This is a genomic window from Pseudomonas sp. IT-93MI4 (genome assembly GCF_949767635.1).
Classification (GTDB): Bacteria; Pseudomonadota; Gammaproteobacteria; order Pseudomonadales; family Pseudomonadaceae; genus Aquipseudomonas; species Aquipseudomonas putida_A.
Window position 1 is genome coordinate 230687 of record NZ_CATKPP010000044.1, and the last position, 115343, is coordinate 346029.

Consider the following 115343-nt stretch of genomic DNA (forward strand, 5'->3'; position numbering starts at 1 on the left):
GCCCAGGTAGCCGTCGAACATCCGGTGCGGGCTGACCGCCGGGTTGACCAGCAGGGCTTTCAAGCCGTGGCGCTCAGCCAGGTGAGTCGCATAGTAGCCGCCGAGTGAGCTTCCCACCAGCAACGGCCGGCCCAGCTCGGCAATCGCCTGCTGCAACTGACCGATGGCTTCACGCGGGTGGTGATGCAGCGCCGGGACACGCAATTGGTCGCTCAAACCCAGCCGTTCCATCACCTCGACCAGCTGACAGGCCTTTTTCGAGGCCGGCGCGCTGTTGAAACCGTGGATATAGAGGATCGAACCGGACATTTGAGCTCCCTGGGTGTCGGCAAAAGATAGCGGAGTTTACAGGGAGTCAGGGGGATCGTGGGTGTTTGTAGGGACGCCTTCGCGAGCAAGCCCGCTCCCACAAGGGATTTGCGAACGGCACAGATCCTTTGTGGGAGCGGGCTTGCTCGCGAAGGGCGCGACTCGGTTTTCAGTAACCGTTGGAGCCGTAATCGACGGTGAATTCGAAGTCGGTAACGCGCTCGACACCGGTTTCCAGCCGCCCGTCCGGCAACAGCCGCAACCAGCGATAGCCCGGCGCCTGTTCGCCGACCTTGAAGTCGTGACTGCCGGGCTCGAACTGAATGCAGGTCGATGGTGAGGCCATCAGCCGTACGCCGTTGCGTTCGCGGTCGATCTCCTGATGCACATGCCCCCACAGCACCGCGCGAGCCTGAGGAAAACGATCAAGCACGTCGAAAAAAGCTTCGGGATTGCGCAAACCGATCGGCTCCGCCCAGGCACAACCCACCGGCACCGGATGATGGTGGAAACACACCAGATGATGGCGCTCCGGCGCTTCGCTCAGCGAGCGCGCCAGCAGTTGCAACTGATCATCCTGCAGATACCCCGGCACAGAGCCCGGCACCGCCGAGTCGAGCAAGGTCACGCGCCAGTTGCCGACATCGACCACTGACTCCAGCAATGCACTTTGCACCGCGGCCTGAGCCATGATTTGCGGTTCATCGTGATTGCCGGGAATCCAGCGCGCCGGCGCATCGATCTGCGCCGTCATCTCACGAAACTGTTGATACGACTCCAGAGTGCCATCCTGGGAAAGGTCCCCCGTGGCCAGAATCAAGTCGATCCGAGGTTGCTGCCTGAGCACCAGTTCGATGACCTTTTGCAGGCTCTCGCGGGTGTTCATGCCCAGCAGTGTGCCGTCCGCCTCGGCGAACAGATGACTGTCGGATAACTGCACCAGCAGCGCCGGATCGGCGGTGGTCAATGTGGATACGCTCGGCAAGGCGTTCTCCCAGGGCAAAAGCACGGAATCGGTTGAGTGCCGCAATTATGCTGGGGGATGACGCAAAGGGGAAACCGGCGAACCGGACGCAGTTCACAACTAGCGTACGACTTCGTACTCGTGCCCCAGGGCCAGACAATGGCTCAGCCATTCCCCCAGGAACAGATTGAGCTGGGCCTTTTCATCCGGCTGATGCATCGCGGCGTTCGGGTAAGGATAGATGCCGCGAAAGCGTCGTGCATGTTCGGCGCTGATCACCTCGGCCATGCGCGCGTCGTGATAGACCTGCACTTCCAGTTGCGGCACCGGCAGCCACGGCAAACTGTGTTCCTGACGCACCTGCAAAGTGGTGGTGTACGGGCAAGTCTGCAGCACTTCGAGGGCCAGCACGCCGAGCATCTGCTCGCCCTGGGTCACGGCGATCCGCCGCGCCTCGGGGTCGTTGCGCATGTCCGGCACCAGTCGCATCAGGCGCGCGTAGTTGGCCTCGCAGGCGGCTTGCAGCCCGGCGAGGTCGACTCGATAGCGATCGCGCAGCTTGTTTACGACCATAACCCCCTCACTTCGGCGCGGTTCAGCGCCAGCCATTGCAAGGCGATGATGCTCGCCGCGTTGGCAATGCGTCCGTCACGGACGGCCTGCAAGGCATCTTCAAAGGCCCAGACCGTGACGCGGATGTCTTCTGCTTCTTCCTCCAGCCCATGCAGGCCGCCTACGCCTTCGGTGCTGCAGTGCCCCAGGTACAAATGCACGAATTCGTTGCTGCCGCCCGGCGACGGAAAATATTTGGTCATCGGCCACAGGGCCTTGATGTCCAGCCCAGCTTCCTCCTGCGCCTCGCGGTGAGCAACTTCTTCCGGCACTTCGGCCTTGTCGATCAGACCGGCGACCAGCTCAACCAGCCACGGGTTGTCGGTCTTGCCCATGGCACCGACGCGAAACTGCTCGAGCAGCACCACTTCATCGCGCTTTGGGTCGTAAGGCAGCAGGCACACGGCATCGTGACGCACGAAGACTTCGCGGTTGATCTCGCGGCTCATGCCCCCGGCGAACAGCTCATGGCGCAGGTGCAAACGGTCGAGCTTGTAGAAGCCCTCGTAGCAGCGCTCGCGCTTTACGACATCGACGGTGGCCGGAGTGGCGTTGGCAAAATCTGTCATGAGCATCCTCTCTTGCTGCAAATCCAATACGAGGCTGCTTTTGGTTACTGGCGGCCTCGACTTCGCGCCATCCTAACGCGCCCGCGATGATTGATGCAGCCCCTTTACCGTCAGCGGGATGGACGGTGGAGGCGAAACCCACTCTAATTAGCTTAGTGGCGAACTGACTGCTTCGGCGAGAGTCGAAGCGGATAACTTTTTGCCTTCCCCTGTTTCAGAAAGGACGCCCATGTCGCTTTTCAAAATTGCCTCCGTGGCCGCCATCGCCCTGACCCTGGGCGCCTGCGCCAACCTGTTCCAGCCCAACTACCGCACGCCGCTGGAAACCACCCGCGATGCGTCGGAAACCCTGAAACCCGGCTGTTCCAACCCGGACTGCCCGCTGGTGAATATCGATACCGTGCACTTCGCGGCCGAGCCTGCGCTGGACGGCATTATCGAAAAACGCCTGCTGCAAATGACCCGCACCGAGCAAAACGCAGCGGTAGCGCCAACCCTGGCCGCCTATCGTGATCAATTCCTGCGCAACGCCGGCCCGCGCAACAGCAGCTATTTGCAGGCCAAGGTACGCGAGCAGCATGACGGCTTGGTGATCATCGAACTGTCGAGCTACCTCGACACCGGCGGCGCCCATGGCACGCCGGGTCGCGGCTTCATCAACTACTCGCGCCAGCAGCATAAAGTGCTGAACCTGTCGGACATGTTGCTGCCGGGTCAGGAAGAGGCGTTCTGGAAAGCGGCGCAAGTGGCGCACAACAGCTGGCTGATCAGCACCAAGCTCGATCAGGAAGCGGATTTCGTGAAGAGCTGGCCGTTCGTCAAAACCCCGAACGTGGCGCTGACCTACGGTGGCGTGATCCTCAAGTACGACGTGAGCACCATCGCGCCTTACGCGTTGGGCCACGTCGAACTGAAGATCCCTTACCCGCGTCTGAACGGCATTCTCAAACCCGAGCTGTTTCCGGGCCGTAACTGAACGCCCGACCGAGCACCAGTTGCAACAGCCCTGCCAGCACCAGTGCCGGCAGGGTCGCGCCGACATCCGGATACAGATTCGCCAGCAAGTGGTAGGTGCTGATCCCGCCCAGCCACGCCAACAGCGCCGGCCAGCGCAATGCGGCTGACGCCACCTGAGCACTGCGCTTGCGCAGGATGAAGTGATCGACCAGCACCACGCCGAACAGCGGCGCGAACACCGAACCGATCAACAGCAGGAAGTTCTGGTACTGCGCCAATGGCGCCAGCAGTGCAATCAGGGTGCAGATCACGCCGATGGCCAAGGCCAGATGCTCGACTTTCAAGCGCAACAGAATCCCGCTCGACACCGCTGCCGAATGAATGTCGGCGAAAGCGTTTTCCGACTCATCCAGCAGAATCAGCAACAGCGGAATGCCCAGACCGGCCCCGGCCAGTGCCAGCAGTAACGCATTGACTTCACCGCTCGGCGCAAAGGCCAGGGTGTAAGCCACGCCGAGGCTCATCAGCCAGAAATTGCCGATGAAGAAACCGATGGCGGTGCCGCCGAAGACGTTCTTCGCACGCTTGCCGAAGCGCGAGTAATCAGCGATCAGCGGCAGCCACGACAACGGCATCGCGATGGCAATGTCGAAGCCCACGGCAAACGGCATTGAGCCGTCTCCGGTACGCGCCCAGAGTGCCGCCAGATCAGCCTTGGCGAACAGATTCCAGGTCAGCCAGATGCACGCGGCGAGGATCAGCCAGATACCCCATTTACGCAGGATCTTGCGCACGAACGTCAGCGGCCCGCTGACCGCGAGCAAAGTCGCCAGTGCGCCGAAGCACAAGGTCCAGAGCATCGGGCTGGCCCACAGCGAACCTTCGCTGAACGCACGGCTGCCGAGCAGACTGGCGGCGTCGCGCATGACGATGATTTCGAACGAACCCCAACCGATCAGTTGCAGCAGGTTGAGCAGCGCCGGCAGGCTCGCGCCTTTGCTGCCGAGGCTCAGTTTCAGTGCGGCCATCGACGACAGACCGGTATCGCTGCCGATCACGCCGACCGCTGCCAGCAGCAGCACGCCAACCAGCGTGCCGAGGAAAATCGCCAGCAGCGAACCGGAAAGGCCCAGACCCGGCGCGAGCAAGGCACCGGTTTGTAATACCATCAGGCCGATGCCGAGGGAAAACCACAGGGAAAACAGATCGCGACCGCCGAATACTCGCTTGTCGGCGGGTACGGCGAGGTCGGGGGAATAAGTGCCGGGTTGAATGCTCAAGGGTGTTATCTCGGAGGAGTATTTTTGTCATTGAGATCCTTGGTGCCTGTTCTGACGTCTTCGCGAGCAAGCCCGCTCCCACACTGGATCGCCTGTGAACACAAGTTTCGTGAACAGCTGGATTCAAATGTGGGAGCGGGCTTGCTCGCGAAGGGGCCAGCACAGACACCGCAGACTTCAGGTCAGATCAAACCTTCTTGTACAGCTGACTGCCTTCCTTCTTGAACCGCTCGGCCTGTTCCGCCAGGCCTTGGGCGACGTCCACGTCGACCGCGTCGATCCGCTGGTTGGCCGCGTATTCACGGACTTCCTGAGTGATCTTCATCGAGCAGAATTTCGGCCCGCACATCGAGCAGAAGTGCGCGACCTTGGCCGAGTCCTTCGGTAAGGTTTCGTCGTGATACGAACGCGCGGTGTCCGGATCGAGACCGAGGTTGAACTGGTCTTCCCAGCGGAACTCGAAACGCGCCTTGCTCAGGGCGTTGTCACGAATCTGCGCGCCCGGATGCCCTTTGGCCAAGTCCGCCGCATGCGCCGCGATCTTGTAGGTGATGATCCCGGTCTTCACGTCATCCTTGTTCGGCAAGCCGAGGTGTTCCTTCGGCGTCACGTAGCAGAGCATGGCGCAACCGAACCAGCCGATCATCGCCGCACCGATACCCGAGGTGATGTGGTCGTAACCCGGCGCGATGTCGGTGGTCAGCGGGCCGAGGGTGTAGAACGGCGCCTCGTCACAGCACTCCAGCTGCTTGTCCATGTTCTCTTTGATCAACTGCATCGGCACGTGGCCCGGGCCTTCGATCATGCACTGCACGTCGTGTTTCCAGGCGATCTTGGTCAGCTCGCCGAGGGTTTCCAGTTCGCCGAATTGCGCTTCGTCGTTGGCGTCGGCAATCGAGCCCGGACGCAGGCCGTCGCCCAGCGAGAAGCTGACGTCGTAGGCCTTCATGATTTCGCAGATTTCGTCGAAGTGGGTGTAGAGGAAGTTCTCTTTGTGGTGCGCCAGGCACCACTTGGCCATGATCGAACCGCCACGGGAAACGATGCCGGTCACGCGCTTGGCGGTCAGCGGCACGTAGCGCAGCAGCACGCCGGCGTGGATGGTGAAGTAGTCGACGCCCTGCTCGGCCTGTTCGATCAGCGTGTCGCGGAACAGCTCCCAGGTCAGGTCTTCAGCAACGCCGTTGACCTTCTCCAGCGCTTGATAGATTGGCACGGTACCGATCGGCACCGGCGAGTTGCGGATGATCCATTCGCGGGTTTCGTGAATGTGTTTGCCGGTGGACAAGTCCATCACGGTGTCCGAACCCCAGCGAATGCCCCAGGTCAGTTTCGCCACTTCTTCTTCGATGGACGAACCCAGGGCGCTGTTGCCGATGTTGCCGTTGATCTTCACCAGGAAATTACGGCCGATGATCATCGGTTCCAGTTCGACGTGGTTGATGTTGGCCGGAATGATCGCGCGACCACGGGCGATTTCTTCGCGGACGAATTCAGCGGTGATTTCTTTCGGGATGCTCGCGCCGAAGCTGTGGCCGGCGTGTTGCTGAGTCAACAGGCCAGCGGCGCGGGCTTCTTGCAGCTTCATGTTTTCGCGGATGGCGACGTATTCCATCTCGGCGGTGATGATGCCTTTGCGCGCGTAGTGCATCTGGCTGACGTTGGCCCCGGCCTTGGCCCGGCGCGGGTTGTTGACGTGAGCGAAACGCAGTTTGGTCAGTTCAGGGTCGGCGAGGCGCTCCTGGCCGAAATTGGAACTCAGGCCAGGCAAACGTTCGGTGTCGCCACGGTCGTCGATCCACGCCGAACGCACGTCGCCCAGACCTTTGCGCACGTCGATCACCACGTTCGGATCGGTGTACGGGCCGGAGGTGTCGTAGACGGTGACCGGCGCGTTGATTTCGCCGCCGAAGTCAGTCGGCGTCACATCGAGGGTGATTTCGCGCATCGGCACGCGGATGTCCGGGCGCGAGCCCTGAACGTAGACTTTTTGCGAACGGGTGAACGGCTGAACCGACTGCTCATCGACCTTGGCCGAGTCACTCAGGTTGATCGCGTTTTTTGCTTTTGTAGTCATCACGGGCTCTCCAGACAGCATCCAGGCAATGGATTGTCGGAGCAGAACCTGAAAGGCACGGACGCACCAGGACTGGTGCTGTGCATCGTCGTCGAGCGTTCGATTGTCGAACAATATCCCGGACGAAGCACAAGAGGACTCGCCGGGTGACGAGAAATCTTGTTCCCTACGCAGGCGCTAACCTGATCAGGTTCAACGGGATCCGAAATTATTCGATCTCAGCCTCATAGCAAGGCACCCCGACAAGAACCCGGCCAGTCTAGACACAACCGGCAAAGAACGCCAACACCGCGGCAAACACCATGATGAATGGCGCAATTACCGGGACTTGCAGGATTGTTGCCGCACGATTGCGCAACTACACTCGCTGTGCCCTGCGCGCCTTGACGCTGCCGGGGCCGCGCCGTAGCCTTGGCGCGCACATTATTTTCGTAATATTTTTGCTAGGGATCGCCTCATGCTGCGCAAACTTTCACTGGCTTTTGCCGTGTCTTGTGCGTCCAACGCAATGGCCTGGGCAGCAGAAGCGCCCTTGTCGACCAAGACCGATCTGGTCAGCGTCTATCAGGAAGCCGTCGACAACAACGCCGATCTGGCCGCCGCCCGCGCCCAGTACGGAGCGCAAAAGGAAGTAGTGCCGCAGGCCCGTGCCGGCTTGCTGCCGAACTTGTCTGGCGGCGCCGAAGTGGCGAATGTGCGCACCTCGATCGACCAGCCTTCAGCCATTGCCAATCGCAGCGCGCATTCCTTTCAGGCGACCCTGGCCCAGCCGTTGTTCCGCGCCGACCGCTGGTTCCAGTACCAGGCCGCCAAGGACGTCAACGAACAAGCCGCCCTGCAACTCTCGGCCACCGAACAGAACCTGATTCTGCAATCGGCCGAAAGCTACTTCAACGTGCTGCGCAGTCAGGACAACCTGGCCTCGACCAAGGCTGAAGAAGCCGCGTTCAAGCGTCAGCTCGACCAGTCCAACGAGCGTTTCGATGTCGGCCTGTCGGACAAGACCGATGTCCTGCAATCGCAGGCCAGTTACGACACCGCGCGCGCCAACCGTATCGTTGCGCAGCGTCAGGTTGACGATGCGTTCGAAGCGCTGATCACCCTGACCAACCGTCAGTACAACTCGATTCAGGGCATCGTCCACACGCTGCCGATCCTGCCGCCGGCGCCAAACGACGCCAAGGCCTGGGTCGACACGGCGGGCAAACAGAACCTCAATCTGCTGGCGAGCAACTTTGCGGTCAGCTCCGCCGAACAGACCCTAAAACAGCGCAAGGCCGGTCACCTGCCGACCCTCGATGCCGTGGCCAAATACGAAAAGGGTGACAACGACGCCCTCGGTTTCGCCAACCCGAACGCCTTCGGTACGCCGTACAGTGGCAACGTCGAGCAAAGCACCCTGGGCCTGCAACTGAACATTCCGATCTACAGCGGCGGGCTGACCAGTTCGCAAGTGCGACAGTCCTATGCGCAACTGGATCAGAGCGAGCAACAGCGCGAATCCCTGCGTCGGCAGGTGGTGGAAAACACCCGCAACCTGCACCGCGCGGTGAACACCGATGTCGAGCAGGTGCAGGCGCGCCGCCAGTCGATCATCTCCAACCAGAGCGCGGTGGAAGCCACGGAAATCGGTTATCAGGTGGGTACGCGCAACATCGTCGACGTGCTCGACGCCCAGCGCCAGCTGTACACCTCGGTGCGCAACTACAACAACACCCGCTACGACTACATCCTCGACAACCTGCGCTTGAAGCAGGCGGCAGGAACGTTGAATCCGGGTGACTTGCAAGACCTGGCGCGCTATCTGAAGGCCGACTACAACCCGGACAAGGACTTCTTGCCACCGGATCTGGCCAAGGCAGCCGAAGCACAGCTCAAGGCCCGGCCCTAAACAATCTGGAAAATCCCCTGTGGCGAGGGGATTTATCCCCGATGGGGTGCGTAGCAGCCCCAAAACCATTCACCGCGGTGATTCAGTCAGATATGGCAAGCAGGGTTAACGACTGCTGCGCAGCCGATCGGGGATGAATCCCCTCACCACAATAAATGTTCCGGGCGACTATTTGATCAACCGGCCCAGCCCATCCAGCAACCGCTGCAACGCACCCTGATTACGCCGCATCACCGCCAGCCCCGCCTCGGCCATGCGCTGGGCATCGCGCGGCAATTCGAACAGACGCTGCACTTCCACCGCCAGCCCTTCGGCATCATCCACTTCGGCCAGCGCACCGGCCTCGCGCAACTGCGCGGCGATGTCGAGGAAGTTGAACAGATGCGGGCCGCTGAGCACCGGTTTTGCCAGTGCCGCCGGCTCCAGCAGATTGTGCCCGCCGTTGGGCACCAGGCTGCCGCCGACGAAAGCACTGTCAGCCAGCGCGTAGAGAAACAGCAGCTCGCCCATGGTGTCGCCGAGCAGCACTGAAGTGTCCGCTTCGACGTTGGCACCGGTGGAACGGCGCACCGTGGCAAAGCCTTCACGCTGGCACAACTCGAACACCGAGTTGAAGCGCTCGGGATGGCGCGGCACCAGAATCAGCAGCGCATTCGGGTAGTTCGCCAACAGCCGGCGATGGGCGTCGAGCACCACTTCGTCTTCGCCTTCGTGGGTACTCGCAGCGATCCACACCGGGCGCTCCAGCGCCTGCCATTGGCCGCGCAACTCATGGGCGCGCTGCAGCAGTTGCGGGTCGATGGTCAGGTCGAACTTGATCGAGCCAGTGACCTCGACCGTCTGCGGACGCGCGCCGAGATCGCGGAAGCGCTGGGCTTCGGCCTCGGTCTGCACCGCGAAAAAACTCATTTCAGCGAGCATCGGCGCGGTCAGCTTGCTGAAGCGGCCATAGCCTCGGGCCGAGCGCTCGGACAATCGCCCGTTGGCCAGCGCCACCGGAATCCCACGCTTGGCGCACTGATGGATGTGGTTGGGCCAGAGTTCGGTTTCCATGATCACCGCCAGTTTCGGTTTGGCGTGATCAAGAAAACGCGCCGCTGCGCACGGCAAGTCGTAGGGCAGATAACAATGCTGGATGCGCGGTTCGCCGGCGAACAACGCCTGAATCCGTTCCGATCCGGTCGGCGTCATGCAGGTCACGGTGATCGGCAGCTGTGGATAACGCTGCAGCAAGGCGCGAATCATCGGCGCGGCGGCAATGCTTTCGCCCACAGACACCGCGTGCACCCAGATCCCGCCGGGTTGCAGTCGCGGCATCCCGTAAGAGAAGCGCTCACCAATCCGCTTGGCATACGCCGGGGCCTTGCGCGAGCGCAGCCACAGCCGAATCGCCACCAATGGCAGCCCCAGGTAAAACAGCGCGGTGTAGAGAGTTCTATTCATGGCGGCGGAGTTTATCGACTTTTGTCGCCAATCGCCCGCAAGTGCACGGCAAAACGTTCGGCCAGCCAGCGCGCAGCCGGGCCGAGGGGTTCATCCCGGCGCCAGACCAGCTCCACCACCAGCGCCGGCGGGGTCCATTCGCTGTCCAGTTCAACCATCAGGCCCTGATAAGCCGAATACTGCACCACATGCCGGGGCAGCCAGGCCCACCCCAGATCCCGCACCAACCATTCGGCCATCACGTAGAAACTGTCAGCGCGCCAGACTTGCGGGCTAGCCGGTTCGTTGCCGGGGTAGACGCTGGTTTGCGTCGACATCAGCAATTGCCGATGCTGTGCCAGTTGCTGGCAGGTGACATAGGACTGCGTTGCCAGCGGATGATTGATGCCGCAGACGGTGACCATTTCTACCCGGCCCAGTACCCGTCGTTCCAACGCTTCGGGGATTTCATCGTGATAGAACAGCAGGCCCAGATCGGCGCGACGCTCGACCAGTTTGCGTGCGACTTCACCTTGAGCGGCGCTGGTCAGTTGCACTTCGAGGCTGGGAAATTGCTCGGCCAGCGCATCGAAGCTTTCCACCAGTGCCTGATACGGCATGGCTTCATCCTGAGCCACCCGAAGCTGCGCTTCCTGACCGCGCATCATCGCCATCGCCCGACCATTGAGGCGCTCGCATTGGCGCAGCACTTCCCGGGCTTCTTCGAGCAAGGCTTCGCCCGCTTCGGTGAGCCTGGGTGAGCGACCACTGCTACGCTCGAACAGGCTGACGCCCAAATCGTCCTCCAGCATGGCAATCGCACTGCTGATCGCCGACTGCGCCTTGCGTTGCTGGCGCGCCACGGCAGAAAACGAGCGCTGTTCGGCGACGCTGACGAAGGCGCGCAATTGTTCCAGATTCCACAGGGTATTCATGCTGCAGCCCATCTTAAAAACAGATAGGTAATGACTTTACCCCATCTGGCGAGCGACTAGAATGCCGCCTCAGCAAGCAACGTTTTACATGAGGATCTACACATGAACGCCTACGCCTTTCTGGCCATCGCCATTTGCGCCGAAGTGATCGCCACCGTTTCGATGAAAGCGGTCAAAGGCTTGAGCACCCCGCTGCCGCTGATTCTGGTGATCGTCGGCTACGGGATCGCCTTCTGGATGCTGACGCTGGTGGTGCGCACTGTGCCGGTGGGAGTCGCCTACGCCGTGTGGGCGGGCATGGGCATCGTCATGGTCAGCGTCGCAGCGCTGTTCATTTATGGGCAGAAGCTGGACGTGCCGGCGATGCTCGGAATGGCGCTGATCGTGCTCGGCGTGGTGGTCATCCAGCTGTTCTCCAAGACTGCCGGGCACTGATTTGCAGTAACGCAAATCCCCTGTGGGAGCGGGCTTGCTCGCGAAGGCGGTGTGGCAACAACATTTCTGTTAACTGACACACCGCATTCGCGAGCAGGCCCGCTCCCACATTTGGTTTTGCATCTGCCCTGTTGATCATCGACAAATCCCGCTCTTTCCCGAGTCTGTATACTGCGCCCTCGTCTTGAACACTGAGGTCGTTGCATGCCATCCGTTATTTCCACCGACGTTCTGATTGTCGGCGCTGGTGTCGCCGGCCTCTGGCTGAACGCGCGTCTGCGCCGTCAGGGTTTTTCGACCGTGCTGGTGGAAAGTGCCAGCCTCGGTGGCGGGCAGAGTGTGAAGTCCCAGGGCATCATTCACGGCGGCGCCAAATATGCGTTGCACGGTGCGCTGACCGGCGCCTCGGAAGCCATCGCCGACATGCCGCGCCGCTGGCGTGAAGCGCTGGCCGGCAACGGCGAGCTGGACCTGTCCGGCGTGCGCCTGTTGTCCGAAGCGCATTACCTGTGGTCGCCCGGCACCCTCGCCGGCAACCTCACCAGTTTCTTCGCCAGCAAAGCCGTGCGTGGCCGGGTCGATCAGGTCAAGGGCGATCAACTGCCGCCGGCCCTGCAAGACAAGCGCTTCAAGGGCAAGGTCTATCGCCTCGCCGAACTGGTGGTTGACGTGCCGAGCCTGATCCAGCGCCTGGCCGATCTGGCCGGTGACGGCCTGCTCGCCGGGCAAACCATCGAGCCGCTGCTGGAAGCCGGTGTGCTGGTCGGCCTGAAGGTCGACGGTCGCGAAATCCACGCCCAACGCATCGTCCTCAGTGCCGGCGCCGGCACTGCCCGATTGCTGGAAGACCTGGGCCTGACCCATCCGCAGATGCAACGCCGACCGCTGCACATGATCATCGCCAAAGGCCCAAGCCTGAAGCCGCTGTACGCTCACTGCCTGGGCGGCGGCACCAAGCCGCGCATCACCGTCACCACCCACCCGGCCGCTGACGGCAACTGGGTCTGGTACCTGGGCGGCGACATTGCCGAAAGCGATGGCGTGGCCCGCGAACCTGCCGAGCAGATCGCCACCGCGCAGAAAGAGCTCGGCCAGTTGCTGCCATGGATCGATCTGAGCCAGGTGCAATGGGCGACCTTGCGCGTGGATCGTGCCGAGCCGCTGCAAACCGGCCTGAGCCGTCCGGACAACGCCTTCCTCGCCGAGGAGGGTCGCCTGCTGGTGGGCTGGCCGACCAAACTCGCACTGGCGCCGGACTTCGCCGACCGGGTCATCGCTGCGCTGGAGCGCGACGGCATTCAGCCACAAGCCGCCGAACCTTTGCCGGCGTTGCCAAAACCACCGATGGGCGTTCCAGCCTGGGAGCAACTGCTGCCATGACTATCGCGAACCTGCACGACCTCCACCGCCCACTGGGCAGCACCGGCCTGACGGTCTCGCCGCTGGGCCTGGGCACGGTCAAACTGGGCCGCGACCAAGGGGTGAAATACCCCAACGGTTTTCAGATTCCCGATGACGATGCCGCGCGCATGCTGCTCAGGCAGGCACGCGAATTGGGCATCAACCTGATCGACACCGCCCCGGCCTACGGTCGCAGCGAAGAACGCCTCGGCCCGTTGTTGCGCGGCCAGCGGCAGGACTGGGTAATCGTCAGCAAGGTCGGTGAAGAGTTTGCCGACGGCCTGTCGCGCCATGACTTCAGTGCGGCGCATACGCGGATGTCGGTCGAGCGTAGCCTGCAACGTCTTGAAACCGATTTTATCGACCTGGTGCTGGTGCACTCCGACGGCAACGATCTGGCCATCCTCGAACACGAAGAGGTCTACGCCACCCTCGCCGCACTCAAGGCCGAGGGCAAGATTCGCGGTTTCGGCTTCTCCGGCAAAACGGTCGAGGGCGGACTCAAGGCGCTGGAGCAAGGGGACTGCGCGATGGTCACCTACAATCTGAACGAACAGAACGAGAAGGCAGTCATTGACTATGCTGCTGCCCACGGCAAAGCCATTCTGGTGAAAAAAGCCCTGGCCAGCGGCCATGTATGCCTGAGTCCGGGCGTGGATCCGGTGCGCGCCAGCTTCGAGTTGTTGTTCCAGCAGCCCGGCGTGGCCAGTGCTATTGTCGGGACGATCAATCCGCTGCACCTCGCCCATAACGTTGCGACCGTTGCCCAGGTCCTCCGTGGTCACTGACGCCGCCCCGCGGCCTTAAGCAGGAGCCGACATGCCGCGCACGCTCATCAGAAAGAACCCGAGCAACTTCAAGACGCTGCCGCTGTTCGTCGAGGCCACGCCCGAAGGCCTGACGTATCAGAGCGTCGGCATGCCGCTGAATTTCGCCCAGACCCTGCAGCGGCGCAAACCGGTGAGCGTGGCGGATGCCGAGCGTTTTGCGGTGGAACTGGCCAACCTTGGGGTCTCGGTGCGCCTGACGCTGCACTGGCAGAATCGCGATTACTGGGTGCTGGTGCGCCAGCGTCGGCAGGATCGCGGGGACGTCGTGCTCAAGCTGATTTCCGGTTACGTGCCTGCTCAAGAACTGAACATCCCGCTGCACACGGCGATTCAGGAAATTGCCGAAGAGTGCCTGCTGGAAACCCCGGAAGGCTGGCTCGGCGGACGCTTCAACGACACCTGGCTACCCGCCCCCTACGCCTCCGCCCTGCATTATCGCGAGGCCCTGCCGTTTCGCCTGACGCCGCAGTCCGGCTCGGCGCGGCCGGTGCGCTGCGCCAATCTGCAATTGCTCGAACGACCACGGGCCTACGTGCATCTGCCGACCGCATCGCTGCAACTGATCTACGACTTGCGCCTGGACGTGCCCAAGGAAGCCAAATCCCTGAGTCTGTTTCACGTCGATGAACGCCTGGAAGGTGATCAACTGGTGGCGCGACTGGACCGCAAGCGCCCGGATTTGTACCTGATGCCGTTGCAGGACGGCGAACCGCTGGCCGAACTGTATACCTTGAAGAAAGGTCAGCTGTCTCCGGCGGGCACGCGCGGTCTGTATCTGGCCGAAAGCTTTGCCAGACAGGATGGCTGGCTGGTGCGTGACGAGCGGATTCGCTGGAAGGACTGGTTACGCCAACAAGGCCTGACCCCGCCGGAGAAACCCACGGGACTGGCGCGGTTGCGCGGCAAGGCCAGGCAATTGCTGAAGAAGATCGTGCCACGCAAGAAAGTCAGTTCCTGAAAAGCAAAAGATCGCCGCCTGCGGCAGCTCCTACAGGGAAACGCATTCCAATGTAGGCGCTGTCGCAGGCGGCGATCTTTTTAGCTTGAATCAGTTACCGCGGATTTTCTCCACGATCGCAGTGGTCGAGCTGTTTTCCACCAGACCCAGCACTTTCACCGTGCCGCCGTAAGCCTTGACGATATCGGCACCAACAACCTGGTCGATACCGTAATCACCGCCCTTGACCAGCACATCCGGCTTGACCTCGCGCAGCAGGTTTTCCGGGGTGCCTTCCGGGAAACTGATCACCCAGTCCACCGCACCGAGGCCGGCGAGTACCGCCATGCGTCGGTCGACACTGTTGATCGGACGTCCCGGCCCCTTCAGGCGGCTGACGGAGGCGTCATCATTGATCGCCACGATCAGACGGTCGCCCTGGGCGCGCGCCTGCTCGAGGTAGGTCACGTGCCCGGCATGCAGAATGTCGAAGCAGCCGTTGGTGAAGACGATGCGCTCGTTATGCGCACGGGCATCGGCCACTGCCAGCACCAGCTGTTCCAGACCTAGCACCCCACGCTCCGAACCTTCTTCACGCTGAATCGCGCGGCGCAGTTCCGGGGCGCTGATCGCCGCAGTACCGAGTTTGCCGACCACGATGCCCGCCGCCAGATTGGCCAGCGCCACCGCGTGCGGCAGTTCTTCACCGGCAGCGATCGCCGCCGCCAGGGTGGAAATCACCGTGTCGCCAGCACCGGTCACGTCGAACACTTCACGGGCACGGGCCGGCAAATGCAGCGCCGGATGCTCCGGACGCAACAGGGTCATGCCGTGTTCACCACGGGTGACCAGCAGCGCGCCGAGCTCGAGATCGTGCATCAGGGTCGCGCCCTTGCTCACCAGCTCGTGTTCATCGGCGCAACCGCCAACGATGGCCTCGAACTCACTGAGGTTCGGCGTGATCAGGCTCGCACCACGGTAGATCGAAAAATCCTTGCCCTTGGGATCGGCCAGCACCGGAATGCCTTTGGCACGGGCCGCCTGAATCAGGGCCTGATGGTTTTTCAGCGCGCCTTTGCCGTAGTCCGACAGCACCAGCACCTTGATGCCTTCGAGCAGATCATCGACCTGCGAGGCCAGGGCCAGCGCATCGGTGGCAAACGGTTCTTCAAAGTCGATACGCAGCAACTGCTGGTGCCGGCTCATGACCCGCAGTTTGACGATGGTCGGCTGATGCGCAATGCGCTGGAACAGGGCACGCACGCCCGCGCCCTTGAGACTGTTGCTCAGGCTGTCGGCGGCTTCGTCGTCGCCGGTCACACCGACCAGTGACGCCGGCGCGCCCAGCGCGGCAATGTTCAAGGCAACGTTGGCAGCACCGCCCGGGCGGTCTTCGATTTGCTCGACTTTTACGACCGGTACCGGTGCCTCAGGGGAAATCCGTGAGGTTCCACCATGCCAGTAACGGTCGAGCATGACATCGCCGACCACCAAGACTGGGGCTTGATCGAATCGCGGCATGGACAACTTCATGGAGCAACCCACATACAAAATGAACAGGGGCGCGATATTAACACAGGGTTGGCGCAGGCTTGCGTGCAGCCTGCAACAGGATGAAACAGTCCGTTACTTTGCTCATTTTTTGAGCACCAGTGCCGCCAGTTGTCCACAGGCTTCGGACAATTCCAGCGCCTCGGTGTCGATTTGCCACTCGGCTGCCAATGGCGCTTCGTAAGGACTGTCCACGCCCGTAAAGTGCGTGATCCGGCCTTCCCGTACGGCTTGATACAGACCTTTCGGATCGCGACGGGCGCAGACTTCCAACGAAGTGCTGACGTGCACTTCAATGAACTCATCCTGGGCAAACAGCCTGCGCGCGGCGTCGCGTTCGGCGCGGAACGGCGAAATGGCCGCAACGATCACAATCAGCCCGGCGTCGACCATCAACCGCGCCACCTCGGCCATACGCCGGATGTTTTCCCGGCGGCAGAGATCGCTCATGCCCAGGTCGCGGCACAGGCCATTGCGCACATTGTCGCCATCGAGCAAAAAGGTGTGCAGACCCGACGCATGCAGGTGCAGTTCGAGGGCATTGGCCAGGGTTGACTTGCCGGCGCCGGAAAATCCGGTCAACCACAGGCAGAGTGGGTGTTGTGCCTTGAGCGCTGCCCGGGCCTGGTGCGAGAGCGCCAGACCGTAAGGCCGAATGGCGAGCGTCTGTAGCGGCAGTGACAGGGACTCATTCATACCCGAGCAACTCGTAATCACGCTGATAAACCCGACGTACCAGACGCCGGGTGCGCACCGAACAGAACTCGCGCGCCGGCATCGATTGCCGTTCCCGCGAGCCGTTGACGTGAGGCAACTCGCCAGTCAGCCCCAACTGTTCGCAAACCAGACGAAAATCCCGCGTCAGGTGTTCCTGATAACCGATGAAGTCCAGCGCCAGATGCCCCAGCGAGTCCGTCAGAAAGTCGGTCTGCGCGGCAAAGTGCAATTGCCGGGCAATCGTTTCCGGATGCAGCCAGCGCGCGACAAAAGCGTCGAAATCCCGGTACTGCCGCACCAGCCGTTGCGCCATATGGTCACGCGCGCTCAACTCGTTGCCACGCAAAAAGGCGTAGGCCGAATAGGCGCGTTCCAGCGGGTCGCGAACAAAAGCGAACTTGAAGGCGTTGGCGAACTGCTCGGGAAACTGCTCTTCATACCAATACAGCGGCAAGTGCCCGGGTCGCCAGCCGTCGAACAGCGCCGTGCAAACGCTGCTGCCGGCGCATTTCGGAACATGGATAAACAGGCAGGAGCGCTGCTGGAAGGCCTGAGGAAACGTCAGGTTGGCCGACATCGACTTGTTCACCACCTGCCGATCGACCACCGACAGGCGCCCGAGCAGAAAAGCCCGCTGTGGCTTGGGCAGCAGTTTCCAGAGATAGCGTTGCAGCATGAAAGCACCCGCGCGACGGGGATGGCCCCCTCGATGGAAGTCAGAGTTCGTTGAGGAACCTTAACAAGCGCGGTGCCCGGATTTATTCCGGTTTGGTCAAGAAGGGTAAAGGTCTGGATACAAACGACGGTGGGAGCGAGCAGGCTCGCTCCCACAGGACAGGGCCTGGAATCAGGCGATATCTTCGGCCGGGGCATCGAGGCCCATGGCGTTGAGGCGCGCGTAGTAACCATTTTGCGCCAACAACTGGTCGTGGGTGCCGCGCTCGACGATGCGCCCCTGATCCATGACCAGAATCAGGTCGGCCTTCTCGATGGTCGACAGACGGTGAGCGATTACCAGCGTGGTACGCCCCTTCATCACCTGATCCAGTGCCGCCTGAATGTGCCGTTCGGACTCGGTGTCGAGTGCCGAGGTGGCCTCGTCGAGAATCAGCAGCGGCGCGTTCTTCAGCAACGCACGGGCAATCGCCAGACGCTGGCGCTGGCCACCGGAAAGCAAGACGCCGTTCTCGCCGACCTGAGTGTCCAGGCCTTGCGGCAACTGCGAAATGAAGTCCATCGCGTAGGCATCACGCGCGGCTTTTTCAATGTCTTCACGCGGCGCACCGGCCAGATCGCCATAAGCGATGTTGTTGGCCACGGTGTCGCTGAACAGAGTGACGTGCTGAGTCACCTGAGCGATGTGACGACGCAGGTTGAGCAGTTTGTACTGTTCGACTTCCACATCGTCGATGAGGATTTCGCCCTTGTCGTGGTGATAGAAACGCGGAATCAGGTTGGCCAGCGTCGACTTGCCGCTGCCCGAACGCCCGACCAGTGCGACCATCTGCCCTGGCTGGACCGAGAAACTGATGTCGTCCAGCACCTGGCGTTCGGTGCCAGGGTAGGTGAAGCTGAGGTTGCGCACGTCCAGACGGCCACTCACCGCATCGCGCTCGACGGTGCCGGTATCGACTTCCGGCTCGACGTCCAGTTGCTCGAAAATGCTCTCGGCACCGGCCACGCCTTTCTGAATGGTCGAGCTGACTTCGGACAATTGACGGATCGGCTTGGGCAGCAGGCCCGCCAGCGTGATGTAGGCGACCATGTCACCGGCCGAGGCGTCACCGCGCAGGTACAGCACCAGGAACATCAGCACGGCCATGGCGGTGTAGATCACCAGTTGCAGCATCGGCGTGTAGATCGCGCCGGTACGGGTCATGCGCAGTTGCTTGTCGGTGTTGCCTTGGCTGGCATCGAGGAAGCGCTTTTCTTCATAGGCCTCGCCGCCGAAGCTGCGAACCACGCGATAACCCTGGATGGTTTCCGAGGCCACATGCGTGACATCGCCCATCGCCAGCTGGATCTTCTTGCTCTGCTTGCGGAATTTCTTGCTGGCGGTGCGCACCATTACGGCGATCAGCGGCAGGATCGCCACCATCACCAGGGTCAGCTTCCAGTTCATGAACAACAGCGAGGCAAACAGGAAGATCACCGTCATGCCTTCACGGATTACGACCTTGATCGCATCTGTTGCCGCCCCCGTGACCATCGTCACGTTGAAGGTGATACGCGAAATCAGATGACCGGAGTTATGCTTGTCGAAATAGCGGTTAGGCAGCACCAACAGGTTGTTGAACAACTGCACACGCAAGTCATGCACCAGCCCGAGAGAAACCTTGGCCAGGAAATAGTTGCCCAGATAGGAGCCCAGCCCCTGCCACGCGGCGATCAGGATGATCAACAGCGGTACGGCCTGCAGCAGCTGCAGGTCTCGCAGATAGGGCACGGAGGGAAACAGCACCGCTTCAGGGTTGGACAGGCCATCGACAAAGTACTTGAGGATGTAGCCAAGCATCGGTTGCGTCGAGGCGAAAATCAGAAAGCCGACGATGCTGATCAGGAACAGACTGATGTACGGCCGGACATAGCCGAGCAGGCGGAAGTAGATTTTCAAGCTCGATGGGCTTGCGGCGGGACTGGAATCGGTCATATCACGCGAAAGTCGATAAAAAGGACGCTGACTTTAGCACAGCTTCTTCAGGGTTCTGGCAATCGGCGAAAGGCTGTTATTGTTATGCACCTCTTCTGCACCAAATAGCCATCACTCGAATGGTCGATCAACCTCAGGAATGAATCTCACAGCATGCAACTTCGCGGCTTCAGCAGTACGTCCAATCGGATTTTCGATTTCATTAGCCTGTGGATTCTTCCCACCGGTTTTTTCCTGCTCCTGTGCGCGCTGTTCTTTTTGCCGGGTCGAAGTCTGCATCACAAGTTGTTCTATGGCCTGTTCAGCATTCCGACACTGATCGCGCTGTGCCTGCGCCCTCGCGAACTCAAGGAGCTGCTGCGCGAGCCGATTTTCATCGCGGCCCTGCTGTTCGCCGCCTGGGCGTTGCTCAGCCTCGCCTGGGGGCCGGGCGGGGAGCCGCTCGGCGGAATGTTCAAGCCGCCACTGCATACCTTGCTGCTGTTTGCCGGCTGCTACCTGCTGGTGCGCTACCGCAGCGACATCCTGCAACCCTTGCTGTTCGGCGCCGCGTTGGTCGCGCTGATTGCCACGACCATTTTCCTGTTCATGTTCGCCCGGGTTTATGAGCCGGGCATGCGCCTGATCGGCGGTGGTGCCTTCGATAACCCGTTGCTCAGCTCGCACCTGTTCGGCTTCTTCAGCGCCTACTGGCTGAGCGTGACCATGACCTGCAAACGTCGCCAGATGATGTGGCTCAGCTTGCCGGCGATGGCAATCATGTTCATGGCCGTGATCGGCACCGGTTCCCGGACGCCGTTGGTGGCACTGACCATGGCGGCGCTGTGGCTGTGTTTCATCTGCTGGAACAAGCGCTCGGTGGGGTTACTGATCGCGCTGGTCATGAGCGGCGTAGCAGTCATTACGCAGTTTTCGCAGATGATCACCGAACGTGGCGACTCCTATCGTCTGGAAATCTGGCAGAAGGTACTGCACATGATTGCCGATCATCCATGGATCGGTCATGGCTACAGCGCCAGCCTTGCCATAGACCCCGGTAACGGCATCAGCTTTCAGGAGCCGCACAGCTTTATCCTGGGTGTGCTGTATTACGTCGGCATCATCGGCTTGCTGCCCTGGCTGTTCTTCCTGCTGTGGGGCCTGCTGAGCAGTTGGCGCCAGCGTGTGCAGCCACTGCTGATCATTGCCTCGACCTGGCTGGTATTCGGTATTGGCGCCGGGCTGACCGAAGGCGGCGGAATAATCTCGCGGCCCAAGGAGCACTGGTTCCTGTTGTGGATCCCGCTGGCACTGATCGCAGCGTTGAGCATCAATCAACGCGCGCGGCGCCTGTTGACCCAGCCGGTGCAAAAGCTTGCGACCGCTGATCTGGAGCACATGAGCAGCACGGCCCAGATCATTGAAGAAGATGGCCTCGGCCCGAAAGTCCTGCGCCTGACCGACGGCAGTTTCCTCAAGCTGTTCCGCCGTCGCCGCTGGTACACCTCCGGCAGCTTCAATCCCTACTCCGAACGTTTCGCGGTCAACAGCGAACAACTGCGTCAGATGGGCATCCCGACCCCGCAAATATTGAACCTGTACCGTCTCGACGATGGCAGCAGCGCTGTGCATTACGCGCCGTTGCCGGGGCACACGCTGCGTCAGGTGCTGCAGAGCATTACCGCTCCGGCGGTGCGCCAGGCGCTGGTGGAGCGCTTTGGCAAATTCATGGCGCAACTGCACGAGAAAGGCGTTTATTTCCGCTCGCTGCACCTGGGCAACGTACTGGTACTGGAAGACGGCGAGTTCGGCTTGATCGATCTGGCCGACCTGCGCATCTACCCTACCCCGCTCAGTCTTTCCCTGCGCCAACGCAATTTACGTCATATGCAACGTTACACTGTCGACAAACGCTGGCTGTTCGAGGATCACCTCGATGCGTTGCTCCAGGGATACGCCATGACGGCGTCTAAATCCGCGGTTGAAAATCTGCACAGGCAAGTGCTGGCCGGCAACACCCCGGCTCGGGTTCATTGATGATCGAAACCAATCCGCTTATCGCGCTGGCAGCCTATCTGCTGGCCATCGTCACTTCCGCCCTGCTGGTGCGCGCGGTGCCGAAAATCGCTCGGCACCTGCAGCATTCCGGCGAAAGTCGATATGCCAGCATCGACGGCCTGCGTGGCTATCTGGCGTTTGGTGTGTTCGTGCACCACTCGATCATCACCTGGATTTTCCTGCGCACCGGGGTGATCGACTTTCCGCCGAGCAACTTCTATTCGATGCTCGGTCAGGGCAGCGTCGCGCTGTTCTTCATGATCACCGGTTTTCTGTTCTGGAGCCGCCTGCTCGCGCAGGGACGCAACCATGACTGGCTGGCGTTCGGCGTGTCACGGGTATTTCGCCTGTATCCGCTTTATCTGCCACTGATGCTGCTGGTGTTCGTCTCGATCTTCCACTTGCAGGGCTGGCAAATGAAGGAGCCTGGCCTGGAGCTGTTCAAACAGATCCTCGCCTGGCTGACGTTCGACCGCCCGGACATCAACCAGTACCGCCACTCCGGCATGCTGATATCCAACGTCACCTGGACGCTGGCCTATGAGGTGTTTTTCTACATGGCGCTGCCATTGGCCGGGCTGGTGTTCATCTACCGCGGCAGCTGGTTGCAGGTGGTGCTGTGCCTGATCGGCATCTACACGCTGTACCAGGTCATCGGCTGGGAACATTCGCTGAAGAAACACTTTCTGGCGAGCTTCCTCGGTGGCATCGCCGCCGCCTACTGGATTCGCCGACCGGCGCTCGTGGCATGGAGCCAGTCACGCCTGGCGAGCATCATCGCCGTGCTCGCGCTGGTGATTGCGTTCACCGCGTTCAGTCGGGCATTCAAGACTGCACCGCTGTTTCTGCTGGGACTGTTTTTCGTGATCGTCGCGTCCGGCAATAATCTGTTCGGCGCGCTGAAACCACGCAGCATTCGCTGGCTCGGCGAAATCAGCTACAGCACCTATCTGCTGCACGGGTTCGTTCTATGGCTGATGGTGCAACGGCTGCCGCTGCTGCTGAATATCGATGCGCGGGAAACGGCGGTGTACCTGCCCCTGGTGGCCGTCTGCACCTGCTTGCTGATTCTGATCAGCAGCGTGACGTTCCTCTATATCGAGCAGCCGGGCATGACTGCTGGCAAGAAGGTTGTGCATTGGCTGCGCCAGCGTCAGAAGGGCGAAAAGCGCCTGCCGGAGAAGGTCGCTCGCTGAGCGCGGGCGACCGCGGCCTCAGTCCTTTTCCAGCGGGGAAAAGAGTAAACGCCCCAGTCCGCGCCAGGTCTTCTTGTTCCAGGCCTTGAACGGGATCTGCGCCAGCAACTCCCTTGCCAGCTTGCGATTGCGGTTGGCGGTCTTGAGGAACATCGAGTTCAGCGCCTTGAAGCGCACTTCGTCGTACAGCGGATGATCGCTGAACAGCGCATAGGTGCGCAGGATGTTCTCGATCATGAAGCGATGATTCTTGTACGAGTTGGTGGCGTGCTTGCGGTAGCGCGCCATCACCACGTTCAAACCGTCGATGAAGTAGCCAGACCGGGTCACCTTGAGCTCAATGTACAGGTCTTCAAGACGAATCGTCGGATCGAACCCTCCCACCTTTTCCAGCGCCTCACGACGGATCATCAACGTCGGTGCTGGCGGATACGGCTTGCGTTCAAGAAACATGTCGTCGAAATCGAGGCGGCGAAACGGCACGTCGCGGCGCTGACGTTTCTCTGGATACAGGCTGCCGTCGGCGTGCATCAGCTCGATATTGCCGGCACAGATCCCGACTTCAGGCTTGCCGTCCATGTACGCCACCTGGGTGGCAATACGTTCGGGGTACATGATGTCGTCGGAGCCGAATGGCACAATCAGGCTGCCCTTCGAACGCGCGATAGCGCCGTTGAGGGTATTGGTCAGGCCCTGATTCTGCTGCACACGGAAATCGAAACCGTACTGCGCCTGCAACGCGCTGATGCGCTCGACGCTGTCGTCCTTCGAACCGTCGTCGACCACCAGCAACTCGATGTTCTTGTAGCTCTGGTTGAGGACACTGAGGATGCTTTCCTCGATGTACGGGCCGTGGTTGTACGAGGCGATGATCACGGTGACGAGGGCGTTGGCTTCGTTCATGACTCTTTCTTCGCTCACGGTTTTCTCTTCGCTCACGGCTGTTCCTTGCGGGCCTGCTCCAGGCCAGAGTCGATCAGGTCCAGGTATTCCTGACGGAACACCTCGATGTCGTGCTGTTCCTGCAGATAACGGTAGGCCTGTTCGCCCTTGGCCTTGAGCTCGTCGTCCGACAGCGCCAGATAGTTATCCAGCGCGGCGACCAGACTCGGCACGTCCTTGGGCGTGATCGCCAGACCACCGGCACCTTCGATCAGCGGCAACATCGCCGGCACGTTCGAAGCGATCACCGGCAAATGGCCGCTCATGCCTTCGAGCAAGGCCAGACCCAGGCCTTCGGCCAGCGACGGCATGGTCCAGATGTCGAACGCACGCACGTATTGCAGAGCGTTTTCCTTGAAACCCAGCAGGTGCGCGCGACCGCTCAGGCCCAGTTGCTCGATCTCCGCAGCCAGCGGTGCCTGCAAGCGCCCGGCACCGATGATTGCCAGTTGGGTGTTCGGGTATTTGTCTTTCAGCGCGGCAAAGGCTTGCAGCAGATAGGTGTGGCCCTTGACCGACACCAGCCGCCCCAGTGCGCCAATCAAGCGCACATTCGGGTCGAGGCCCAACAGCTCGCGAGCTTTTTCGCGGCTGTGCTGCAGGCCCTCGGCCTGCACGATGTCTATGGCATTGGTGATGGCGTAGGTGTTCTGGTCGGTAAAGCCGCAATCGCAATCGAGCAGGTACTGTTTGACCGCGGGTGACACGCCAACGAAGCGCCAGTGCCGATCGATCAGACGCTGAGTCTGACGACGCCGGTAAAAGCGATCATACTCGCCGAAACCGTGGGAGATGCCAATGCACAGCGGCACCTTCAACCAGCGGTTGAGCGCGAGCATCATGTTCACCGGTTTGAAGCGGTTGCAGATCACCACGTCGAACTTTTCCCGGCGGCAGAACTTGTACAACTGCCACATCGCCCGCAGGCGCATGCCCTTGAGCGACTTGTCGGAAAACTCGAAGTACACCGAATGGTCGGCCCGGCTTACCGGCTCGCCCGGGCCCGGTTTGCCGCGCAGGAAAGCCGCGGTGATCTCATAGCGATCGCTCGGCAGCGCCTTGACGATCTGCTCGGCGAGGTCGGCAAAGTCATGGGCTTTGACGTTGTAGTCGGGTTGCAGCTGCAACACCTTGAACCGTTGACTCATGACTCTCCCCGCTGGACGCCTGTCTCACCGTGCTTCAGTAGCCAGAACAACTCCTGGCGCCTGACTGCTTTTCGAAAAAATTCGTTTTCGCCGTACACCGACCCAGCCCGCCCGGCGAGCACACGCTGGATAACCCGGCGCAGGCGACGCTTGAACGGTGCCGGCGGCTGCAGGTCATGCATCATGCCCAGCGCCATGGCCTTGTCCCGTTGCAGCTCGATGGACAGCGGCAGGCACAAAGGCTGCATCGGCACCGCCGAATCGAAGGCCGGCGGCAAGGCAATGCCCTGCCCGGTGTTGCCCATCGGCCAGCGGTCGTTGTCGTGCAAGTGGTTGGCGTAACCGAGCAGCGTCGGCTGCCAGTCGAGACCCTGGAGCGCCTGCAAAACAGCTTGCTGGGCGCAGATATGGTCAGGGTGCGGATCGAGAGTCGGGTGCGGCAGCACGATCACCTCAGGACGCGCGCGCAACAGCACTTCACGCAAGTCGGCCAGCAGGTTGTTCCAGGTCGGCGCACCATCGACATCGCCCGGCAGAGTGAACGGATTCAACTGGCGAAACAGTCGCGTGTCGTTCAGGTCGGCTTCGCGCGAGCCCACCGCCTGATTCGGCGCGGCCTGCATCGCCGCCAGTTGCAGGCAAAAGTAACCGAGTTGCACGCAGTGTTCCTGCGGCACACCGGCCCAACGCGGCACGGCGAGGCTGTCCCAGGCACGCAGACGGCCCTTGAGCCGCGCGGCCTCGACCTTGTTCATGCCCATCTGTTGATAGTATTCGGCTTCGATCTCACCCGCGGTCAGGGTGACGATCCAGGCTTCATCGGCCTGACTGTACAAGCCATAGGCGGCCAGCTCGGCATCGTCGGCGTGCGGGGCGATCACCATCACCCGCTGACGTCGGTAGTCTGGTTGCTCCAGCGCCCACAGCACCGGCTCGCCAAAGACCCGGCAAAAGCGCCCGCGCAAGCGCAACTGACCTTGCGCCAAGGCTTGCGCCTGACCGCTGAGGTTCAGGTAACGCAGGCCATTGACCCCGCGCTCGAAGGTTTGTGCATCAGGATGCGTCCCGCCGAGCAGTTCCACGCGCGGATCGAGAAAACGTCCCAGCCAAGTGCTTTTGACCTTTACCACGAGGATCAACGTCGCTTCGTCGACCAGCATCACACCCTCGTCCAGGCGCAATTGCTCGCCGCTCAAATGCACCTTCGGCTGCGGTGTGAACGGCGGAAAGCTGTACTGGTAATCGTCTTTCGGCGAATAGAACAGGTGATCGGCAAACCACGCTTCATGGGCGACCCAGCCAACCACCGCGAGCACCAGCGGCAACCACCACGCGACCAGCACACCGAGCGCGATCAACACGCTCAGGGCGATCAGCAAGGTAATGCGTTTATTGCGACGATGACGCTTGAGCAGTTGCTGTTTGCGGCTCATGGGCTGACTCATACGGTGAACACCGGCACAGGATTGCACCAGCGATCCTTGTATTCACGGTCGGCGCGACCGAAGGAAAACCGCAGCGGCTTGTTCAGGGCGCGCGCGTGTTCCCAGGCGCTTTGCGTATTGAGGAAGCTCAACACGCTGCCGGGGCTGAATTCGCGGGTTTCGGGATCGACGCCGCCGTTGATGTACTCGACGCTGATCCACTCCGGCGCTTCGACGCGGTACACCAGTTGAATGGCGATCGGCGCATCGTTGAGAAAAATCACCGAGCCAATCAGCAGTTCGCGCAGCAGCTCGATGACTTCGGCCATGCGCGCCGCGCCGGTGGCCGGGAAGCCCCAGCGGCGCTGGAACAGATCACAGTAGATCGCCGCCAGTTCGGCACTGGAGAACTCGGCAACCGGACGCACCACGCCACCCGCCTCCTCCAGCAGGCGCAGTTCGCGGCGCTGGTTGTAGCGGAACTTCTTCGACAGTTCTTCGGGGGTGCGGGCCATGGCCAGTTGTTCGGTCTGCAACTTGAGGCCGCTGAAGCGGTTTTCGTTGAGCGCCGACAGATAGCGTGCGCGATGGCGCAGGGGTGCCTGGGCATCGACCGCGGCCGGCAGGATCAGCTCGGCATTGCCGAGGTCGAACAGGCCTTTCTTGCCGTTGCGCTTAAGCACGTCCTTGGACAGGGCCAAGTCGCGGCCCCAGGTCGGGATTGCCGCTTTGACTTCACCGTCCTGCTCCCAGGCCAGATAGCGCACCGGGATGCCGGCCAGATCAGCCAGACGTTCGACTACCAAAGGATGCGTCGCGACGCTGCCGCCAAAACGCTGCCAGGCGCTGGCATAGGTGGAGGCGTCAACGGGCGACCAGCCACGTTCGCGCCAGCCTTGAAATCGGTTGAGCATCAGCCCCTCGGTGCCAGATCGGTAACTTGCGGCAGACGCCAGAAGGTGTCGCGCACCGCACGGTCGGAGAAACGCTCACGCAGGCGATCGAGCATCAGCTCGGCGCACTGCCGGCGCTGCTGATCATCCATACCGGCCAAATGTTGCAGGCCTTGTGCAAGGTGTTCGGCATCGCCCAGCGGGAACAGAATCCCTACACCTTCGACCACTTCCTTGGCCCCGCCACAGGCAGTGGCGAGCAAAGGCACGTCGGCCGCCATGGCCTCCAGCAGCACCATGCCGAACGGTTCGTGATCGGAGCTCAGGGCAAACACATCGAAGGCGCGGAAGTAATTGCGCGCGTCCGGCACCTGACCGAGAAACAACACCCGATCACCGATGCCCAGTTCGCGCGCCAGCTCCTTGAGGTCCTGTTCCAGACGGCCCTTGCCGAGAATCACCAGCTGACTGTTGCCCGGCAGTCCGGGTAACGCCGCGGCGAAGCCGTGCAGCAAGGTGGCCTGATCCTTGTCCGGGTGCAGCCGTCCGACGTTGCCGACAATGAACGCATCCGCCGCCAGACCGAGGGTCTCGCGGGCCTCGCGGGCCGACACCTGACTGGCCTGCAAGGCCGGCACATCGATGCGGTTGTACAAGGTCTGGATGCGGGTCGACGGCCATTTCGGCAGGCAGCGCCGCATGTCGTCGCGTACCGCGTCGGACACACCGAGCAGGCTCAGACGCTTGCGGAAAATATGCGCGAACAGCTTGCGCGTGCCACGTTTGTAATCGTCAAACGCATGGTGCACGCCAATCACCGGCAGCGACGTGCCGAGCAAGGCGATGTAGATCGGCTTGAAGCGATGGGCGATGCAGAAACTGAAATTGCGTGAAGCGGCGATCTTGCGCAGATCACCGATGGCGCCCAGCTTCAGGCCACGAATGGCCTTGGAGCTGTATTCCATGAACAACACTTCATCGGAAGCACACGCTGCGGCCACCTCGCTATCGGCGGCCCCGGTCAGAAAGACCGTGGTCACCCGATAACCGGTGCCCGCGAACAGGCTGGCGTACTGCCGTGCGCAGTCGAGGAACGGCCCGTCATAGCCGTGACAGAACTGCAGCACATGGCGTTCAGCCGAGCGAGTCATAAGCGTTTGCACCCTCTTTGACCACCAGAATGTCTTCCATGATCAGGTACTGCAGATCGGAGCCGAAGAACATGTTCAGGGCGTCGGTCGGCGAGCAGATCATCGGTTCACCACGACGGTTCAGCGAGGTGTTCAGCGACACGCCGTTGCCGGTGAGGTTTTCCAGCGCCTTCATCATGTCGTAGTAACGCGGGTTGTATTCGCGCTTCAGCACCTGGGCACGGGAAGTGCCGTCTTCGTGGACGACTTCCGGCACGCGGGTCTTCCACTCTTCCGCCACTTCGAAGGTGAAGGTCATGAACGGCGCCGGGTGATCGATCTTGATCATCTGCGGTGCAACGGTATCGAGCATCGACGGGCAGAAAGGCCTCCAACGCTCGCGGAACTTGATCTGGTGGTTGATGCGGTCAGCCACACCGGCCACGCTCGGGCAACCGATGATCGAACGACCACCGAGTGCACGCGGACCGAACTCCATGCGGCCCTGGAACCAGGCCACCGGGTTGCCATCGACCATGATTTTGGCGATCTGCTCCGGCATGTTGTCGAGCTTGCGCCAGGTCGGCTTGTTCTCGTGACGGGCGCACGCGGCAATCACGTCTTCGTTGCTGTACGACGGGCCGAGGTAGACGTGTTCCATCTTCTCGACCGGCACGCCACGGGCGTGGGACACATAGGCTGCTGCGCCGACCGCGGTACCAGCATCGCCGGACGCAGGCTGGACGAACAGTTCCTTGATGTCATCGCGGGCGATGATTTTCTGGTTCAGCTTGACGTTCAACGCGCAGCCACCGGCGAAGGCCAGCTTGCCGGTTTCCTTGAGCACGTCGCCCAGGTAGTAGTCGATCATCTGCAGCGCCAGTTTCTCGAACAGCGCTTGCATGCTGGCGGCGTAGTGGATGTACGGCTCGTCGGCGATGTCGCCTTCACGCTTCGGACCCAGCCACTCGATCAGCTTCGGCGAGAAGTAGAAGCCTTTGCCCTTCTCTTTGTAACGACGCAAGCCGATCACGTTGGCGTAGTCGGTGTTGATCACCAGCTCGCCGTTCTCGAACGAGGCCAGACGCGAGAAATCATATTTGCTGGCATCGCCGTACGGCGCCATGCCCATGACCTTGAACTCACCGTCGAGCATCTCGAAACCGAGGAACTCGGTGATCGCGCCGTACAGGCCGCCGAGGGAGTCCGGATCGAAGAATTCCTTGATCTTGTGGATCTTGCCGTTTTCGCCATAACCGAAGAAGGTCGTGGCGTACTCGCCCTTGCCGTCGATGCCGAGGATCGCGGTTTTCTCTTTGAAACCCGAGCAGTGGTAGGCGCTGGAGGCGTGAGCGAGGTGGTGCTCGACCGGCTCGATCTTGATCTTCTTCGGATCAAAACCCAGTTGCTCCAGGCACCAGACGATCTTGTTGCGATAGCGCTTGTAGCGACGGTTGCCCATCAGGATCGCATCGAGGGCGCGATCTGGTGCGTACCAGTAACGCTTGGCATAGTGCCAGCGGGCCTTGCCGAACAGGCTGATCGGGGCGAACGGAATCGCCACCACGTCAACGTCGGACGGCTTGATACCGGCCTGTTCCAGGCAGAACTTCGCCGATTCGTAGGGCATGCGGTTCTTTGCATGCTTATCGCGGACGAAGCGCTCTTCTTCAGCCGCCGCCACCAGCTTGCCGTCGATGTACAAGGCGGCTGAAGGGTCATGGCTAAGGGCGCCGGACAGGCCAAGAATCGTCAATGCCACAGGGTCTAGCCTCTTTAGTCTGCATTCAGGCGCGATGCGCCTTGAAAATTGATGTGCCCTCGCACCGGGCGAGAGACAGCTAAAGGGCGGGATTATAGCGTAAAAGCGCCGACAAGCCTCTAGCGGAACTGGCCGGCCTTTGCGTTGACACTCCCGAGCCTCTCAACATAGACTTCCGTGCAAATGGGCTGGGGGATCCCGGTCGGCGCTAATGCCTCGGTGAGATCACCGGGGCTTTTCGCTTTCTGGGGGAGGGAAAACCTTCAACCCCCAATTCTCGAAACCTTTCCCAACTTTATTCCGCCCACCGCTGCAATAGAACTTGCGCCTGAGCACATCAAACGCGCGATTTTCCTGACCCGCCCTCAAAACACTCATGCCGATCGGCCTTGCAACAAGATCAGCCAGCTGCAATCCGGTGGAATTGACTTGTTTTGTGGCGAAGACGATGTCAAACGGCAGTTGAACCCCCAATCGGTTAGACCCGCCACAAACCCTGCGAAACTCCAGCTCAAGCTCGTTATCCTCCCGCTTGCCTCGCCGCTCGAAAATCACATGCGTTAACACTTTATGTTGATGCTTTTCCTGCAAAAACTCATGCAGCGTTTCCAGACAGAAGCCGAGAGCCAAGTGGTAGGGGTTGTCCGCAGATGCCTGCTTTTCGCGCAGCAAGGCCTTGTCGATAACGCAACTGATCAGGACAAAATTGATGGCCTCGATAATGCCGGTCAATTCGTCGAGAAAGGCATGCTTGTGCACTCTCGAAGTGAACAGGCTGGAGAACGCTCCTTTTTCTTTTCGAATCTCCAGCTCATGCAGCACGATCAGATCGTGCCCCATATGGTTGAACTTGAATTTCTGGACAGCCGGAATGACCTTTTCGCAGTAATGCCTTTTTTGAAAGACGCAAAAAGCAAGCACGAATATAGGGTAATAGGGATCCAGCTTCTGCATCCCTTGATCACCGCTTTCATCAACATAGACGATGTAGTCGCTGTATCTCCCGGACGGATACAAGAGCGCTGCCGCTTCAACAATCGCTTGCGACTCGCTCTGGTTTTCAAACAGAGAAAATTGCAAAAAAAGTTACCCGCGATCTGTTCGCCAATAGATGCCGATATTGCCATCCACGACCTGTTGATAAATCGTATACGGCAACACCACCGTATCCAGCACCCCGGACAATGGCAGGTCCAGCAACACGAATGGCACCAGGACGCCGGAGGGGTCAGGGGGCGCGTGGAGCACACAGAAGTCGAACGCCAGACCGCTGTAGATCCGTGGAATCGATTGGCAGTAGGTTTTCTGTTTGCGCATGTCGCGGGCGACGTCAGCGTCCATTTGCAGGACCGAGGCGGCGGTGCCGCAGCCGGATAAAAGCCATGCGCAGGTGCTGAGTGTTAAAGCGTTTTTGATGGTCAAGTCTTGCCCTCCGAAGTGGTCAGGGCAAGCTAGCATCGGGGCTGGAGCGGGCACAGTTCATGGCTTCTGGAGAAGCTGTAGGACAAGTCAGTGCAGTTTGTCCGCTATTGCTCAACGGGAGTTTTTTGGGGCTTTAAAGCCCTGTTGCGAGCAGGCTCGCTCCTACAGGGGAATGCTATCCCATGTGGGAGCCAGCCTGCTGGCGAAGGCGGTTCAGGCCGCGCTGGAGATGTCCTTGGGCAACCGCTGATCGATCACCTGATACAGCGCGCTGCTCTCGGGCCAGTTGCGCATGAACCGTGCCCGATCCCGCGCATAGGCCGCTGCGAAACTTCCGACAGAGCTGTGCTGACACATCGAATCCAGGTCGATCAGTGCCCAGCGATCTTCCTGCCAGAACAGATTATGCCCCTTGAAGTCGCCATGACTGATGCGCTCGGCAATCAACCGTGCGAACAGTTGATCCAGCGCCTGCAACTCGGACTCCGGCGCCGCACCGCTTTCCACATATGGCGCAAAGCGCTCGATGATGTCCGGCCCTGGCAGGAACTCGGTCACCAGATAGGCGCGGCTGCGCAGCCACAAAAAGCGCTTTTCCAGCACTGCCAGCGGTTTCGGCGTAGCGATGCCAAGGAATGCCAGACGATTACCTTCACGCCAAGAGTGCCACGCGCGGCTCGGACGCCAGAAACGCTTGAGCCAGTGCGCGAAGCCTTTGATGTTGTAGCGCTTGATCACCAGTGTACGCCCGGCCACTTCGACCTTGCCGACGCTCGCCGCGCCGCCGGTCTTGTACAGATGGCCCTGATCGAGCAGTGCATCGGCCTGATCCAGCACCGGGAGCATCGCCGCTTCTTCCTCGCGACGGATCGCCCGCAGACCGAACGCACCGCGCTGCACACTGAACAACGTGCACTCGCGGCCCACCTTGATCAGGTAATCCTTCAGGCGCCAGGCGCGCACCTTGGCGATCTGCTTCTGCAAGGCTTCCAGCGGCAACGCGTGTTCGCTGTTGCTCAGCAGGTAATACACCAGCAATTCTTCGGTGAACGGCTCAAGAGACTTGGGCAACTGGGCGAAAAACACCCCGAGGTTTTCCAGCACTTTCTGCCGTGACAACGGCTGGCCAGCGGTCTCGGCACAAATCCCGGCACCGTCGATCAGGTACAGCTGACCGCCCTGGCGCAGCAGGTTGTCCAGGTGCAGATCTTCCTGCCACAGGCCTTTGCCATGCAGTTGACCGATCGCGCCCAGCGCCTCGGCGAGTACCGCCGATTGCTCGTCCGCCAGCACTGGCAGCGATTCGACTTTCTGCCAGGCCTCACCGAGGCTTTCAGCACCTTCGAGGAACTCGAACAGCAGCCAGCCGCCCTCGCCATCCGTCAGGCCATCAGCCAACAACAGCGGCGTGGTCAGACCTTGTTCGGCGAGCAACTTGACGCCCGCCAGTTCGCGCTGAAAATGCCGCGCAGCTTTGCTGCCCACCAGTAATTTGGCCAGCACCGGCCGGCCGCGCCACACCCCTGCACCGACATAGCGCTGCCCCGGCAACACCCGCAGCAGACTCAGCAGTTGCAGATCCGCTGGGCCTGCCGCATCGGCAAGCGAAATCGTCAGCGGCAGACTCGGCGCACGTCCGGCGTTTTTCAGTTCTGACAAGCGCATCAACGGGTCTCCTTGCGACTGCGCCGTGCAGTCAGGCGCGTCACCCAGGTGTCGACCAGCGAACTGTTGACTGGCTGATCGAGATAGGCCGCGAGCAACTCGCGCAATTGCGCTTCGCTCCATTCCGGCGCACGACGCAGCAGCGGCTCCAGATCCTTGACCCGGTCGCGCATGCCGAACAGCAGGGGTCGGGTCTTTTCCAGGTCGATCAACTGCGCCTTATACGCGTCGCCATCAGCCTGCAAAAAGATGTGTTTCGGATAAAAGCAGCCGTGTACCTGACGCACGCCGTGCAGCTGGCGCGCCAGTTGTCCACAGGCCTGGAGAATGGCCGATTGCTGCGCGGCGGTCAGGTCGGACCAGCGTTGCAACAGCGAATCAAGATCGTCCCAGCCGTCGAGGGCACGGGTCAGCAGGATCGCCTGGACATCGCCCTTGACCTTGCGCTCACCGAAGAACGCCGCTTGCAGCGCCGGGATCCCTAACTTGTTGTAGCGGCTGATATTGCGAAACTCGCGGGCGAAACTCGGCTCGCCGAACGGCGCATGCAGGGTGCGGGTCAGGTAGTTGCTCTGGCGCTTGAGGTAGTAGGCCTGCCCTTCCAGCTCCAGGCGAAACACGCTGCTCCAGCCACCGCCATCGGTGTTCGGTTCGTCCACGGCTTCGAGCTGTTTGGCCCAGAGCGCGTCGAAAGTGCCGAGGCCATGACGCTCAAGCAGCGCCCGGTCTTCAGCGGCCAGGAAATCAGTCATTCGCGTCCCTCGAAAAATCTCACCACGTGGCGAATCCGTTTCTTGTCGGCGGCATTCAGCCGATCACGTCCGCGGTATTGCAGGTAGAAGCGCAGGCGCTGGGTGTTCGACAGGTGATACTTGGCCACCTTGTCGAGACAGGCCAGATCCTTGGTGATCCGGTATTTGAGCCAGAAGCCGCGCCAGAAATCGCCGTTCGGGCAGTCGATCAGAAACAGCTGCGCCTGATCGTCGATCAGCAGGTTGCGCCATTTCAGATCGTTATGGGTAAAGCGGTGGTCGTGCATGGTTCGGGTGTAGCCGGCCAGTTGGCGGCTGATGCCATCGACCCACAGACGATCCTTGAGTTTCGGATCGTTGCGTTCAGCCAGCGCCGAGAGGTCTTCGGTGCGCGGCAGCTCGCGGGTGATCATGGCGCCACGGGCATAGGCCGCGCCACGTCGCTCCAGACCCCAGGCCACCACTTCGGCGGTGGGAATACCCCACTTGGCGAAGCGCTTGAGGTTCTGCCACTCCATCTTCACCCGTGGCTTACCCAGGTAACGGCGCAAGCCTTTACCGGCGCCGACGTAGCGTTTGACGTAGTAATTCACGCCGTTGCGCTGCACGCGGATGACTTCGGACAGCGGATCACGGGTCAGACGTTCGCCCTGCAGGGCAAACACCGCTTCGAGGCTGCCGAAATCTTCGGCCAGTTCGCTGTATTGCGGTTCAAGCGTCCAACCCGCCATCAGAGCGCATCCCCGTAACGCTGCTTGCGCGCATAAAGCTTGTTGGCCTTGCCTTCGAGCCAGCTCAGCAACGGCGCTTCTTCGGCGAGGATCTGCCGTAGCGGCTGCTGAAAGTAGCCCTTGAGGAAACGCAGCTTGTCGCGTCGGGTCAGGCCGATGTCCAGCGCCGAGAAATACAGCGCGGCCAGATCCTTGTTGCGCCAGCGTTGAGTAATTCTTGGGCGAGTCTGGGCGCGGTGCAGGTCGATCACCGAGAGTTTGAAATCGTCCGGGGTGATCGGCTTGTCGGTGTGCAGCAGAAAGTGGCAGATGTAGCAGTCGCGGTGGTTGACCCCGGCGCGGTGCATCATGCCGGTCATGCGCGCCACTTCAGCGATCAGCGCGCGCTTGAGTTTCGGCTGCGGCGGGTTCTTGACCCAATCGATGCTGAAATCTTCGAGGCTGATGGTCGGCGCCAGTTCTTCGGTGACGATGAACGAATGCTGATCCGCCGGGTTGCTGCCCTTCTCGCCGTAAGCCACGGCGGTCATGGTCGGCACGCCGACTTCCTGCAGACGCTGGATCGCCTTCCACTCCTGACCCGCGCCGAGCACCGGCAGCTTGGCGGTCAGCAGGTTCTTGAAAATCTCGCCCCAGCCGATGCCCCGGTGGATCTTGACGAAAAATCCGTTGCCGTCGACTTCCGTGCGCAGAGTCCGTCGAGCTTCCAGCTCGCGGTAGACCTCGCCCTGCAAGCCTTCGACTTCGGCGAACGGGTCGCGCCCGGCCCAAAGGCTCTTGAACGGTTCAGCCAGCATCAACTTCATTTAAGCGTGCTCCGCCAGAATCACATCGGCCGCGTGCTGCGGCATGCTGTAGAGGTCGGCCGTCTCGGCGAAAGCCAGACCATTGCGGCTCCAGGCCGCGCGTGCAGCGTCGTCATTCAACATGTCAGTCAGGTACTGCGTCAGTTGCGCCTGATCGAACGGCTCGTCCAGCACTCGCCCGGCGTCCGCCTCGGCAATGTAATGGGCGTAACCGCAGACCGCGCTGACCAGCACCGGCAACCCGGCGACCAGCGCTTCGAGCAATACTGTGCCGGTGTTTTCGTTGTACGCCGGGTGGATCAACAGGTCGGCGCCAAGCAGGAAGCGCGGGATATCGCTGCGGCCCTTGAGGAAGGTCACGTTGTCGCCCAGGCCCAAAGTCGTACTCTGCATCTGGAACAATTTGGGGTCATCCTGGCCGATTACAAACAGCCGGGTGCGTTTCTTCAGCTCGGCGGGCAGTGCAGCCAGCGCCTTGAGGCTGCGATCGACGCCCTTGGTCTTGAACCCGGAGCCGATCTGCACCAGCAGCAATTCATCGTCCTTGAGGCTGAATTCGGCGCGGAAACCGGCGCGAATCTGGTCGGCATCCGCCGGCCGGCGACGATCCTGGGCGATACCCGGCGGCAGCAGGTGGAAGCGCTCCAATGGCGTGTCGTAATGCTTGATGAACAGCGGCTGCTGCACTTCGGAAATCATCAGCACTTCGGTTTTCGCGTCTTTGGCGAACACCGCGCGCTCGTACTCGGCGAAGTGGCGGTAGCGGCCCCAGCGGCGGTACAGCGAATGGCGCAGGTTCTGCGCCTTGTCTTCGAAGCAGCCGTCGGCGGCGTAGTAGACGTCCAGCCCCGGCATCTTGTTGAAGCCGATCAAGCGGTCCACCGGACGCTTGGCCAGATCCGCTTCCATCCACGCCGTGAGTTTTTCGTTGCGCCGATGATTGAAGAACGCCTTGACCGGCGCCACCAGCACTTCGAAACCGGGCGGCACGTCGCCTTCCCAGATCAGCGTATAGACACGGATCTGATGGCCGCGCTTCTGGCATTCGAGGGCGATGCGCATGAAGTCGCGCTGCAAGCCACCGAACGGGAAATATTTGTACAGAACAAAAGCCAATTGCATCAGCGCAGCTCCTCAGCCATTAACAACGTGCTCAGACGGCTGGCGACACGCTCGGGATTCACACGCGTGAAGCACAGCGGCTGCTCGCGTTTCAGGTCAAACTGACGGGCATCCTGCGCGGTCGGTTGGTAAGTGCATTTCTTTTGCAGGCAAGGGGCGCAGGGGAAATCACTGGCCATGTGAATCTGCACCTTGCCGTAGGCGCCAGTCAGGCCCGGGTTGGTCGGGCCGAACAGGGAAATCGTCGGCACGTCCAGCGCGGCCGCCAGATGGCCGAGGCCGGTGTCCACCGCGACGCAAGCCTGGGCGCCGGCCAGCACTTTGCCGACCCCGGCCAGATTCAGCTTCGGCAACACTTCGGCGTGTTTGAAACCGGCGGCAATCCGTTCGGCTCGGGCCTTCTCCAGCGGGTTGCCCCACGGCAGTTTGACCCCGACGCCCAGATAGCCGACGCGCTCTGTCAGCTCGCGCCAGTAGGCTTCCGGCCAGTGCTTGGTGTCCCATGTGGTGCCGTGCAGGAACACCACGAACGCGCTCTTGCGCGGCAATTCCACCAGACGCTCGACGTTGAGGCCGTAGTCGCCCAACCCTTTGGGCAGGTCATAACCGAGGGCGATGGCGAACAGCTGACGCACCCGTTCGACCGCATGCTGCCCACGGGCCACCGCCAGTTTGCGGTCATAGAAACGTGCAGCGATCGGCTCGCGCGCCGAGCCTTTGTCGAGACCGGCTACCGGGGCTTTGACGTAGCGCGTCAGCCAGGCGCTTTTCAGCAGGCCCTGAGCGTCGATCACCAGATCGTATTGGCTGGCGCGCACGCTTTGCTTGAAGCGCTTCCACTCGCCGCTCTTGATCGTCTGCCAGAGGTTCTTGCGCCAGCGGCGGATCGCCACCGGAATCACCTTGCCGACGGCCGGGTGCCAGGTCGGGATCTCGGCGAAGCCTTCTTCCACCACCCAGTCGAACTTGATCCCGGGGATGGCCCGGGCCGCGTCGGTCAGCGCCGGCAACGCGTGAATCACGTCGCCCAGCGATGAAGTCTTGATCAGCAATACCCGCAACTTAATGAACCTCGACCACGGAGCCCTGCAGTTTCTGCAAGGCATCGTTGACCGCGTCCGGCATCAGCTGGCGCAGGCAGTTGTAATGGCCGAACCGGCAGGTACGGTCGAAGCACGGGCTGCAATCGAGACCCAACCGAACAATTTCGACGTGCTCGGCCAGCGGCGGGGTGAAGCCCGGCGACGTCGAGCCATAGACCGCCACCAGCGGACGGTTCAGGGCCGCCGCGACGTGCATCAGGCCGGAGTCGTTGGACACCACCGAGTCGGCACAGGACATAAGGTCAATGGCCTCGGCCAGCGAGGTGCCGCCGCTGAGGTTGACCGACTCTTCACGCAGGCCGGGAATCAGCCGCGCGCGAATGTCTTCGCCTACCGCGTGGTCGTTTTTCGAGCCGAACAGCCACACCTGCCAGCCTTCGCGAATCCGCGCTTCGGCAACCTTGGCGTAATGCTCGGACGGCCAGCGCTTGGATTCGCCGAACTCGGCCCCGGGGCACAGGGCCAACACCGGGCGGTCGAGGGTCAGGCCAAATTTCGCCAGCGCCGCTTCACGGGTCACGGGATCGATTTGCAGGCTCGGACGCGGATAAGGCTTCGGCAGCTCGGCGTTCGGCTCGTAAGCCAGCGCCATGAAGCGCTCGATCATCAGCGGATAACGTTCTTTATCCAGCGTGCGCACGTCATTGAGCAGGCCGTAGCGGAATTCGCCACGCCAGCCGGTACGCTGCTTGATGCCGGCGAAAAACGGCACCAGCGCCGATTTCAGCGAGTTCGGCAGCAGGATCGCCTGATCGTACTGGCCGGCCAGGGACTTGCCGATTCGTCGACGCGTCGCCAGTTCCAGAGCGCCATGGCCGAGCGGAAAGCTCAAGGCCTTGCGTACCTCGGGCATGCGCTCAAGGATCGGCCGGCTCCACTCGGGGGCCAGCACGTCGATTTCGCATTGCGGGTGGCGCTGCTTGAGACACTGAAACAGTGTCTGCGCCATCACCATGTCACCGACCCAACTGGGCCCAACGATCAGAATATTCATGTGGTTTCCATAAACGAACCGGGGAGGCCAATGCCTCCCCGCCTCGAGAATCACTGAGGGAGCGGCGCTGCTTGCGATGGGTCATTACCTTCAACATGACTGTCGACTGTCACTCCGCTATCGCGAGCAGGCTCGCTCCCACATGGTTTTGCCTCTGTTCACACATCTGCGACTCACCGCAGATCACTGTGGGAGCGAGCCTGCTCGCGAAGGGGCCAGCACATTCAACATCCATGCTGGCCGACCGACCGCCTTCGCGAGCAGGCTCGCTCCCACCTTTTGAATCTCATTGCCTTCACTGGCGCGCTTCAGCTTAGCCCCATCTCTTTCCAGATCCGCAATACCTGCCGGCGCTCCTCGACAAACTGGTCGCCTGCAATCACCCCGGCGTCCTTCTGCAAGGCTTGCCGGTGGGCGGCGGAGCGGTAGGCTTTATAGGCCTCGCGCAACAGGCTGGCATCTTCGGCAGGCATCAGCCCTTCGTGTTCCAGCTCTTCCAGAATGCGAATGTTATCGGTCCAGCGCAGCAATGGCGGGTGGCTGTGCGACCACGCCAGGGCCGCGTATTGCACCATAAATTCAATATCGACGATACCTCCGGCGTCCTGCTTGAGGTCGAACGGCGCCGTGGCTTCGAAGGCATTTGCCGCGGTACCGGCCGCCGTGCTCTTGCTGCCGAGGTTATCGCGCATCTTGGCACGCATCTCGCTGACTTCCTGCTGCAGCTTGGCCAGATCCCGCGGCTTGCCCAAAACCTGCGCGCGGACTTTCTCGAAGGCCTGGCCGACATCCTGACTGCCGACCAGCACCCGCGCCCGCACCAGGGCCTGATGTTCCCAGGTCCAGGCTTCATTTTCCTGATAGCGCTCAAACGCCCCGAGCGAACTGACCAACAGCCCCGACGCGCCGGACGGGCGCAAACGCATGTCCACTTCATACAGCTGGCCGGAGTTGGTCTGCGCCGTCAGCAAGTGAATGATCCGCTGCCCCAGCCGGGTGAAGAACTGCGCGCCATCGATCGGCTTCGGCCCGTCGGTTTCCGCCTGCGGATCGCCGTCATGGATGAACACCAGGTCCAGGTCCGAACCATGCCCCAGTTCCAGCCCGCCGACTTTGCCATAACCGACAATGATGAAGCCGGGATCGCACAGGGTGCCATCAGTGCGCAGCGGCGTACCGTACTTGGCCACCGTCTGACGCCAGGCCAGCGCCAGCACTTGTTCGAGAATCGCTTCGGCGAGCCAGGTCAGGTAATCACTGACTTTCATCAACGGCAGGCTGCCGGCGATTTCCGAGGCGGCGACGCGCAAGCGGTGCGCCAGCTTGAAGTGACGCAGGGCTTCCATCTGCTGTTCGAGGTCATCTTCGGGGATCCGCGTCAGGCGTTCGCGCAATTCGGCGGCGAGTTCCGGGGCCAGTGGCGGCTTGAACAGCCGGCCTTCATTGAGCAACTCGTCGAGCAGCAGCGGGAAACGGGTGATCTGTTCGGCAATCCACGGACTGGCCGCACACAGCGTCAGCAAGCGTCGCAGGGCGCCGGGGTTTTCCGTCAGCAACACTAAATAAGCCGAACGTCGCGCCACCGCTTCGACCAGTGGCAGCACCCGCTCCAGCACCAGATCCGGGTTGTCATGTTCCACCGCCTGGGCCAGCAGGCGCGGGATAAACGCATCAAGACGCTCGCGACCCAGCCGCTGCATCGCGCGCAATTGCGGGCTGCCGCGCAAACCGGCCAGCGCTTTCAGCGCTTTGGTTGCGTCCTTGAATCCGCCTTCTTCCAGTTGCCGGCAAGCAGCCTCTTCGTCCTGCTCTTCTTCCCAGAGCGGCAACCACTCACCGCCCACCACCACTTCGCAGTCGGCGCCCTCTTCCTCATCGGGATCGGCGATCACCTGCGCAAAGTGCCAGGCCACCCGACCACGCCAGAACATCAGCTTTTCATGGAAGGCGTGCCAATCGGCGAAGCCCAGCATGAACGCGATACGCGCCTGATCCTGAGCGCCGTCCGGCAACATCTGGGTCTGGCGATCGGCAATCGCCTGGATCGCGTGTTCGGTGTAACGCAGGAATTCGTAACCTTCGCGCAGCTCGCTGATCACCGCCGGCGGCAGGTAGCCCTGTCCTTCCAGCGTGCTCAGCACCTTTAATAGAGGACGCTGTTGCAGGCTGAGGTCGCGCCCGCCGTGAATCAACTGAAAAGCCTGGGCAATGAACTCGACCTCGCGGATACCGCCGGAGCCGAGTTTGATGTTGTCGGCCATGCCCTTGCGCCGCACTTCCTGCTGGATCAGTTGCTTCATGGTGCGCAGCGCTTCGATCGCCGAGAAGTCCAGGTAACGGCGGTAAACGAACGGGCGCAGCATATCGAGCAACTGCGCGCCAGCCGCTTGATCGCCAGCCACCACCCGCGCCTTGATCATCGCGTAGCGTTCCCAGTCGCGGCCCTGATCCTGGTAATACTGTTCCAGCGCATTGAAGCTCAGCACCAGCGCGCCGGACGAACCGTACGGGCGCAGGCGCATGTCGACGCGGAACACGAAGCCGTCGACGGTCATCGGGTCGAGGGCCTTGATCAGGCGCTGACCGAGACGAATGAAGAATTCCTGATTATCCAGCGCGCGTTTCACGCCGACGGTTTCGCCGCCCTCGGGGTAGGCGAAAATCAGGTCGATGTCCGACGACAGGTTCAGCTCGACCGCGCCGAGCTTGCCCATACCAAGAATGACCATCTGCTGCGGCAGACCGCTGCGCCGACCGGTCGGCGTACCGAACTGCTGGCAATGGCGGCTGTACAGCCATTGGTAGGCCTGATCGATGGTGGCGTCGGCCATGTCCGACAGATCGCGACAGGTCTGCACCAGATCGGCCTGGCGGTTCAGGTCACGCCAGATGATCCGCACTTGATGGCGTGCGCGCTGGCGGCGCAGGACGCGCCCGAGTTCGTCTTCGCTTTGCGCGGTGTTCACGGCGGCGGCAATCTGCGCGCACAGTTCACCCGGTGCGAACGGCCGGTCGAGTTCGCCGGACTGCACCAGTGACAACAACATCAAAGGGTCACGAACGCTCTGTTCAATGACGAAATCGCTGGCGGCACTGACGCGGGCGAATTGCGCCCAGCGTTCCGGCGTCCAGTTGGAGAAGCCGTGATCGTCTTCCAGCGCGGCGACGGCCGTACGGAACGACTGCTCGGATCGAGTGACCAATGGCAGGAGAATGGCGGGGAGTTCGGCAAGCACGGGCAGGGTCATGGTCTATCCTTGATCGGCGTGTAAATGGCCGCTTGTAGTGTTTGATGAAAACCCGCTACGCGAAGGACTGTCGAACAAAAGTTAGAAATAGCTGAAATTTCTTTTTCTTTGGCATCCAGCATCAAACTTTCACCTTTTTCGGATGGTAATCGACCAACCTTAACGATTATTCTCACAACGCAGTCGGAGGCCACAAGCCTTTCCTCTGTAGTTTTACTACTCGTCTATACAGGCGAAAGGCTGAAATGCTCAAAGATTTGTAGTAAAACTACACGCCGCCGGAACAACCTGTCGGCAATCCAAGAATTTTAAATCGTCTGCCCACAAGGCCAGTCGCAAACTCAGGCAACCGATTCTGGAAGCCTTTCCGCCCTGGAGCAAGCCATGCAAGACCTCGATCCCGTCGAAACCCAGGAATGGCTGGACGCCCTGGAATCGGTTCTCGACAAAGAAGGCGAAGACCGTGCTCACTATCTGATGACCCGTATGGGTGAACTGGCGACCCGCAGCGGTTCGCAGCTCCCTTACGCCATCACCACGCCTTACCGCAACACCATCCCGGTAACCCACGAAGCACGCATGCCTGGCGACCTGTTCATGGAACGCCGCATTCGCTCGCTGGTACGCTGGAACGCGATGGCCATGGTAATGCGTACGAACCTGAAAGATTCTGACCTGGGTGGTCACATCTCCAGCTTCGCTTCCAGCGCGACCCTGTATGACATCGGCTTCAACTACTTCTTCCAGGCCCCGACCGACGAACACGGCGGCGACCTGATCTACTTCCAGGGCCACACCTCGCCAGGCGTTTACGCCCGTGCATTCATGGAAGGCCGCATCACCGAAGACCAGATGAACAACTTCCGCCAGGAAGTCGACGGTCAGGGCCTGTCGTCCTACCCGCACCCTTGGCTGATGCCTGACTTCTGGCAGTTCCCGACCGTATCCATGGGTCTGGGTCCGATCCAGGCGATCTACCAGGCACGCTTCATGAAGTACCTGGAACACCGCGGTTTCATCCAGCCGGGCAAACAGAAAGTCTGGTGCTTCCTGGGCGACGGCGAGTGCGACGAGCCGGAATCCCTGGGCGCGATCTCCCTGGCCGGCCGCGAGAAGCTGGACAACCTGATCTTCGTCATCAACTGCAACCTGCAGCGCCTCGACGGCCCGGTTCGCGGCAACGGCAAGATCATCCAGGAACTCGAAGGCGTGTTCCGCGGTGCACAGTGGAACGTGACCAAAGTCATTTGGGGCCGTTTCTGGGACCCACTGCTGGCCAAGGACGTCGACGGCATCCTGCAACGTCGCATGGACGAAGTCATCGACGGCGAGTACCAGAACTACAAAGCCAAAGACGGCGCGTTCGTTCGCGAGCACTTCTTCAACACGCCTGAACTCAAGGCGATGGTTGCCGATCTGTCCGACGACGAGATCTGGAAACTCAACCGTGGCGGCCACGACCCGTACAAGGTCTATGCGGCGTACCACGAAGCGGTCAACCACAAAGAACAACCAACCGTCATCCTCGCCAAGACCATCAAGGGTTATGGCACCGGTGCCGGCGAAGCGAAAAACACTGCGCACAACACCAAGAAAGTCGACGTCGACAGCCTGAAGTTGTTCCGCGACCGCTTCGACATCCCGGTCAAGGACGAAGAGCTGGAGAACCTGCCGTTCTTCAAGCCAGAGCCAAACAGCGCCGAAGCCCGCTACCTGAGCGAGCGCCGTGCCGCACTGGGCGGTTTCGTACCGCAGCGCCGCGCGCAGAGCTTCAGCGTACCGACCCCGGACCTGGACACCCTGAAAGCCATCCTCGATGGTTCGGGCGACCGTGAAATTTCCACCACCATGGCCTTCGTGCGGATCCTCGCGCAACTGGTCAAGGACAAGGAAATCGGCCCGCGCATCGTGCCAATCATCCCGGACGAAGCCCGTACCTTCGGTATGGAAGGCATGTTCCGTCAGCTGGGCATCTACTCCTCCGTCGGCCAGCTCTACGAGCCAGTCGATAAAGACCAGGTGATGTTCTACAAGGAAGACCAGAAAGGTCAGATCCTTGAAGAAGGCATCAACGAAGCGGGCGCCATGAGCTCCTTCATCGCTGCCGGTACTTCGTACTCCAGCCACAACCAGCCGATGCTGCCGTTCTACATCTTCTACTCGATGTTCGGCTTCCAGCGTATCGGTGACCTGGCTTGGGCCGCTGGCGACAGCCGTACCCGTGGCTTCCTGATCGGCGGCACCGCCGGCCGTACCACCCTGAACGGTGAAGGTCTGCAGCACGAAGACGGTCACAGCCACCTGCTGGCCGCGACCATCCCGAACTGCCGCACCTACGATCCGACCTACGGCTACGAGCTGGCGGTGATCATTCAGGACGGCATGAAGAAGATGACCGAAGAACAACAGGACATCTTCTACTACATCACCGTGATGAACGAGTCGTACCAGCAGCCAGCCATGCCGGCCGGTGCCGAAGAAGGCATCAAGAAAGGCATGTACCTGCTCGAAGAAGACACCCGCGATGCAGCGCATCACGTACAGCTGATGGGCTCCGGCACCATCCTGCGTGAAGTGCGTGAAGCGGCGAAGATCCTGCGTGAAGAGTTCAACATCGGCGCTGACGTATGGAGCGTTACCAGCTTCAACGAACTGCGTCGCGACGGCCTGGCCGTAGAGCGCAGCAACCGTCTCAAGCCTGGCCAGAAGCCTAAGCAGAGCTACGTTGAAGAGTGCCTGAGCGGCCGTAAAGGTCCGGTGATTGCCTCTACCGACTACATGAAGCTGTTCGCCGAGCAGATCCGTCAGTGGGTACCGTCCAAGGAATTCAAAGTCCTGGGCACCGACGGTTTCGGCCGCAGCGACAGCCGCAAGAAACTGCGTCATTTCTTCGAAGTCGACCGTCATTTCGTGGTGTTGGCAGCCCTGGAAGCACTGGCTGACCGTGGTGATATCGAACCTAAAGTGGTGGCCGAGGCCATCGTCAAGTTCGGCATCGACCCGGAAAAACGCAACCCACTGGACTGCTGAGGAGACATTTTGTGAGCGAACTCATTCGCGTACCTGACATCGGCAGCGGTGAAGGTGAAGTAATTGAACTGTTTGTGAAGGTCGGTGACCGTATCGAAGCCGACCAGAGCATCCTGACCCTGGAATCGGACAAGGCCAGCATGGAAGTGCCGGCCCCGAAAGCCGGCGTCATCAAGAGCCTGAAAGTGAAGCTGGGCGACCGCCTGAAAGAAGGCGACGAACTGCTTGAGCTGGAAGTCGAGGGCGCCGCGCAAGCGGCCCCTGCACCTGCTGCTGCACCGGCTGCAAAAGCTGAAGCCAAACCGGCTGCCGCCCCTGCTGCTGCGCCAGCCGCTGCCCCTGCTGCCGCTTCGGTGCAGCAAGTGCACGTGCCGGACATCGGTTCGTCGGGCAAGGCGCAGATCATCGAGATCCAGGTCAAGGTCGGCGACACCGTCGAGGCTGATCAATCTTTGATCACCCTGGAATCCGACAAGGCGAGCATGGAAATCCCGTCGCCTGCCGCGGGCGTGGTCAAGGCCATCAGCGTCAAGCTCAACGACGAAGTCGGCACTGGCGACCTGATTCTGGATCTGGAAGTGGCGGGTGCTGCGGCGCCTGCTGCTGCCGCTCCGGCTCAGGCTGCTGCTGCGCCGGCCGCTGCCGCTGCGCCTGCTTCTGCGGCAGCCCCGGCTGCTCCAGTGGCTGACAGCGTTCAGGACATCCATGTTCCGGACATCGGTTCGGCCGGCAAGGCCAAGATCATCGAAGTGTTGGTCAAGGCTGGCGACAGCGTTGAAGCCGACCAGTCGCTGATCACCCTGGAATCCGACAAGGCGAGCATGGAAATTCCATCGCCTGCCGCTGGCGTGGTGGAAAGCATTTCCATCAAGCTGGACGACGAAGTCGGCACCGGCGACCTGATCCTCAAGCTGAAAGTCAAAGGCGCAGCCCCTGCTGCTGCCCCGGCTCCAGCTGCCGCCGCTGCGCCAAGCGCTCCGGCACCGGCCGCTGCTGCTCCGGCTGCCGCTGCACCTGCTGCTGCCGCTCCGGTTGCTGCTCCGGCCAAGCCAGGCGCGAAAGTTCACGCCGGCCCTGCCGTGCGTCAACTGGCTCGCGAGTTCGGCGTCGAGCTGAGCGCCGTTGGCGCCAGCGGTCCGCACGGTCGCATCCTGAAAGAAGACGTGCAGGTTTACGTCAAAGCCATGATGCAGAAGGCCAAGGAAGCACCGGCCGCTGCCGCTGGCGCAACCGGTGGCGCGGGCATCCCGCCGATTCCGGTCGTGGACTTCAGCCGCTTCGGTGAAATCGAAGAAGTGCCGATGACCCGCCTGATGCAGGTCGGCGCTGCCAACCTGCACCGCAGCTGGCTGAACGTGCCGCACGTGACGCAATTCGACTCGGCGGACATCACCGAGCTGGAAGCCTTCCGTGTTGCGCAAAAAGCCGTCGCCGAGAAGGCCGGCGTCAAGCTGACCATCCTGCCACTGCTGCTCAAGACCTGTGCACACCTGCTCAAGGAGCTGCCGGACTTCAACAGTTCGCTGGCGCCAAGCGGCAAGGCGATCATTCGCAAGAAGTACGTCAACATCGGTTTCGCGGTCGATACTCCAGATGGCCTGCTGGTACCGGTCATCAAGAACGTCGACCAGAAGAGCCTGCTGCAACTGGCCGCAGAAGCTGCTTCGCTGGCTGAAAAAGCCCGCACCAAAAAGCTCTCTTCGGACGAAATGCAAGGCGCCTGCTTCACCATTTCCAGCCTTGGCCACATTGGCGGCACCGGCTTCACGCCGATCGTCAACGCGCCGGAAGTGGCGATCCTCGGTGTTTCCAAGGCAACCATCCAGCCAGTCTGGGACGGCAAAGCCTTCCAGCCGAAACTGATGCTGCCACTGTCGCTGTCCTACGATCACCGTGTGATCAACGGCGCCGCTGCTGCACGCTTCACTCAGCGTCTGGGCAGCCTGCTGGGCGACATCCGCACCATCCTGCTGTAAAGCGTTCGGCCCTCCGGCAACGGAGGGCCGATTGCGTCCCACGTTTTCGAGCGCCACACGCTCGTACCTCAACCCCGTCAGTTTGACGGGGCTTTTTTTGCCCGCAGAAAAGTTACAACGCTTTTATTCCTACAACTTCGGTCTACTTAAGCCACGAGTCCAGTCCACTTCGCGCCGATATTTTTTATCCGCCGACAACTAACCTTGGCGGCACAAGTTAAACGAATAACTTGCTAAACACTGACCGTTATTCAAGTATCAATTCGAACGGATTCGAACATGTTAAAACCAAATGTCGGCCCGATTATTGGCCATACAACAACTAATCACGCACGCATCTTCATGCGCGGCGACTCGCAAAACAACGCCACCACATTTGCCGGCGTGCGTTATCGAAAGCGCGACAGCAATCAATGGTCAAATAGCCTTTTTTCCCGTTTAAGTGCTTTGCGCGATTTTTGCCAGGTCTTTTCATTGAATGACCTGGAGAGCCATTGCGAGTATGAATACCAAGTGGGCTGGTTCAGCCCCATGAGCCCGGTGCATACCGTCGAGAGCATCGCCGAATTGCCTTTGCAATGGCCGCGCGAGATCTACCGATTTCGTACCCGCGCCAGCAACGCCGTGCAGCCACGCGCTTACATCATCGGCTCCTGTCGCTACCTGCGCATGACCGCCGGCATTGCTTCCCTGCCCCAATTTGGCGACCGTATATTCGCCTCGATCAATCAGTTGATCGAAGGCGCCGAGCCGCCGATCAGCGCCACCCTGATGACCGGAGACCAGATCTATGTCGACGACCTCAACCTGATTGCCCCGGATCGCGAGTACAAGGACATCCTCGATAAATACCGCGCGGCCTTCTCGCAACCGAATATTCAGCGGCTGATGTCCGGCACTTCGACTTACATGATCCTCGACGATCACGAAATTGAAGACAACTGGCCGGCGAACGCCAGCAAGTCCGATCATGAGTTATATCGCAATGCAATGGCGGCGTATGAGTTGTATCAAGCCAGTCATAGTCCAACACATGAACTAACAGTTGATGGCGAGATCGATCACTCGAAACTGGCGCATTACTGGTATCAGTTCAGCGATGGCGATATTGAATGGTTTGTCACTGATAGCCGCACTCGGCGCAACCTGGCTGCTGATGATCGACGCATCCTGGACAGCGAGCAGGAACAGGCCCTGGTTGCCTGGCTGAGTGCCAGCAAGGCACGGGTCAAATTCGTGGTCACCAGCGTGATGTTCTATCCGGATCGCAAACTGCACGGCGACGATGCCTGGAAAGCCTTCCCGGAGCAGCGCCTGCGCCTGCTGGAAACCATCCGCACCCGTCAGATCAGGAATGTCGTATTCGTCTCGGGCGATGTGCACGGCTCGCTGACCTCGCGCCTGACCCACAGCGAAGACCCGGATTTCGAAGTCCACACCATCGTTTCCTCGCCGCTGTGCAACAGCAAGCTGTTGCCCTATGCCAAGGCGTCGACGTTCATCCTCGATCAACCGCTGGCGCGCACTGCGGCGGGTGACTATCAACATGAGTTGACCAGCACTGTGGTCAGCGAAGACAACTTCGCCCATGTAGTGGTCGAGGCTGATCAGATTCTGGTCAATTACCATGATCGGGATGGCAAGAAGCTGCAATCGCTCAGCCTGAAATTACGTTGAATCTAAAAGATCGCAGCCTTCGGCAGCTCCTGAAGGACATCGTATATCCCTGCAGGCGCTGCCGCAGGCTGCGATCTTTTGCTCTTTTCAACCACCCACTGGAGAAATGCCCCGAGCGGCCGACACATTCTTATAGCACTTGGCCTTCATCTCTCTTGTCAGTCGGTGCCGCAATGATGCAACCTTGCCGCAGGCAACAGTAAAGAGGGCGCGAGCCCGGCGCGTTCAGCATATTTCCAAGCGAGTTCCTTCATGAAGAGCCAACCCGATGCCGCCAGCCGTATGGCGGCCGAGGTAGTGACGCAGTTGCCTGTGCCCTCGCGGCTCGGCATGCTGCGTTTCGAGCGCTTGAATGAAGCCAGTTGGGCGATGCTGTTTCTCGATCCCAACTGCGAACGCCAGTTCGGCCAGCCGGCCGTTGAGCTCTGTGCACTGGTCGGTTCACCGTATGCCAGCCTGATGGAGCCTGAAGCGCGCTATCAGTTGCACGACGCGATCCAGCAGCAACTGCGCGACAGCCCGCATTATCTGGTGCGCTACACACTGCACACCGCTGCGGGCGTGCTGAGCATCCTCGAACTGGGCGAAGCCTATAAACAGCACAATCGACACTTGCTGCGCGGTTATTTGCTGGCAGTCGATGACGTGTTCGACGAAGCGCCAACGCTGCCCTCGGTTGACCTCGAAACCCAGAACTCACGCCTGCAGATCGCCCTCGAACTCAACCAACGTGCCCAGCAGGAACAATTGCAGCACCTTGATCGGGTGCGCGCCCAGCAGGATCTGATTCTGCTGCTCGCCCGCCAGCGTTACAGCAGCCACAACTCGCTGCAGGAAGCCGCCGAACTGATCACCCGCTGCGCCTGCGATATCTATGAAATCGACTGCGCCAGCCTGTGGAACCTCGAAGGAAATCTGCTGGTGCCGATTTCGGCATATCACCGCGCGACGCAGGAATACATCCTGCCGGAGGTGATCGACATCAGCGGTTTCCCCGACTACATGGAGGCGCTGCACGGCAGCCGCGCCATCGACGCGCATAATGCGATGCGCGACCCGCGTACCCGCGAGATGGCCGAAGCCCTGCGCCCGCGCGACGTCAACGCCATGCTCGACGCCAGCATCCGGGTCGACGGCCAAGTGGTCGGCGTACTCTGCCTGGAGCAGACCGGCGTCACCCGCGCCTGGCAGTCCGACGAAATCGCCTTTGCCGGTGAGCTGGCCGACCAGTTCGCCCAGGTCATCAACAACCACAACCGCCGCACCGCCACCAGCGCCCTGCACCTGTTCCAGCGTGCGGTTGAGCAAAGTGCCAACGCCTTTCTGCTGGTCAATTGCGACGGCGTGGTCGAGTACGTCAACCCGAGCTTCACCGCGATCACCCAGTACTCCACCGAGGAAGTCCACGGCCAGCGCCTGTCGGAGCTGCCGGCGCTGGAAAACCTCAGCGAGCTGCTGTTCGACGCACCCTCGGCGCTGGCCAAGAGCAACAGCTGGCAGGGCGAATTCAAGAGCCGGCGCAAAAACCTCGAACCGTACTGGGGCCAGTTGTCGATCTCCAAGGTGTATGGCGACAACCGTGAGCTGACGCACTACATCGGCATCTACGAAGACATCACCCAGACCAAACTGGCGCAGCAGCGCATCGAACGTCTGGCCTACACCGACAACCTGACCAACCTCGGCAACCGCCCGGCGTTTATCCGCAATCTGGACGAACGCTTCGCCCGCGACAGCGATACGCCGATCAGCCTGCTGCTGGTGGACATCGACAACTTCAAACGGATCAACGACAGCCTCGGGCACCAGACCGGTGACAAGTTGTTGATCAGCCTCGCCCGGCGCCTGCGCAACAGCCTCAGCCCGAGCGGCAGCCTCGCGCGTTTCGCCAGTAACGAATTTGCAGTGCTGCTCGACGACACCGACCTCGCCACCGGCCAACAGATCGCCAACCAATTACTGGCGACCCTCGACAAACCGATGTTCGTCGACAACCAGTTGATCAGCGTCACCGGTTCCGTGGGCCTGGCCTGCGCGCCGCTGCATGGCCGCGATCCGCAAACCCTGATGCGCAACGCCGGCCTCGCTCTGCACAAGGCCAAGGCCAATGGCAAACACCAGGTGCAGGTGTTCACCGAAGCGCTGAACGCCGAGGCCAGTTACAAGCTGTTCGTCGAGAACAACCTGCGCCGCGCCCTGACCCAGAACGAGCTGGACGTGTTCTACCAGCCCAAGCTGTGCCTGCGCAGCGGGCGCCTGCTGGGCATGGAAGCGCTGCTGCGCTGGAATCACCCGGAACGCGGGATGATCCGCCCGGACCAGTTCATCAGCGTTGCCGAAGAGACCGGCCTGATCATCCCGATCGGCAAGTGGATTGCGCGTCAGGCCTGCCGCATGAGCAAGGCGCTGACCGCCGCCGGTCTGGGCAATCTGCAAGTGGCGATCAATCTTTCGCCGAAGCAGTTCTCCGACCCGGATCTGGTCGCGTCCATCGCCAACATCCTCAAGGAAGAAGCGCTGCCGGCCAATCTGCTCGAACTGGAGCTGACCGAAGGCCTGCTGCTGGAAGCCACCGAAGACACCCACTTGCAGCTCGATCAGCTCAAGCGCCTGGGTCTGACCCTGGCCATGGACGACTTCGGTACCGGCTATTCGTCGCTCAGCTACCTGAAGAAATTCCCGATCGACATCATCAAGATCGATCGCAGCTTCATCCACGAAATCCCCGACAACCAGGACGACATGGAAATCACCTCCGCGGTAATCGCCATGGCGCACAACCTGAAACTCAAAGTCGTGGCCGAAGGCATCGAGACCGCCGAACAACTGGCGTTCCTGCGTCGCCACCGCTGCGACGTCGGCCAGGGCTACCTGTTCGACCGGCCGATCCCCGGCGCCGAGCTGATCCAGGCGCTCAAGCGCTACCCGCGCGGCCCGCTCTGCCTCTAAATCCCATCTGTCGAAGCCCCCCCTGTGGGAGCGAGCCTGCTCGCGAAGGCGTTATAGCCGTCGACATCATCGTCGCCTGACACACCGCTTTCGCGAGCAGGCTCGCTCCCACATTTGAATAGTGCGAAATCCGGCATCATTCGGCACACTGATGGTCTGACTTTTTACATCCCATCCTGACTGAGAGGAACGATCATGGTTCTGCGCTCGGAAATTCTGGTGAACAAAAACGTGCTACCGACCAAAGAACAAGCGCTGCCCGGCCGCGAAACCGCGATGACCCTGCCTGAAAAGCATTTCGTCTTCGAAGAAACTCCGCTGCTCGGCCCGTTTTTCCAGGACGTCGACTTTGCGATCTTCGGTCTGGGTTGCTTCTGGGGGGCGGAGCGCCGCTTCTGGCAGCGCGAAGGCGTGGTCAGCACCGTGGTCGGCTACGCCGGCGGCTACACGCCGAACCCGACCTACGAAGAAGTCTGCTCGGGCCTGACCGGCCACGCCGAAGTAGTGCTGGTGGTGTATGACAAGGACAAAGTCAGCTACGAAGAGCTGCTGGCGATGTTCTGGGAGCTGCACAACCCGACGCAGGGCATGCGTCAGGGCAACGACATCGGCACCCAGTACCGTTCGGTGATCTACGCCACCTCGCCAGAGCAACTGGACGCTGCGCTGAAGAGCAAAGCGGTGTATCAGGCTGAACTGTCGAAGGCGGGTCTGGGCGAAATCAGCACCGAGATCGAGCAGGCGCCGACCGTGTACTTCGCCGAGGCGTATCACCAGCAATATCTGGCGAAGAACCCTGAGGGCTATTGCGGGATTGGCGGCACCGGCGTGTGCATGCCACCGAGCCTGGCGGGTAACTAAACCTCAAAGCATCGCGGGCAAGCCCGCTCCCACAGGTTTAGCGCCGACTTCAAAATGGCGCAGTACTTTGTGGGAGCGGGCTTGCCCGCGAAGGCGTCCGTTCAGACACCGCTAAAACAGTTGATCAGCTCTCAGCAATCAACCAATCCATCTGCCACCCGCCCTGAGTCTGCCCAAGCTTCTTCGACAACCACGGCAGCAGCTCACGCAATTCTTCCTCCAGCCCCCACGGCGGATTGGCAATCGCCATCCCCGAGCCGTTGAGGCTGTTCGGCGTATCCAGTGGATGCACCAGCAGTTCCACGCGCAGCAACTTCGGCGCACCGGTACCAGCCAGATCCTGATAGAAACGTCGCAGCGCACGCTGGTCCTTTACCGGGTACCAGATCGCCGCCACGGTTTGGCGCATCCGGCCAATCGCTTCTTTCAGGGACGCCGCACACTTTTGCATCTCGTCGAGCTGCTCGAACGGCGGATCGATCAACATCACCGCACGCTTCTCCTGCACCGGCAGCATCGCCCGCGCCACATGCCAGCCCTCGCCCAGATGCACCTTGACCCGACGGTCACCGGCCATGTTCTCTTTGAGCTGCACGCCGTCTTCCGGGTGTTTCTCGTTGAGCATCACCCGGTCCTGAGGCCGGGTCAGACGCCGCGCCAACTCCGGCGAACCCGGGTAGTAGCGCAACTGGCCATCCGGGTTCATCTCGTGCAGCACCTTCATGTAGTCGGCGGTCAGCGCCGGAAGATCCGGCTGATCCCACAAACGCGCAATGCCTTCCAGGTACTCGCCGGTACGGTTGGCCTGATCGCCCTGCAAGTCATACAAACCGATACCGGCGTGCGTGTCGAGATAGGCAAACGGCTGCTCCTTGCGCGACATCAGGGCGATGAGGCGGGTCAAGGTCAGGTGTTTGAACACATCGGCGTGATTGCCGGCATGGAAGGCGTGACGATAATTCATGGCTGCTCCTGCGAAGGGCGCAAAGTTTACCTTTTACCGGGCGGCAAGTCAGGGGTTGGGGGCTGAGTGGCCCTCTTACACCTTAAGATTCGGCCCAATACCTGTGGCGAGGGGATTCATCCCCGATGGGCTGCGCAGCAGCCCCCCTATTCTGTCAACATGTTGTATCTGTTGCTCCGCGATGACAGGTCTTGGGGCCGCTTCGCTGCCCATCGGGGATGAATCCCCTCGCCACAGTTCAGTTGCCTCGACAACCCATCGAAAGCTTTATCAAAACCCAGGATGCGAACATCGCTGATCCGAAGCCTTCGCCCGGAAATTTCATTCTGCTTCGTCCTGCAAATACGCCAACAGCACCGATGGCGACGATTCTTCCGACGCCGAAACCTGAAAAAACTGCCGAACCTTGCAGCGCAACACAGCCTGCGGAAACGCCTCGTACAGCGCCGGATGCTCCTCGCTCAGCCACTGCAGCGCATTACCGATCCGGACTGAATTCCCTGCTGAAGCCAGCACTGACTCAGGCACTTTCCACCAGGGAAACACCCGCCCTGAAACCTGCGCCCTGCCCCCGATATCCACGGCCTGTCCATTGATCAAGCCGCGCGAGATCACCGGTATCAACTGCGCAGATTGCACTTCATCGGACTGCAGGATCGGCAACAAAAACCGCCCATCCCAAAACCGGAAAAACACCGCTGTGCCGTCCGGCATCAGCACCTGAGTCAGGCTGCGAAAGTGCTCGACCAGCACTTCAAGGCTCGCGGAAGACACCGCCAGCCAACCCCAGTCGCGAGACTCGGTAGAGGTCACCCAATCGAGAAGCTCACTGCCTGCCGCGACAATTCCCACGAAGGGCATCACCGCGTCCCACTCGGCGTAGATCGTGTCCGCCCAGATCGGGCTCGGTGCAACCAGCGGAGGCCTGGCGTCGCTGGCATTACTGAAAATCGCGAACAGTTGCTCCGCAGGTTTCAGCGGTTCACGCGCCAACCACTCTGCAGGTGTGAGGCACTCAGGCAGCACAGACACCGTCCTTGCAGCGCTCGCATTCTTCGCAGAATGGTGCATCACCTTTAAAGCTCATGATTTGCGCAGCAGTGAGCATGGCCGCTGGTGCTGCTGCAAGTTTTGCCGGCAATCCCGGCACTCCCGGCGCTGCACTCATCGCCGCCATTGGCGCCCCACCCACGACAATCGGCACGCTACTGAAAATCCCGCCGGGACCGATGTTGATCCATTGCCCGCCGGCCTGAATCGTCGCGCTCGCGCCACCGTCGATCACCACTTGTTGCCCGGCACTGACGTGAATTTGTGCGCTCGCACTGGTTGCCTGACTACTCACCCGAATATGCCGATCACCAATAACCGTGAGGTGATCGTCCTGTTTCACTTCGGTCTGGCGCTGGCCGTGGGTGATGCGCTGCTCGTCAGCCTTGAGTTCATGGCTGGCAAGGCCAGTGACGACAATGCTGCGCTGGTTGTCGACCTGCACCTGCTGGTCGTGCAGGACATGCTGCGTCCAGTTGCGCTGGGCGCGCAGGTAGATTTCTTCGGCGCCCTTTTTGTCCTCGATGCGCAGCTCGTTGTAACCGCCACCACCGGGGCTGCTCTGGCTGCGGAAGATGCTGCGGGTCTGGTCGGTGGGCAGGTCCAGCGGCAGCGGAGTTGCGGCGTTTGGCAGGCAACCCATCACCAACGGTTTGTCGGCATCGGCATCGATGAAACCGACCAGCACTTCCATGCCGACCCGCGGGATCAGCACGCTGCCGTAATGATCATGCGCCCAGCCCGTGGCAACGCGCAGCCAGCAACTGGAATGCTCGTTGAGCTCGCCGTCACGATCCCAGGCCAGTTGCACCTTGACCCGGCCGTACTCGTCGCAATGGATTTCCGTGTCTTGCGGCCCGGTGACCACGGCAGGCTGATAACCGGGCATGCGCGGTTTTTCCGGCCCCAACGCCGGGCGAAAGAACACCTCCCACGGCGTGGCAAGAAAGGTATTACGGTAACCCTGGAATGTTTCCCCATCGCTGGTCACCGACTCCTCCAGCACTTGCGGCTGTCGGCCATGATGCTCGATGGCGGTGAGCAGCCAAAGGTCATTCCAGTCCTGGCGCGGATGCTCGCTCAGTTGCAGGAAATGTCCGCAAACCAGTGCGGATACGTCGCTGATGCCCTCAGCCTGACGGTAGTCGGCGACATGCCTTTCCAGCGTACGTTGCGCCAGTTGCCTGCCGGTTTCTCGATCGTTGAATTGGCCGGGAAAGTGATAGTCCTCGAGCACCGGGCGCTGCTCACTGTCGCTGCGGCTTTGCAGTTGCAGTCGCGGCTTTTCGAAGTTGTAGTCGCGCCGGGTGACCACGCTGGTGCGAGTCTCCACCCGGACGTTGAAGCGCTTGATGGCCGGCGCCGTCGACGCCATGCCGCTGCCCGGCAGATACAGCGTCGGCTCGGCCAGGCGCGGAAACACCGTTTGATCGTCGCCGAACACCAACAGATGGCCTTCGGGACTGTGCTGAAAGTGGTAATGAATGCCGACCTCGGCACACAGGCGCTGGATGAACGCCAGATCGCTCTCGGCGTATTGCACGCAATATTCCCGCACCGGGTAATCGCTGCCGAGGCGGAACTCGAAGGCATCGCGCAGGATTGCGTGATCCTTGAGGATCTGCGCGACGATCTGTGGAACCGTCTGATGCTGAAAAATCCGCTGGTTGATGCGGTGACCGAGGTAGGTCAGACGCGACACCAGGCTCAGGTGGTAGCGCGTCAGACGTTTCCCGGAATCGCCCTGCCCGACCTGATAAATCTGACCATGGACACCGGAACCTTCCGCATCGAAGCTCAGAAACGCCTGACGGTGCAGCAGGCTTTCGAGGTCCAGATCCGGACGCTCACTGACCAGTTCCAGCTCGAAACGAAAGGGTTGGCTAATGGCTTCCTTGCCCGTGAACTCAAGGACTTTGAGATCAACTTGGGCGCCTTCGAGGGTCAACGTGAAACGCGGTTGATTGGCAGGCGCGAACATCCGATGTCTCTCTGCAGATTGAGGGCGGGCGATTCTGCATGAGGGGCAAGAGGTGTTGGGTGGGTGACGGGAAAATCAGATTTGCCCTACTTTTCCTGTCGAAAAAGCCTTCGAAAATCGGCGCATGCGACTACAGACAACCCTCTCAAACTCACCACCGATCCCCCGTGGGAGCGAGCCTGCTCGCGAAAGCGGCATGTCAGTCGACACATTCATTCAATGATCAATCGCATTCGCGAGCAGGCTCGCTCCCACATTGGATCTCCACAGGACTCGAGAAATCACAGGCACAAAAAAACGGCCCGCCTCCTTGTAGGAAACGGGCCGTTTTTCTGTGAGCCGCAGCTCAGTGCATCACTTGTTCAGATGGAAATCTTTTTCCGCTGCCTGGAAGCGCTGCACCATGCCAGCAGTCGGCGCGCCGAGCTTGCTGACGATGTAGATCGCCAGGCTGGCGAAGATGAAGCCCGGGATGATTTCGTACAGACCCAGCAGTTCGAAATGCTTCCAGACCACTACGGTGATCGCGCCGACCAGGATGCCGGCCAGTGCGCCGTCGCGGGTCATGTCTTTCCAGATCACCGAGATCAGCACCACCGGACCGAACGCGGCACCGAAACCGGCCCAGGCGTAGGACACCAGGCCCAGTACGCGGTTTTCCGGGTTGGCGGCCATGGCGATAGCGATCAGCGCCACCAGCAACACCATCGCGCGACCGACCCACACCAGTTCCACCTGGGAAGCGGATTTGCGCAGGAAGGTTTTGTAGAAGTCCTCGGTCAGAGCGCTCGAGCAAACCAGCAGCTGGCAGCTCAGGGTGCTCATCACAGCGGCGAGAATCGCCGACAGCAGGACACCGGCCACCCACGGGTTGAAAAGAATTTTTGCCAGCTCGATGAACACCCGCTCGTGGTTCTCGGTGACTGGGCCGGCCACTTCCGGGTGCGCCGAGAAGTAGGCGATACCGAAGAAACCCACGGCGACGGTGCCGCCCAGGCACAGGATCATCCAGGTCATGGAGATGCGACGGGCGTTGGCAATCGACTTCACCGAGTCAGCAGCCATGAAGCGCGCGAGGATGTGCGGTTGACCGAAGTAACCCAGACCCCAGCCCATCAGCGAGATGATGCCGATGAAGGTGGTGCCCTTGAGCATGTCGAAGTTGCTCGGGTCCTGGGCTTCGATGGCGAGGAACGTGGTATCGACACCACCGGTGGCCAGCAGCACGATGATCGGCGTCAGCAGCAGGGCGAAGATCATCAGCGTGGCTTGTACGGTGTCAGTCCAGCTCACCGCGAGGAAACCGCCGACGAAGGTGTAGGCAATCGTCGCCGCAGCACCGGCCCACAGCGCCGTCTCGTAGGACATGCCGAAGGTGCTTTCGAACAGACGGGCGCCAGCAACGATGCCGGAAGCGCAGTAGATGGTGAAGAACACCAGAATCACCACCGCCGAGATGATGCGCAGCAGGCCGCTTTTGTCTTCGAAACGGCTGGAGAAGTAGTCCGGCAGGGTCAGGGCATCACCGTTGTGCTCGGTCTGCACGCGCAGACGGCCGGCGACGAACAGCCAGTTCAGGTAGGCGCCGACGATCAGGCCGATGGCGATCCAGCTTTCGGACAGACCGGACATGTAGATGGCACCCGGCAGGCCCATCAACAACCAGCCGCTCATGTCGGAAGCACCGGCAGACAGAGCCGTCACGACGCTGCCCAGGCTGCGGCCGCCAAGAATGTAGTCAGAGAGGTTATTGGTGGAGCGATAGGCCATGAAGCCGATCAGCACCATTGCTGCGATGTAGATCACGAACGTGATCAGTGTTGGATTGCTTACGCTCATTAAGTTACGCCCTGGCTTTGTTTTTATGTTGCAGCGGTGATTGATCGCCCACAAACGACGACGTTTGGCAGACGAAACGGGATCCCGCGCATTTAGGACTGATGTTTCCCCAGGAAAGCCACCAGCCGATGCACCGGGTATTCCCGGTTGCACCTTGGGCGCGAATGCTATGCAACAAAGTAAAAAAGGTGCAACCAGTTTCTGGCGATTAAGTTGCACCTAGTCGGATATACCGATAAATATGCCGTTTTTGCTCCTTTTTAGCGCAGTCACGGCGCTCCCCTAGAAGTAAAAGCACCAAGCAGGAGCGGCACTTCAGTACCAGAAAATAATTCCTGACGAAGCGTTTATTTTTCCGACAAAAAAAGGGTTGCACCCGGTTGCACCTCTTCCGGCGCACGGCTAATCTTGCCGCCAGCTGATGCCACGCAACTGTGGCAACCATGAGGATAAAAATATGGCTACCACCACCCTTGGGGTCAAACTCGATGACCCGACCCGCGAGCGCCTGAAGGCTGCCGCGACCTCGATTGATCGCACACCGCACTGGCTGATCAAGCAGGCAATTTTCAATTACCTGGAAAAACTCGAGGGTGGTGCAACCCTGACCGAGCTGAACGGTTTGACCGCCAAAGACACCGACGATGCCGGTGAAGTCCATACCGATCACGCCCACCAGTGCTTCCTCGAATTCGCTGAAAGCATCCTGCCGCAATCGGTGCTGCGCGCTTCGATCACTGCTGCTTACCGCCGCCCTGAGCCGGAAGTGGTGCCGATGCTGATCGAGCAGGCACGCCTGCCGGCACCGATGGCCGAAGCCACCAACAAACTCGCTGCGACCATCGCGGAAAAACTGCGTAACCAGAAAAGTGCCGGCGGTCGTGCAGGCATTGTTCAGGGTCTGCTGCAGGAATTTTCCCTGTCGTCTCAGGAAGGCGTGGCCCTGATGTGCCTGGCCGAAGCACTGCTGCGTATCCCGGACAAAGGCACTCGCGATGCGCTGATCCGCGACAAGATCAGCACCGGCAACTGGCAGCCGCACCTGGGCAACAGCCCGTCGCTGTTCGTCAACGCCGCCACCTGGGGTCTGCTGCTGACCGGCAAACTGGTGTCGACCCACAATGAAGCTGGTCTGACCTCGTCGCTGAGCCGAATCATCGGCAAGAGCGGCGAGCCGATGATCCGCAAGGGCGTCGACATGGCCATGCGTCTGATGGGCGAGCAGTTCGTCACCGGCGAAACCATCGCCGAAGCGCTGGCCAACGCGAGCAAGTTCGAAGCCAAGGGCTTCCGCTATTCCTACGACATGCTCGGTGAAGCGGCCCTCACCGAACACGATGCGCAGAAGTACCTGGCGTCGTACGAACAAGCCATTCACTCGATCGGCAAAGCCTCCCACGGCCGTGGGATTTATGAAGGCCCGGGCATTTCCATCAAGCTCTCGGCCCTGCACCCGCGTTACAGCCGTGCGCAGTACGAGCGCGTGATGGACGAGCTGTACCCGCGCCTGCTGTCGCTGACCCTGTTGGCCAAGCAATATGACATCGGCCTGAACATCGACGCCGAAGAAGCCGACCGCCTGGAGCTGTCGCTGGATCTGCTTGAGCGCCTGTGCTTCGAACCGCAACTGACCGGCTGGAACGGCATCGGCTTCGTGATTCAGGCTTACCAGAAGCGTTGCCCATACGTGATCGACTACGTGATCGATCTGGCCCGTCGCAGCCGTCATCGCCTGATGATCCGCCTGGTGAAAGGCGCGTACTGGGACAGCGAGATCAAGCGCGCCCAGGTCGAAGGCCTGGAAGGCTATCCGGTCTACACCCGCAAGGTGTACACCGACGTGTCCTACATTGCCTGCGCGCGCAAACTGCTGTCGGTGCCGGAAGTCATCTACCCGCAGTTCGCCACGCACAACGCCCACACCCTGTCGGCGATTTACCACATTGCCGGTCAGAACTATTATCCGGGCCAGTACGAATTCCAGTGCCTGCACGGCATGGGCGAACCGCTCTACGAGCAAGTTGTAGGCAAAGTTTCCGAAGGCAAGCTGAACCGTCCGTGCCGCGTGTACGCACCGGTCGGTACCCACGAAACCCTGCTGGCGTACCTCGTGCGTCGTCTGCTGGAAAACGGCGCCAACACTTCGTTCGTCAACCGCATCGCCGACCAGTCGATTTCGATTCAGGAACTGGTGGCCGATCCGGTGGCGCAGATCGAGCAGATGGCGACCGTGGAAGGTGGTTTCGGCCTGCCGCACCCACGCATTCCGCTGCCGCGTGACCTCTACGGCGCCGATCGCGCCAACTCCGCCGGCATCGACATGGCCAACGAACATCGTCTGGCCTCGCTGTCCTGCGCCCTGCTCGCCACCGCGCACAACGACTGGAAAGCCGCGCCGATGCTCGGTTGCGCTTCCAGCAACGAAGCCCCGGCACCGGTGCTGAACCCGGCGGATCACCGCGATGTGGTCGGTCACGTGCAGGAAGCCACCGTCGAAGACGTCGACAACGCGATCCAGTGCGCGCTGAATGCTGCGCCAATCTGGCAGGCTACCCCGCCAGCCGAGCGCGCGGCGATTTTGGAGCGTGCCGCCGACCTGATGGAAGGCGAGATCCAACCGTTGATGGGCCTGCTGGCCCGTGAAGCCGGCAAGACCTTCGCCAACGCCATTGCTGAGGTGCGTGAAGCGGTCGACTTCCTGCGTTACTACGCGGTGCAGGCGCGCAACGATTTCAGCAACGACGCCCACCGCCCACTGGGCCCGGTGGTGTGCATCAGCCCGTGGAACTTCCCGCTGGCCATCTTCAGTGGTCAGGTCGCTGCCGCACTGGCCGCCGGTAACCCGGTACTGGCCAAACCTGCGGAACAGACGCCGCTGGTTGCCGCGCAAGCCGTACGTTTGCTGCTGGAAGCCGGGATTCCCGAAGGCGTGCTGCAACTGCTGCCGGGTCGCGGTGAAACCGTCGGTGCCGGTCTGGTCGGTGATGAGCGCGTCAAAGGCGTGATGTTCACCGGTTCCACCGAAGTCGCGCGCCTGCTGCAACGCAACATTGCTGGCCGTCTCGACAGCCAGGGCCGTCCGATTCCGCTGATCGCCGAAACCGGCGGGCAGAACGCGATGATCGTCGACTCTTCGGCGCTGACCGAACAAGTGGTGATCGACGTGGTGTCCTCGGCCTTCGACAGTGCCGGCCAGCGTTGCTCGGCCCTGCGCGTGCTGTGCCTGCAGGAAGATTCCGCCGACCGTGTCATCGAAATGCTCAAAGGCGCGATGGCTGAAAGCCGCCTCGGCAACCCTGAGCGCCTGTCCGTGGACATTGGCCCGGTGATCGACGTTGAAGCCAAGGCCGGTATCGACAAGCACATCCAGGCCATGCGCGATAAAGGTCGCAGCGTCTATCAGGTGGCTATCGCCGACAGCGAAGAAGTCAAACGCGGCACCTTCGTCATGCCGACCCTGATCGAGCTGGAAAGCTTCGACGAGCTGCAACGCGAGATCTTCGGCCCGGTGCTGCACGTGGTGCGCTACAAGCGCAAGGACATCGACCAGTTGATCGGCCAGATCAATGCCTCCGGTTATGGCCTGACCCTCGGCGTACACACCCGCATCGACGAGACCATCGCCAAGGTGATCGACAACGTCAACGCCGGTAACGTCTACGTCAACCGCAACATCGTCGGTGCTGTGGTCGGCGTGCAGCCATTCGGCGGCGAAGGCCTGTCGGGTACTGGCCCGAAAGCCGGCGGTCCGCTGTACCTGTACCGTCTGCTGTCGACCCGCCCTACTGACGCGATCGAACAATCCTTCGCTCGCGGTGATGCAGTCGTCGCCCCGGACGTGCGTCTGCGTGATGCCATGAGCAAACCGCTGAACGCCTTCAAGGCTTGGGCCGAAAGCAACCAGTACGCCGAACTGAGCACACTGTGCGTGCAGTACGCCGCGCAATCGCAAAGCGGCATCACCCGCGTGCTGACCGGCCCGACCGGCGAGAAGAACAGCTACGCGATCCTGCCGCGTGAACACGTGCTGTGCCTGGCCGACGTCGAAGGCGATCTGCTGACCCAACTGGCGGCGGTATTGGCGGTCGGCGGTTCGGCGGTATGGCCGGAGTCCGACATCAGCAAGGCATTGTTCACACGCCTGCCGAAGGAAGTTCAGGCGCGGATCAAACGGGTTGCCGACTGGCACAAGGATGAAGTGGTGTTTGATGCCGTGCTGCATCACGGCCATTCCGACCAGTTGCGTGGTGTCTGCCAGCAGATTGCCAAGCGCGCCGGTGCGATCGTTGGCGTTCAGGGCCTGTCCCAGGGCGAGACCAACATTGCGCTGGAGCGTCTGGTGATCGAGCGTGCATTGAGCGTCAACACCGCGGCGGCGGGGGGTAATGCCAGCCTGATGACTATCGGTTAAACCCGAGAAGTCAGGCAACCGCGATGGTTGCCTGACAATCAAATCCCAATGTGGGAGCGGGCTTGCTCGCGAAGGCGTTGTGTCAGTCGACATCTCCAGTGACTGATCCACCGCATTCGCGAGCAAGCCCGCTCCCACAGTTGTTTTGGGGTGTTTGTTAAGTCGGTGCTCGGCTCCAACATCACCGTCATCAATCATCCTGTTCAGCCTTTATCAGCAAGCCTAGACTCGGCCCAACCCCAATTTTCAGGTAGGCCGCCATGTCCGAGACGCTGCTCAGTTCCCGCAATCTGGCTTTCGAGCTGTACGAAGTCCTCGATGCAGAGGGCCTGACCCGGCGTGAGCGCTTCGTCGAACACAACCGCGAGACCTTCGACGCGGCCATCGGCACCGCGCGCAGCATCGCCGAGAAATACTTCGCAACGCACAACCGCAAGGGCGACGAGAACGAGCCGCGCTACGAGAGCGGTCAGGCGATGCTGATTCCCGAAGTGAAACCGGCGGTGGACGCGTTCCTCGAGGCCGGCTTCCTCAATGCCGCGCGAAGCTTCGAAGCCGGCGGCATGCAACTGCCGACACTGTTGTCGCAAGCCTGCTTTGCGCACTTTCAAGCGGCGAACGCGGCGACTACTTCCTACCCGTTCCTGACCATGGGCGCGGCCAATCTGATCGAAAGCTTTGGCACCGACGAGCAGAAACAGCGATTCCTGCAACCAATGATCGACGGCCGTTTCTTCGGCACCATGGCCCTGACCGAACCGCACGCCGGTTCCTCGCTGTCGGATATTCGTACCCGCGCCGAGCCGGCGTCTGACGGCACCTATCGCCTGAAGGGCAACAAGATCTTCATTTCCGGCGGCGATCATCCGCTGTCGGAAAACATCGTGCACATGGTCCTGGCCAAGCTGCCGGACGCGCCGCCGGGGGTGAAGGGCATTTCGCTGTTCATCGTGCCGAAGTTTCTGGTCAACGCTGACGGCAGCCTCGGCCAGCGCAATGATGTGCTGCTGGCCGGGCTGTTCCACAAGATGGGCTGGCGCGGCACCACTTCCACCGCGCTGAACTTCGGCGATAACGGCGAGTGCGTCGGCTATCTGGTGGGCAAGCCGCACCATGGCTTGAGCTACATGTTCCAGATGATGAACGAGGCGCGGATCGGCGTCGGCATGGGCGCGGTGATGCTCGGTTACGCCGGCTACCTATATTCGCTGGAATACGCCCGCGAACGCCCGCAAGGCCGAGTGCCGGACAGCAAGGATCCGACCACGGCGCCAGTGGCGATCATTCAGCACGCCGATGTCAGACGCATGCTGCTGACGCAAAAGTCCTACGTCGAAGGGGCCTTTGACCTTGGCCTGTACGCGGCGCGGCTGTTCGATGACACCACCACGCTGGAAACCGAAGGCGAGCGCAAACAGGCCCACGAGCTGCTGGACTTGCTGACGCCGATCGTCAAATCCTGGCCGTCGGAGTTCTGCCTGAAGGCCAACGAACTGGCGATCCAGATTCTCGGCGGCCACGGTTACACCCGCGAATACCCGGTGGAACAGTACTACCGCGACAACCGCCTGAACCCGATCCACGAAGGCACCCACGGCATTCAGTCGCTGGACTTGCTCGGGCGCAAACTGGCGCAGAACGGCGGCGCCGGATTGAAGCAACTGATCCGTCTGATCGCCAACACCGCCGAGCGCGCGACAGCGTACGAATCGTTGACCGCACTGCGTGAGCCACTGGAGCAATTGGTGGCTCGCCTGCAAACAGTCACCATCGGCCTGCTGACCGATCTGGCGCAGGGCAAGGTCAACAGCAGCCTGGCGAATTCGGCGCTGTACCTGAAGGTGTTCGGGCACACGGTGATTGGCTGGCGCTGGCTGGAGCAGGCGATTCGGGCTGAGGAAGGTCTGGCCAAAGGCAATGCGGCGGATGCTGACTTCTATAAGGGCAAGTTGCAGGCGGCGCGGTATTTCCTGACGTGGGAAGTGCCGGGCTGTCACCAGGAGCTGGCGTTGCTGGAGGCGCGGGATGATACGTGCCTGGCGATGCAGGATGGGTGGTTCTGATCCGGGATTTTTGTCGCTGCTGATGCCGTCTTCGCGGGCAAGCCCGCTCCCACAGGTTTATCTGGTGTACATGAGTTTTGGGTACGACACGGACACTGTGGGAGCGGGCTTGCCCGCGAAGAGGCCAGAACTGACAAGACATCAGCTCAACTTGAACCCACCCATCTGCCTTGCCAGATCATCCGCCAACCGCTGCAACATCTGACAATCTTCGCGACACGCCCGCACCTCCCCCGCCGTCGCCCGGGCCAGATCGGAAATCCCCTGCACGTTGCGATTGATCTCCTCGGTCACCGCCGATTGTTCTTCCGTCGCGGTCGCCACCTGATGGTTCATGTCGCTGATGCGCTCGACCTGCCCGGTAATCGCAGTCAACGACGCGCCGGTACGCTGGCTCGACTCAACCCCGGTGCCGGTCGCCGCCTGCCCGGTGCGCATCGATGACACGGCATTCTCTGCGCCTTGCTTGAGGCTGCCGATCATCTGCTGAATCTCGTCGGTGGACGCCTGCGTCCTGCGCGCCAAGGTGCGCACTTCATCCGCCACCACCGCAAACCCGCGCCCCATATCTCCGGCGCGCGCCGCTTCAATCGCCGCGTTGAGCGCCAGCAAGTTGGTCTGCTCGGACACGCCGCGAATCACCGCCAGTACCGAATCGATCGACGCCACCTGATGCGCCAGCTCACCCACCGCGCCCGCCGCCACGCCAATCTCATCGGACATGCTTTCGATATGACGGATCGAGCCGCCGACCACCTCCCGCGCCTGCAGCGCTTCATCGCGAGCAGTTTGTGAAGCCAGCGCGGCGTTGCCGGCGTTCTGGGCGATTTCCTGCACGGTCAGGCCCATCTCATGCACCGCCGTGGCGACCATGTCGGTCATTTCCTGCTGGCGCCCGGAGCGTTCGGCGGTGTTTTCCACCACCTTCGCCACTTGGCCGACCGCCGTGCGCAAACGCTCGCTGGTGGTCAGCACTTCGCCGATCAGCCCGCGCTGGCTGTCGAGAAAACGGTTGAAGCCGCGCGCGAGATCGCCCAGCTCATCGGCGCGGCTGGAATCTAACCGATGGGTCAAATCTCCACCGCCGCTACCGATCGCTACCAGCGCGGCTGTTACCTGACGAATCGGTCGCACCAGCCCTTGGGCCAGCCACACCACCAGCGCCAGGCACACCAGTGCCACCGCCAGACCGATGCCGCCGCTCATCCACATCGCCTTGCGGGCTTCGGCGTAGATCTGCGATTGCGGCACTTCGGCCACCAGCGTCCAGCCCAGATCGCGCAGCGGCAGGCTGAAGGCGAGGAAGTCTTCGCCATCGCGCTGGAAGGAACTGCTGGTGGCAACTTTTTGACCCATGACCGCTTGCGCCGCCGACGCACCGATCTGCTCCGTGAGGGTGCGCTTGCCACTGAACTGCGCCTCGGGGTGAACCTGGATCAAACCGTCGGAACGCACGAGATAGACCTTACCGCGCTCGCCAAAGCTGAAGTTGTGGATCAACTCCGACAGCTCTTTCATGCTTAGGCCGAGTCCCGCGACGCCGACCACTTTGCCGGCCTGCTCGACCTTCAAGTCGATGAACAGTGCCAATTCTCCGGTGGCGCCATCGTTGTCGATGTTCAGGGTGCGCGGCTGATGGCTGTCGAGGAAGGAATAAAACCAGGCATCGGCCGGTTTGGCCCGACTGAGGGTGCGGTCGAGGCCTTTTTCGGTGATGTAGTGATTGGAATCGGTGCCGATGATCAGTGCTGTGAAGGCTTTATGTTCGGCGCGGATGCCCTCCAGATACTGCGCGAAGGCCGCTGTTTTGCTGCTGTCTTCACCCGACGCCAACCAGTCGCGCACCATGGAATTGCTGGCGATGTCTTTGGCGGCGGTCAGCGGCTGGACGAGGATGCGTTCGATGTCGTTGCGCGTCGCTTCGATGCTCGACGGCAGCGCTTGTTCGACCAGATAGCTCTGGGCGAGGCGGTTGACCACCAGGGTATAAATGCCAACCACGATAAGGATGCTGACCAGCAGGGCGGTGCCCATGCTGAGAATCAGCTGCCATTGAATACTGCGTCGCCACAACTGCATGGAGCACCCCCAAAGAATAAGTGGCCGAAACAATGCAACAGCCGTGCCGATTGTATACAACCTGATCGACAATTTATTCTTTGGTTGTGCGCAACCCCATCAGCCCTGATTGATGGTCTTGGCGATGGTGTCGACCGTGGCGCTGACTTGCTCTTGGTAACGGTCGAGTTCTGCCTGATGCTGCTTCTTCATTTCGATCTGCTGCGAGCACAGGTTCATCGCTGCCAGCACCAGCAAGCGGTCACCGATCAGCGTCGGGTATTTGCGTTTGGTGTCGGCCAGTGCGGCCTTGAGCATCAGTGCGGCGTCCAGCAGGGTCTGTTCTTCCCCGGCCGGTGCCTTGATCGAATAGTCCTCCCCGAGAATGGAGATGACTTTTACCCCTGCGGTGCCGTGGTTCATGCGCTGACAGGGCCTGCGTTGACGCGATCAACCAGAGCCTGGATGCGCGCTGCGGTGGCGCCGTGCTTCTCTTCCTGTTCCATCAGGCTCAGTTGCAGGCTTTCGTTTTCATCCTTGGCCTGGGCCAGTTCCGTGGACAGGGTCTGGTTGGTTTGCGTGAGGGTCTGGTTCTGTTGCACCAGGTCGCTGACGAGCTGTTCCAATTGGCTGAGGGATGCTTCCAACATTTTGATCTTCCAGGCGTTTTTCAAAGGGCGCGTACGATAAAGAAAAGTCACTGCGGATGCCAGGGTTATACCGGCGCAAGGCCTTGATTTTCCTGGCGGCCGACCGTTCTCGCGAGTTTAAAAGACTGTGATCTGCCGATCTGGTTCCTGCACTTCGTCGCTCAGGCCCATATGCGACAAATACGCACAGTGCCTCAAGACTTTAGTCGTATGACCGATAAGTCATCCATACAGCAGTCTCAGCCCGCATGGATGCGGCCCTTTTTGGTATCCGCGCCATGTCCCTTCGCAATATGAATATCGCCCCCCGGGCGTTCACCGGCTTCGCCCTGATCGGCGGCCTGATGCTGATTCTCGGCGTGTTCGCCCTGAACCAGATGAGCAAAATCCGCGGCGCTGCCGAGGACATCACCAACAGCAGCGTGCCGAGCATCAAGAACCTCGACGAGTTCACCCAACTGACCTTGCGCCTGCGGGTGCTGTCCTACCGCTTGCTGGTCAACCGCGAGCCGGACGTACAGCAGAAGACCATGGAACTGCTGGACACCCGCAACCAGCAGATCCGCGCCGCCCAAACGGCCTATGAGCCGTTGATCAGCGGCCCGCAGGAACGCGCGGCCTACGATCAATATGTGCAGTTGCTCGGCCAGTACCGCCAGATCGAAGACCGGATGAAGAGCCTGTCGCGCAACAATCAGGTGGATGAGCTGCGCAACCTGCTCAACACCGAGTTGCTGAACAACTCCGAAGCGATGAACACCGTGCTCAACCGCCTGATGCAGATCAACGGCGAGCAGATCAGCCAGACCAATCAAGAGGCGGTCGACCAGTATTCCTCGGCGTTCAATCTGGTGGTCACCCTGCTGGTCGTGGCGACCGGCCTGACCTTCCTGTTCGCCTGGCTGCTGACCATCAGCATCACCAAGCCGATTTCCAAAGCGCTGGACGCGGCGGAAACCATCGCCGAAGGCAACCTGACCCAGCCGATCCACGTCGACGGCACCGACGAAGCCGGGCGTCTGCTGGCGGCCATGGCCAAGATGCAATCGAAGCTGCGCGACACCTTGCAGCGCATCTCCGGCTCGGCCACCCAGCTGGCTTCCGCTGCCGAAGAGCTGAACAGCGTCACCGACGAAAGCGCCCGTGGCCTGACCCAGCAGAACAACGAAATCGAGCAGGCCGCCACCGCCGTCAACGAGATGACCAGCGCCGTGGAAGAAGTCGCGCGCAATGCGGTGAGCACTTCGGAAGCCTCGAAGAACGCCACCACTTCGGCGGGCGACGGCCGTGACCTGGTACAGGAAACCGTCAGCGCCATCGAACGCATGAGCGCCGACGTACAGAGCACCGCGACCCTGATCGGTGATCTGGCGAATGAATCCCGTGACATCGGCAAGGTGCTGGACGTGATTCGTGGTCTGGCGGATCAGACCAACCTGTTGGCCCTGAACGCGGCGATCGAAGCGGCGCGTGCCGGTGAAGCCGGTCGCGGTTTTGCCGTGGTGGCGGACGAAGTCCGTGCGCTGGCGCATCGCACCCAGCAGTCGACCAGCGAAATCGAACGCATGATCGGCAGCATCCAGAGTGGCACCGAACACGCCGTGGATTCGATGCGCAACAGCACCGAGCGCGCCGAATCGACGCTGAACATCGCGCGGGGTGCCGGGATGTCGCTGGACACCATCAATACCGCCATCGTCGAAATCAACGAGCGCAATCTGGTGATCGCCAGCGCCGCTGAAGAACAGGCACAAGTGGCCCGCGAAGTGGATCGCAACCTGGTGAACATCCGCGACCTGTCGGTGCAATCGGCTACCGGCGCGAATCAGACCAGTGCGGCGAGCAACGAGCTGTCGCGCCTGGCGCTGGATCTGAACAATATGGTTGGGCGGTTCAGCCTGTAAGGCCCACTTCGCCATATCGGGAGCAATCCATTGTGGCGAGGGGATTCATCCCCGATCGGCTGCGAAGCAGTCGTAAAACCATCGTGCGAGGTGTATCTGATGCACCTCGCATTCAGCGTTTAGGGCGGCTTCGCCACCCATCGGGGATAAATCCCCTCACCACAGTTTTCATTCGGTGCCCATTCAATGTGATGCCCACGTAAAAAGCTTTTTGACAGCATCACATTTCAACAGGTTAGAATCGCTGGCACGCAGACTGCATGGTCAGTTTGTGCCCGTCTTTACGCTTCTGGAGTACTGCCTTTGAATGCGACGACCATCAACAGCCTGTTCTTGATCGGCGCGTTGCTGGTAGGTGCGAGCATTCTTGTCAGCTCACTTTCCTCCCGTCTCGGCATCCCGATTCTGGTCATTATTCTTGCGGTCGGCATGGCCGCCGGGGTCGATGGCGGCGGGATCATTTTCGATAACTACCCGACGGCCTATCTGGTCGGCAACCTCGCACTGGCGGTGATCCTCCTCGACGGCGGCTTGCGCACACGGGTCTCGAGTTTCCGCGTGGCCCTGTGGCCGGCGTTGTCGCTGGCGACGGTCGGGGTGTTGATCACCACCGGGCTGACCGGTATGGCCGCGGCATGGTTGTTCGACCTGAACCTGATCCAGGGCCTGCTGATCGGCGCCATCGTCGGCTCCACGGACGCCGCCGCAGTGTTCTCGCTGCTCGGCGGCAAGGGCCTCAACGAACGGGTGACCGCCAGCCTGGAAATCGAATCCGGCAGCAACGACCCGATGGCGGTGTTTCTCACCGTGACCCTGATCGACATGCTCGCCAGCGGCCAGACCGGCCTGCACTGGAGCCTGTTGACCCACCTGATCCGCGAATTCGGCATCGGCGGCGTGATCGGCCTTGGCGGTGGCTGGCTGATGCTGCAACTGGTCAACCGGATCAACCTCGCCACCGGCCTGTACCCGATTCTGGTGATCGCCGGCGGTCTGGTGGTGTTCGCCCTGACTAACGCCCTGCACGGTAGCGGCTTCCTCGCGGTGTACCTGTGCGGTCTGGTGATCGGCAACCGCCCGGTGCGCAGCCGTCACGGCATTCTGCACATGCTCGACGGCATGGCGTGGCTGGCACAGATCGGCATGTTCCTCGTGCTGGGGTTGCTGGTTACCCCGCACGATTTGCTGCCGATCGCCCTGCCGGCGCTGGGTCTGGCGCTATGGATGATTCTGTTCGCCCGGCCGCTGTCGGTACTGGTCGGCCTGCTGCCGTTCAAGGCGTTCCACGGCCGCGAGAAAGCGTTTATTTCCTGGGTCGGGTTGCGCGGCGCGGTACCGATCATTCTCGCGGTGTTCCCGCTGATGGCCGGGTTGCCGAATGCGCAGCTGTATTTCAACCTCGCGTTCTTCATCGTGCTGGTGTCGCTGCTGGTGCAAGGCACAAGCCTGCCATGGGTGGCCAAACTGTTGAAGGTGACGGTCCCGCCGGAGCCGGCGCCCATCTCCCGTTCGGCACTTGAAGTGCACATCACCAGCGAGTGGGAGCTGTTCGTTTACAAGCTCGGTGCCGAGAAATGGTGCATCGGCTCGCCCCTGCGCGAGCTGAAAATGCCCGAAGGCACCCGCATCGCCGCCCTGTTTCGTGGCCAGCAACTGCTCCATCCGTCGGGTAGTACGGTGCTGGAGGTCGATGATTTGCTGTGTGTTATCGGCCATGAACACAACTTGCCAGCGCTCGGAAAACTGTTCAGCCAGGCGCCGCAACGCGGTCTGGATCTGCGCTTCTTCGGCGACTTCGTGCTCGAAGGAGACGCCCAGCTTAAAGCGGTTGCCGCGCTATATGGCCTACCGGCCGAAGGCATCGATCCGGACATGACCCTGGGTGCGTTCATTGCCCACAAGGTCGGGGGGGCACCGATCGTTGGCGACCAGGTGGAGTGGAACAACACTCACTGGACGGTCGCGGTCATGGACGGGAACAAGATCGGCAAAGTGGGCGTCAGATTCCCCGAAGGAAGTCGCCCGGGCCCCGGTCTCTTCCTCTAAACTGCGTCCACTCTCACTTGCTTGACCGGTCTCTATGCCTACCCTGCGCTCCTTCTTTTTCGCGGCCCTGCTGGGCCTGAGTCTTTCCGTCGGCCCGCTCTACGCCGCCGAACCGCCGTCCAGCGAAGCCGTGCAGGCCAGCCTCGACAAACTGGCCGACAGCAAACTGCCGGATGCCGACAAAAAGAGCCTGCAGACGGTCCTGCAAACCACGCTCAATCAACTCAACAGCCGGCGTGATTACGACCAGAAGCTGATCGACCTCAAGCAGCAACTGGCCTCCGCCCCGCGGCAGACCATCGAGAACACCCGCGAACTGACGCGCCTCAAGGCCACGCCAGTGGTGCCGGTGGCGCAGCGCTTCACCAAAGAGTCGATCCAGCAATTGGAGCAGATCCTCACCGATCGCTCGACCCAGCAGAGCGACCTGCAAAAGGCCTTGGCCGATGCCAACAGCCTGATCATCACTGCCCAGACCCGTCCCGAGCGGGCGCAGGCGGAAATCTCTGCCAGCCAGACGCGCATCCAGCAGATCAACAACATCCTCAAGTCCGGCAAGGACGCGGGCAAGACCGTCAGCGCCGAGCAGCGCGACCAGTTGAACGCCGAGCTCGCCGCGTTGAACTCACTGATTCCGCTGCGCCGCCAGGAACTGGCGGGCAACAGCCAGCTGCAGGATCTGGGCAACAGTCAGCACGACCTGCTCTCGGAGAAATCCGACCGTCTCGATCGCGAGATCCAGGAACTGCAGACTCTGATCAACCAGAAGCGTCTGGCGCAATCTCAGGAAACCGTGACCCAGCAGTCAATCGAGGCGCAAAAGGCCGGCGGCAGCAGCCTGCTCGCCACCGAAAGTGCGGCCAACCTCAAGCTCTCCGATTACCTGCTCAAAAGCACCGACCGCCTCAACGAAGTCACTCAACAGAATCTGCAGACCAAACAGCAACTCGACAGCCTGACCCAAAGCGACTCGGCCCTCGACGAGCAGATCAACGTGCTCAAGGGCAGCCTGCTGCTGTCGAAGATTCTCTATAAGCAGAAGCAGGCGTTGCCGCGGCTCAAGGTCGACCGCGATCTGGCGGACCAGATCGCCGACATTCGCCTGTATCAGTTCGAAGTCAGTCAGCAGCGCGAACTGCTGAGCAACCCGGCGACCTATGTCGACAACCTGCTCTCCACCCAGCCGCCGGAACAAGTCACCCCGCAACTGCGCAAGAGCCTGATGGAACTGGCCAACACCCGCGCCGACCTGCTGGAGCGCCTGAACCGCGAACTGAGCGCGGTGCTCAACGAATCGATCACCCTGCAACTCAACCAGAAACAATTGCTGAGCACCGCGCAGAGCCTGCGCGCGACCCTTGACGAGCAGATGTTCTGGATCCCCAGCAACAAGCCGCTGGACGCGGAATGGATTCGCGGCGTGCCAGAGCGGCTCAAGCGTCAGATCGACACCCTGCCGCTGGCCTCAAGCCTGAGCGAGCTGACCGACGGCCTGACCCAGCGCCCGCTGTTGTTCCTGCCGCTGGCCTTGCTGATCGGCGCTCTGCTGTGGCGGCGCAAGGCGCTGTACGCACGACTGAACAAGGTTCACCAGGACATCGGGCACTTCAAGCGTGACAGCCAGTGGCATACGCCGCAGGCGATTCTGATCAATATTTTGCTGGCGATGCCGGTAGCGCTGGGCCTGGGCCTGTGCGGCCTGGCCTTGCAGATCGACGCCCGCGGGCAAAACGCCAACATGGGCGCGGCGTTGCTGCAGATGGGCCAGGCGTGGCTGGTGTTCTACACCGCTTACCGGATTCTCTCGCCGGGCGGCGTGGCGGAGTTGCACTTCCGCTGGGACAAACCGCAGGTCGAATTCCTTCAGGGCTGGATCCGCCGTCTCGGGCTGGTGGTGATGGCGCTGGTGACCGTGGTGGCGGTGGCCGAATTGCAACCGGCAGCGCTGGCTGACGACGTGCTCGGCATGCCGGTGGTATTGACCTGCTACGCCCTGATGGCGTGGCTGCTCAGCCGTCTGCTGATCAGCAGTCCGGCCCACGAAAACACCTCATTGTTCCGCAGGGCCGTGGGCGTGATGTTCACCCTGCTGCCAATCGCCCTGTTCGTCGCGGTGTGCTTCGGCTACTACTACACCGCGCTGAAACTCAGCGACCGGTTGATCAACACCCTGTACCTGCTGATGTTCTGGCTGGTGATCGAGGCTACCTTCGTGCGTGGTCTGGCGGTCGCCGCACGCCGCCTGGCCTACCAGCGCGCTCTGGCCAAACGTCAAGCGGCGAAAGAGGCCGGCGACGGCGAAGCAGTCATCGAAGAGCCGACCCTGGACATCGAGAAGGTCAACGAACAGTCGCTGCGCCTGATCCGTCTGGCGCTGCTCGGTGGCTTTATCGCCGCGCTGTACTGGGTCTGGGCAGACCTGATCTCGGTGTTTTCGTACCTCGACAACATCACCCTTTACGAATACACCAGCGGCACCGGCGCCAACATGAGCATGGTGCCGATCAGCATCGGCGACATGCTCGGCGCGCTGATCATCATCGGCATCACCTTCGCCCTGGCGCGCAACTTGCCGGGCCTGCTCGAAGTGTTTGTGCTGTCGAAACTCAATCTGGCGCAGGGCAGCGCCTATGCGACCACGACGCTGCTGTCTTACGTGATCGCCGGTGTCGGTTTTGTCTCGACCCTGTCGACCCTCGGCGTCAGCTGGGACAAGTTGCAATGGCTGGTGGCGGCGCTGTCGGTCGGCCTCGGTTTCGGTATGCAGGAGATCTTCGCCAACTTCATCTCCGGCATCATGATCCTGTTCGAGCGTCCGGTGCGGATCGGCGACACCATCACCATTGGCAACCTGTCGGGCACGGTGAGCAAGATCCGCATCCGCGCCACGACCATCACCGATTTCGACCGCAAGGACATCATTGTCCCGAACAAGACGTTCATCACCGGGCAACTGATCAACTGGTCGCTGACCGATACCATCACCCGCGTCACCCTGAAACTCGGCGTGGATTACGGCTCCGACCTGGATCTGGTCAAGGAACTGCTGCTCAAGGCTGCCCGGGAAAACCCGCGCGTGCTCAAAGAGCCCGAGCCGCACGTGTACTTCCTCAACTTCGGCGAAAGCACCCTCGACCACGAATTGCGCATGCATGTGCGCGACCTCGGTGACCGCAACCCGGTGATCGACGAAGTGAACCGCTTCATCAACCGCGAGTTCAAGAAGCAGCACATCAACATCTCGTTCCGCCAGATGGAGGTGTACCTGAAGAACCTCCACGGTCAGGAATACAAGTTGGTGCCCATCGAGGACGAGAACAAAACCATCGTTCCGATCGGCGCCGAGCAAAAGCCCCTGCAAGAGCCGCCGCCGGCCAAACTCGACTAACCGGTCTGATCCCAGCAGAATGTTCGGACATTCTGCTGGAGCCGGCCCTTGAAAGCCCTCGACGAACTGACCTTCGACAATCGCTTCGCCCGCCTGGGCGATGCGTTCTCCGCTCACGTGCTGCCCGAGCCGATCGACAACCCGCGTTTGGTCGTCGCCAGCCCGGCGGCCCTGGCCTTGCTCGATCTTGATCCGGCAACCGCTGAGACTCAGGAATTTGCTGAACTGTTCGGCGGCCACAAGTTGTGGGCCGATGCCGAACCACGAGCGATGGTCTATTCCGGGCATCAGTTCGGCGGCTACACGCCGCAACTGGGCGATGGTCGCGGGTTGTTGCTCGGCGAGGTCTACAACAACGCCGGTGAACACTGGGACCTGCATCTGAAGGGCGCCGGGCAGACGCCGTTTTCGCGCATGGGCGATGGCCGCGCGGTGCTGCGTTCGTCGATTCGTGAGTTTCTCGCCTCCGAGGCGCTGCACGCGCTGAACATCCCGTCTTCACGTGCCGCCTGCGTGATTGGCTCCGACACTCCGGTGTGGCGCGAAAAGCAGGAACGCGCGGCGATGGTGCTGCGTCTGGCGCCAAGCCATGTGCGCTTCGGCCACTTCGAATACTTCTACTACACCAAGCGTCCCGAGCAGCAGAAATTGCTCGGCGAATACGTATTGGCGATGCACTATCCCGAGTGCCTGGAGCAACCGGAACCGTATCTGGCGATGTTCCGCGAGATCGTCGAGCGCAACGCCGAACTGATCGCCAAGTGGCAGGCCTATGGCTTCTGCCACGGGGTAATGAACACCGACAACATGTCGATCCTCGGCATCACCTTCGACTTCGGCCCGTTCGCCTTCCTCGACGATTTCGACGCCAACTTCATCTGCAACCACTCGGATGATCAGGGCCGCTACTCGTTCAGCAACCAGGTGCCGATCGGCCAGTGGAACCTCAGCGCTCTGGCCCAGGCCCTGACGCCGTTCATCAGCGTCGAAGCCCTGCGCGAAACCCTCGGCCTGTACCTGCCGCTGTTCCAGGCGCACTACCTCGACCTGATGCGCCGCCGCCTCGGTTTCACCAGCGCCGAGGATGACGACCAGAAACTGCTCGAAGACCTGTTGCAACTGATGCAGAACAGCGGCGTCGACTACACCTTGTTCTTCCGCCATCTCGGTGAGGAGTCCGCAGAACAGGCTGTCGCCCGCTTGCGCGATGACTTCGTCGACATCAAAGGCTTCGATGCCTGGGGCGAGCGCTACGTGGCACGGGTTGCCCGCGATGGCGACAGCGATCAGGAACAGCGCCGTGCACGGATGCACGCGGTCAATCCGCTATACATCCTGCGCAACTATCTGGCGCAAAAAGCCATCGACGCCGCCGAACAAGGCGACTACTCCGAAGTACGCCGCCTGCATGCGGTGCTGAGCAAACCGTTCGACGAGCAGCCGGGGATGGAAGGTTATGCCGAGCGGCCGCCGGAGTGGGGCAAGCATCTGGAGATCAGTTGTTCGTCTTGAGGCTCCGGATTCAACCTTGATAAACGCCTCGTACGACTCCAGATCAGTCGTACGAGATATCAACTTAAACCGAGCCCGTCATGACCACTCCACTCCTCATCCCCTGCCCCGCCTGCAACGGCCTCAACCGCATCCCCGCCGAACGTTTGGGCGATCAACCGAAATGCGGGCGCTGCAAGTCCGCGGTGCTGTTGAGCAAGCCGTTCGAACTCAAGCAAGGCGATTACGCCAGCCAGATCAAAGGGGATCTGCCGTTGTTGGTGGATGTGTGGGCGGACTGGTGTGGGCCGTGCAAGTCCTTTGCGCCGGTATTCGAGCAGGCGGCGGCGCAGTTGGCGGGCAAGTGCCGGTTGGCCAAGCTCGACAGCGAAGCCAATCAGCAGTTGTCGGCGCAGCTGGGGATTCGCTCGATTCCGAGTTTGATTCTGTTCAAGAACGGTCGGGAAGTGGCGCGCCAGAGCGGGGCGTTTCCGTTGCCGCAGTTGATGGCGTGGCTGCGCAGCCAAGGGATCTGACCCTCCAGAGACCCCAATGTGGGAGCGAGCCTGCTCGCGAACGCGCCCGTTCAGTCAACAGAGATGTTGAACGTGCTGGCCTCTTCGCGAGCAGGCTCGCTCCCACAGGAGAGTGGAGTGAAATCCGGAAATCAGTGGTCTTCGAGCAGGTTGTGCAGTTCGACAAATTGCTGCGTCAGTTTATGCCTCGGGTCGAGGTGGATCAGCGGGGTGCTGGCCTGGTGCGACTCGCGCATGCGCACCGAGCTGCTCAAGTACACCGGCAGCACCGGCAAACCTTCAGCGATCAACTCATCAAGCATCTGCTGCGGCAGGCTGGCCCGGGCCTGGAACTGGTTGACCACGATGCCTTCGACTTCCAGACCTTCGTTGTGGTCCTCCTTCAACTCTCCGATCTCCGCCAGCAGGCCGTACAGCGCCTGCCGCGAGAAGCTGTCGCAATCGAAGGGAATCAGCACACGATCGGCGGCAATCAATGCCGACACTGCATAAAAATTCAGCGCCGGCGGCGTGTCGAGGTAGATCCGGTCGTAATCTTCCGACAACTCGTCCAGCAACTTACGCAGCTTGTTGATCTTGTGTTTGGCCTCAAGCTTGGGCTGCAGGTCGGCCAGCTCAGCGGTAGCGGTGATGATGTGCAGGTTGTCGAACGGGGTTTCGTAGATGTCGGCCTGGTTTTTCTTCGAGAACGGCCCAGATGACAAGGTTTGCTTGAAGAAATCGGCAATGCCCATCGGTATGTCATCGCCGGTGAGCCCCGTCAGGTACTGAGTGGAGTTGGCCTGGGCATCGAGGTCGACCAACAGCGTGCGATAGCCCTCGCTGGCACTCACCGCTGCCAGATTGCAGGCAATGCTGGATTTGCCCACGCCACCTTTCTGATTGAACACCACGCGCCGCATGACAAAACCTCCGTGTATCAAAGAATGACCGAGTGTAGTTGCCTGTGCGTGCGCTTCGCTACCTTCAACGAAGCGGACTACAGAGTCAGGCGCAAAAATCAGCGGGCACCGCGGGTAAAAACCTCCCGAGTGCGCTGATATGCCCGACAGACAAATCCCGCACGATCCGGATAATGGCCAAATGACATTTTTTCCACGAACCACTCGGTACATTTCGTTGCGTAAAACGTAACCAACATTTGCTACACACTCGTCGCACCGGGATAATGCGCGCCACCCGGCGCCATGCGCCACCTCAGGTCAGCCGCGGCCCTGGCGACTCAAAGCGTCATAAAAGCCCGCAGGGGCGGGATGAACATCCGTGATCAACTTCAACATCGCCCAATGGCGCGCGTGGGCCCCGGGGCTCGACAGCGTGGACGCGTGGCAGGCCTGGAGCCGACAACCGGTCGTACTCCCGAGCAGCGATGCCGCGCCCGATGTGTCGTTTCTGCCAGCCATGCAGCGCCGACGCCTCAGCCGTCTGGCGCGGATGGCGTTCAGTGTCGGCTGGCCGCTGGCCGACGGACGGGAAAACCTGCCGCTGGTGTTTGTTTCACGACACGGCGAAACCCCGCGCACCTTCGAGATCCTCAGTGACCTGGCCAAGGAAGAGCCGTTGTCGCCGACCCAGTTCAGCCTGTCGGTGCACAACGCGATCATTGGTCTGTGGTCGATCATGCGCGGTGAAAGCAGCGAAATGACTGCACTGGCGGCCGCAGGCGATGGCCTGGAACACGGCATCATCGAAGCCTCCGCCCTGCTCGCTGAAGGCGCTCCCGCGGTGCTGCTGATCATCACCGAAGAACAGCCGCCCGAGGCCTATTCGCAGTGGGTCGACGACGTGCCGTTCCCTTATGCGCTGGGTCTGCTGCTCACCCCCGGTACCGACTGGCGGCTGACCCTGAACAGCGGCCAGGAAACAGTGTCCAAAGCGCACTGGCCCCACGCGCTGAATCTGTTGCGCGCCCTGCTCGGTCAGCAAACCCATTGCCAACATGCCTGGAAAAATCGTGTATGGACCTGGCAACGCAACCCGTGACCGAGAAGAACCGCGACGCCTATTACTGGCGCTTGCTGGCCACCGCCGCCAGTTTCACCCTGTTCGGGCTCGGCGGGTTGTGCCTGCGCTTGCTGGTATTTCCGCTGCTCGGCTGTCTGCCGGGTGACGCGCTCAGGCATCGTCAACGCGCGCGGCAAACCGTCAGTCGGCTGTTCTGGTTTTTCGTGCGGTTCATGGCCCGCACCGGTGTGCTGACTTATGACATTCAAGGGGCCGAACGCCTCGGGCGTCCAGGGCAGATGATCATCGCCAACCACCCGTCGCTGATCGACGTGGTGTTCCTGATCGGCTTGGTGCGCCAGGCCAATTGCGTGGTGAAGAAAAGCCTGTGGGAAAACCCCTTCACCCGCGGCCCGCTGCGCAGTACCGAATACATCAGCAACGACGGCAGCATGGACATGCTCGACGCTGCCGCCGAGTCCCTGCAAAACGGCCAGACCCTGATCATTTTCCCCGAGGGCACGCGCACTCAACCGGGTCAGGCGCCAGCCTTTCATCGGGGGGCTGCAGCGATTGCCCTGCGCGGTGCGAAAATCCTTACGCCAGTGGTCATCAAGGTCAATCCGACCACCCTGACCAAGGCCGAACCCTGGTATCGCATCCCCCACCGCCGCGTGCACTTCAGTTTTCGTGTCGGGGCCGATATAGATCCACAGACTTTCGCCACGCAAGGCCCGGCACCGCAGGCCTCGCGCAAGCTCAATGATTATTTGCACTCTTACTACATTAAGGAGCTCGCCGAAGATGAGCGATCTGCACCGTGAAATAAAACTGCTGATCATCGACGCCCTGGGCCTCGAAGACATCAGCGTCGACGACATCGGCGACGAGCAGACGCTGTTCGGCGAAGGCCTGGGCCTGGATTCGGTCGACGCACTGGAACTGGGTCTGGCGATCCAGAAAAAGTACGGCATCAAGATCGACGCCGACGCCAAAGACACCCGTAACCACTTCACCAATGTGGCGAGCCTTGCGGCGTTCGTCACGGCAAAACAGGCAGCTTGAGACCGGACCATGCAAACTCGTGACGACATTTTCAACACCCTGCGCGATGCCTTGGTCGAGCTGTTCGAACTGGATCCGGCGCGGATCAGCCTGGAGTCCAACCTGTATCAGGATCTGGAGATCGACAGCATCGACGCGGTCGACCTGATCGATCACATCAAACGCCAGACCGGCAAGAAAATCGCCGCCGAAGAATTCAAATCGGTGCGCACCGTCGGTGACGTGGTCGAGGCGGTCTACCGTCTGGTTCAACCGGCCGCATGAGCCGATTGATCGGCCTCGGCCTGCTGCTGGCGGGGCTGCTGTACCCCTTTGCGGTGTATTTCGGCATGGAGCATTTCGCCCCGTGGCAGTTCGGACTGCTGCTGGGCGGGCTGTGGCTGGCGCGCGCGCTGACCGGCGAGCGCAAACCCGGCAGCCGCTGGATGGCCTGCGTAGCGATCGTGTTCTGCCTGCTGCTGGCGCTGTTCGACAGTCCGCTGTTGCTGCGCTGGTATCCGGTGCTGATCAGCGGCTTCATGCTGGTGCTGTTCAGCCTGAGCCTGAAATACGGGCCGCCGATGGTCGAGCGTCTGGCGCGATTGCGCGAGCCGCAATTGCCGCCCGAAGCGATCCGCTACACCCGCCAGGTCACGGTGGCCTGGAGCGTGTTTTTCTTCTGCAACGGTTTGTGCGCCGCGCTCCTGACCCTGTGGGCGCCGCTGCATTGGTGGATGTTGTACACCGGCCTGATCTCCTACGGATTGATCGGCCTGATGTTTGCCATTGAATGGCTGATACGACAACGGGTAAGAGGCCGTAAATGAACTGGATAAAACTTGAGCAACTGTTGCTCAAGGCCCTGCCGGAGCGCGCGATCAGCGCCGCCCCGGCGCTCGACCACACGCAACTGCGCGAGCAGGCGCTGAGCGTTGCCGCCGGCCTGCAGGCACGCGGCGTGCAGCGCATGGCGGTGCATCTGGAAGATGCCGCCGACCTCGCCATCGCCCTGCTCGGGGCCTGGCGTGCGGGTGTCAGTGTATTGCTGCCCGCTGACCTGCAAGCGCAGACCCGCCAGCGCTGGTCGAATGAAGTCGATCTATGGCTGACCGATCACAGCGCGGATGTTCACTTGAGCGATCTGCTGCAGCCGGCCCTGCCCGGTGCTGAACTCGACCTCGAGCAGTGCCGCCTGAGCCTGTGCACCTCCGGCTCCAGCGGCGAGCCCAAGCGTATCGACAAGACCCTGCGCCAACTGGCCAACGAGGTCGAAGCACTGGAGCAACTGTGGGGCGCGGATCTGGGAGAAGCCTGGATCATCGGCAGCGTCGCCACCCAGCACATCTACGGTTTGTTGTTCCGGGTGCTGTGGCCGCTGTGCGCCGGACGCCCGTTCGTGCGCAGGCAACTGGCGTTTCCGGAAGACCTGCAGCGCGCCAGCCGCGAACACCCGGCCTTCGCCTGGGTCGGCAGCCCGGCATTGCTCAAGCGCATGGGCGATAACCTCGACTGGCCGGCCCTGAGCTCCGTGCGCCAAGTGTTTTCCTCCGGCGGCGCTTTACCCGCAGACGCGGCGCAGAGCCTGCAGCAACGCCTGCAACAGTGGCCGACCGAAATCCTCGGCAGCTCGGAAACCGGCGGCATCGCCTGGCGTCAGGGCGCCAGCCTGTGGCAGCCCTTCGCCGGGGTTGAACTGAGTCAGGACAGCGACGGCGCCCTGCTGATCGCCTCGCCCTACCTGCCAGCCGGGCATGTCGAGCACACCGCCGATGCCGCGCGCATTGCCGCCGACGGGCGTTTCGAACTGCTCGGGCGGCTGGACCGGATCGTCAAACTCGAAGAGAAGCGCATCTCCCTGCCGATGCTCGAACAGGCACTGGTCGCCCACGAGTGGGTCGCCGAAGCACGGCTGGGCGTGGTTCAGGAAAACCGCGCGGTACTTGGCGCCTTGCTGGTGCTCAGCGACGCCGGCCTGTTTGTCTTGTGCGAACACGGTCGTCGCAGCCTGACCGAAGCCCTGCGCAAACACCTGAGCCAGCATTGCGAAGCCCTGGCCTTGCCCCGGCGCTGGCGTCTGGTGCGACAACTGCCGCTGAACAGCCAGGGCAAGCTGCCGCAGGCCGACATCGAAGCGCTGCTGCTGGCGCCACGGCCGAAAGCCCCGGAAGTGCTGGAGCAGGTCGAAACCGACGGCGAGTGGAGCCTGCAATTGAGTGTTCCGCCGGACCTGGCCTACTTCAGCGGCCACTTCCCCAAGGCCCCGGTGCTGCCCGGTGTGGTACAGGTCGAATGGGCGCTGAACCTTGGCCGACAACTGCTGAACCTGGCCGGCAAATTTGCCGGCATGGAAGTGCTGAAATTCCAGCAACTGGTGCGCCCGGGCGATGAAATCCAGCTGCACCTGCGTTTCGATCCCGAGCGCGGCAAACTGTATTTCGCCTACCGTAACGACACCGCGACCTGCTCCAGCGGACGAATCCTGCTAGGAGCCGCCGATGCATAACCCTTGCGCCGTAATTCCGGTCTACAACCATGAAACCGCGATCGGCACCGTGGTCGACGCGCTGCTCGCCCAAGGCCTGCCGTGCATTCTGGTGGACGACGCCAGCACCCCGTCCTGCGCGCGAGTGCTGGATGCGCTGGCCGAACGCGAAAGCGTGCATCTGGTGCGCCTGACCCTCAATCAGGGCAAGGGCGGCGCGGTGATGACCGGCCTGCGCGAAGCTGCGCGTCTGGGCTTCACCCATGCCCTGCAGGTTGACGCCGACGGCCAGCACGACCTGCACGATGTCGCCCGTTTCGTCGAGGAATCCCGCACCCACCCGGACGCGATGATCTGCGGTTATCCGCTGTTCGACGAGAGCGTGCCCAAGGGCCGCTTGTACGCACGTTATCTGACCCACGTGATGGTCTGGATCAATACGCTGTCGTTGCAGATCCGCGATTCGATGTGCGGCTTTCGCGTCTACCCGCTGACTCCTACGCTGGCGGTGATCGACTCGGCGCGGGTCGGCAAGCGCATGGATTTCGACTCTGACATCCTCGTGCGTCTGGCGTGGCGCAACCAGCCGATGCGCTGGCTGCAGACCAGCGTGCATTACCCGCTGGACGGCGTCTCGCACTTCCGTCTGTTCCATGACAACGCGCTGATTTCCAGCATGCATACCCGGTTGTTCTTCGGCATGCTGCTGCGCCTGCCCGTCATCCTCTGGCGCCGGTGGCGCACATGAGCGTCGAGACCGACAAGAAGCACTGGGCCGATCGCGAAGAACGCGGCAGCTTCCTGCTGATGAAATTCACCGCGTTCGCCGCCAAGGTGCTTGGCCGACGCCTGCTCAGTCCGCTGCTGTACGGCATCGTCCTGTACTTCTTCCTGTTCGGCCGCACCGCGCGCAACAGTGCCTGGCAATACCAGCAACGGCTGGCTGACTGGAGCAACCGCGCCGAATTGCGCCCGAGTTACTGGCGCGTGTTTCGCCAGTTCATGGCGTTCGCCGATTCGCTGCTCGACAAGCTCGACGTGTGGAACGGTAAGATCCGCATCGAGCAGATCGAAATCATCGACCCGGCACTGCTGCGCAATCAGTTGCGTGGCAGTCGCGGGCAACTGCTGGTCGGCGCGCACTTGGGTAACCTTGAGGTATGCCGCGCACTGGCGGAGATCGGCGAAAAGGTCACCATGAACGTGCTGGTGCACACCAAGCACGCCGAGCAGTTCAACCGCTTGCTGGGCGAGGCCGGGGCGACCAACCTGCGCCTGATCCAGGTCAGCGAACTGGACCCGGTGATCATGCTGCAACTGCACGAACGCCTGGAGCGCGGCGAATGGCTGGCGATTGCCGGCGACCGCGTGCCGTTGCACGGCGGACGCAGCGTCACCGTGGACTTTCTCGGCCACCCCGCGCCGTTCCCGCAGGGGCCGTGGCTGCTGGCCGGTTTGCTCAAATGCCCGGTCAATCTGCTGATGTGCCTGAAACAACCGGACGGCCACTATCGCCTGACCCTTGAACCGTTTGCCGAGAGCGTGACGTGGACACGCCGCGAGCGTGAACAGGTCATTCATCAGTGGGCCACCCGCTATGCGCAGCGCCTGAGTCACTATTGCCTCGAAGCCCCGCACCAATGGTTCAACTTTTACCCTTTCTGGAAGACCGATGACGACGCCAACCCATGAGCCGGTAACCTTCGGCGAACGCCCTTTGCGCATCGAAGACGTACTGGCCCTGGCCAACCGTCAGGCGCCCGTGCAGTTGCAGAGCGACGCCGCCTACCGCGAGCGTATCGCCAAGGGCGCACGGTTCCTCGATTCGCTGCTGGACAAGGAAGGCGTGATCTACGGCGTGACCACCGGTTACGGCGACTCCTGCGTGGTCGCGGTGCCGCTGCATCACGTCGAGGCATTGCCGCGTCATCTCTACACCTTCCACGGTTGCGGCCTCGGCAAACTGCTCGACCCGCAAGCCACCCGCGCCGTGCTGGCGGCGCGTTTGCAGTCGCTGTGCCACGGCGTGTCCGGGGTGCGCATCGAACTGCTGGAGCGCCTGCACGCCTTTCTCGAACACGACATCCTGCCGCTGATCCCCGAAGAGGGTTCGGTCGGCGCCAGCGGCGATCTGACGCCGCTGTCCTACGTCGCCGCGACCCTGTCCGGCGAGCGCGAAGTGCTGTTCCGTGGCGAGCGTCGCCAGGCTGCCGACGTGCATCGCGAACTCGGCTGGACGCCATTGGTGCTCCGTCCGAAAGAAGCGCTGGCCTTGATGAACGGCACGGCGGTGATGACCGGCCTCGCCTGCCTCGCCTTCGCCCGCGCCGACTATCTGCTGCAACTGGCCACGCGCATCACCGCGCTCAACGTGGTCGCGCTGCAAGGCAATCCGGAACACTTTGACGAGCGTCTGTTCGCCGCCAAGCCGCATCCGGGGCAGATGCAAGTCGCCGCATGGCTGCGCAAGGATCTGGCGATCGACGCGCCGACCGCGCCACTGCATCGTCTGCAGGATCGCTACTCGCTGCGCTGCGCCCCACACGTGCTCGGGGTGCTGGCCGACAGCCTGAACTGGTTGCGTTCGTTCATCGAGACCGAACTCAACAGCGCCAACGACAACCCGATCATCGACGCCGAAGCCGAGCGCGTGCTGCACGGCGGGCACTTCTACGGCGGGCACATCGCGTTCGCCATGGACAGCCTGAAAAATCTGGTGGCCAACGTCGCCGACCTGCTCGACCGGCAGCTCGCGCTGCTGGTCGACGAGCGCTACAACCATGGCTTGCCGAGCAACCTGTCCGGCGCCCCGGCGGATCGCGCCATGATCAACCACGGCTTCAAGGCCGTGCAGATCGGCACCAGTGCCTGGACCGCCGAAGCGCTGAAAAACACCATGCCGGCCAGCGTGTTCTCGCGCTCCACCGAGTGTCACAACCAGGACAAGGTGAGCATGGGCACCATCGCCGCCCGTGACGCGATCCGCGTGCTGGAGCTGACCGAGCAGGTCGCCGCCGCCACGTTGCTCGCGGCCAATCAGGGCGTCTGGCTGCGTGGTCGCGATGAAGACGCACGGGCGCTGCCACCTTCGCTGGCCGCCATGCACGAAGAGCTGGCCAAGGACTTCCCGCCGGTCATCGAAGACCGTGCACTGGAAGGCGAACTGCGCCTGTGCCTGCAACGCATCGCCGAGCAACACTGGAGGCTGCATGCGTAGCGCCGGAGTGCTGCACGCCGACACGGAAATCCTCGTACCGTTTTTCGACGTCGACACCATGCACGTGGTCTGGCACGGGCATTACGTCAAATACCTGGAAGTGGCGCGCTGCGCGCTGCTCGACCAGATCGGCCACAACTACACGCAGATGTCCGAGTCCGGTTACGCGTGGCCGATCATCGACCTGCAACTGCGTTATGTGCGTGGCGCGATGTTTGGCCAGCGCTTGAACGTACGCGCCAGTCTGGTGGAGTGGGAGAACCGCTTGAAGATCAATTATCTGATCACCGACCTGCAGACCGGCGAACGCCTGACCCGTGCCAGCTCGGTGCAGGTAGCGGTCGAGATCAGCAGCCGCGAGATGCAACTGGCCTCACCCAAAGTGTTCACCGATGCGGTGGAAAGGATGCTGCGATGAACCTGTTCTGCAAATGCCTTGGCGCGATGGCGCTGCTCGCCGTGTCGACGCTGGCCAACGCCTTCGACCTGCAACAGCTCAGCGAGCAACTGGCGAAACCGGAAGTGATCCACGGCCAGTTCATTCAGGAAAAACATCTGCGCGCGCTGCCTCAACCGTTGATCAGCAAGGGCAACTTCGTCCTGGCGAAAAATCACGGCCTGCTCTGGCTGCTCAAGACCCCGCTGCAACAGGATTACCGCATCACCGCCAACGGCATCGCCCGTCGTGACGGCAACGCTTGGCAGTTGCTGCCGAACAAGAGCGCCGGGGCCGAACAGAACCGTTTGTTCCTCGCTGTGCTGCAAGGTGACAGCAGCGGTCTGCAACGGGATTTCGAACTGGCCCTGAGCGGCGACGCACAGCAGTGGAAGCTCACCCTGACCCCGCGCTCGGTGCTGCTCAAGCAAGTGTTCAATCAGATCAATATCGACGGCGGTGAGCTGGTACAGACCATCGAACTGCTGGAAACCCAGGGCGACAGCACCGTGCTGCGCATGCAGGACAGCACCTCCGGTCAACCGTTGAGCGAAGCGGAGCAACATGACTTTGCCGAGTGAGCGCAGGCTGCCGTGGCTGTTTCTGATCCTGCTGCTGGCGGTCGTCGCGCTGGCCGGGTGGCAGTGGCGCGACGGTGCGCCGCTGTCGGCCAACCTCATGGAGCTGGTACCCGGGACCAACCCTGACGCCCTCGAACTGCGCGCCGAACAGCGCATGCAGGAGCCGCTCAATCGGGAAATGCTGGTGTTGGTCGGTCACACTGATCGCCAGCAAGCGGTGGCCATGGCCCAGACTTTGGGCGAGCAATGGCAGGCCAGCGGTCTGTTCGAAAAGGTCCAGTGGAACCTGCAGGCGGATCTGCCGGCGCTGCGTACGCAACTGCTGCAAGGGCGGCTGGCGATGCTCTCGGCGGATGACCGGCAACTGCTGAGCGAGCACCCTGACGCGTTCATTCAGCAACGGGTGCAGGCACTGTTCGACCCGTTCAACGGTTTCACCCTGGTGCCGAGCCAGGACGACTGGCTGGGCCTGACCGGACGCATTCAGAACAGCCAGCCGAAACACGGCGCGGTGCAACTGGACATCGGCAGCGGCGCACTGGTCGCCGATGCCGACGGCAAGAGCTGGGTGCTGCTGCGCGCGCGCACCACCGGCAATGCCTTCGACATGAACCTGCCGCTGAAAGTCGCTGATCTGCTGCAGCACAGTCGCGAGCAGGCGGCGAGAGCCGACGTGCAACTGTTGGCCGCCAGCGGTCTGCTGTACGCCGCCAACGGCCAGCAACAAGCCACCCGCGAAATGACCTGGGTCGGCGGCGGCGCCACTCTCGGGATTCTGTTGTTGCTGCTGTTGGCGTTTCGCCGCTGGCGGGTGCTGCTGGCGTTCGTGCCGGTGCTGGTGGGCATGCTGTTCGGCGCGGTGGCCTGCGTGGCGCTGTTCGGCCACATGCACGTGATGACCCTGGTACTCGGTTCCAGCCTGATCGGCGTGGCGGTGGATTACCCGCTGCACTATCTGTCGAAAAGCTGGAGCCTCAAGCCGTGGCGCAGCTGGCCGGCGCTGCGCCTGACACTCTCCGGACTGACGCTGAGCCTGATCACCAGCGCCATCGGTTATCTGGCGCTGGCCTGGACGCCCTTCCCGGCGCTGACACAAATCGCGGTGTTCTCTGCCGCAGGATTGCTCGGTGCCTATCTGTCGGCGGTGTGCCTGCTGCCGGCCCTGCTGAACAACGTTGAGCTGCAACCGGCGCAATGGCCGCTGCGCCTGGCCGAGCGCTTGGTGCAACTGCGCGAAACCCTGCTCGAACACGTGCGCACCCCGGTGCTGCTGGCGCTGTTGATCGCGTTCTGCGCTGGCGGTCTGGTGCAGCTGCAAAGCAAGAACGACATCCGCCAGTGGGTCGGTGCGCCACAACGCCTGACCGATGAAGCGCAGACCATCGCGCGCATCACTGGCTATCAGCCGACCAGCCAGTTCTTCCTCGTGCGCGGCGCCAATCAGCAGCAACTGCTGCAGCGTCAGGCCGCGTTAAGCGAACGCCTGCAGCAACTGGTCAACCTCGACAAACTGCAAGGTTATCTGGCCCTCGATCAACTGCTCAGCCCGCCGAGCCAGCAACAGCAAGTGCGCGAGGCACTGAGCAAACTGGCGCAATACTGGCAGCCACTGCTCGAGCTCGGCGTACCGCTCGCGGCGTTGCAAACCGAGTTGCAGCAGTTGCAGAACCTGCCTGCCGAAGACATCGACGCGGCACTGGCCGGGCCGTTAGGCGAGCCTTACCGTACGCTGTGGCTCGGCCCGACCGCTGACGGCGTGGCGGCGATGACCAGCCTGCAAGGCCTGAACAATCCGTCACTGCTGCGGGTGCAAGCCCTGGACTTGCCGGGGGTGATGCTGGTGGATCGTCTCGGCGAATTGAACAACGTGTTCGCCGCGACCCAGATCAGCGCCGCCGAACTGAAACTCGCCTCCTGCGTGTTGATCGTGCTGGTGCTGATCGTGCCGTTCGGTTTCGGTGGCGCCTTGCGCATCGTCGCCCTGCCGCTGCTGGCAGCGCTGTGCAGCCTTGCCAGCCTCGGTTGGCTCGGTCAGCCGCTGACCCTGTTCAGCCTGTTCGGCCTGCTGCTGGTAACGGCGATCAGCGTCGATTACGCAATCCTCATGCGTGAGCAGGTCGGCGGTGCGGCTGTCAGCTTGCTGGGCACCTTGCTGGCGGCGCTGACGACCTGGCTGTCGTTCGGTCTGCTGGCGGTGTCGAGCACGCCGGCGGTGAGCAACTTCGGCCTGGCGGTAAGCCTGGGGCTGGCGTTCAGTTTCATTCTGGCGCCGTGGGCCGGACGTCACGTCCACCGCGCCGCCGTCGTGGAGCCGGCAGCGTGATGGTCGTCGGTTTCTGGCTGATGGCCTTGGCGCTGTTTGCTGTGGCGACCCGTATCGGTCGGCATTTCGGCTTGATCCCGATCGTCAGCCAGTTGCTGCTGGCCAGCTTCGGTTTGCCGCTGCTGATGTATTTCTGGATCGAACCGGGCTGGCAGCTCAGCGGTGCCGAACTGATTGCGCCGGTGTGGCTGAAAGACCTCTACAGCCTGAGTTTCGCGCTGTTGCTCGGGCACATTCTCAGTGATGTGATCGACCTGCGTCTGGACCGCCAGAGCGTGAAAATCGCCGTGCCGAGCTTTGCCGTGCCGTTCGCCTGCGGTCTGGCCGCCGCCTGCTGGCTGCTGCCGGCGCAACCGTGGCTGAACTCGCTGGCTATTGGGCTGGTGTTCGCGATCACCGCGATTCCGGTTTTGTATCTGTATTTGCGTCACATCGACTACCCGCCCGCCGCCACCCGGCGTCTGGTGCAGACCGCAATCCTCATCGACCTGACCTGCTGGACGCTGTTCGGTCTCGCTCAGGGCAGTCTGCATCTGAGCAGTCTGTTGCTGCCGCTGGGACTGGCCTGCGTGCCGCTGCTGTTGCATCTGTTGCGCGTGCGTCGGCCGCTGACCTACAGCCTCGGTTTCTTTGCGCTGCTGGTGCTGGCCGAGCACTACAAACTCAACGCACTGATTTTCGGCATCGGTTATCTGCTGTGCATGGCCTTGCTGAAAGTGCCGCTGGTGCTGCCATTGCCGGCGCGGTGGATGAGCCGTTTGCAGACATGGATCGCGATCCCGCTGATCCTCACCTTCGGTATCGTGCAGATTGACGTGCACAGCGCCCTCGCCAGCCTCGGCGCGGTGCAATGGGCGGCGCTGCTGCTGTTGCCGATTGCCAGTAAACTGCTCGGCAACTGGCTGGGCCTGGGCTGGGCCGGTGCGTCGTTCAAAGGCGCCAGCCGCTGGCGTGAAAGCGTGCTGCTGAATATTCGTGGCCTGAGTGAAATCGTCTTTCTCAACCTGTTGCTGCAACAACAGCTGATCAGCCCGGCGCTGTACTTCGCGCTGATGCTGATGGGCCTGATCGCGACGCTGTTGCCGGCCCTGATCGGCCTGCACCGCGCGCCCCTGAAAACCACCGCCACTGCGCCCGGGAGTTCACGTGCCAACCGTTGAAATGCAACGTCGTCAGGTAGTGATCATTGGTGCCGGCCCGTCCGGCGCCATCGCCGCTGCGCTGCTCACGCGCAAGGGCCACGATGTGCTGGTGCTCGAGCGCCAGCACTTCCCGAGGTTTTCCATTGGTGAAAGCCTGCTCAGCCATTGCCTGGACTTCGTCGAAGAAGCCGGCATGCTCGACGCCGTCAACGCCGCCGGCTTCCAGCGCAAGACCGGTGCTGCGTTCGCTTGGGGCGAGCGCTACAGCGCCTTCGATTTCAGCGACACCTTCACCGCAGGTAAACCCACCACGTTCCAGGTGCAGCGCGCCGATTTCGACAAGCTGCTGGCCGATCAGGCTGCACTGCAAGGTGCCGAGATCCGTTACGGCGATGCCATCGTCCGCGTTGATTTCGACCGGGCCAAACCGCAGCTCGACGTGCTACGCGAAGACGGCAGCGAGTACCGCGTCGAAGCGGATTTCGTACTTGACGCCAGCGGCTACGGGCGCGTGCTGTCGCGTTTGCTCGATCTGGAAGCGCCATCGAATTTCCCGGTGCGCCAGGCGGTGTTCACCCACGTTGAAGATCACATCGACAACCCGGCCTTCGACCGCGAGAAGATCCTCGTCACCACCCACCCCGAGCACCGCGACATCTGGTTCTGGACGATCCCGTTCAGCAACGGGCGCTGCTCGGTGGGCGTGGTGGCTGCCGCCGAACACTTCAAGGGTCGCGACAGCGATCTGGACGCCTGCCTGCGCGGCTTCATCGCCGAAACCCCAAGCCTCGCCGGCGTGCTGAACAACGCGGTGTGGGACACTCCGGCGCGCACCCTCGGTGGTTATGCGGCGAATGTGAAAACCCTGCATGGCCCCGGCTTCGCCCTGCTCGGCAACGCCGCGGAATTTCTCGACCCGGTGTTCTCCTCCGGCGTGACCATCGCCATGCGTTCGGCGAGCATGGCCGCCGCCGTCCTGCACCGGCAGTTGCAGGGCGAAACCGTCGATTGGCAGCGCGAGTTCGCCGAACCGCTCAAACGTGGGGTCGACACCTTCCGCTGCTACGTCGAAGGCTGGTATGCCGGCACCTTTCAGGACGTGATTTTTTATCAAGACAGTCAGGCGGAGATTCGCCGAATGATCTGCTCGATCCTCGCCGGTTATGCCTGGGATGAACGCAACCCGTTCGTCAGCGAAGCGCGCCGCCGGTTGAAGATGATTTCCGAACTCTGTGCAAAGGACGCCCCATGAATTACTTGAGCGACAGCTACGTCGAGGAAACCCGCTTCGGTTTCTGGTTCCTGCGCAGCCACACCTGGCAGCACCACGTGTTGCGCGTGGCGATCAACGATTTGCGCGGGCTGTTCAGCGAGTCGCTGCCGGCCAATCCGGTGCTGCTGGATGCCGGTTGTGGTCAGGGCAAGTCGTTCCGCCATCTGCGCCAGACCTTCGCCCCGCAGCGCTTGATCGGTGTCGATGCCGATCCGCATAGCCTTGAATTGAGCGCCGAAGAAGCGGCGCGTCAGGGTTTCGATGTCGAGCTGATCGGCAGTGACTGCGCGACGCTCAACGTGGCGGACGCTAGTGTCGACCTGCTGTTCTGCCATCAGACCTTTCATCATCTGGTCGAACAGGAAAAAGCCCTCGCCGAGTTCTACCGCGTACTGAAGCCGGGTGGTTATCTGCTGTTCGCCGAGTCCACCGAGGCTTACATTGATACCTGGGTGATTCGCTGGCTGTTCCGCCATCCGATGCATGTGCAGAAGAGCGCGGCGCAGTACCTGGAAATGATTCGCCAGCAGGGTTTCGAGTTTGGCGAACGCAATGTCTCGTACCCGTATTTGTGGTGGAGCCGGTCGCAGGATTTCGGACTGCTGGAGCGGTTTGGATTGCGCCGGCCGAAGCCGTTTGGCGAGCGTGAGGAAACGTTGGTCAACGTTGTTGCCCGAAAACCACTCGCAGAGGCTTCCTGATGCAACACTTAACCTGTGGGAGCGAGCCTGCTCGCGAAAGCGGTGGGTCAGCCAGCCTCTTTGTTGAATGTGCCGGCGTCTTCGCGAGCAGGCTCGCTCCCACAGTGTCCGAGTTGTGGCGACTTTTTGTGGTCAGCATGATGCTTCTGTTGAGTGGTTGTGCCAGCCAGGCCCCGCTGCCCGCGAGCAACCCGACGCTGCCGTTACCGCTGCAACTGCACATCGAGCGCCAACAGGCCGATCAGCGTCAGGACTGGCTGTTGGTGATCCAGCGCGAAGGCCCCGGCATCCGCTGGTCGATGATGGACCCGCTGGGCATCCCCCAGGCGCGTCAACAACTGATCGACGGTCGCTGGCAGGCCGACGGGCTATTGCCGCCCAACCCGGAAGCCCGGGAGCTTTTCGCCGCGTTGCTGTTCGCCCTGACCCCCTCCGGCGAACTGGCGCGCAATTACCCCGCCGCGCAGCAGCAGGGCGAGCAACGCACGCTGGCGCCGCGCTGGGCGGTCCGTTATGCACAACCGTTGAGCTTCGAATTGAATCTGCCCCAAGGCCCGCACTATCGGGTTTCTCCCCTCGGTGAACCGACGCCATGACTGCCTACCTCAATGCCCTCGGCGTGATCTGCGCGCTGGGTCGCGACAAGCACCAGGTCGCGCACAACCTGTTTGCCGGTGACTGCTCGGGCATGCGCCGCGAGTCCGGCTGGGTGGCCGGGCGTGAGTTGCCGGTGGCGGCGGTGCACGGTGAACTGGCGGCGATTCCGGCCGAACTGGCCGACCAGAGCAGCCGCAACAATCAACTGCTGCTGGAAGCCGCACTGCAGATTCGCGAGGACATCGATCGGGCGATCCAGACCTATGGTCGCGCGCGCATCGGCGTGGTGCTCGGCACCAGCACCTCGGGGATCGACGAAGCCAGTCGCGGGTTGGCGCACTACCTTCGTGAGCAGCAGTTCCCGGCCGAGTACGACTATCGGCAACAGGAACTCGGCGCCCCGGCGAATTTTCTCGCCGACTGGCTGCAACTCAGCGGCCCGGCCTACGTGATTTCCACCGCCTGCACGTCCAGTGCGCGGGCATTGATGAGCGCGCAGCGCTTGCTCGATCTGGGCCTGTGCGACGCGGTGCTGTGCGGCGGGGTCGACAGCCTGTGCAAACTCACGCTCAACGGTTTCAGCGCGCTGGAAGCGGTGTCCGACGAGCGCTGCAATCCGTTCTCGGCCAACCGCAACGGCATCAACATCGGCGAAGCGGCGGTGCTGTTCCTGATGAGCAAGCAACGCGGCGACGGCCCGGCCATTGCCCTGCTCGCCAGCGGTGCCAGCTCCGACGCGCACCATATTTCCGCGCCGGAACCGAGCGGCCGCGGCGCCCTGCAAGCAATGCAGAAAGCCTTGAGCCGCGCACAGCTGCAAGCGGCGCAAATCAGCTACCTGAACCTGCACGGCACCGCGACCCAGCACAACGATGCGATGGAAAGTCTGGCGGTCGCCACGCTGTTCCCGGGCGGCGTGGCCTGCTCGTCGACCAAGCCGATGACCGGCCACACCCTCGGTGCTGCCGGTGCGCTGGAAGCAGCGTTCTGCTGGCTGAGCCTGAGCGCCGACAACCCGCAGCAAGCCTTGCCGCCGCACGTCTGGGACGCTCAGCCCGACCCCGAGTTGCCGGCGCTGAAGTGGGTGACCACGAGCGAGCGCCTGTCGTCCATTGCACCCCGCTACCTGATGAGCAACTCGTTTGCTTTCGGCGGCAACAACGTCAGCCTGATTATCGGAGACGCCCCATGAACGACTGGCCGCTCGCCGAACTGCTGCCCCACGCTGGCGACATGATTCTGCTCGACCGCATCCTCAGCTTCGACGAGGAACAGATCCACACCCGCCTCACCGTCAAGCCCGACGGCTTGTTCAATCTGCCTGACGGCAGCCTGCCGGCGTGGGTCGGCATCGAGTTGATGGCGCAGAGCGTCGCCGCCTTCGCCGGTTGCCACGCGCGGCAGAAGGGCAATCCGGTGGAGCTGGGTTTCCTCCTCGGCACGCGTAAATTCGAGTGCAACGTCGAGGCGTTTCCGGCCGGCAGCGAACTGACCATCCATGGCATCCGCTCGCTGGAAGACGACAACGGCATGGGGGTTTTCGAATGCCACATCAATGCCCCCGGCATCGAGGCCAGCGCCCGCCTGAACGTGTTCCGCCCGCCGCAGCCCAGCCAATACCTTGAACAAAACAGAGAGGCGAACGATGACTGAATCCGTACTGGTCACCGGCTCCAGCCGTGGCATCGGCCGCGCCATTGCCTTGCGTCTGGCGCAGGCCGGGCATGACATCGTCCTGCATTGCCGCAGCGGCGTGGCTGAAGCCAAGGCCGTGAAAGTCGAAGTCGAAGCGCTGGGCCGTCACGCGCGCATCCTGCAATTCGACGTCGCCGACCGCGAAGCCTGCAAAACCATTCTCGAAGCCGACGTCGAAACCCACGGTGCCTATTACGGCGTGGTGCTCAACGCCGGCCTGACCCGCGATGGCGCTTTTCCGGCGCTGAGCGATGACGATTGGGACGTGGTGCTGCGCACCAATCTCGACGGTTTCTACAACGTCCTGCACCCGGTGATGATGCCGATGATCCGCCGCCGCGCCGCCGGTCGGATCGTCTGCATCACTTCGGTGTCGGGTTTGATCGGCAACCGTGGCCAGGTCAACTACAGCGCCTCCAAGGCCGGGGTGATCGGTGCGGCGAAAGCGTTGGCGATTGAACTGGGCAAGCGCAAAATCACGGTTAATTGCGTCGCGCCGGGCCTGATCGACACGGCGATGCTCGACGAAAACGTGCCGGTGGAAGAGCTGATGAAAATGATCCCCGCACAACGCATGGGCACCCCGGAAGAGGTCGCTGCTGCGGTGAATTTCCTGATGTCGGCGGAAGCCTCGTACATCACCCGCCAGGTCCTGGCGGTCAACGGAGGCCTGTGCTGATGAAGCGCGTTGTCGTCACCGGCATGGCCGGCATCACCTCGCTGGGCAGCGACTGGCAGACCATCGCCGGCAACTTCGCGGCCAACCGCAGCGGCATCCGCCGCATGGACGAGTGGGACCGCTTCAGCGAACTCAACACCCGCCTGGCCGGGCCGATCGATGATTTTGTCGTACCGCCGCACTGGACCCGCAAGCAACTGCGCAGCATGGGCCGGGTGTCACGGCTGGCGGTGGGTGCGGCGGAACAGGCGCTCGCTGACGCCGGCCTGCTCGGTGACGAATCGATCAAGGACGGACGCATGGGTGTGGCGTGTGGTTCGTCCACCGGCAGCACCGACGAGATCAAGGCCTTCGGCAACATGCTGCTGAACTCGGTGGCCGAGGGGCTCAACGCCAACTCCTACGTGCGGATGATGCCGCACACCACCGCGGCCAACATCAGCATTTTTTTCGGCCTCACCGGACGCCTGATCCCGACGTCCAGCGCCTGCACCAGCGGCAGTCAGGGCATCGGCTACGCGTATGAAGCGATCAAGTTCGGACGGCTGCCGCTGATGCTCGCCGGCGGTGCCGAAGAACTGTGCCCGACCGAAGCCATGGTCTTCGACGCGCTATACGCCACCAGCCTGAAAAACGACGCGCCACAGACCAGCCCACGTCCGTACGACAAGGGCCGCGATGGTCTGGTGATCGGCGAAGGCGGCGGCATGCTGGTGCTCGAAGAGCTGGAGCATGCGCTGGCTCGCGGTGCGCGGATCCACGCCGAGATCGTCGGTTTCGGCAGCAACGCCGACGGCCAGCACACCACTCGCCCCGAGCAGATCACCATGCGCCGCGCCATGGAACTGGCGCTGGACGACGCCGGGCTGACGCCGGATGCCATCGGTTACGTCAATGGTCACGGCACGGCTACAGAACAGGGCGACATTGCCGAAACACTGGCGACCAGCAGTCTGTTCGGCGAACACATGCCGATCAGCTCCCAGAAGAGTTTCCTCGGCCACACGCTGGGGGCCTGCGGCGCGCTGGAGTCGTGGTTCAGCATCGAAATGCTCAATCGCGACCTGTACACGCACACGCTCAACCTCGACGAGGTCGACCCGCACTGCGGCAAGCTCGATTACCTGCGCGGCGAATTCCGCCAGATGCATCACGAGTACGTGATGAACAACAATTTCGCTTTTGGTGGCGTCAACACCTCGTTGATTTTCCGCCGCTGGCACTGACCGCAACACGTTTGGAGTGAAGGGAATGACTCAGTTTCACCGCATCGCCGCCCTGCTGGCCCTGGCCTTTGTGCTCGGCGGTTGCACCAGCAAACCGGTTTACAACGCCAAGGAAGAGTTCTCGCCCAACCTCGGCTTCACCCAGCAACAGATGAGCCGCGCCATCGTCACCGCGCTCAATGATCGCCAGTGGGTGGTGCAGTCGGTGCGCCCGGGCATGATCAAAGCGGCGATTACCGTACGCGGCCGTCATCACGCCGAAGTCGACATCCCGTTCAGCCCGACCTCGTTTGAAATTGACTACCGCAGCAGCTACGGCCTCGACGCCAAGGACGGCAAGATCCACGGCAACTACAATCGCTGGGTCAACCGCCTGCGCGACAACGTGCTCAAGGAACTGTCGATCAACCCGGACATCGAGTTCGTCAACGACTTGGGCATCGTCAAGCAAGGCGCCGACGAACCGACCTACCTGAGCTTTCGCGAGGGCGTCAAACGCGCCACCGACGCCGGCCTGCTCGACGGCAGCGTGAAGTTCTACCTGGCCGGCGAAACCCTGCCAAAACAGGTGCGCAAACTCGACACCGTGAGCAGCAGCCGCAAAACCAACGGCTCGAACAAATCCGACGCCGACGCCTGCTTCTGGGCGCTGCAGTCGGCCCTCGCCACCCTGCAGAACGCCGCGAAAAAAGCCGACGCCAACGCCGTGATCAACATCGCCAGCGTCGACCAGCGCGACCTGTACAAAGACACCGAGAAATTCCAGTGCCGCGCCGGCCTGGTGGTGTCGAGCGTGGCGTTGCGTGGGGATTTGGCGCACGTTGATTGATTGAACTGTAGAAACGACAAAGGGCGCCTTGCGGCGCCCTTTGCTATTCTGTTCAGCTCAAGTGCTGGCATGTAACTTCAAGCCCAACGCCTTTACCACTTTCAGAATCGTTCCAAACTCAGGATTTCCTTCACCTGACAGTGCACGGTAGAGACTTTCTCGAGACAGCCCGGCGTCACGTGCGACTTGGGTCATGCCTCGCGCTCTCGCAATGGTGCCCAGTGCCTTGGCGATAAAGGCAGGATCATCTCCAGCCTCCTCCATGCAGGCATCCAGATAATTGGCCATGTCCTCTTCTGTCTTGAGGTACTCGGCTGAGTCCCAACGAGTGAATTGTTCGGTCATGGGTTTTGCTCCTGCCAAGACTCCGCGATGAGCCTGGCTTGCTTGATATCTCGGGGTTGGCTGCTCTTGTCTCCGCCACAAAGGAGGATGACCACTTGCCGACCTTGTTGCATGAAATAGACTCGATATCCGGGGCCATAGTCAATTCTGACTTCGCTGAGCCCCTCACCGACGGCTTTGACATCACCAAAATTCCCATCGGCCATACGATCAATGCGCACCTGAATACGCATCCTGGCGCGGCTGTCAGCCAGCTTCAAAAGCCAGCTGGAGAATGTTGAACTTCGAATAATCTCGGGCATGCTCGGAAGTGTAGCCCTTGAGCTACACATGTTCCAGATGGTTTTTTCTGCACCGACGTACGGTGTCTACACTCGTTAAATCGTTGAATGCTGACTCGCAAAGTCAAGGAGATGACCATGCAAGTGAAAGCCCTGATCGCCGCCGCACTCCTCGGGCTATTGCCCATCGCCAGCCACGCCACCAACCTGATGTACATGCCGTTCGAAACCGTGCTCTCGGATGCGATCCGCGCCGGGCGGCTGGATGGCAGTGTGAAGTTCTATCTGATCGGCAACGGGCCGCAGGGCACGCAGCAGTTGTTACGCCGGGATGTGGTCAGTGATTTGCGCACCAACGGTTTCAACAAGAGCGATCACGACTCCTGCGAGTGGGTGCTGCAGTCGAACCTGATCAAGTTGCAGGCCGATGCCAAACGGGTCGGGGCGAATGCGGTGGTCAATATCGTCAGTTATTACGACCAGCATGTGCGCAAGGATTTGAATACCTATGAGTGCCGTGCGGGAGTGTTTGTGACACGGGTGGCGTTGAAGGGGGATCTGGTGCGGTTGCCCTGAGAGGTGTGGTGTTTGGGCGGGCGCCTTCGCGAGCAAGCCCGCTCCCACAGGAGAACGTATTCCAGGGTGGGAGCGGGCTTGCTCGCGAAGAGGCCGGCAGGCATCACACTGATGAAGGCTCAACCTTGCGTGTAAGCAGTTCGACAAACGCCTTGGCCATCGGCGATTTCTGATCCTTGCGCTGCACCAGCCACACCGCCGACACCGCCTCCGGATCGAGCAGTGGTCGATAGACCACACCGTCAATGCGCATCCGCTGATACGACGCCGGCAACACCGAAACCCCCAGCCCCGCTGCGACCAGTCCGATGATGGTCATCGCCTCACCGGCCTCCTGGGCGAAGTGCGGGCTGAATCCGGCATCGCGGGCCAGACTGAGCAGTTGCGCATACAGCCCGCTGCCGTAGCTGCGTGGAAAGAACACGAACGGCTCCAGCGCCAGCGCCGAGAGGAACAAGCCTTCCTCGCTGCCCTGCGCCAACGGATGTTTGGAGCCGAGCACCGCCACCAGCGGCTCACGCATCAGCTCCACCACACTGAGCGAATCCGGCAGGCCCAGCGGGCGCATGATCCCGACTTCGATCGACTCATCCACCAGCGCATCCGCGACCATGGTGCTGCTCATCTCCCGCAGGTTCAGGTGCACTGCCGGGAAACGCTGGCGAAAAGAAAAAATCGCCTGGGGAATGGTCGAGTTGAACGGCGCCGACGAGGTGAAGCCAATCTTCAATTCGCCGAGCTCGCCGAGTTGCGCACGCCGGGCGACATCCGCGGCTTTGTCGACCTGCGCCAGCACCAGCCGCGCCTCCTGCAGAAACAATCGGCCGGCCTCACTCAGTTCGACCCGACGATTGGTGCGCTCGAACAACCGCGCGCCGACCTCTTGCTCCAACGCCTGAATCTGCTGACTCAACGGTGGCTGAGAGATCCCCAGTACCTGTGCAGCGCGGCCGAAATGCAGTTCTTCGGCGACGGCGATGAAGTAGCGCAGATGACGCAATTCCATGGAAACCCCATTAGGTCGTTAAAGCTATCAAACAGGTCGAACAATATATTGGATAGAAACATTAGCCAGCTATATGATTTTTTCATTGCCTGCCTGGCCGTGCCCTCCGAGGTCTGATGTGAAAACCGCCACCGCCCCTCTTGCCCATGAAGTTCCGCCTGCCGCGGCGGACGATGTCATCGCCGAGCTGCAGGAGATCTACATCGAAAAAGGCACGCCGATGTTCATGCGCACGGTACTGGCGCTGTTCAGCGGCGGCTTCGCGACCTTCGCTTTGCTGTATTGCGTGCAGCCGATGATGCCGCTGCTGTCCCACGAGTATGGAATCAACGCGGCGCAGAGCAGCCTGATTCTGTCGGTGGCGACTGGCATGCTGGCCGTCGGGCTGTTGATCACCGGGCCGATCTCCGACCGGGTCGGACGCAAACCGGTGATGGTCGCAGCGCTGTTCGCCGCCGCGCTGTGCACCATCGCCAGCTCGATGATGCCGAGCTGGCAGGGCGTGCTGATCATGCGCGCGCTGATCGGGCTGTCGTTGAGCGGCCTGGCGGCCGTGGCAATGACTTACCTGAGTGAGGAAATCCATCCGCAGCACATCGGTCTGGCGATGGGCCTGTACATCGGCGGCAACGCGATTGGCGGGATGAGCGGGAGGTTGATCACCGGGGTGTTGATCGACTTTGTCAGTTGGCACACGGCAATGCTGGTAATCGGCGGTCTGGCATTGGTTGCGGCGGCAGTATTCTGGAAAATCCTCCCCGAATCGCGCAACTTCCGCTCACGCTCGCTGCACCCACGCAGCCTGCTCGATGGCTTCACCATGCACTTTCGCGACGCCGGCCTGCCGCTGCTGTTTCTTGAAGCGTTCGTGCTGATGGGCGCCTTCGTCACTCTGTTCAACTACATCGGTTATCGCCTGCTGGCCGCGCCGTACAACCTCGATCAGGTGTTCGTCGGTTTGCTGTCGGTGGTGTACCTGTCGGGCATCTACAGCTCGGCGAAGATCGGTTCACTGGCGGACAAACTGGGGCGGCGCAAAGTGCTGTGGGCAACCATCGCGCTGATGTTCGCCGGCCTTGCGCTCACGATGTTTACGCCGCTGTTGCTGGTGATCGTCGGCATGCTGATCTTCACCTTCGGCTTCTTCGGCGCGCACTCGGTGGCGAGCAGCTGGATCGGCCGGCGTGCGACCAAGGCCAAGGGCCAGGCGTCGTCGTTGTATTTGTTCAGCTATTACGCCGGGTCGAGTATTGCCGGCACGGCTGGCGGGGTGTTCTGGCATCTCGGCGGGTGGAATGGCATCGGCCTGTTTATTGGCGCCCTGTTGATGATCGCGCTGTTGGTGGCGTTGAAACTGGCGAAGTTGCCGCCCCTCGGTGGCAGCGCTCCCGCTTGAGTCAGAACACCATTTTTTTCAGGATTCGGCGCCCACACATTTCGTGTTTGATAACGGCTGCGATGTGTAGCGCTACTTGAACCAGTAACATCACGCACGCCCAAACATGGATGACGAAAAACCGATCAATCCACTGTAGATCGTTCAGCGGCGCCGGAATAAGAACCAGATCAAATATATTGATCGGTCGATCCATCATTAATATTCCTGTGAGCAAGACAACCGCCGTCATCAGATAAATAGACTTATGCATCCAACTCGCCAGACGCTCCACAAAGGTCCTGTCCACCTCGCAAGTGGTGTGAGAGCCTCTGACAGAAACATACAATCTCAGTATAAATATCGGAATAAATAAAGCCGTCACCGAAACATTTATAAATCCGACTATCGATTTTGTTTCCGCTGCAACTTTAATGACTGACACATAGAAGCCAGACAACAGAGCCCATAAAATTACTGCCGCAGATATCCAGTGCAAAGCAATCTGGAGACGCGAATATCCAACCCTTTTCATTGCAACCATCCTGATAAACAAGTGGCGCAATTACAAGGCTCTTAATTATCAACGTCAACGAGAAAACCATTAACAGAAACTGCACAAAGTAAACAATCTTTACGAACAAGGTTTATTGCACGTTCAACTTAAACATACAAAAATCAATTACCGCCCGAACATTGCATTCGGGCGGTCGTGTCAAAATCTTACTCGTGATACTGCGCCGACAACTCGTGCACCGCACGCAGGAACGCACCGGCGTGCTCCGGATCGACCTCAGGGGTGATGCCGTGGCCGAGGTTGAACACGTGGCCGCTGCCCTTGCCGTAGCTGGCCAGAATGCGTCCGACTTCAGTGCGGATCGCTTCAGGTTTGGCGTAGAGCACGGTCGGGTCCATGTTGCCTTGCAGCGCGACCTTGTCGCCGACGCGGGCGCGAGCGTTGCCGATGTCGCAGGTCCAGTCCAGGCCCAGTGCGTCGGCGCCAGCGTCGGCGATACTTTCCAGCCACAGGCCGCCGTTCTTGGTGAAGAGGATCACCGGCACTTTGCGACCGTCGTGCTCGCGGATCAGGCCGCTGACGATTTTCTTCATGTACGCCAGGGAGAACTCCTGGTACGCCGCCGCCGACAGGTTGCCGCCCCAGGTATCGAAGATCTGCACCGCTTGCGCGCCGGCCTGGATCTGGCCGTTGAGGTACGAGGTCACCGACTGCGCCAGCTTGTCCAGCAGCAGGTGCATGGCTTGCGGGTTGTCGTAGAGCATCGCCTTGGTCTTGCGGAAGTCTTTCGACGAGCCGCCTTCAACCATGTAAGTGGCGAGGGTCCACGGGCTGCCGGAGAAGCCGATCAGCGGCACACGGCCGTTCAGCTCGCGGCGGATGGTGCTGACCGCGTCCATCACGTAGCCGAGGTCTTTGTGTGGATCAGGGATCGGCAACGCTTCGATGTCGGCCAGGGTGCTGACGACTTTCTTGAAGCGCGGGCCTTCACCGGTCTCGAAGTACAGACCCTGGCCCATGGCATCGGGGATGGTGAGGATGTCGGAGAACAGGATCGCCGCGTCCAGTTGCGGGTAGCGGTCGAGCGGTTGCAACGTAACTTCGCAAGCGAATTCCGGATTCATGCACAGGCTCATGAAATCACCGGCCTGGGCACGGCTGGCGCGGTATTCCGGCAGGTAGCGGCCGGCCTGGCGCATCATCCACACCGGGGTGACGTCTACAGGTTGCTTGAGCAGGGCGCGGAGGAAACGGTCGTTCTTCAGGGCAGTCATGTCGGCATCCGGAAAAAAAGTGCGGGCATTTTCTCAGAGCGCGACGCAAAAGGCACGGATGCAGGTCAGCCTTTTGTCTATCGGGTCAATTTATTGCGCTGTATTGAGCGCACAGAAACCAGTGTGGGAGCGGGCTTGCTCGCGAAAGCGGTGCGTCAGTCAATACATCGGGTGACTGATACAAAGCCTTCGCGAGCAAGCCCGCTCCCACATTTTTGATCGCATTTCAGGCTGAAATGTAATCAGACACCCAGGTAATCGAGGATCCCTTCAGCCGCATTGCGGCCTTCGAAGATTGCCGTTACCACCAGGTCGGAACCGCGCACCATGTCGCCACCGGCGAAGATTTTCGGGTTGCTGGTCTGGTGCTTGTACTGACCCTGCTCAGGCGCGACGACGCGGCCCTGGCTGTCGGTCTGGATTTCGAACTGTTCGAACCACGGTGCCGGGCTTGGACGGAAACCGAACGCAATGACCACGGCGTCGGCCGGGATGATCTCTTCGGAGCCCGGGATCGGCTCGGGGCTGCGACGGCCACGGGCATCCGGTTCGCCGAGACGGGTCTCGACCACCTTCACGCCTTCGACCTTGTCTTCACCGACGATCGCGATCGGCTGGCGGTTGTAGAGGAATTTCACGCCTTCTTCCTTGGCGTTCTTCACCTCTTTGCGCGAGCCGGGCATGTTCGCTTCGTCACGACGATAGGCGCAGGTCACCGACTTGGCGCCCTGACGAATCGAGGTGCGGTTGCAGTCCATCGCCGTGTCGCCACCGCCGAGTACCACGACCTTCTTGCCTTTCATGTCGACGAAATCTTCCGGCGACTTTTCAAAGCCCAGGTTGCGGTTGACGTTGGCAATCAGGAAATCCAGCGCGTCGTAGACGCCCGGCAGATCCTCACCGGCAAAACCACCCTTCATGTAGGTGTAGGTGCCCATGCCCATGAATACCGCATCGTATTCGGCGAGCAGTTGCTCCATGGTCACGTCCTTGCCGACCTCGGTGTTGAGGCGGAACTCAATGCCCATGCCGGTGAAGACTTCGCGACGATTGCTCAGCACGGTCTTCTCAAGCTTGAACTCGGGAATGCCGAAGGTCAGCAGACCGCCGATTTCCGGGTTCTTGTCGAACACCACCGGGGTCACACCGCCACGCACCAGCACGTCGGCACAGCCCAGACCCGCCGGGCCCGCACCGATGATCGCGACACGTTTGCCGGTCGGTTTGACCTTGGACATGTCCGGGCGCCAGCCCATGGCGAATGCGGTGTCGGTGATGTACTTCTCGACCGAACCGATGGTCACCGCACCGAAACCGTCGTTGAGGGTGCAGGCACCCTCGCACAGACGATCCTGCGGGCACACCCGGCCACAGACTTCCGGCAGGGTGTTGGTCTGGTGCGACAGCTCGGCGGCCTGGAGGATGTTGCCCTCGGCCACCAGCTTCAGCCAGTTGGGAATGAAGTTGTGCACCGGGCACTTCCACTCGCAATACGGGTTGCCGCAACCCAGGCAGCGGTGGGCCTGGTCGGCCGACTGCTGGGGTTTGAACGGTTCGTAGATCTCGACGAACTCTTTCTTGCGTTGACGCAACAGTTTCTTCTTCGGATCCTTGCGCCCGACATCGATGAACTGGAAGTCGTTATTCAGACGTTCAGCCATTGTTAAAACCTCATCAAACTCTTCAGGCGCATATCACTGCGGGTTGGCACGAGTGCTGGAAAGCAACGATTTCAGGTTGGCAGCCTTAGGCTTGACCAGCCAGAAACGACGCAGGTAGTCATCAAGGTTCTCGGCGAGTTCACGACCCCACTCGCTCTCGGTTTCCTTGACGTACTCGTTCAGCACGTTCTGCAGGTGGCTGCGGTAGGCTTCCATCGCCTCGCCGCTGATCCGCTGGATTTCCACCAGTTCGTGGTTGACCCGGTCAACGAAGGTGTTGTCCTGATCGAGCACGTAGGCGAAACCACCGGTCATGCCAGAGCCGAAGTTGTAACCGGTCTTGCCCAAGACGCAGACGAAACCACCGGTCATGTACTCGCAGCAGTGATCGCCAGTGCCTTCCACAACCGTGTGGGCACCGGAGTTACGCACGGCAAAACGCTCGCCCGCGGTGCCGGCGGCGAACAACTTGCCGCCGGTGGCGCCGTACAGGCAGGTGTTGCCGATGATGGCGCTGTTCTGAGTCTGATAGACGCTGCCCTTCGGCGGCACGATGACCAGTTTGCCGCCGGTCATGCCTTTGCCGACGTAGTCGTTGGCGTCGCCTTCCAGGTACATGTGCAGACCGCCGGCGTTCCACACGCCGAAGCTCTGACCGGCCGTGCCTTTGAAGCGGAAGGTGATCGGCGCGTTGGCCATGCCCTGATTGCCGTGCTTGCGTGCGATTTCGCCGGAGATCCGCGCACCGATCGAACGGTCGCAGTTGCAGATGTCCAGTTCGAACTCGGCGCCGCTGAGGTCGTTGATCGCCGACGTCGCCATGTCGACCATTTTCTCGGCCAGCAGGCCCTGGTCAAACGGCGGGTTGCGCTCAACGCCGCAGAATTGCGGTTTGTCCGCCGGGATGTGATCGCTGCCCAGCAGCGGGGTCAGATCCAGATGGTGTTGCTTGGCGGTCTGGCCTTCGAGGATTTCCAGCAGATCGGTGCGGCCGATCAGCTCTTCGAGGGAGCGCACGCCGAGCTTGGCCAGCCACTCACGGGTTTCTTCGGCGACGTAGGTGAAGAAGTTCACCACCATGTCGACGGTACCGATGTAGTGATCCTTGCGCAGCTTCTCGTTCTGCGTCGCAACGCCGGTGGCGCAGTTGTTCAGGTGGCAGATGCGCAGGTATTTGCAGCCCAAGGCGATCATCGGCGCAGTACCGAAGCCGAAACTTTCAGCGCCGAGGATCGCAGCCTTGATCACGTCGAGGCCGGTTTTCAGGCCGCCGTCGGTCTGCACCCGGACTTTGCCGCGCAGGTCGTTGCCGCGCAGGGTCTGGTGGGTTTCAGCGAGGCCGAGTTCCCACGGAGCGCCCGCGTATTTGATCGAGGTCAGCGGCGAAGCACCGGTGCCACCGTCGTAACCGGAGATGGTGATCAAGTCCGCATAGGCCTTGGCCACACCGGCGGCGATGGTGCCGACGCCCGCTTCCGCCACCAGTTTCACCGAAACCAGTGCCTTCGGGTTGACCTGTTTCAGGTCAAAGATCAATTGCGACAAGTCTTCGATCGAGTAGATGTCGTGGTGCGGCGGTGGCGAAATCAGGGTCACGCCCGGCACTGCGTAACGCAGCTTGGCGATCAGACCGTTGACCTTGCCGCCCGGCAGTTGCCCGCCCTCGCCCGGTTTGGCGCCCTGCGCAACCTTGATCTGCAGCACTTCGGCGTTGACCAGGTATTCCGGGGTGACACCGAAACGGCCGGTCGCGACCTGCTTGATTTTCGAGCTCTTGATGGTGCCGTAGCGCGCCGGGTCTTCGCCGCCTTCGCCGGAGTTGGAACGCGCACCGAGGCGGTTCATGGCTTCGGCCAGGGCTTCGTGCGCTTCCGGCGACAGTGCGCCCAGCGAGATACCGGCGGAGTCGAAGCGCTTGAGCACCGATTCCAGCGGTTCGACTTCGCTGATGTCCAGCGGCTTGTCGAGGGTCTTGACCTTGAACAGGTCGCGAATCATCGACACCGGGCGGTTATCCACCAGCGAGGTGTATTCCTTGAACTTGGCATAGTCGCCCTGCTGCACGGCGGCTTGCAGGGTGTTGACCACGTCCGGGTTGTAAGCGTGATATTCGCCGCCGTGGACGAACTTCAGCAGACCGCCCTGCTGGATCGGCTTGCGCGGACTCCAGGCTTCGGTAGCGAGGGCTTTCTGCTCGGCTTCGATGTCGACGAAACGCGCACCCTTGATGCGGCTCGGCACGCCACGGAAGCTCAGTTCGCAAACTTCTTCGGACAGGCCGATGGCTTCGAACAGTTGCGCACCACGGTACGAGGCGATGGTCGAGATGCCCATCTTCGACAGGATCTTCAGCAGACCTTTGGTGATGCCCTTGCGGTAGTTCTTGAACACCTCGTAGAGGTCGCCCAGCACTTCACCGGTACGGATCAGGTCGCCCAGCACTTCGTAGGCCAGGAACGGATAGACCGCCGAGGCGCCGAAACCGATCAGCACCGCAAAGTGATGTGGATCGCGCGCGGTGGCGGTTTCAACGAGGATGTTGGAATCGCAGCGCAGGCCTTTTTCGGTCAGGCGGTGGTGCACCGCGCCGGTCGCCAGCGAAGCGTGGATCGGCAGTTTGCCCGGCGCGATATGACGGTCGCTCAGAACGATCTGGGTACGCCCGGCACGCACGGCTTCTTCAGCCTGATCGGCAACATTGCGGATCGCCGCTTCGAGGCCGACGCTTTCGTCGTAGTTGAGGTCGATGATCTGCCGCTCGAAACCCGGGCGGTCGAGGTTCATCAGCGAGCGCCACTTGGCCGGCGAGATCACTGGCGAGCTGAGGATCACGCGCGAGGCGTGCTCCGGCGATTCCTGGAAGATGTTGCGCTCGGCCCCGAGGCAGATCTCCAGCGACATCACGATCGCTTCACGCAGCGGGTCGATCGGCGGGTTGGTGACCTGCGCGAACTGCTGGCGGAAATAGTCGTACGGCGTGCGCACGCGCTGCGACAGCACGGCCATCGGCGTGTCGTCGCCCATCGAGCCGACGGCTTCGTAGCCTTGTTCGCCAAGCGGACGCAGTACCTGATCGCGCTCTTCAAACGTGACCTGATACATCTTCATGTATTGCTTGAGCTGATCGACATCGTAGAACGCCGAACCGTGGTCGTTGTCTTCCATGGTCGCCTGGATGCGCAGGGCATTCTTGCGCAACCATTGCTTGTACGGATGACGGGATTTCAGACGGTTGTCGATCGCGTCGGTGTCGAGGATCTGCCCGGTCTCGGTGTCCACGGCGAGGATCTGGCCCGGACCGACACGGCCCTTGGCGATCACGTCTTGCGGCTGGTAGTTCCAGACGCCGATTTCCGACGCAACGGTGATGAAACCGTTGGTGGTGGTAACCCAGCGCGCCGGGCGCAGACCGTTACGATCGAGCAGGCACACCGCGTAACGACCATCGGTCATCACCACGCCGGCCGGGCCGTCCCACGGTTCCATGTGCATCGAGTTGTACTCGTAGAACGCACGCAGATCCGGGTCCATGGTTTCAACGTTCTGCCACGCTGGCGGAATGATCATCCGCACGCCACGGAACAGGTCGATGCCACCGGTGACCATCAGTTCGAGCATGTTGTCCATGCTCGAGGAGTCGGAACCGACACGGTTGACCAGCGGGCCGAGCTCTTCCAGATCCATCAGATCGTTGGTGAACTTGGTCCGACGGGCCTGTGCCCAGTTACGGTTACCAGTGATGGTGTTGATCTCACCGTTGTGGGCGAGGAAGCGGAATGGCTGGGCCAGCGGCCATTTCGGCAAGGTGTTGGTGGAGAAGCGCTGGTGGAACACGCAGATCGCGGTTTGCAGGCGCTGGTCACCCAGGTCCGGATAGAACGCAGCCAGGTCGGCCGGCATCATCAGGCCTTTATAGATGATGGTCTTGTGCGAAAAGCTGCAGATGTAGTGGTCGGTGTCGGCGGCGTTGGCCACCGACGAGCGACGACGGGCGCTGAACAGCTTGACCGCCATGTCCTGATCGCTCAGGCCTTCACCGCCGATGTACACCTGCTCGATCTGCGGCAGGCGCTCGAGGGCCAGTCGGCCGAGGACGCTGGTGTCGATCGGCACTTTGCGCCAGCCGATCAGTTGCAGGCCTTCAGCGAGGATCTCGCGGTTCATGTTCTCGCGAGCGGCTTCGGCCTTGGCCGGATCCTGGTTGAAGAAGACCATGCCCACGGCATATTGCTTGGGCAGCTCGACGCTGAAGTTTTCCTGGGCCATCGCCCGCAGGAACGCGTCAGGCTTTTGAATCAGCAGACCGCAACCGTCACCGGTCTTGCCGTCGGCATTAATCCCACCGCGGTGGGTCATGCAGGTCAGGGCCTCGATGGCCGTTTGCAAAAGGGTATGACTGGGCTCGCCCTGCATATGAGCTATCAGGCCGAAACCGCAGTTATCCTTGAATTCATCTGGTTGGTACAGACCTGCTTTCATAGACACTTTCTCACCAGGCTGCCTCTTTACGAGGCAAATTTCTTTTCAATTCAACCACTTGCTTGCCGCGCCGAACGTACGCCGGCTTTGCGGGGGCAAAAGGGTGGTCATTGTACACAGCGACACAGAGGCTCACAAATTTGACGACGAAATGTCGCAAATTCATGTCGCATTTGTGAAAGGTTTAAAGCGATCTGCTGTGCTAGTCAAAACTTTTTTAATTTTGACTGCAACGACTCAAAGACTACTGTGACGCAGACACCACAAGGCACGCGGTCTGTAGAGACGGCGCGCACTCGTAGAAATTTTGAGGTGCTTGGAGAGGCGGCCTGGGTAAGGCCGCCGAATCTTCAGCGAGTTGTTGCCAGTTCCTGTTGGACGCTGGCGACAGTGCGAGGCCAAGGTTTACCAGCCTGAACCTTCGCTGGCAAGGCCTTGATGGCAGAAACGGCTGCATCACGATTGGCGAAGTTGCCGTAGGTGATCACGTAGAGAGGCTTGCCGTTGAGGACTTTCTTGAAATAACGGTACTCGCCGCCCTGCTCCTTGACGAAGTTCTGCGCGGTCGCTTCGGAGCTGGTGCCGAGGATCTGCAACACGTAATTGCTGGTCGGCTGACCGGCGTACCAGCTGCCACCGGCAGCCTTGGCCACGGTAACCGGCTTCTCGGCCGGTTTGGCAGCCGCAACAGGCTTGGCCGGAGCCGGAGCCGGTTTGGCCGCTGGCGCTGCCGGAGCAGGCTTGGCGGTGGCGACCTGAGTCGGTGCCGGGGTCGGCTTGGCCGCCGGAACAGGTACTGGCGTCGGAGCCGGGCCGGCCGGAACACCTGCCGGTGGTGCGGAAGTCGTGACGGTCGGCGGCGTTGCGCTGGAGCCTTCGACCGGCACGCCGTCGTCACCTTCAGTGATGCCGCCTGCGGCTTCAGCCAACGGGCCGCGCATCACCGGTTGCGAGTTGCCGACCAGCGGCAGCGGCATCGGCTGGGTATTGCCGGCGAACTCGACGTTCGGTGCGCCGCCATTGGCGCCTTGGCCCAATGGCAGTTGTGCCTGTTCGTTGGCAGGTGCGCCGGTGGTTGGCGCCTTGTTGCGACCCGGCATCAGCCAGGCGGCGGCGACCGCGACCACAACGACGGCGGAAATCGCCAATACGTGTTTCTTCGGCATGTTGAACCCCATACTTGGACGCTTGACCGCAGAGCGGCTGGCAATCATGACTTCGATCAGTGCATCGCGAGCGACCTGGTTGATGTTGCCAGGCCAACCCTCGGCGCTTTCGTGAATCTCAGAGATCTGATCCGCGGTGAAAAGTTCGACACCCCGGCCCGCACCTTCGAGCCGTTGGTCGAGATATTCGCGGGTCTCTTCTTCGGTATACGGCTGCAGTTCGATGACGTGGAAGCGCTCTTCCTCGAGGTGCAAGGCCTCCAGTTGCGCGATCAGCGACGACTCACCGAACAGGAACACATGCGGGCGACCTTCCGGTGCACCGGCCCCTAGCGCCATCAGCGCTTCGAGGGCGGATTCGTCGAGCTGCTCGGCGTCATCCACCAGCAGATAGACCTCCTGGCCGGTAAGCGCGAGCTGCACCACCTGATCCAGAATCGCGCCAACTTCGGCCTGAGCCACGTTCAGTGCCTGAGCCACCTGACGCAGCACGCCGGCGGCATCGCCAGCTCCACGGGCCGACACGACAACGCTTTGTACCGATTGCTTGTTGGTGCTGGCCACCAGCGCCTGACGCAGCAAGGTCTTGCCGCTGCCCTGCGGGCCGGTGACCACCAGCAGCAACTGGCTGTAACGCGCCAGGTGGTGCAATTGCCCCAGCACCGGTTTGCGCTGGGCCGGGAAGAATTTGAAGCCCGGCACCCGCGGCGCGAAAGGGTCGTGACTTAACTGGAAATGGCCGAGGAACGCCTCGTCGGCATGCAAACTAGTCATCGGAATCTTATTAACCTTTAAGCTGAGCCAGAGCGCGGTAATCCGCTCCCAGCGTGGCCTGTAGAACCTCTTTCGGATAATCGGCGGTCACCACCGCTTCGCCCATCCGGCGCAGCAGCACCAGGCGCAGACGACCGTCGATCACTTTTTTATCAATTGCCATATGTTCGAGAAAATCGGCTTCGGTCATTTCTTCCGGCGGAATCACCGGCAGACCGGCACGCTGGAACAGACGGATGCCGCGATCACGTTCCTGCTCGCTGATCCAGCCCAGACGCGCGGACATTTCCAGCGCCATCACGGTGCCAGCGGCCACCGCCTCACCATGCAACCAGACACCATAGCCCATGTGGGTCTCGATGGCGTGGCCGAAGGTGTGGCCGAGATTGAGCGTGGCGCGCACGCCGGTTTCCTTCTCATCGGCACCGACCACTGCCGCCTTGGCCGCGCAGGAACGCTCGATGGCGTAGGTCAGGGCCTTCTGGTCCAGCGCGCGCAGAGCGTCGACGTTGTCTTCGAGCCAGGTCAGGAACGGCTCGTCGCAGATCAGACCGTACTTGATGACTTCGGCCAGACCGGCGGACAGTTCACGCTCCGGCAGGGTTTTCAGCGATGCAGTATCGATCAGCACCACGTTCGGCTGATAGAACGCGCCGACCATGTTCTTGCCCAGCGGATGGTTGATACCGGTCTTGCCGCCCACCGACGAATCGACCTGGGACAGCAGCGTGGTAGGAATCTGGATGAAATCGACACCGCGCTGGTAGCAGGCGGCGGCAAAACCGGCCATGTCACCAATGACACCGCCGCCGAGGGCGATGATCGTGGTGCGGCGGTCGTGACGGGCAGTCAGCAGGCCGTCGAAGATCAGTTGCAGGGTTTCCCAGTTCTTGAAGGCTTCGCCGTCCGGCAGCACCACCGAGATCACCGAGAACTGCGCAAGGCTGCGGGTCAGACGTTCGAGATAGAGCGGCGCAACGGTCTCGTTGGAGATGATCGCCACTTGCCGCCCATGGATATGCGGCGCCAGCAACTCGGGCTGATCCAACAAACCTTCGCCAATATGAATCGGGTAGCTGCGCTCGCCTAGATCGACCTTGAGTGTCTGCATGTGTCCCCACAGTGAAGATGGAAGCAGGCGTCCTGCCCTGAATTATTGGTTGTCTGCGGCCTATAGCGAATCTGACGCCGCTCGCACGCCATCCGCCACAACCTCGGCGGCTGTGACAGGACGCCGAGGATAGCGCATTTCCGGCGGCGCTTTAACGGGGTGGCAGCTGTGCCAGACGGTCGAGAATGTCGAGCACCACCATGCGCGGTGGCCGTTCGTCGGTTTCCACCACCAGATCGGCGATCTCCCGATAAAGCGGATCGCGGATCTCGAGCAGGTCTCGCAGGGTTTTCGCCGGATCGGCGGTGCGTAGCAAAGGACGATTGCGATCGCGCGACGTACGCCCGACCTGCTGCTCGACGGAGGCGTGCAGATACACCACCCGTCCGCCCGCGTGCAGGGCCTTGCGGTTGGCATCACGCATCACCGCGCCGCCACCGGTCGCCAGCACCACGCCGTCGAACGCGCACAGCTCGGCGATCATCGCCTGCTCACGGTCACGAAAGCCGGGCTCGCCTTCCTTGTCGAAGATCCACGGGATATTGGCGCCCGTGCGCAGTTCAATTTCCTTGTCGGAATCTTTGAACGGCAGGCGCAGCTCTTTGGCCAGCAACCGGCCGATGGTGCTTTTTCCAGCGCCCATCGGTCCTACAAGAATCAAATTTCGCACAGAATCAACGACTCACAGCAATCGCCTGGTTATTCATGATACGCGGAGTGAGAAATACCAGCAGCTCGGATTTTTTCTCCGAAACCACATCACGCCGGAAAAGGCGGCCAAGATACGGCACATCGCCAAGAAATGGCACCTTATCTACGACCTTGCTTTGAGTATTTGAGAAAACGCCCCCAATCACGATGGTCTCGCCGTCGTTCACCAGCACCTTGGCGTTGACCTCGTTCTTCTTGATCGGCGGTACATCCTGCACTTTGTTCAGGTAGTCCGGTTCGTCCTTGGTGACCTTGACCTCCATGATGATGCGGTTGTCGGGGGTGATCTGCGGCGTCACTTCCAGCGACAGCGAAGCCTCCTTGAACGACACCGACGTCGCACCGCTGGAGCTGGCTTCCTGATACGGAATCTCGGTGCCCTTGAGGATCTTCGCCGTCTCTTTGTCGGAGGTGACCACTTTGGGCTGCGAGACGATCTCACCGTTGCCGGTTTTCTCCATGGCGGTCAGCTCAAGATCGAGCAGCACATTGTCGGTAATGAAGGCGATGCCGATCCCCGAGGTATTACCGACCGTGCCCATGTCGACGAACGGCGAGTTGGTACTGGTGCTGCCCGGTGTGCCAATGGTGGTCGAGGTGCCGTTACTGACCCCCGAGGTGTTCCAGTTGCCCTTGTTCTGGATCGAACCGCCCCAGCGCACGCCCAGACTCTTGTCGTAATCGACGTTGGCCTCGACGATCCGCGCCTCGATCATCACCTGACGCACCGGAATATCCAGTTGCGCCACGATCCGCCGCAGTTCGTCGAGGCGATCCTGGGTCTGGTAGGCAATGATGTTGTTGGTGCGCTCATCGACAGTGATCGAGCCACGCTCGTCGATTTTCGCCTCGGCGCTGGTCACCGACTGGAACAGCTTGGCGATGTCCGCGGCCTTGGCGTAATTCACTTGCAGCAGCTCGCGGCGCAGCGGCGCCAGTTCGGCGATCTGTTTCTGTGACTCCAGTTCCTGGCGTTCGCGGGCGGCGATTTCGTCGGCCGGCGCCACCAGCAACACGTTGCCGATCTTGCGCTTGTCCAGCCCCTTGGTTTTCAGCACCAGGTCCAGCGCCTGATCCCACGGCACGTTTTGCAGACGCAAGGTGATCCCGCCCTGCACGGTATCGCTGGCCACCAGATTGAGGTTGGTAAAGTCGGCGATCAGTTGCAGCACCGAGCGCACGTCGATGTCCTGGAAATTCAGCGAAAGCTTTTCGCCGCTGTAGCTGTTGCGGTCAGCGTTGCGCTTTTGCAGGTCATCGACCGTCATCGGGCGAATACTGACGGTCAGTTTGTTGTCGGTCTGGTAGGTGGAATAGTCGAACGTACCGCTGGGTTCGACGGTGATGACCGCACGATCACCGGTGGCGGCAGCGTTGACGAACTGCACCGGCGTGGCGAAGTCCTTGACGTCGAGGCGCACCCGCAGCCTGTCGGGCAACTGCGTGCGAGCAAAGCTCAGGATGATCTTGCCGTCATGCTCCTGGATGTCTGGGGCGATGGTCGGGTCCGAAAGGTCAATGACCACGTTGCCCTCACCCGCCGTGCCGCGCTGGAAGTCGACGCCACGAATGGTTTTGGCGACGGGCGCATAAACCTTCGCCGCAGCAGCGGCTGGCCTTGGCGCGACAGCGGCCGGACGTGGTGCGGCCGGCTTGGCGCCCTGCCCGACCACCACGAACAGATTGTTGCCCTCGACCCGTGAGGTGTAGGGCGTCAGTTGCGTCAGGTTGATGATCAGGCGCGTACGGTCGTTGGCTTCGACCACTGTAGCGGTTCGCGCATTGCCGCTGCCCAGATCGCGGGTCTTGTTCGTCAGTTGGCTGGCGACACCCGGCAGATCCAGGGCGATTCGCGCCGGCGATTCGGTGGTGTAGCCCTTGGGTTGCGGTGGCGGGCTGTCGAACGACAGCTTCAACTCGATGCGGTCACCCGGCAACGCCGCGACATCCAGCGTCTTGAGGCTGGCCGCCTGAACCATCGGTGAAAGCAGCGCTATCCATAGCGAAAAACCGAGGGTGGAGAAAATCCTGTTCATTGTTCGACTTCCACTATGAGTGCTCTTTCAAAGGAATGGTGCGCGGACGTTCCAGCCAGGCGCCTTCGCCGTCGGGCACGATCTCGACCACATCGACCTGAGTGGCGCTGATGGCGACGATGCGCCCGTCGTTACGCCCCAGGTAGTCGCCGACTTTCAACCGATGCACTGCACCCGCCCCGCGCAGCAAGGCAAAGGAGCCGGTGGCATTGGAGATCGTGCCGACCATTTCAAACTGCTCGATGTTGAAACCTTCGAGGTATTGCTTGACCCGGTTGGGGTCGGGTTTGACGTTGCGCGAGCCACGCTGCTGCCCGGCCAGATCGACGCGCACCTGGCGCGAGAACGGGCTGCGCAGATTGGCCGCGCTGTAGGTAAAGGTGGGATAGGAATGAAAGGTCGGCGTCGGCTCGATCCGGCCGGCCGGGCGCAGACGCACTTCGTTCATGTAGGCGTCGAGATCGCTGAAGTCATCTCCACCAAAGCATCCGCCAAGACCCAGCAACAGCACCGACAGGGCGAAATAACGGATCGGGGTCATTTGTCCAACCCCTTGTCGTTATAGCGGTAGGTCTTGGCGAGGATGCTCATGCGCAGCTTCGTCCCGCCGTCGGGATTGGCCGGTGCCAGTTCGAAATCGTGCAAGGTGACGATCCGTGGCAACCCGGCGACGCCACTGACGAAGGTCGCGAGGTCGTGGTAAGCCCCGGTGACAGTGATCTGGATCGGCAGCTCGATGTAGAACGGCTGGGTCACTTCCGGCAGCAGCTTGATTTCTTCGAATTCGAGACCACTGCCCAGACCGGTGCGGGTGATGTCTTCGAGCAATCCCGGGACTTCGGTGTCGCTGGGCAACTGCCGCAGGAGTACGCCGAAGGAGTTCTCCATCTCCTTCATCTGCTGGGTGTACAGCTCCAGGTTGGCGGCCATGTGCGCCTTGCTGGCGAACTGCTCCTTCAAGGTGTCCTCTTCCTGACGCTTGGCTTCCAGCTGGCTTTCCATGTCGCTGATGAAAAAGTTATAGCCAAGCGCCAACACCAGCACCGCCAGCAATGCTCCCGCGATAGTTTTCACCG

The 115343-nt window shown here is 61.4% G+C and carries 92 protein-coding genes, 2 pseudogenes and 1 riboswitch (2 of these 95 running past the window's edge); of the genes and pseudogenes, 44 read left to right on the forward strand and 50 right to left on the reverse strand.

Annotation, left to right across the window (positions count from 1 at the left end; all coding sequences use genetic code 11):
- From ACM6I7_RS17900 to ACM6I7_RS17915, 4 genes are all read right to left on the reverse strand, one after another.
- On the reverse strand, positions 1-309 hold the 5' portion of the coding sequence (locus tag ACM6I7_RS17900; RefSeq protein WP_096794752.1) for a YqiA/YcfP family alpha/beta fold hydrolase. Its footprint begins 300 nt before the window's first position; the window shows 309 of its 609 coding nt (coding positions 1-309); it begins with the start codon at positions 307-309; its stop codon lies beyond the left edge, outside the window.
- A gap of 169 nt (positions 310-478) precedes the next feature.
- Positions 479-1294, reverse strand: a complete 816-nt coding sequence (gene cpdA / locus ACM6I7_RS17905; RefSeq protein ID WP_096794750.1) for a 3',5'-cyclic-AMP phosphodiesterase — start codon at positions 1292-1294, stop codon at positions 479-481.
- A gap of 99 nt (positions 1295-1393) precedes the next feature.
- Positions 1394-1846, reverse strand: coding sequence for a DUF1249 domain-containing protein (locus ACM6I7_RS17910; protein ID WP_007967395.1), 453 nt, complete (start codon positions 1844-1846; stop codon positions 1394-1396).
- Complete coding sequence (locus ACM6I7_RS17915) at positions 1837-2454, reverse strand: NUDIX domain-containing protein (RefSeq protein ID WP_027611392.1); 618 nt, start codon at positions 2452-2454, stop codon at positions 1837-1839. Before ACM6I7_RS17915 ends, ACM6I7_RS17910 begins: the two co-directional genes overlap by 10 nt.
- A gap of 229 nt (positions 2455-2683) precedes the next feature.
- Here ACM6I7_RS17915 and ACM6I7_RS17920 point away from each other — a divergent pair, with 229 nt between their 5' ends.
- Positions 2684-3430 carry an RsiV family protein gene (locus tag ACM6I7_RS17920; RefSeq protein ID WP_027611391.1) on the forward strand — a complete coding sequence of 249 codons (747 nt, stop codon included), beginning with the start codon at positions 2684-2686 and terminating at the stop codon, positions 3428-3430.
- Here the strand turns inward: ACM6I7_RS17920 and cytX are convergent.
- On the reverse strand, positions 3399-4691 hold the full coding sequence (cytX, locus tag ACM6I7_RS17925; protein ID WP_285376394.1) for a putative hydroxymethylpyrimidine transporter CytX: 1293 nt from the start codon (positions 4689-4691) through the stop codon (positions 3399-3401). The two genes, ACM6I7_RS17920 and cytX, sit on opposite strands and share 32 nt — an antisense overlap.
- A gap of 187 nt (positions 4692-4878) precedes the next feature.
- Positions 4879-6768: a phosphomethylpyrimidine synthase ThiC gene (gene thiC, locus ACM6I7_RS17930; RefSeq protein WP_096794747.1), complete on the reverse strand. Its 1890-nt coding sequence runs from the start codon at positions 6766-6768 to the stop codon at positions 4879-4881.
- A 146-nt stretch (positions 6769-6914) separates the two neighbouring features.
- Positions 6915-7020, reverse strand: a riboswitch (TPP riboswitch).
- Positions 7021-7225: 205 nt separating this feature from the next.
- Between thiC and ACM6I7_RS17935 the strand changes: the two genes are divergently transcribed.
- The gene (locus tag ACM6I7_RS17935) at positions 7226-8659 is read left to right on the forward strand and encodes a TolC family outer membrane protein (RefSeq protein WP_414888968.1); all 1434 of its coding nucleotides are present in this window, start codon (positions 7226-7228) and stop codon (positions 8657-8659) included.
- A gap of 168 nt (positions 8660-8827) precedes the next feature.
- On the opposite strand, the gene waaA is transcribed toward ACM6I7_RS17935, so the two are convergent.
- Positions 8828-10102, reverse strand: coding sequence for a lipid IV(A) 3-deoxy-D-manno-octulosonic acid transferase (gene waaA, locus ACM6I7_RS17940; RefSeq protein ID WP_097087091.1), 1275 nt, complete (start codon positions 10100-10102; stop codon positions 8828-8830).
- An 11-nt stretch (positions 10103-10113) separates the two neighbouring features.
- Positions 10114-11016: a LysR family transcriptional regulator gene (locus ACM6I7_RS17945; protein WP_096794744.1), complete on the reverse strand. Its 903-nt coding sequence runs from the start codon at positions 11014-11016 to the stop codon at positions 10114-10116.
- Between the two features lie 102 nt (positions 11017-11118).
- On the opposite strand from ACM6I7_RS17945, the gene ACM6I7_RS17950 reads away from it, so the two are divergent.
- From ACM6I7_RS17950 to ACM6I7_RS17965, 4 genes are all read left to right on the forward strand, one after another.
- The gene (locus ACM6I7_RS17950) at positions 11119-11451 is read left to right on the forward strand and encodes a DMT family transporter (protein ID WP_003221050.1); all 333 of its coding nucleotides are present in this window, start codon (positions 11119-11121) and stop codon (positions 11449-11451) included.
- A gap of 204 nt (positions 11452-11655) precedes the next feature.
- Positions 11656-12831 carry an FAD-dependent oxidoreductase gene (locus ACM6I7_RS17955; protein ID WP_115988345.1) on the forward strand — a complete coding sequence of 392 codons (1176 nt, stop codon included), beginning with the start codon at positions 11656-11658 and terminating at the stop codon, positions 12829-12831.
- Complete coding sequence (locus ACM6I7_RS17960) at positions 12828-13640, forward strand: aldo/keto reductase (RefSeq protein ID WP_202369964.1); 813 nt, start codon at positions 12828-12830, stop codon at positions 13638-13640. The genes ACM6I7_RS17955 and ACM6I7_RS17960 overlap by 4 nt, the downstream gene beginning before the upstream one ends.
- A 31-nt stretch (positions 13641-13671) precedes the next feature.
- Positions 13672-14640, forward strand: a complete 969-nt coding sequence (locus ACM6I7_RS17965; RefSeq protein WP_027611383.1) for a hypothetical protein — start codon at positions 13672-13674, stop codon at positions 14638-14640.
- Between the two features lie 90 nt (positions 14641-14730).
- On the opposite strand, the gene hldE is transcribed toward ACM6I7_RS17965, so the two are convergent.
- The 4 genes from hldE to msbA form a co-directional block, all read right to left on the reverse strand.
- The gene (gene hldE / locus ACM6I7_RS17970) at positions 14731-16152 is read right to left on the reverse strand and encodes a bifunctional D-glycero-beta-D-manno-heptose-7-phosphate kinase/D-glycero-beta-D-manno-heptose 1-phosphate adenylyltransferase HldE (RefSeq protein WP_003221042.1); all 1422 of its coding nucleotides are present in this window, start codon (positions 16150-16152) and stop codon (positions 14731-14733) included.
- 102 nt (positions 16153-16254) lie between these two features.
- Positions 16255-16866, reverse strand: coding sequence for an adenylyl-sulfate kinase (gene cysC, locus ACM6I7_RS17975; protein ID WP_414888969.1), 612 nt, complete (start codon positions 16864-16866; stop codon positions 16255-16257).
- A complete protein-coding gene (locus ACM6I7_RS17980; RefSeq protein ID WP_027611380.1) occupies positions 16859-17563 on the reverse strand; it encodes a sulfotransferase family 2 domain-containing protein in 705 nt (234 codons plus the stop codon). The genes cysC and ACM6I7_RS17980 overlap by 8 nt, the downstream gene beginning before the upstream one ends.
- A 171-nt stretch (positions 17564-17734) precedes the next feature.
- On the reverse strand, positions 17735-19537 hold the full coding sequence (gene msbA / locus ACM6I7_RS17985; RefSeq protein WP_027611379.1) for a lipid A export permease/ATP-binding protein MsbA: 1803 nt from the start codon (positions 19535-19537) through the stop codon (positions 17735-17737).
- 153 nt (positions 19538-19690) lie between these two features.
- Here msbA and ACM6I7_RS17990 point away from each other — a divergent pair, with 153 nt between their 5' ends.
- Positions 19691-21553 carry an O-antigen ligase family protein gene (locus ACM6I7_RS17990; RefSeq protein WP_414888970.1) on the forward strand — a complete coding sequence of 621 codons (1863 nt, stop codon included), beginning with the start codon at positions 19691-19693 and terminating at the stop codon, positions 21551-21553.
- Positions 21553-22770, forward strand: a complete 1218-nt coding sequence (locus tag ACM6I7_RS17995; protein ID WP_414888971.1) for an acyltransferase family protein — start codon at positions 21553-21555, stop codon at positions 22768-22770. The genes ACM6I7_RS17990 and ACM6I7_RS17995 overlap by 1 nt, the downstream gene beginning before the upstream one ends.
- A gap of 18 nt (positions 22771-22788) precedes the next feature.
- On the opposite strand, the gene ACM6I7_RS18000 is transcribed toward ACM6I7_RS17995, so the two are convergent.
- The 17 genes from ACM6I7_RS18000 to ACM6I7_RS18080 form a co-directional block, all read right to left on the reverse strand.
- Entirely contained in the window at positions 22789-23673 is an 885-nt protein-coding gene (locus ACM6I7_RS18000; RefSeq protein ID WP_414889038.1) for a glycosyltransferase, read from the reverse strand.
- 32 nt (positions 23674-23705) lie between these two features.
- On the reverse strand, positions 23706-24860 hold the full coding sequence (locus ACM6I7_RS18005; protein ID WP_414888972.1) for a glycosyltransferase family 4 protein: 1155 nt from the start codon (positions 24858-24860) through the stop codon (positions 23706-23708).
- Positions 24857-26293, reverse strand: coding sequence for a PIG-L deacetylase family protein (locus tag ACM6I7_RS18010; RefSeq protein ID WP_414888973.1), 1437 nt, complete (start codon positions 26291-26293; stop codon positions 24857-24859). Before ACM6I7_RS18010 ends, ACM6I7_RS18005 begins: the two co-directional genes overlap by 4 nt.
- Positions 26294-26301: 8 nt before the next feature.
- Positions 26302-27198 (reverse strand): antimicrobial resistance protein Mig-14, encoded by an 897-nt coding sequence (locus ACM6I7_RS18015; protein WP_096794735.1) that lies wholly within the window; start codon positions 27196-27198, stop codon positions 26302-26304.
- Positions 27198-28328 carry a glycosyltransferase gene (locus ACM6I7_RS18020; RefSeq protein WP_414888974.1) on the reverse strand — a complete coding sequence of 377 codons (1131 nt, stop codon included), beginning with the start codon at positions 28326-28328 and terminating at the stop codon, positions 27198-27200. Before ACM6I7_RS18020 ends, ACM6I7_RS18015 begins: the two co-directional genes overlap by 1 nt.
- The gene (locus tag ACM6I7_RS18025; protein ID WP_007967355.1) at positions 28312-30069 is read right to left on the reverse strand and encodes a carbamoyltransferase; all 1758 of its coding nucleotides are present in this window, start codon (positions 30067-30069) and stop codon (positions 28312-28314) included. Before ACM6I7_RS18025 ends, ACM6I7_RS18020 begins: the two co-directional genes overlap by 17 nt.
- 225 nt (positions 30070-30294) lie before the next feature.
- The gene (locus tag ACM6I7_RS18030) at positions 30295-31149 is read right to left on the reverse strand and encodes a DUF3800 domain-containing protein (RefSeq protein WP_150369514.1); all 855 of its coding nucleotides are present in this window, start codon (positions 31147-31149) and stop codon (positions 30295-30297) included.
- A gap of 6 nt (positions 31150-31155) precedes the next feature.
- Entirely contained in the window at positions 31156-31491 is a 336-nt protein-coding gene (locus ACM6I7_RS18035; RefSeq protein ID WP_096794733.1) for a YceK/YidQ family lipoprotein, read from the reverse strand.
- A 213-nt stretch (positions 31492-31704) separates the two neighbouring features.
- Positions 31705-33156 (reverse strand): lipopolysaccharide kinase InaA family protein, encoded by a 1452-nt coding sequence (locus ACM6I7_RS18040; RefSeq protein WP_103368216.1) that lies wholly within the window; start codon positions 33154-33156, stop codon positions 31705-31707.
- Positions 33156-33908, reverse strand: coding sequence for a lipopolysaccharide kinase InaA family protein (locus ACM6I7_RS18045; protein ID WP_103368215.1), 753 nt, complete (start codon positions 33906-33908; stop codon positions 33156-33158). The genes ACM6I7_RS18040 and ACM6I7_RS18045 overlap by 1 nt, the downstream gene beginning before the upstream one ends.
- On the reverse strand, positions 33905-34639 hold the full coding sequence (locus ACM6I7_RS18050) for a lipopolysaccharide kinase InaA family protein (protein ID WP_097087069.1): 735 nt from the start codon (positions 34637-34639) through the stop codon (positions 33905-33907). The genes ACM6I7_RS18045 and ACM6I7_RS18050 overlap by 4 nt, the downstream gene beginning before the upstream one ends.
- A complete protein-coding gene (gene rfaP, locus ACM6I7_RS18055; protein WP_098966890.1) occupies positions 34639-35445 on the reverse strand; it encodes a lipopolysaccharide core heptose(I) kinase RfaP in 807 nt (268 codons plus the stop codon). Before rfaP ends, ACM6I7_RS18050 begins: the two co-directional genes overlap by 1 nt.
- A complete protein-coding gene (locus tag ACM6I7_RS18060) occupies positions 35446-36567 on the reverse strand; it encodes a glycosyltransferase family 4 protein (RefSeq protein WP_135294812.1) in 1122 nt (373 codons plus the stop codon). It lies immediately after the preceding gene.
- On the reverse strand, positions 36567-37628 hold the full coding sequence (gene waaC / locus ACM6I7_RS18065; RefSeq protein WP_027611365.1) for a lipopolysaccharide heptosyltransferase I: 1062 nt from the start codon (positions 37626-37628) through the stop codon (positions 36567-36569). Before waaC ends, ACM6I7_RS18060 begins: the two co-directional genes overlap by 1 nt.
- Before the next feature lies 1 nt (position 37629).
- A complete protein-coding gene (gene waaF / locus ACM6I7_RS18070) occupies positions 37630-38664 on the reverse strand; it encodes a lipopolysaccharide heptosyltransferase II (protein WP_027611364.1) in 1035 nt (344 codons plus the stop codon).
- A 308-nt stretch (positions 38665-38972) separates the two neighbouring features.
- Positions 38973-41912 carry a bifunctional [glutamate--ammonia ligase]-adenylyl-L-tyrosine phosphorylase/[glutamate--ammonia-ligase] adenylyltransferase gene (gene glnE, locus ACM6I7_RS18075; protein WP_414888975.1) on the reverse strand — a complete coding sequence of 980 codons (2940 nt, stop codon included), beginning with the start codon at positions 41910-41912 and terminating at the stop codon, positions 38973-38975.
- Positions 41909-42034 carry a hypothetical protein gene (locus ACM6I7_RS18080; protein WP_346650661.1) on the reverse strand — a complete coding sequence of 42 codons (126 nt, stop codon included), beginning with the start codon at positions 42032-42034 and terminating at the stop codon, positions 41909-41911. Before ACM6I7_RS18080 ends, glnE begins: the two co-directional genes overlap by 4 nt.
- A gap of 262 nt (positions 42035-42296) precedes the next feature.
- On the opposite strand from ACM6I7_RS18080, the gene aceE reads away from it, so the two are divergent.
- The 5 genes from aceE (at position 42297) to msrA (ending at position 52405) form a co-directional block, all read left to right on the forward strand.
- A complete protein-coding gene (gene aceE / locus ACM6I7_RS18085; protein ID WP_003220999.1) occupies positions 42297-44942 on the forward strand; it encodes a pyruvate dehydrogenase (acetyl-transferring), homodimeric type in 2646 nt (881 codons plus the stop codon).
- Between the two features lie 11 nt (positions 44943-44953).
- A complete protein-coding gene (gene aceF, locus ACM6I7_RS18090) occupies positions 44954-46918 on the forward strand; it encodes a dihydrolipoyllysine-residue acetyltransferase (RefSeq protein WP_414888976.1) in 1965 nt (654 codons plus the stop codon).
- A 279-nt stretch (positions 46919-47197) separates the two neighbouring features.
- Positions 47198-48595, forward strand: coding sequence for an alkaline phosphatase D family protein (locus tag ACM6I7_RS18095; protein WP_414888977.1), 1398 nt, complete (start codon positions 47198-47200; stop codon positions 48593-48595).
- 252 nt (positions 48596-48847) lie between these two features.
- Positions 48848-51544, forward strand: coding sequence for a putative bifunctional diguanylate cyclase/phosphodiesterase (locus ACM6I7_RS18100; RefSeq protein ID WP_097087058.1), 2697 nt, complete (start codon positions 48848-48850; stop codon positions 51542-51544).
- 195 nt (positions 51545-51739) lie between these two features.
- The gene (gene msrA, locus ACM6I7_RS18105) at positions 51740-52405 is read left to right on the forward strand and encodes a peptide-methionine (S)-S-oxide reductase MsrA (protein ID WP_027611359.1); all 666 of its coding nucleotides are present in this window, start codon (positions 51740-51742) and stop codon (positions 52403-52405) included.
- Between the two features lie 124 nt (positions 52406-52529).
- On the opposite strand, the gene ACM6I7_RS18110 is transcribed toward msrA, so the two are convergent.
- From ACM6I7_RS18110 to putP, 4 genes are all read right to left on the reverse strand, one after another.
- A complete protein-coding gene (locus tag ACM6I7_RS18110) occupies positions 52530-53369 on the reverse strand; it encodes a 23S rRNA (adenine(2030)-N(6))-methyltransferase RlmJ (protein ID WP_003220988.1) in 840 nt (279 codons plus the stop codon).
- A gap of 321 nt (positions 53370-53690) precedes the next feature.
- On the reverse strand, positions 53691-54395 hold the full coding sequence (locus ACM6I7_RS18115; protein WP_414888979.1) for a DUF4123 domain-containing protein: 705 nt from the start codon (positions 54393-54395) through the stop codon (positions 53691-53693).
- Positions 54385-56400, reverse strand: coding sequence for a type VI secretion system tip protein VgrG (locus tag ACM6I7_RS18120; RefSeq protein WP_414888980.1), 2016 nt, complete (start codon positions 56398-56400; stop codon positions 54385-54387). Before ACM6I7_RS18120 ends, ACM6I7_RS18115 begins: the two co-directional genes overlap by 11 nt.
- Before the next feature lie 354 nt (positions 56401-56754).
- Positions 56755-58239, reverse strand: coding sequence for a sodium/proline symporter PutP (gene putP, locus ACM6I7_RS18125; protein ID WP_247269320.1), 1485 nt, complete (start codon positions 58237-58239; stop codon positions 56755-56757).
- A gap of 457 nt (positions 58240-58696) precedes the next feature.
- Here putP and putA point away from each other — a divergent pair, with 457 nt between their 5' ends.
- Positions 58697-62650, forward strand: coding sequence for a trifunctional transcriptional regulator/proline dehydrogenase/L-glutamate gamma-semialdehyde dehydrogenase (putA, locus tag ACM6I7_RS18130; protein WP_414888981.1), 3954 nt, complete (start codon positions 58697-58699; stop codon positions 62648-62650).
- Positions 62651-62910: 260 nt separating this feature from the next.
- On the forward strand, positions 62911-64713 hold the full coding sequence (locus ACM6I7_RS18135; RefSeq protein ID WP_414888982.1) for an acyl-CoA dehydrogenase: 1803 nt from the start codon (positions 62911-62913) through the stop codon (positions 64711-64713).
- Between the two features lie 141 nt (positions 64714-64854).
- Here ACM6I7_RS18135 and ACM6I7_RS18140 read toward each other — a convergent pair whose 3' ends face one another.
- The 3 genes from ACM6I7_RS18140 to ACM6I7_RS18150 all read right to left on the reverse strand — a co-directional run bounded on the left by ACM6I7_RS18140 (position 64855) and on the right by ACM6I7_RS18150 (position 67421).
- Positions 64855-66792, reverse strand: a complete 1938-nt coding sequence (locus tag ACM6I7_RS18140; protein WP_027611352.1) for a methyl-accepting chemotaxis protein — start codon at positions 66790-66792, stop codon at positions 64855-64857.
- 99 nt (positions 66793-66891) lie between these two features.
- On the reverse strand, positions 66892-67194 hold the full coding sequence (locus ACM6I7_RS18145) for a cell division protein ZapA (RefSeq protein WP_027611351.1): 303 nt from the start codon (positions 67192-67194) through the stop codon (positions 66892-66894).
- A complete protein-coding gene (locus ACM6I7_RS18150; protein WP_003220969.1) occupies positions 67191-67421 on the reverse strand; it encodes a hypothetical protein in 231 nt (76 codons plus the stop codon). Before ACM6I7_RS18150 ends, ACM6I7_RS18145 begins: the two co-directional genes overlap by 4 nt.
- Before the next feature lie 344 nt (positions 67422-67765).
- Here ACM6I7_RS18150 and ACM6I7_RS18155 point away from each other — a divergent pair.
- The 6 genes and pseudogenes from ACM6I7_RS18155 to trxC form a co-directional block, all read left to right on the forward strand.
- A pseudogene (locus ACM6I7_RS18155) lies at positions 67766-68422 on the forward strand (MCP four helix bundle domain-containing protein); the annotation flags it as partial.
- A 303-nt stretch (positions 68423-68725) separates the two neighbouring features.
- Positions 68726-69325, forward strand: a pseudogene (locus tag ACM6I7_RS18160) (methyl-accepting chemotaxis protein); the annotation flags it as partial.
- A gap of 303 nt (positions 69326-69628) precedes the next feature.
- Complete coding sequence (locus tag ACM6I7_RS18165; RefSeq protein WP_096794715.1) at positions 69629-71371, forward strand: potassium/proton antiporter; 1743 nt, start codon at positions 69629-69631, stop codon at positions 71369-71371.
- A 34-nt stretch (positions 71372-71405) separates the two neighbouring features.
- Positions 71406-74759 (forward strand): mechanosensitive channel MscK, encoded by a 3354-nt coding sequence (mscK, locus tag ACM6I7_RS18170; RefSeq protein WP_097087044.1) that lies wholly within the window; start codon positions 71406-71408, stop codon positions 74757-74759.
- 48 nt (positions 74760-74807) lie between these two features.
- Positions 74808-76271 (forward strand): protein adenylyltransferase SelO, encoded by a 1464-nt coding sequence (selO, locus tag ACM6I7_RS18175; RefSeq protein ID WP_414888983.1) that lies wholly within the window; start codon positions 74808-74810, stop codon positions 76269-76271.
- 80 nt (positions 76272-76351) lie between these two features.
- A complete protein-coding gene (gene trxC / locus ACM6I7_RS18180) occupies positions 76352-76786 on the forward strand; it encodes a thioredoxin TrxC (protein ID WP_027611346.1) in 435 nt (144 codons plus the stop codon).
- Between the two features lie 131 nt (positions 76787-76917).
- Here the strand turns inward: trxC and ACM6I7_RS18185 are convergent, their stop codons facing one another.
- Positions 76918-77688, reverse strand: a complete 771-nt coding sequence (locus ACM6I7_RS18185; RefSeq protein WP_098966861.1) for a ParA family protein — start codon at positions 77686-77688, stop codon at positions 76918-76920.
- Between the two features lie 361 nt (positions 77689-78049).
- Here ACM6I7_RS18185 and ACM6I7_RS18190 point away from each other — a divergent pair, with 361 nt between their 5' ends.
- The 21 genes from ACM6I7_RS18190 to ACM6I7_RS18290 are packed head-to-tail and all read left to right on the forward strand — an operon-like array spanning position 78050 to position 96955.
- A complete protein-coding gene (locus ACM6I7_RS18190; protein WP_414888984.1) occupies positions 78050-78769 on the forward strand; it encodes a beta-ketoacyl synthase chain length factor in 720 nt (239 codons plus the stop codon).
- A complete protein-coding gene (locus tag ACM6I7_RS18195) occupies positions 78745-79554 on the forward strand; it encodes a lysophospholipid acyltransferase family protein (protein ID WP_027611343.1) in 810 nt (269 codons plus the stop codon). The genes ACM6I7_RS18190 and ACM6I7_RS18195 overlap by 25 nt, the downstream gene beginning before the upstream one ends.
- A complete protein-coding gene (locus ACM6I7_RS18200) occupies positions 79535-79795 on the forward strand; it encodes a phosphopantetheine-binding protein (RefSeq protein WP_007967290.1) in 261 nt (86 codons plus the stop codon). Before ACM6I7_RS18195 ends, ACM6I7_RS18200 begins: the two co-directional genes overlap by 20 nt.
- Before the next feature lie 9 nt (positions 79796-79804).
- A complete protein-coding gene (locus ACM6I7_RS18205; RefSeq protein WP_003220947.1) occupies positions 79805-80059 on the forward strand; it encodes an acyl carrier protein in 255 nt (84 codons plus the stop codon).
- Positions 80056-80601 (forward strand): membrane protein, encoded by a 546-nt coding sequence (locus ACM6I7_RS18210; protein ID WP_027611342.1) that lies wholly within the window; start codon positions 80056-80058, stop codon positions 80599-80601. The genes ACM6I7_RS18205 and ACM6I7_RS18210 overlap by 4 nt, the downstream gene beginning before the upstream one ends.
- Positions 80598-82277, forward strand: a complete 1680-nt coding sequence (locus ACM6I7_RS18215; protein ID WP_414888985.1) for an AMP-binding protein — start codon at positions 80598-80600, stop codon at positions 82275-82277. Before ACM6I7_RS18210 ends, ACM6I7_RS18215 begins: the two co-directional genes overlap by 4 nt.
- Positions 82270-83004: a glycosyltransferase family 2 protein gene (locus ACM6I7_RS18220; protein WP_414888986.1), complete on the forward strand. Its 735-nt coding sequence runs from the start codon at positions 82270-82272 to the stop codon at positions 83002-83004. The genes ACM6I7_RS18215 and ACM6I7_RS18220 overlap by 8 nt, the downstream gene beginning before the upstream one ends.
- Entirely contained in the window at positions 83001-83948 is a 948-nt protein-coding gene (locus ACM6I7_RS18225; RefSeq protein ID WP_414888987.1) for a glycosyl transferase, read from the forward strand. Before ACM6I7_RS18220 ends, ACM6I7_RS18225 begins: the two co-directional genes overlap by 4 nt.
- The gene (locus tag ACM6I7_RS18230; RefSeq protein WP_414888988.1) at positions 83929-85473 is read left to right on the forward strand and encodes an HAL/PAL/TAL family ammonia-lyase; all 1545 of its coding nucleotides are present in this window, start codon (positions 83929-83931) and stop codon (positions 85471-85473) included. Before ACM6I7_RS18225 ends, ACM6I7_RS18230 begins: the two co-directional genes overlap by 20 nt.
- On the forward strand, positions 85466-85891 hold the full coding sequence (locus ACM6I7_RS18235) for an acyl-CoA thioesterase (protein WP_414888989.1): 426 nt from the start codon (positions 85466-85468) through the stop codon (positions 85889-85891). The genes ACM6I7_RS18230 and ACM6I7_RS18235 overlap by 8 nt, the downstream gene beginning before the upstream one ends.
- Positions 85888-86490: an outer membrane lipoprotein carrier protein LolA gene (locus ACM6I7_RS18240; RefSeq protein WP_096794707.1), complete on the forward strand. Its 603-nt coding sequence runs from the start codon at positions 85888-85890 to the stop codon at positions 86488-86490. The genes ACM6I7_RS18235 and ACM6I7_RS18240 overlap by 4 nt, the downstream gene beginning before the upstream one ends.
- Complete coding sequence (locus ACM6I7_RS18245; RefSeq protein WP_414888990.1) at positions 86474-88813, forward strand: MMPL family transporter; 2340 nt, start codon at positions 86474-86476, stop codon at positions 88811-88813. The genes ACM6I7_RS18240 and ACM6I7_RS18245 overlap by 17 nt, the downstream gene beginning before the upstream one ends.
- A complete protein-coding gene (locus tag ACM6I7_RS18250) occupies positions 88810-89973 on the forward strand; it encodes a sodium:proton antiporter (protein ID WP_414888991.1) in 1164 nt (387 codons plus the stop codon). Before ACM6I7_RS18245 ends, ACM6I7_RS18250 begins: the two co-directional genes overlap by 4 nt.
- Positions 89960-91207, forward strand: a complete 1248-nt coding sequence (locus tag ACM6I7_RS18255) for an NAD(P)/FAD-dependent oxidoreductase (protein WP_183783767.1) — start codon at positions 89960-89962, stop codon at positions 91205-91207. The genes ACM6I7_RS18250 and ACM6I7_RS18255 overlap by 14 nt, the downstream gene beginning before the upstream one ends.
- Positions 91204-91929 (forward strand): class I SAM-dependent methyltransferase, encoded by a 726-nt coding sequence (locus ACM6I7_RS18260; RefSeq protein ID WP_103368714.1) that lies wholly within the window; start codon positions 91204-91206, stop codon positions 91927-91929. Before ACM6I7_RS18255 ends, ACM6I7_RS18260 begins: the two co-directional genes overlap by 4 nt.
- Positions 91929-92525, forward strand: a complete 597-nt coding sequence (locus tag ACM6I7_RS18265; RefSeq protein ID WP_223849606.1) for a hypothetical protein — start codon at positions 91929-91931, stop codon at positions 92523-92525. The genes ACM6I7_RS18260 and ACM6I7_RS18265 overlap by 1 nt, the downstream gene beginning before the upstream one ends.
- On the forward strand, positions 92522-93718 hold the full coding sequence (locus ACM6I7_RS18270) for a beta-ketoacyl-[acyl-carrier-protein] synthase family protein (RefSeq protein WP_097087032.1): 1197 nt from the start codon (positions 92522-92524) through the stop codon (positions 93716-93718). The genes ACM6I7_RS18265 and ACM6I7_RS18270 overlap by 4 nt, the downstream gene beginning before the upstream one ends.
- Positions 93715-94179: a hotdog family protein gene (locus ACM6I7_RS18275; RefSeq protein WP_414888992.1), complete on the forward strand. Its 465-nt coding sequence runs from the start codon at positions 93715-93717 to the stop codon at positions 94177-94179. The genes ACM6I7_RS18270 and ACM6I7_RS18275 overlap by 4 nt, the downstream gene beginning before the upstream one ends.
- Positions 94172-94900 (forward strand): 3-oxoacyl-ACP reductase FabG, encoded by a 729-nt coding sequence (gene fabG, locus ACM6I7_RS18280; protein ID WP_333989380.1) that lies wholly within the window; start codon positions 94172-94174, stop codon positions 94898-94900. The genes ACM6I7_RS18275 and fabG overlap by 8 nt, the downstream gene beginning before the upstream one ends.
- Positions 94900-96126: a beta-ketoacyl-ACP synthase gene (locus ACM6I7_RS18285; protein ID WP_103368718.1), complete on the forward strand. Its 1227-nt coding sequence runs from the start codon at positions 94900-94902 to the stop codon at positions 96124-96126. The genes fabG and ACM6I7_RS18285 overlap by 1 nt, the downstream gene beginning before the upstream one ends.
- Before the next feature lie 25 nt (positions 96127-96151).
- Positions 96152-96955 carry a hypothetical protein gene (locus ACM6I7_RS18290; protein WP_027611326.1) on the forward strand — a complete coding sequence of 268 codons (804 nt, stop codon included), beginning with the start codon at positions 96152-96154 and terminating at the stop codon, positions 96953-96955.
- A gap of 57 nt (positions 96956-97012) precedes the next feature.
- Here ACM6I7_RS18290 and ACM6I7_RS18295 read toward each other — a convergent pair whose 3' ends face one another.
- Together ACM6I7_RS18295 and ACM6I7_RS18300 are read right to left on the reverse strand one after the other, a co-directional pair.
- Entirely contained in the window at positions 97013-97300 is a 288-nt protein-coding gene (locus ACM6I7_RS18295) for an addiction module antidote protein (protein ID WP_007943750.1), read from the reverse strand.
- On the reverse strand, positions 97297-97602 hold the full coding sequence (locus ACM6I7_RS18300) for a type II toxin-antitoxin system RelE/ParE family toxin (protein ID WP_041074898.1): 306 nt from the start codon (positions 97600-97602) through the stop codon (positions 97297-97299). The genes ACM6I7_RS18295 and ACM6I7_RS18300 overlap by 4 nt, the downstream gene beginning before the upstream one ends.
- 117 nt (positions 97603-97719) lie before the next feature.
- On the opposite strand from ACM6I7_RS18300, the gene ACM6I7_RS18305 reads away from it, so the two are divergent.
- Complete coding sequence (locus tag ACM6I7_RS18305; protein WP_027611324.1) at positions 97720-98157, forward strand: hypothetical protein; 438 nt, start codon at positions 97720-97722, stop codon at positions 98155-98157.
- A 103-nt stretch (positions 98158-98260) separates the two neighbouring features.
- On the opposite strand, the gene ACM6I7_RS18310 is transcribed toward ACM6I7_RS18305, so the two are convergent.
- Complete coding sequence (locus tag ACM6I7_RS18310; protein WP_414888993.1) at positions 98261-99163, reverse strand: LysR substrate-binding domain-containing protein; 903 nt, start codon at positions 99161-99163, stop codon at positions 98261-98263.
- 178 nt (positions 99164-99341) lie between these two features.
- Between ACM6I7_RS18310 and ACM6I7_RS18315 the strand changes: the two genes are divergently transcribed.
- Complete coding sequence (locus tag ACM6I7_RS18315; RefSeq protein ID WP_414889039.1) at positions 99342-100559, forward strand: MFS transporter; 1218 nt, start codon at positions 99342-99344, stop codon at positions 100557-100559.
- Position 100560: 1 nt separating this feature from the next.
- Here ACM6I7_RS18315 and ACM6I7_RS18320 read toward each other — a convergent pair whose 3' ends face one another.
- The 10 genes from ACM6I7_RS18320 to pilO form a co-directional block, all read right to left on the reverse strand.
- A complete protein-coding gene (locus ACM6I7_RS18320) occupies positions 100561-101073 on the reverse strand; it encodes a cytochrome b (protein ID WP_027611321.1) in 513 nt (170 codons plus the stop codon).
- Positions 101074-101261: 188 nt separating this feature from the next.
- A complete protein-coding gene (gene hemE, locus ACM6I7_RS18325) occupies positions 101262-102329 on the reverse strand; it encodes a uroporphyrinogen decarboxylase (RefSeq protein ID WP_007952372.1) in 1068 nt (355 codons plus the stop codon).
- A gap of 242 nt (positions 102330-102571) precedes the next feature.
- Entirely contained in the window at positions 102572-103990 is a 1419-nt protein-coding gene (locus ACM6I7_RS18330; RefSeq protein WP_007909438.1) for an FAD-dependent oxidoreductase, read from the reverse strand.
- A gap of 33 nt (positions 103991-104023) precedes the next feature.
- On the reverse strand, positions 104024-108469 hold the full coding sequence (gene gltB, locus ACM6I7_RS18335) for a glutamate synthase large subunit (protein WP_139053555.1): 4446 nt from the start codon (positions 108467-108469) through the stop codon (positions 104024-104026).
- Positions 108470-108819: 350 nt separating this feature from the next.
- Positions 108820-110409, reverse strand: a complete 1590-nt coding sequence (locus ACM6I7_RS18340) for an AAA family ATPase (RefSeq protein WP_414888994.1) — start codon at positions 110407-110409, stop codon at positions 108820-108822.
- 10 nt (positions 110410-110419) lie between these two features.
- Entirely contained in the window at positions 110420-111520 is a 1101-nt protein-coding gene (gene aroB / locus ACM6I7_RS18345) for a 3-dehydroquinate synthase (RefSeq protein WP_027611317.1), read from the reverse strand.
- Between the two features lie 151 nt (positions 111521-111671).
- Positions 111672-112190 carry a shikimate kinase AroK gene (gene aroK / locus ACM6I7_RS18350; RefSeq protein ID WP_027611316.1) on the reverse strand — a complete coding sequence of 173 codons (519 nt, stop codon included), beginning with the start codon at positions 112188-112190 and terminating at the stop codon, positions 111672-111674.
- A 4-nt stretch (positions 112191-112194) separates the two neighbouring features.
- Complete coding sequence (gene pilQ / locus ACM6I7_RS18355; protein ID WP_414888995.1) at positions 112195-114267, reverse strand: type IV pilus secretin PilQ; 2073 nt, start codon at positions 114265-114267, stop codon at positions 112195-112197.
- Positions 114268-114280: 13 nt separating this feature from the next.
- Complete coding sequence (locus tag ACM6I7_RS18360; protein ID WP_414888996.1) at positions 114281-114808, reverse strand: pilus assembly protein PilP; 528 nt, start codon at positions 114806-114808, stop codon at positions 114281-114283.
- On the reverse strand, positions 114805-115343 hold the 3' portion of the coding sequence (gene pilO, locus ACM6I7_RS18365; RefSeq protein ID WP_414888997.1) for a type 4a pilus biogenesis protein PilO. It continues 85 nt past the right edge of the window; 539 of the gene's 624 nt are visible here — the last part of the coding sequence; its start codon lies beyond the right edge, outside the window; its stop codon occupies positions 114805-114807. Before pilO ends, ACM6I7_RS18360 begins: the two co-directional genes overlap by 4 nt.

What these genes read in the sequence shown, in the direction of transcription:
- ACM6I7_RS17910 (WP_007967395.1), bottom strand. Translation starts at nt 1,846, where the DNA reads ATGGTCGTAAACAAGCTGCGCGATCGCTATCGAGTCGACCTCGCCGGG.
- ACM6I7_RS17915 (WP_027611392.1), bottom strand. Translation starts at nt 2,454, where the DNA reads ATGACAGATTTTGCCAACGCCACTCCGGCCACCGTCGATGTCGTAAAG.
- ACM6I7_RS17920 (WP_027611391.1), top strand. Translation starts at nt 2,684, where the DNA reads ATGTCGCTTTTCAAAATTGCCTCCGTGGCCGCCATCGCCCTGACCCTG.
- thiC (WP_096794747.1), bottom strand. Translation starts at nt 6,768, where the DNA reads ATGACTACAAAAGCAAAAAACGCGATCAACCTGAGTGACTCGGCCAAG.
- ACM6I7_RS17935 (WP_414888968.1), top strand. Translation starts at nt 7,226, where the DNA reads ATGCTGCGCAAACTTTCACTGGCTTTTGCCGTGTCTTGTGCGTCCAAC.
- waaA (WP_097087091.1), bottom strand. Translation starts at nt 10,102, where the DNA reads ATGAATAGAACTCTCTACACCGCGCTGTTTTACCTGGGGCTGCCATTG.
- ACM6I7_RS17945 (WP_096794744.1), bottom strand. Translation starts at nt 11,016, where the DNA reads ATGAATACCCTGTGGAATCTGGAACAATTGCGCGCCTTCGTCAGCGTC.
- ACM6I7_RS17950 (WP_003221050.1), top strand. Translation starts at nt 11,119, where the DNA reads ATGAACGCCTACGCCTTTCTGGCCATCGCCATTTGCGCCGAAGTGATC.
- ACM6I7_RS17955 (WP_115988345.1), top strand. Translation starts at nt 11,656, where the DNA reads ATGCCATCCGTTATTTCCACCGACGTTCTGATTGTCGGCGCTGGTGTC.
- ACM6I7_RS17960 (WP_202369964.1), top strand. Translation starts at nt 12,828, where the DNA reads ATGACTATCGCGAACCTGCACGACCTCCACCGCCCACTGGGCAGCACC.
- ACM6I7_RS17965 (WP_027611383.1), top strand. Translation starts at nt 13,672, where the DNA reads ATGCCGCGCACGCTCATCAGAAAGAACCCGAGCAACTTCAAGACGCTG.
- hldE (WP_003221042.1), bottom strand. Translation starts at nt 16,152, where the DNA reads ATGAAGTTGTCCATGCCGCGATTCGATCAAGCCCCAGTCTTGGTGGTC.
- cysC (WP_414888969.1), bottom strand. Translation starts at nt 16,866, where the DNA reads ATGAATGAGTCCCTGTCACTGCCGCTACAGACGCTCGCCATTCGGCCT.
- ACM6I7_RS17980 (WP_027611380.1), bottom strand. Translation starts at nt 17,563, where the DNA reads ATGCTGCAACGCTATCTCTGGAAACTGCTGCCCAAGCCACAGCGGGCT.
- msbA (WP_027611379.1), bottom strand. Translation starts at nt 19,537, where the DNA reads ATGACCGATTCCAGTCCCGCCGCAAGCCCATCGAGCTTGAAAATCTAC.
- ACM6I7_RS17990 (WP_414888970.1), top strand. Translation starts at nt 19,691, where the DNA reads ATGCAACTTCGCGGCTTCAGCAGTACGTCCAATCGGATTTTCGATTTC.
- ACM6I7_RS17995 (WP_414888971.1), top strand. Translation starts at nt 21,553, where the DNA reads ATGATCGAAACCAATCCGCTTATCGCGCTGGCAGCCTATCTGCTGGCC.
- ACM6I7_RS18000 (WP_414889038.1), bottom strand. Translation starts at nt 23,673, where the DNA reads ATGAACGAAGCCAACGCCCTCGTCACCGTGATCATCGCCTCGTACAAC.
- ACM6I7_RS18005 (WP_414888972.1), bottom strand. Translation starts at nt 24,860, where the DNA reads ATGAGTCAACGGTTCAAGGTGTTGCAGCTGCAACCCGACTACAACGTC.
- ACM6I7_RS18010 (WP_414888973.1), bottom strand. Translation starts at nt 26,293, where the DNA reads ATGAGCCGCAAACAGCAACTGCTCAAGCGTCATCGTCGCAATAAACGC.
- ACM6I7_RS18015 (WP_096794735.1), bottom strand. Translation starts at nt 27,198, where the DNA reads ATGCTCAACCGATTTCAAGGCTGGCGCGAACGTGGCTGGTCGCCCGTT.
- ACM6I7_RS18020 (WP_414888974.1), bottom strand. Translation starts at nt 28,328, where the DNA reads ATGACTCGCTCGGCTGAACGCCATGTGCTGCAGTTCTGTCACGGCTAT.
- ACM6I7_RS18040 (WP_103368216.1), bottom strand. Translation starts at nt 33,156, where the DNA reads ATGCGCTTGTCAGAACTGAAAAACGCCGGACGTGCGCCGAGTCTGCCG.
- ACM6I7_RS18045 (WP_103368215.1), bottom strand. Translation starts at nt 33,908, where the DNA reads ATGACTGATTTCCTGGCCGCTGAAGACCGGGCGCTGCTTGAGCGTCAT.
- ACM6I7_RS18050 (WP_097087069.1), bottom strand. Translation starts at nt 34,639, where the DNA reads ATGGCGGGTTGGACGCTTGAACCGCAATACAGCGAACTGGCCGAAGAT.
- rfaP (WP_098966890.1), bottom strand. Translation starts at nt 35,445, where the DNA reads ATGAAGTTGATGCTGGCTGAACCGTTCAAGAGCCTTTGGGCCGGGCGC.
- ACM6I7_RS18060 (WP_135294812.1), bottom strand. Translation starts at nt 36,567, where the DNA reads ATGCAATTGGCTTTTGTTCTGTACAAATATTTCCCGTTCGGTGGCTTG.
- waaF (WP_027611364.1), bottom strand. Translation starts at nt 38,664, where the DNA reads ATGAATATTCTGATCGTTGGGCCCAGTTGGGTCGGTGACATGGTGATG.
- glnE (WP_414888975.1), bottom strand. Translation starts at nt 41,912, where the DNA reads ATGACCCTGCCCGTGCTTGCCGAACTCCCCGCCATTCTCCTGCCATTG.
- ACM6I7_RS18080 (WP_346650661.1), bottom strand. Translation starts at nt 42,034, where the DNA reads ATGCTGGATGCCAAAGAAAAAGAAATTTCAGCTATTTCTAACTTTTGT.
- aceE (WP_003220999.1), top strand. Translation starts at nt 42,297, where the DNA reads ATGCAAGACCTCGATCCCGTCGAAACCCAGGAATGGCTGGACGCCCTG.
- ACM6I7_RS18095 (WP_414888977.1), top strand. Translation starts at nt 47,198, where the DNA reads ATGTTAAAACCAAATGTCGGCCCGATTATTGGCCATACAACAACTAAT.
- ACM6I7_RS18100 (WP_097087058.1), top strand. Translation starts at nt 48,848, where the DNA reads ATGAAGAGCCAACCCGATGCCGCCAGCCGTATGGCGGCCGAGGTAGTG.
- msrA (WP_027611359.1), top strand. Translation starts at nt 51,740, where the DNA reads ATGGTTCTGCGCTCGGAAATTCTGGTGAACAAAAACGTGCTACCGACC.
- ACM6I7_RS18110 (WP_003220988.1), bottom strand. Translation starts at nt 53,369, where the DNA reads ATGAATTATCGTCACGCCTTCCATGCCGGCAATCACGCCGATGTGTTC.
- ACM6I7_RS18120 (WP_414888980.1), bottom strand. Translation starts at nt 56,400, where the DNA reads ATGTTCGCGCCTGCCAATCAACCGCGTTTCACGTTGACCCTCGAAGGC.
- putP (WP_247269320.1), bottom strand. Translation starts at nt 58,239, where the DNA reads ATGAGCGTAAGCAATCCAACACTGATCACGTTCGTGATCTACATCGCA.
- putA (WP_414888981.1), top strand. Translation starts at nt 58,697, where the DNA reads ATGGCTACCACCACCCTTGGGGTCAAACTCGATGACCCGACCCGCGAG.
- ACM6I7_RS18135 (WP_414888982.1), top strand. Translation starts at nt 62,911, where the DNA reads ATGTCCGAGACGCTGCTCAGTTCCCGCAATCTGGCTTTCGAGCTGTAC.
- ACM6I7_RS18140 (WP_027611352.1), bottom strand. Translation starts at nt 66,792, where the DNA reads ATGCAGTTGTGGCGACGCAGTATTCAATGGCAGCTGATTCTCAGCATG.
- ACM6I7_RS18145 (WP_027611351.1), bottom strand. Translation starts at nt 67,194, where the DNA reads ATGAACCACGGCACCGCAGGGGTAAAAGTCATCTCCATTCTCGGGGAG.
- ACM6I7_RS18150 (WP_003220969.1), bottom strand. Translation starts at nt 67,421, where the DNA reads ATGTTGGAAGCATCCCTCAGCCAATTGGAACAGCTCGTCAGCGACCTG.
- mscK (WP_097087044.1), top strand. Translation starts at nt 71,406, where the DNA reads ATGCCTACCCTGCGCTCCTTCTTTTTCGCGGCCCTGCTGGGCCTGAGT.
- trxC (WP_027611346.1), top strand. Translation starts at nt 76,352, where the DNA reads ATGACCACTCCACTCCTCATCCCCTGCCCCGCCTGCAACGGCCTCAAC.
- ACM6I7_RS18185 (WP_098966861.1), bottom strand. Translation starts at nt 77,688, where the DNA reads ATGCGGCGCGTGGTGTTCAATCAGAAAGGTGGCGTGGGCAAATCCAGC.
- ACM6I7_RS18195 (WP_027611343.1), top strand. Translation starts at nt 78,745, where the DNA reads ATGGACCTGGCAACGCAACCCGTGACCGAGAAGAACCGCGACGCCTAT.
- ACM6I7_RS18200 (WP_007967290.1), top strand. Translation starts at nt 79,535, where the DNA reads ATGAGCGATCTGCACCGTGAAATAAAACTGCTGATCATCGACGCCCTG.
- ACM6I7_RS18205 (WP_003220947.1), top strand. Translation starts at nt 79,805, where the DNA reads ATGCAAACTCGTGACGACATTTTCAACACCCTGCGCGATGCCTTGGTC.
- ACM6I7_RS18210 (WP_027611342.1), top strand. Translation starts at nt 80,056, where the DNA reads ATGAGCCGATTGATCGGCCTCGGCCTGCTGCTGGCGGGGCTGCTGTAC.
- ACM6I7_RS18215 (WP_414888985.1), top strand. Translation starts at nt 80,598, where the DNA reads ATGAACTGGATAAAACTTGAGCAACTGTTGCTCAAGGCCCTGCCGGAG.
- ACM6I7_RS18220 (WP_414888986.1), top strand. Translation starts at nt 82,270, where the DNA reads ATGCATAACCCTTGCGCCGTAATTCCGGTCTACAACCATGAAACCGCG.
- ACM6I7_RS18225 (WP_414888987.1), top strand. Translation starts at nt 83,001, where the DNA reads ATGAGCGTCGAGACCGACAAGAAGCACTGGGCCGATCGCGAAGAACGC.
- ACM6I7_RS18230 (WP_414888988.1), top strand. Translation starts at nt 83,929, where the DNA reads ATGACGACGCCAACCCATGAGCCGGTAACCTTCGGCGAACGCCCTTTG.
- ACM6I7_RS18235 (WP_414888989.1), top strand. Translation starts at nt 85,466, where the DNA reads ATGCGTAGCGCCGGAGTGCTGCACGCCGACACGGAAATCCTCGTACCG.
- ACM6I7_RS18240 (WP_096794707.1), top strand. Translation starts at nt 85,888, where the DNA reads ATGAACCTGTTCTGCAAATGCCTTGGCGCGATGGCGCTGCTCGCCGTG.
- ACM6I7_RS18245 (WP_414888990.1), top strand. Translation starts at nt 86,474, where the DNA reads ATGACTTTGCCGAGTGAGCGCAGGCTGCCGTGGCTGTTTCTGATCCTG.
- ACM6I7_RS18260 (WP_103368714.1), top strand. Translation starts at nt 91,204, where the DNA reads ATGAATTACTTGAGCGACAGCTACGTCGAGGAAACCCGCTTCGGTTTC.
- ACM6I7_RS18265 (WP_223849606.1), top strand. Translation starts at nt 91,929, where the DNA reads ATGCAACACTTAACCTGTGGGAGCGAGCCTGCTCGCGAAAGCGGTGGG.
- ACM6I7_RS18270 (WP_097087032.1), top strand. Translation starts at nt 92,522, where the DNA reads ATGACTGCCTACCTCAATGCCCTCGGCGTGATCTGCGCGCTGGGTCGC.
- ACM6I7_RS18275 (WP_414888992.1), top strand. Translation starts at nt 93,715, where the DNA reads ATGAACGACTGGCCGCTCGCCGAACTGCTGCCCCACGCTGGCGACATG.
- fabG (WP_333989380.1), top strand. Translation starts at nt 94,172, where the DNA reads ATGACTGAATCCGTACTGGTCACCGGCTCCAGCCGTGGCATCGGCCGC.
- ACM6I7_RS18285 (WP_103368718.1), top strand. Translation starts at nt 94,900, where the DNA reads ATGAAGCGCGTTGTCGTCACCGGCATGGCCGGCATCACCTCGCTGGGC.
- ACM6I7_RS18290 (WP_027611326.1), top strand. Translation starts at nt 96,152, where the DNA reads ATGACTCAGTTTCACCGCATCGCCGCCCTGCTGGCCCTGGCCTTTGTG.
- ACM6I7_RS18295 (WP_007943750.1), bottom strand. Translation starts at nt 97,300, where the DNA reads ATGACCGAACAATTCACTCGTTGGGACTCAGCCGAGTACCTCAAGACA.
- ACM6I7_RS18300 (WP_041074898.1), bottom strand. Translation starts at nt 97,602, where the DNA reads ATGCCCGAGATTATTCGAAGTTCAACATTCTCCAGCTGGCTTTTGAAG.
- ACM6I7_RS18305 (WP_027611324.1), top strand. Translation starts at nt 97,720, where the DNA reads ATGCAAGTGAAAGCCCTGATCGCCGCCGCACTCCTCGGGCTATTGCCC.
- ACM6I7_RS18310 (WP_414888993.1), bottom strand. Translation starts at nt 99,163, where the DNA reads ATGGAATTGCGTCATCTGCGCTACTTCATCGCCGTCGCCGAAGAACTG.
- ACM6I7_RS18320 (WP_027611321.1), bottom strand. Translation starts at nt 101,073, where the DNA reads ATGAAAAGGGTTGGATATTCGCGTCTCCAGATTGCTTTGCACTGGATA.
- hemE (WP_007952372.1), bottom strand. Translation starts at nt 102,329, where the DNA reads ATGACTGCCCTGAAGAACGACCGTTTCCTCCGCGCCCTGCTCAAGCAA.
- ACM6I7_RS18330 (WP_007909438.1), bottom strand. Translation starts at nt 103,990, where the DNA reads ATGGCTGAACGTCTGAATAACGACTTCCAGTTCATCGATGTCGGGCGC.
- gltB (WP_139053555.1), bottom strand. Translation starts at nt 108,469, where the DNA reads ATGAAAGCAGGTCTGTACCAACCAGATGAATTCAAGGATAACTGCGGT.
- ACM6I7_RS18340 (WP_414888994.1), bottom strand. Translation starts at nt 110,409, where the DNA reads ATGACTAGTTTGCATGCCGACGAGGCGTTCCTCGGCCATTTCCAGTTA.
- aroB (WP_027611317.1), bottom strand. Translation starts at nt 111,520, where the DNA reads ATGCAGACACTCAAGGTCGATCTAGGCGAGCGCAGCTACCCGATTCAT.
- pilQ (WP_414888995.1), bottom strand. Translation starts at nt 114,267, where the DNA reads ATGAACAGGATTTTCTCCACCCTCGGTTTTTCGCTATGGATAGCGCTG.
- ACM6I7_RS18360 (WP_414888996.1), bottom strand. Translation starts at nt 114,808, where the DNA reads ATGACCCCGATCCGTTATTTCGCCCTGTCGGTGCTGTTGCTGGGTCTT.